Genomic DNA, 111,939 nt, shown 5'->3' on the forward strand with positions numbered 1-111,939 from the left:
ACCTGCTCGTCGAGTTGAACGACGAGGGGACGACGCTGCTCGTGGTCACTCACGAGCGAACGGTCGCCGAGTACGCTGATCACGTCGTCCACCTGCTCGACGGCCGGCTCGAGGACGTAGAGCACCTGGGCGAGGCTCGAGACGTGTCGGTGGGCGAGGTGATCGAGGGAGATGGGGCGGGAGAAATAGGCGAACTGGACGGGACGGGTGAATCGTCGTGAATCTCCGTGAGAGTCTCCGGATTAGCTGGCGGTCGATCACCTCCCACAAGCTTCGCTCGACGCTGACGACGATCGGCGTAATCATCGGTATCGCTGCCGTGATCACGTTCGTGGTGCTCGGCGCGGGCTTTTCGGCGAGCATCGTCGGCGACATCGAGGCCGAGCAAGAGCCCGTGATGGTCGTCCAGACGCAGGCCGAACCGGAGGGTGGCTTCGGTGTCGTTCCCGTCGAGACGCCCATCTACACCGAGACGGATATCGAGGCCCTCGAGGGACAGGCGGACGTCTCGTTCGTCGCGCCGGAGGGATCGCTCGACGTGGTGCAGACGGCGACGGACGACGAACAGGTGACCGGCGTGGTGTCGACGCAGGCGACGACTCCGGAGAGCTTCGAGCACTCGACGTTCGTCGACGGAGAGGCCTTCGATGGCGAGGACGAGGCCGTCATCAACGAACCGACCAGCCAGCTGTTCGACGACCTCTCGGCGGGCGACGAGCTGACGCTAACCTTCGAGGACGGCGAGACGGCGACACTCACCGTCACCGGCGTCGTCGAGTCCGAGTTCGGCGAACAGACGCCGCCGCAGGTCTACGTCCCCGCCGATCCGTACTACACGACGACGATCGAGACGCCCGACGGCGACGAGGAGCGGGCCTATCCGATGCTCGTCGTCGGTGCCGAGAACTTCGAGGCGGTCGACTCCGCACAGGAGGCGACGATCCAGTACCTCGAAGATGAATCCCACGCCGCGGAACTCAAGAGCGACGACGACGAGATCCAGGTCCAGACCGTCGAGGACGCCATCGAGCAGTTCACCGACATCGTCGACCAGTTGACGCTGTTTATCGGCGCGGTCGCCGCCATCGCGCTCGTCGTCGGTTCGATCGGCATCGCCAACATCATGATCGTCAGCGTCACCGAACGGACCCGCGAAATCGGCATCATGAAAGCCGTCGGCGCGCGCCGCCGGGACGTCATGCAACTGTTCCTCGTCGAGTCGGTGATTCTCGGCGTGATCGGGGCCGTCGGCGGCGTCGCCCTCGGGATCGGCGTGGGCTTCCTCGGCGTCGAGTACCTCGACTGGCCGATGGTCTACCCGCTCGAGTGGATCGCACTCGCCATCGGCGTCGGCGTCGGCGTCGGCATCGTCTCCGGGCTCTACCCCGCCTGGCGCGCCGCTCGAGTGGATCCGATCGAGGCGTTACGTCGGGAGTGATCGATTGCATGCCGTGGCCGGACCTCGAGCCCTGACGACCACGTCGATTTTTGCGTGTGGGCGTCTAGCAGCCGGTATGGATACGGACGTCGGACTCATGCTGACGGTTCCCGGCGACGAACTCGCCGAGATGGCAGTCCGGGCAGAAGATCGCGGCTACGACAGTCTCTGGGTCGGCGAACTCTGGGGCGAGAACAGCGTCGTCCAGCTGGCCGAGATCGCCACCATGACCGACGAGGTACTGCTCGGCAGCGCTATTCTGAACGTCTACTCGAGATCGCCAGCTGTCCTCGCGATGACTGCCGCCTCGATGGCTCGCGTTTCCGACGGCCGGTTCACCCTCGGCCTCGGTACCAGCACCGCGAAGGCCGTCGAGGATCTCCACGGGATGGCGTTCGACCGTCCAGTCAGAAGCGCCCACGAGACGATCGAGATCGTTCGCTCGCTAACTGGCCAGACCACCACTCCCGGCGAATCGGTCGCCTACGAGGGGCAGGTGCTCGAGGCTGCGGACTTCCCCGCCCTCGACGCACCCGTCTCGATCTACCACGCGGGGCTGGGACCGGCGAACCGCCGCGTCGTCGGCCGACTCTGTGACGGCTGGATTCCCCACAACATCCCCTTCTCTGGACTCGAGGACGCGTTCGAGGAGGTTGCGTCGGCGGCCGCAGAGCGCGACCGCGACCCGGCCGAGATCACGGTCGCGCCGTACGTTCCCGCGGCCGTCAGCGACGACCCAGCGGATGCACGGGACGTGATCCGCAAGCACGTCGCCTACTACGTCGGCAGCGGGGAGGGGTATCGCCGGGCGGTCGCCTCGGCCTATCCCGAGGCGGACGCAATTGCGGAGGCCTGGCGTGACGGCCGCAAGGGCGAGGCAACCCGCGCCGTCACCGACGAGATGGTCGCCGACCTCGGCGTCACCGGGACGCCCGAGACGGCTCGAGGCCGACTCGCCGATCTCGTCGCCGAGACGCCGATCGACCATCCGATCGTCGTCGTTCCCGCGCCGGCCTCCCGCGAGGTCGGCATGGCGACGGTCGACGCGCTCGCTCCAGACGGCGCGTGATACGGATTACTGTAACGATTTACCGGCGCACCCGCCGACCGGGTCGTGGGTGCGCCGGAAATGACTTCCAGTAAACCGTATGAGTCGGCCGTCCCTTGGGACTCTCGTCCGTCGTAAAATCGCCACCGATGCGACGTCTGACGCAGTTCCACGGCCGTGGTAATTCGACAACCGTTATTACGGGGGGAGTTCGTTGATGGGTGACAATGGGGGATTCGTCGCTCACTCGCCGATTGCTAGGGGGCTATCGGCGACTCCTGTGGCGGTCGATGGACCTGATGGGGGTCCGCTCGAGTATCGAACGGAAGTTCGCCGTCGCGATGGCGATCCAGTATCTCGCAGCGATCGCGGTTCTGGTTCTCGCGGTTACGTTCGTCGGCCCCGGCCGGATGGCCAGCCTGCTCACGCCGGTTCAGCAACTGCTCATCGTCTTCGTCATCGGCGTTGCGACTGTGGCATTCTTCAACACGATCTGGGTCGTCAGACGAGACATCATCGATCCCGTTACCGACATCGAGCAGGTGGCTCGTTCGCTCTCACAGGGAGAACTCGACCGCACGCCCTCCCGGCCGTTCCAGCCCGACGAGACCGGCGACCTCAAACGATCGATGGTCGAGCTACAGGAGCACCTCGAGACGACGATCGATCAGGCCGAGGCGGTCGGCCGCGAACAGTTCGACGACCCGATTCTCGAAGAGCGAGTGCCGGGGGCGTTCGGCGACGCCCTGCTCCAGATGCAGGCACGCCTCGAGCGTCGCATCCGCGAGATGCGTCGATTTCGAGAGGCGGTCGAACACGCCGGTCACGGCGTCCTCATCACCGACGTCCAGGCGACGATCGTCTACGTCAACCCGGCGTTCGAGGACGTCACCGGCTACGATCGCGAGGAGGTAATCGGGAAGACCCCCCGTATCCTGAACTCCGGCGAGCAGGACGCCGCGTTCTACGAGGACCTCTGGTCGACCATCCTCTCCGGTGACGTCTGGGAGGGCGAGATAATCAACCAGCGCAAGGACGGCTCGACCTACCACGTCAGCCAGACGATCTCGCCGCTGACCGAAGACGGGCAGATCACCCACTTCGTCTCGGTCAACAACGACATCACCGAACTCAAAGAGCGCGAGCGGGACCTCGAGCGTCAGAACGAGCGCCTCGAGGAGTTCGGCCGGACGGTCGCCCACGACCTGCGCAACCCCGTCCAGACGATCAGGGGCTTCCTCGACGTCGCCGAGGAGGCAGACGACCCGGGTGATGCTTTCGAGGAGATCCGGACCTCGCTCGATCGAATGTCCGTCCTCATCGAGGAGTTGCTCGAACTCGCACGCGAAGGCCAGACCGTGGTCCATCCGGAACCGGACTCGCTCGAGCGAACGGCCCGGGCAGCGTGGGGGCAGGTCAAGACGGGCGAGATGTGCCTCGAGGTCGACGAGGATGCCGAGGTCATGATGGACAGGGCCCGCGTCCAGCAACTGCTCGAGAACCTGGTCCGGAACGCGAGAGAACACGCTGGAACGGACGCGACCGTTCGAATCGGCACGGTGGCGGCGGAGTCGCCGGACGAATCCGACGAACAGCCCGACGATCCCGACTCGCCGACCGGCTTCTACGTCGAAGACGATGGCCCGGGCATCCCGGAGAAACTTCGTGACAGCGTCTTCGACACTGGATACACGACGAACGAGGACGGCACGGGCTTCGGACTCGCGATCGTCGACCAGATCGCCGACGCGCACAACTGGCGGGTCGCGGTCGCAGAGGGCAGCGACGGCGGCGCCCGCTTCGAGTTTCGTGACGTCGAATTCGCCTGACCTCCGTCAGGAACCGATTTCCCGCTTCTGTCGTCGATCGAAACGCGGAAACGGATTCCCAGTTGGTGACGATTTTCCACCAGTTACTATCCACGAGACCCAGGAGCAACCCAAGAGCCATCATCGGCCAGTTGCTCCCTTCGGTTATCGAACCCTTCGGTGGTATCTGCCCAGAATGGCCGATCGAAGGAAAAAGTTATTCAATACCGCCCTCTGAGGTGTGGACAACCACAGGTATCGCCACATGGTACAGCTAGAAACCGCAGAGCTGGAGACCGATTTGAGTCTGTTCAAGTACGACAACCTCGAGCAGCTCCCGCCGGCCTACCGGGACCTCGAGCAGGCAGAACGGACCGAACGCATCGAAGCGGCACTCGGGGAGCTGGGCGACGACGTCGTCATCCTCGGGCACAACTACCAGCGTCGAGAGATCGTCGAGCACGCCGACTTCGTCGGCGATTCCTACCAGCTCTCGAAGCAGGCGGCCGAGGCCGACGCCGAGTACGTGATCTTCGGCGGCGTGACGTTCATGGCCGAGAGTGCAGACATCATCACCGACGACGATCAGACGGTGATCCTCCCGAGCATGGAGGCGTCGTGTCCGATGGCTGGGATGGCCGAAGCGCTGCAGGTCGACGCCGCGTGGGCCGAGATCACCGCGGCCGCTCCTGACGCCGACATCATCCCGATCACGTACATGAACTCCTACGCCGACCTGAAGGCCTTCTGTGCGAGTCAGGGGGGGCTCGTCTGCACCTCTTCGAACGCCCACCGCGCGTTCGAGTGGGCCTTCGAGCGCGGCGACAAGGTGCTGTTCCTGCCCGACAAACACCTCGGTGAGAACACCGCCTACGAACTGGGACTGGAAGACGAAATTGCCCAGTGGGATCCGTGGGACCCCGAGGGTAAGGACGCCGACGAGGTCGCCGAAAGTGACATCATCCTCTGGGATGGTTACTGTCAGGTTCACGAACGGTTCCGCGTCGAGCACGTCGAGCGGGTTCGCGAAGCAAACCCCGGTGCAAACGTCGTCGTCCACCCCGAGTGTCGCCGCGAGGTCGTCGAGGCCGCCGACGTCGTCGGCTCGACCGCGACGATCTGCGAGACGATCGAGGCGGCCGAGCCCGGTGAGACGTGGGCAATCGGCACCGAGATTCACCTCACCGAACACCTGCAACGCTGGCACCCCGAGGTGAACGTCCTCCCGCTGTGCGGTGACGCCTGCATGGACTGCAACGCCATGCGCCAGATCGACCCGAACTACCTGACGTGGGTGCTCGAGGAACTGGTCGCCGGCCGCGAACGCAACGTGATCGAGGTCGCGCCCGAGGAGAAGGAACTCGCCGGGCTGGCCCTCGAACGCATGCTCGAGGTCTGATTCGACAGATGACTGATTCAACACCGGAGTACGAGACGGCGGACGTCCTCGTCGTCGGAAGCGGGATCGCCGGCTGTGCCGCCGCGCTCGGTGCCGCCCGCGAGGGAGCCGAGGTCCTCCTGCTCACGAAGGCGTCCCGGCCCGACGACGCGAGCACCGACTGGGCACAGGGCGGTATCTCGACGACTCGCGGCGATCCCGAGAGCCTCAAAGAGGACGTCCTCGCGGCCAGCGACGGGACCGCCGACCCCGCGGCCGTCGACGTCCTCGTCGCGGACGCCGACGACGCCGTCTCCGACGTACTCGTCGACACCCTCGAGATCGCCTTCGACGAGACCGACGACGGCGCGTTCGACTACACCCGCGAGGCCGCCCACTCCGTGCGTCGCATCCTCCACGTCGACGCGGCGACGGGCACGCACATCCTTCGCCCCTTCCTGAACCACCTCGACGAACACGAGGCCGTCGAGGTCCGACAGGACACCGCCGCACTCGAGTTGCTGACCCACGAGGGGCGGGTTCACGGCGTCGTCAGCGACGAGACCGAGGACGGTCACCCGATCTACGCCGGTGCGACGATCCTCGCAACCGGCGGCATCGGCGCGCTGTACCCGCGATCGACCAACCCCGACGACGCGACCGGAGACGGCATCGCGATGGCCGCGCTCGCAGGAGCCGACGTCGCCGATATGGAGTACGTCCAGTTCCACCCGACGGCCTTCGACGGTGACGACCCTTTCCTCCTCTCGGAAGCCCTGCGGGGTGAGGGGGCCGTCCTCCGGAACGCCGAGGGTGAGCAATTCATGGACGAGTACCACCCACAGGGCGACCTCGCACCGCGAGACGTCGTCGCCCGCGCCGTCGAGACCGAACGCGAAGCGACCGGCGAGGTCGTCCTCGACGTCTCGACGCTCGAGGGAGATTTCGAAACCGAGTTCCCGACCATCGCCGAGATGGTCCACGAGCGTGGGATCGAGGGCGACGAGATCCCCGTCGCCCCCTGCGAGCACTTCCTGTGTGGTGGAATCGACGTCGACCACCGCGGGCACTCGAGCCTCGACCGCCTCTACGCCGTCGGCGAGTGTTCCCGGACGGGCGTCCACGGTGCGAACCGCCTCGCGAGTACGAGCCTGCTCGAGGGACTGGTCTGGGGACTCCGCGCTGGCGACGACGCCGCGGCCGTCGCTACCGACGCGGACCTCGAGTCCGATGCGACGGGCGTGGAGGCACCCGACCTGCTGAATCGTGACCCGGACCTCCCCCGGCGATTCGCCGCCGAGAAGTTCACTCGCCTCCAGCGGACGATGGACGAGTACCTCGGACTCGAGCGCGACCCCGCGGAGATCGCTCGCGCGAGCGCCGTCCTCCGGCGGCTCAAGGGTGAGGTCGACGCCTACATCCGCACCCGAACCGCTCGCGACCTCTACGAACTCCGGAACGCGAGCGTCGTCGCGCTGTTGATCGCTCGAGCGGCGAGCGAGAATACGGAGTCGACCGGATGTCACTACGTGACGGATGGCGAGGAGGCGGCAACCCGTCCAGCAGACGACTAACGACGACTCGACGAGCGGTTCCATCGACTCGAGGAGATCGTCGACATCGGCGTCGACCGGGCGTATTCGTAGTCTGCACGTTTTCGAGAGCCGAGCGGCCGTTCGAGAACCAACCCTGCTCGCGCATCGTGGCCCTCGACCACGACTTCCGATCGGAAAAGCGAGAGGACGCCGCCGTGGGATTCCCGCTCCAATCCAGCACCGCCACGACGCGGACTGTTACGCTCGCTGGTCTGGAATCGGCGGCCACGTTGGCGCGACCGTCTCCTCGATGAGTTGCGTTTGCGCGCGTCGGAGCCGTTCCGACACCGAGGATGCGGCGACGCCCAGTTCCGCGGCGACCTCCTCGAGCGACGCCTCGCGTGGGATTTCGAAGTACCCCATCTCGTAGGCTGCTCGGAGTGCCTCGTGCTGGCGGTCGGTCAGGCCGTCACCAGGTGGTTCGGGCGTCCCGTCGTGGGTGAGACGGTGCAGTCGAAACCGGGCGTTGCGTTGCCAGAACGTCGAGAACGCGTCGAAGGCCTCCCGGTCTGCGAACCAGCCCGTCTGTCGCCACCCGTCGGGTTCGACCTCGATTCGCTCGACGATGGCCTCGGCCGCGGCGAGGGTCTCGAGTCCCGCGAGGTCGTCGACGTGGTCGCCGAGTTGTTCCTCGAAGCTCAACGCCGGCGTGACCTGGTACCGACTGGCGTCTCCCGCGCGACCGATCAGCGTCCACTCTCCGACGGCGGTGGCATCGTCGAGTGCGGTCTCGACAGTGTGAGGAGTGGCCCCGCTCACGGTTGCAATGAACAGCGGTCTGCGGCCGTGAGCGAACTGGAGGTCGATGAGTACCGTCGCGTCGGGGACGGCTGCCGCGACCGTCACGAGCGGAAGGCCGTCACAGCGGATCTCGAATTCGGCGACCAGTCCCATACGCTCCTGTTCCACCCGACCTCCTTGGAAGCTCGGAATTCGGCTGTCGCCAGTCGTTCTTTCCCGTCCTACTTAAACGGCCGTACGACTGAGAGACAGTGGTATCTCGAGCGCGTTCGGTCACCGGTGTACATGCAGTCGACACGATCTGAGGACGGCACGGGGATTGTTTACGAACAGACTGGTGACGGACAGCCGCTCGTTCTCCTCCACGGGGGGATGGCCCCTCGAGCGTACTGGGATCCGGTTCTCCCACACCTCGAGTCGTACGCGGCGATCGTTCCGCAACGGCCGGGGTTCGGAACGTGTCTCGACCATCCGGCCGAGACGAGTGCGAACGGCGTCCTGGAACGCGAGGTCGCGTACGTACGACGGTTCGTCGACGACCTCGAGGGCGAGCCAGTCCTGTTCGGTCACTCCTACGGCGCCCTCACGGCAATCGAGGTGGCGACGGAGGCGGCGGTCGAGGCGGTCGTCGCCTACGAACCGGCGGTGCTCCCCGATGGGTACCGAGAACAGGCGAACCTCGCCGACCAGATGGAGGCGCTGCTCGAGAACGGCGAGCGCCGCGAGGCGGTGAAACGGTACGTCGAACTCGTCCTCCACCCCGACGGAATCGACGACCTCGACGCCTGGCTCGCGGCGTGGCCGGTCTGGCCGGACTGTGTCGAGTTAGCCGACGAAGTCCTCCGAATGAACCGCGCCGTCGAGCGGTATCGACTACCCGTCCGGCTCGAGGTCGACGTCCCGGTGGCGGTCATGACCGGAACCCATGGACCGGACTTCCTTCGACAGAGTGCTCGAGACGTTCACGACGCACTTCCCCACAGTCGTCTCGTCGAGTTCGACGGACTGAGCCACAGTGGGCCAGCCGAGGCGCCAGCACGGATCGTTGCGGAACTCGATGCGTTCCTGAACAGTTGATAGCGGCCTGTTAGCATCTCGGTAGCTCGTCGACAGTTAGGCCGGCTCGTCCCGAAACCGCACGATCGGCTCCGAGACGTCGTCGAAATCGTCGTCGGCGCCGACGAGCAACGCGCCGTCGACGGCGACCGCCGTCGCCAGTGCGTAGGCGTCGCCGAGTGCCATGCCGTGAGCTTCCTTCAGCGCGGCGGCGATCTGCCAGCACTCGGAGGGATCGACGACGGAGACGCCGAGCTCCTCGAGTCGCTCGAGGCTCGCAGTGACGTCCTCGGGCCGGAATCCGACTCGAGAGCCGACGTACAGGATCTCGGTTTTCGTCACTGGCGAGAGATAGCCGTCGATCTCGCCGCTTGCCACGCGGTCGATCCACTCTTCGACGACGTCGCTCCCGGCTTCGTCGTCGAGGTACGCGACCAGTGGTTCGGCGTCGAAGACGATCCCGTCGGCCATCGCAATCAGTCCTCTCCGGTTTCGGTTCCGTTGCTGTCACCGATCTGATCGACGAGGTCATCCAGTCGCCGTTCATCTCGTTCGCGCGACTCCCGAAGGAGTTGCGTCGCTGGTCGATCGTCGTCGCCGGTCCGCTCGAGTCCACGAAACTCGCGCATCGAGCCGACGGGACGGACGACGATCTCGCCATCGTCGTTCTCGACGAACTTGACCCGTCCGGGGGCCTGAATCCCGTGTTTCTCCCTGAGCTGTTTGGGGATCGTCGCCTGTCCTTTTTCGGTGACGGAGACGACCCGTCCCGATCCGCTGGAATCGGTATTACTCGACACAGGTATTACTTCTCGGAGTGGATACTTGAGGGTGTCGCCGTATGGTATCTACAGGCGGAGAAAACAGGTCTCTTATCCGGCAACGGGCCGCAGACGAACCCATGATCGAAACCTCACAGATCGAACGCTGGCTCCGCGAGGACGTCGGCCACCACGACGTCACGAACCAGGTACCTGGGGAGACCACTGGCCGCCTCGTCGCCAAAGAGGCCGGCGTCGCCGCGGGTCTCGAGGCCGCCACCGCCGTCTTCGAGTACCTCGGCGTCGAGGTTCGCGAGGTAGTCGACGCCGGAACTGCCCTCGAGGCCGGCGATGTCGTCCTCACCGTGGAGGGTCAAGCACGCGAGGTGCTCCGTGGCGAACGGGTGGCCGTAAACGTCGCGGGCCACGCCTCCGGCATCGCCACGCGAACCCGCGAGGCCGTCGACGCGGCGCGCACGGAAACTGACGCGGTCCGAATCGCCGCGACCCGCAAGACGACTCCCGGGCTGCGGGGCGTCGAAAAGCGCGCCGTCGTTGCCGGCGGCGGCGATACCCACCGGCTCGACCTCTCGCACATGGTCATGGTGAAGGACAACCACGTCGCCGAACTGGGCCTCGAGGGTGCCGTCTCCCGATTCCGCGAGCGAGTGTCGTTCGCCACCAGGATCGAAGTCGAGGTCGAACGCCCCGAGGACGCTCCGCGGGCCGCCGATGCGGGCGCGGACATCGTCTTGCTCGACAATATGACACCTGCGGAGACGCGCGAGGCTGTGGATCTCCTCGTGGACGGGGGTCACGAGGACGTACTCGCGGAGGCCAGCGGCGGGATCACGCTCGAGATGGTCGCCGACTACGCTGCGACAGGCGTCGACGTGATTTCGCTCGGCTCGCTCACGCACTCTGCGCCGTCGCTCGACCTCTCGTTCCGGACTGACGAGTAATCGGCTCCGCGGGAGTCAGGTCGAGGGTTCTGTCTGTGACCGAGCCTATTCAAAGCTATTGGATCTAGTATGTGATTGCGGAATACAAATGTCTTTTACACTTCGTCGGTAAGCACACACATACTCTCGATCGACCAGTGGGCCAACCCACGACCGTTTTCTTGACGGTATCGTCCGGGCGAGAAATCTCCGTTTCGGTAGTCGATCTCTCCAGTCGACCGATTTTGTTCCGCTATCTGCCGGCAGCTCTGCCGGTAATGCCTGATGGACGGGGGGCTGCCTGTGTATAAAATATCTGATAGTGATTGTTCTACTCTCGACTCTCTCTTGGCCGTGGTCTGGTACCGCGAGGAGTATCAGGCATATGTGGAAGTCGAACTACCAGATTCCCATATATGTTGTTTGAATATTATTTTACTCTTCGTGGTGCTGCTCGAGTTTGTACTTCTGGATCTTGCCGCTGGTGGTTCGGGGGAGTTCCTCGACGAACTCCACCTCGCGGGGGTGTTTGTAGGCGGCGACGTTGTCGAGGAAGAACTCCGTGATCTCTTCTGCGGTGACGTCTTCGCCGGGTTCGACGCCGGGCGCGGGAACGACGAACGCCTTCGGTACTTCGTTGCGTCGTTCGTCGGGGACTCCGACGACAGCACCCTCGGCGACGGCCTCGTGTTCGGCCAGTAACTCCTCGAGTTCGCTCGGGTAGACGTTGTAGCCGGCCGTGTTGATCATGTGTTTCTTCCGGTCGACGATCTCGTAGTAGTTGTTCTCGTCCCGGCGGGCGATGTCGCCGGTGCGGAAGTAGCCGTGTTCGGTGAACGCCGCCTCGGTCGCCTCGGGCATGTTGTGGTAGCCCTTCATGACCTGTGGACCACGGACGAGGAGTTCGCCTTCCTCGCCCGGCGGGACCTCCTCGCCGCTCGCGTCGACGACCTTGCAGTCGGTCATCCGCAGGGGCTGTCCGATCGTCCCGTGGATCAACCCGAAGGACGAACCGGATTGTGAGTGGGTCGCTCCGTGGGTTTCGGTGAGGCCGTACCCCTCACCCATGTCGACGCCGGCGACCTCCTCGAACTTCTCCTGGACCGCGACGGACATCTTCGCCCCACCTTCCCCGGCCGTGACGAGGCTCGAGAGGTCGTACTCACCGAACGAGTCGCTGTTGACCATGTCGACGTACATCGCCGTGACGCCGACGTAGTGGGTTATCTCCGCTTGCTCCATCAGTTCCATCGCCGCGTCGCCGTCCCAGTTTGCCGCACTCCGGAGGTAGATTCGGCCGCCACCGACCAGCGGCTGCCAGGCGGTGTGGGTAAAGCCGGTGATGTGGTACAGCGGGAGCCAGACGAGACTCCGGACCTCCTCCGGTTCGATCTCGTTACTGGACTGGGAGAGCGTCGCGTACATCTGTGCACGGAAATTTCGATGGGTGAGCTGGACGCCCTTCGGTTTGCCCGTCGTGCCCGAGGTGTACGGCAACAGTGCCACGTCGTCGTCGGCACGTTCGACCAGCGTCTGCTCGCCGCGAACCTCCGAAAACATCTCCACGTCGTCGTCTGTGCTCCCGACGCCGATCAGGACGGGGTCCCAGTCGATCTCCTCGAGACCCTCCCGGAGGTGTGGAAGCAACATCGCGTGGGTCAGGACGGCGCTCGCGTCGGTGTCTTCGAGCTGGTAGGCGAGTTCCCGGCGTCGATACTGGGGGTTGACCGGAGAGACGGCGACGCCGGCTTTCATCGCGCCGAGGGAGCCGACGATGTACTCCGGACAGTTCGGTAGATAGACCAGCATGACGTCGCCGGGTTCGACGCCGAGGTCGGCCAGCCCACCCGCAAAGTGGGCACTCTCCTCGCGGAGTTGGTCGTGGGTGTAGGTCGTCCCGTGGTACTCGACCGCCGTCTCCGACCCGTGGAGGCGTGCGGTCTCGTCGTGGATCCGTGCAGCGTTCCCTTCCGTGGCAACATCTCGCAAGTCATCGAGCTCCATGGGTGAGTGTATCACAACAGGATAGTAAAACATGACGTTTCCGGTCACTGCGGCCGAACGGCCGTCCCCGATTTCGAATGTGCTGTGTTCGACAGACGACGCCGTCGAATTCAGGCGGTGAGCGGGAAACGACAGGTCGGGACCGTTCTTCCAAGTGAAATCGACCGGATGTTGTACATTTACAATGTAGTATCTCGATACCCAAGTCATGGAGTACCACGACTCCGAGAAAGCGAAGGAGGTTGCCGGACGCGTCGAGGCGTTCATGGACGAGGTCGTCATCCCGCGCGAGCGGGAGGCCCTCGAGACGGGCGAACCGATCACGATGGACGAGATTCACGACTTCTGGGAGATGGCCAAAGAGCGCGACCTGTTCGCCCCGCAGGTACCCGAGGAGTACGGCGGGCAGGGACTTGGCTTCCGGGACATGCTCCCGTCGTTCGAGCAGGTCGGCCGCTCGCTCGTCGGTGCGCTCTCGATCCGCGCGAACGCCCCACAGGAAGGGAACATGCACACCCTCGAGTTCGCCGGCACCGAGGACCAGAAAGAAGAGTGGCTCCGTCCGCTCGTACAAGGTGAGATCTCCTCTGCGTTCGCGATGACCGAACCCAAGGTCGGCGCTGGCTCCGACCCCAAGATGCTCCAGAGTACGGCCGTCAAAGACGGCGACGAGTGGGTCATCAACGCCCACAAGTGGTGGACCTCCGACGGGCTGAACGCCGACTTCTACCTGGTGATGGTCCGGACGGATCTCGAGGCCCACCCCTACGAGGGGACCTCGATCATCCTCGTCCCGCGTGACGCAGACGGTGTCGAGGTCGTCCGAAACGTCCCCCACCTCGGTGGCCACGGCATCACCGAGCGCGAGGGCGGCCACGCCGAGGTAAAGTTCGAAAACGTCCGCGTTCCCGTGGAGAACACGATCGGCGAGGAAAACGAGGGCTTCCGCATCGCTCAGCTTCGCCTCGGCGGCGGTCGACTCACCCACTGTATGCGCTACTCCGGGATGGCCGAACGTTCACTCGACATCGCGAAGGCCTACCTCGCAGAACGTGAGGCCTTCGGCACGACGCTCGAGGAGAAACAGGCGCTTCGTCATCGGATCGCCGACGCCGAGACGCGCCTGCACGCCGCCCGGTGTATGGTTCGTCACGCCGCCCGCGAACTCGACGACAGTGACGCCCGTATCGAGGTCGCGATGGCGAAGATGTACACGGCGAACGTCGTCACCGACATCATCGATCTCTCGCTGCAGGCCTGTGGCGGCAACGGGATCGGCAAGGACCTGCCGATCGCGTACTTCTACGAGAGCGTCCGCCCGTTCCGCATCGTCGACGGTGCCGACGAGGTCCACCGCCGCTCGATCGCCCGCTGGGCGTTCGAGGACATCGACGAGTCCGAAATCGAGACCACCCTCGACTTCGACGAGGACCTGCGCATCGACGCCCTCAGGGAGTAAGCGTCTCGAGCAGCAGTTGATTTTTCGACGACCTGTCTAGAGCCCGTCGATCGTCCGCGCTCGAGCCAGCAGGTCTTCTCGCTCGCCCCGCCCAGAGCCGACTACGTGGGTTCGTACAGCCGAACTCCGTCCTCGAGTCGCGAGCGAACCTGGCCACGCCGCTCGAGCGTCCCGAGTGCGGCGAGGATCTCGCGCAACTCCATCACCTGCCGACGCGGATGGTCGGTCCGGTCGACGGCGAGGTCGAACGCGCTCGCGGAGCCCTCTTCGGCACAGACGGACGCGACTCGATCCCGGCACTCGGCGAGTCGATCCGCGAGATCCTCGAGAGCGAACGCGACCGTTTCGTCGTAGGCGTCGTGAACGGGCCCGTGACCGGGGTAGACCCGGTCGAACGCCCGACCGTCGAGGCGCTCGAGCGCGTCTCGGTAGGCGTCGATTCCGTCGCGGACGCCGTCGGTGAGGTTGACGTGGATCGCCGCCGCCCGGAACGGCTCGACGACCATATCTCCGGCGAAGAGCACGCGCGCACCGTCGATATCGGTACCGTAGCAGTGGTGGGTGACGTGGTGACCGGGCGTGTAGATCGGGTCGAATTTGCGCCCGGCGATCGAAACCGGTTCGTCGGTGTCGATCCAGACGTCGACGTCCTCGAGTGGGAACGCGGCCCTGATCCCCTCGTGGATCTCGAGGACGCCGTCGACGGCGCGCTCGAGGCCGCTGCCGTACAGGCCGGCCTCGGTGAGGTTTCGCCTGGTTTCGGACCGGACCGTCTCGAGGTCGCGCGAGAGTCGCTCGCGGGCGATCGCGGGCGCGTAGACGGTCGGCGAGGCTGTCTCGAGGAGCGGCCGGACGCCGCCGACGTGGTCGATGTGGACGTGGGTCAACAGGAGGTGTTCGACGTCGGCGGGCTCGTAGCCGCCGTCCCGGAGGTCAGCAAAGAGCGCCGCTCGAGCCTCGTCGCCGACCATCCCGGCGTCGACGCAGATGGGTTCCTCGTCGCCGAGCAGGTACGCCGCGGCGTGGCCCGGCGGCCACTCGACCGGCGTCTCGAGGCGGTGAACGCGAGAGATACCGGTCTCTGGGACCGACTCGTTCGTCCGTGACACGATTTCGCGTACGGAGTCCTCCGTGATAAACCTTGACAGTGAAGAGAGTTTACTGCCGTGACGGGGTCGTCACTTCGACGCTCTCGGCTCGCTCGTCAGTCCCACTCCTCGCCGATGCCGCGCAGCGAGAACGGCCCGACAGGGAGGTTGTAGCCCTCCTCGAGTGCCTTGTCGACCTGTTCTTCCGTGGCGACTCCCTCTTCGACGACGCGCTGGGCCTCTCGCCGCATCGCCGCGTAACAGCGGTTGGCGATGAAGCCGTAGGTGCCGGGTGCGTCGTCGATGGTGACGCCGGTTTTCCCCAGTTCGTCGACGAGTTCTTCGGCGAGGTTGACGACGGCCTCGTCCGTCTCGGGGGCCTGAACGATCTCGACCATCGACATGATCGGCACGGGATTGAAGAAGTGCATTACGGCGACTCGAGAGGGGTCCGAGACCGCGTTCGCGATGGAGGTCACCGGGAAGCCGCTCGTGTTCGAATACAGCGGCTGGTCGTCGGTGACCGCATCGAGTTCGCGGAACACCTTCCCCTTTACTGCCAGGTCTTCGGTCACCGCCTCGATCACGAAGTCGGTGCCGTCGGTCGCCGCCTCGAGGTCCGTGGTGAAGGTGAGCCGTTCGAGGATCGCTTCTTTTTCGTCTTCGTCTATGTAGCCGCCTTCGACGGCATCGTCGAGGCCGTAGTTACCCGAGATCAGCCGATCGCGGGCTTCTTCGGCGAGGTCTTCGTTGATCTCGCGGACGCGGACGTCGTAGCCCGCTCGCGCGAGGACCTGTGCGATTCCGCTGCCCATGATGCCGCCACCGATAACTGCCGCTGTACCTTGTGGCATGGAGACACGTATCACAGTGTGTGACTTAGTTCTTGCGTGACGACGTGAGTCGGACGGGCACGGCCGTCGGTCGGACGGTCGAGAACGGAACGATCGAATCGTGACGGAGGCTTCAGTCGGCCTTGACGACGCCGGTCGTGACCTCGGGATTCCGGATGAGCGGGACCGACACGATCAGCAGGCAGACGAAGACGAGCGCCCCGCAGATGACGTACGTCAACTGGTAGCCGAACCAGTTTTCGGCGGCCGGAATCGCGAGCAGCGGCCCGAGAGTGAGGCCGACGTCGCCCATGACCTGGTAGACGCCTCCCATTCGTCCGAGTTCGTCTCCCGGCGTGAGATCACCCAGAATCGCGAGCAGGACAGGCGCAGCCATGCCCATCCCGAATCCGATCAGGACGATCGCACCGAGCAACAACTCGAGGGTCGGGTAGAACGCGATGATGATGAACCCGGCTGCGACCGCGCTAAACGCCGGCAGCGTCAGCACCGTGCGGTCCCGCAGGCGATCGGAGAGCCAGCCAGTGAACAGGGTCGTCGTCCCGGAGACGATAACCCCGACTGCCATGACGACTCCGCTGATCCCTGCAGCCTCGAGTACCGAGAGTTCCATCCCGTGAACGTCAGCGTACCGGGCGAGCGTGCTCAGGATGACGCCGCCCCAGAGAAACCGGAGGGTAAAATTCCCGTATCCGATAGCCATGACGGCAGGTCGATCCAGCAGGATTCCGGGGATGTCTCGAAGCCGTGCGGATTCCTCGTCGGTTCCGCCGTGGACACGAGGGAGGACGACCGTCGCGACCGTCCCGGCGATGAGCGCGAGCGTCCCGGCGACGGCGAACGCAGTCGCCATTCCTGCGATGTCGGTCAACACGCCGCCGATGATCAGCCCGGAGGGGAACCCCATCGACTGGATGCCACGGAGGATGCCGACCCACTGACCGCGGTTGTCGACGGTCGTCACGTGGGTGATCGTCGCGAACGCACCGAGGAAGACGAACGCACTGCCCAGCCCCCAGAACAGGCGCGCGAGCACGAAGACGAGTGCCGGGGCCGACACTTCGCCCACGATGGGAAACGCTCCGATGACGTACGCCGGGGTGTACAGCCCGACGAGGTAGCCGAACGGGGCCAGCGCCTGAGTGTAGAGCCCGAAGATCATCGGCTTGCGCGTCCCGTAGCGGTCGATGATCGACCCGGCCGGCGTGTTCATCACCAGCCGCGAGATCCGGTTAGCCGACAGGATGATACTCAACATCACCGCAGTGATGACGAGGTGCTCGTCGAGCAACGGTAGCGTGGGGAACGCGACACCGGTCGCTACGCCCCCGAAGAACACGCCGGCGATGACGGCGAGGGCAACCGTCCGAATCTCTCGGTTTGTGTACGTCTTCTGTCCCGTCTCACTCATCGCATCTACTCACCTGATTCACCGGTACTGCCTTGAGGGTTGTGTTCTCCTGCCGTCCACGTCGTCTCGAGTTCCTGATGTGTTGATACCGCTCGTTCGATATGGTGGTTCGCTTCGGTCGATCTAGTGGCGGTCCACGCCTGAACTGATAGGTCGAACCGACTGACGCCGATCGGTTCGACCTATCAGTCGACGCTTGGAACGGTACTAGCGCTGGCGCAGCGGGTCGGTCGGTCACGACTCCTCGACGTATCGTTCCGTAAATTCGTCTTCGAGCTCCGTCTTTCTGACCTTGCCACTGCCGGTCTTGGGTAACTCCTCGCGGATTTCGACGTACCGGGGGTGCTTGTAGGGGGCGAGTTCGTCGAGGACGTACTCGGAGACTGCTTCTTCGGTGAGCGTCGCGCCGTCTTTCGGGACGACCGCGGCGGCGACCGTCTCCCCGCGCCGTTCGTCCGGCACGCCGAAGACCGCCGCCTCGAGGACGTCGGGGTGGTCGTAGAGGGCGTTCTCGATTTCGCGGGGGTAGACGTTGTAGCCTGCCGTCAGCACCATCTCTTTTTCGCGCCCTTTGATGTAGTGGTAGTTGTCCTCGTCCCGGGAGGCGATGTCGCCGGTACGGAAGAAGCCGTCCTCGGTGAACGCCTCCTCGTTAGCCTCGGGATTCTCGTAGTAGCCTTTCATCACCTGTGGGCCGTCGACCAGCAGTTCGCCCTCCTCGCCGACGTCGACTACCTCGCCGTCCTCGTCAACGATCTTCGAGCGAGTATGTCCGATCGGCTGGCCGACGCTCCCCGGCCGATTGCCGAGGGTCGACGCCGTGATCGTGTGGGTCCCCGCAGTCGTCTCCGTGAGTCCGTACCCCTCCGAGAGACTCACCTCGAAGGTCTCCTCGAACTCCTGCTGGACCGGCTTCGGCAGTTTGTCCCCACCCTGACCCGCGCGGAGGAGGGTCTCGAGGTCGTACTCCTCGGGGTCGTAGGCGTCGAGCAGGTCGTTGAACATCGTCGCGACGCCGACGAACGCCGGCACGTCGTGTTCGTCGAGCAACTCGAGGACGCGTTCTGGGTCCCACTGGTCCGGCCGCAGCAGGTGCAGCGTCCGGCCGGCACACAGCGAGGACATCATCTGGAGGCAGCCGGTGATGTGGTACATCGGAAGGATGATCAGCCCGTCGCCTTTGATCGGACTGACGCTGTAATTCGAGACGCTGTTTGCGATCTGGACACGGAAGTTCCGGTGGGTCAGCAGGACGCCCTTCGGGTTGCCGGTCGTCCCCGAAGTGTACGGCTGCAAGAGTGTGTCCTCGTCCTCGCGCTCGACGGGCAACGACGCTGTCACCGTCCCACCGCTTCCCGCGTCCGGGAGCGACCTCGCGGGGGAGTCCTCGAGGACTCCCGCGTCGCTGGTCGAGAGAATCTCGGCCTCGAGGTCGGAGACGGCGTCGACGACGTGGTTACCTGGTTCGCCCGAGACGACGATCGCCTCGGCGTCGGCGTGGTCGACCTGGTAGGCGATCTCGCGGCGCCGGTAGGCGGGATTCAGCGGGCTCGCGACGACGCCGGCGCGGGTGGCCGCCCAGATCGTCGCACAGAAGTCGATGCTGTTCGGGATGTAGACGCAGGCCCGATCGCCTACGTCGAGCCCCGCCCCACGGAGGCCGCGGGCGTACTGGTCGACCAGTTCGTCGAATGCGCTGTAGGTGACCGACTCACCGTCGTGCTCGATCGCGATCTCGTCTGGGGAATTCGCGATCGCTCGCTCCAGTAGATTCGCGACGTTCCCGTCGTAGGGTGGCTCGAGGAGCGTGTCAGCTGGGACGATGTCGAGATCCATGTCACCGTGGTTTGTCAGATTCGCTCAAAAGCGTATGGGTAGTGGTAACCCAAAACACGATTGTCGTCGGACGCTGACAGCGACGGGCACAGTTATAGCCCTGGTACCCAAATCGTCTGGGAAATGCCAGAACGATCGCTCACACAGGTGCAGTTCACGCGTCGGTTCGAGCCCGCCGTCCCGGCCGCTCGAGGTGGTCTCCGTGCCAACTAAACCGCTCTCGGAGCTCGAGGCGCTCGTCGGCGAGTCCCGCGTCACCGTCGAGGACTTCCGGATCGAAGCCGGGAAAGTCGAGGAGTTCGCCCGCGCAGTCACGGACTCGAACCCGATCTATCGGGACGAGGCCGTCGCACGGGAAGCCGGTCTCGAATCGATTCCCGCACCACTGACGTACGCGCGAGTGAGCCGATTCCCTCGCTATCAGGTCACGGAAGACGGGACCTACGGCTTCGACGTCGGCTTCCGGCCGGAGTACGTCCTCCACGGCGAACAGGCCTACGAGTACGACCGCCCGCTCGCCGTCGGCGACGTCCTGACGGGGACGACCACGCTGGCCGACGTGTTCCAGCGCGAGGGCGGCCGGGCGGGGACGATGACCTTCGCGGTCTACGAAACCGAGTACCACGACCAGTCCGGCGAGCGGCTCCTCCTCGATCGGGCGACGGCGATCGAGACCGAGGGTGCCGTCGACGACGGTGACGGTGGAGCCGGTACGGACGGAGACGACGACGACACCGTGGACGAGGCCCCCGAACCAGTCAGCGTCGACACCGTCCGCTCGAGCGCCGACGTCGCGGTCGGCGACACCGGTCCACAGATCGTCGTCCCGGACCTCGAGCGCCGCCACTTCGTAAAGTACGCCGGTGCGAGCGGTGACTTCAATCCGATCCACTACGACGAGCCCTACGCCCGCGCGGCGGGCAACGAGCGCGTCTTCGGCCAGGGGATGTTCACCGCAGGAGTCACCTCCCGCGTCGTCAGCGACTGGTTCGGCGTCGACGCGGTCGACTCCTTCGGCGTCCGCTTCCAGTCGCGCGTCTTCCCCGGCGACACCGTCGTCGCTACCGGCGAGGTCGTCGACGTCACCGGTGATACCGTCTCGGTCGACCTCGAGACACAGACCGCCGCGGGCGAGACGCTCCTGACGGGCTCGGCGACGGCGACGCTCGAGGAGTAGCGCGCTCGAGGGCCGAAAAATAGCACCGAATCAGTTCTATCGAAGTTCGAACACCGGGAGCGCCGCCTCGTCTGTGACCTGCCAGAAGGTGACGCCGACCGGTGCACCGACCTCGATCTCGTCGGGCTCGCAGTCGACGAGCGCGAGCAATCGCGGTCCCTCCGTGAGTTCGACGTTCGCGACGACGTACGGGGTCCGGTCTTTGAAACCGGGTTCTCCCGGAATGTGACAGACGGTGTACGTATACACCGTGCCGGTTCCCTCACTCACCTCGAAGGCGGGATCGACGGCACCACAGCCCGTACAGACCGCCCGCGGGTAGAGCTGGCTCGTTCCACACTCCGCACAGCGCTGGTACAGCAATTCACCCTCGAGCGTGGCCGCCCAGAAGTCGGCGTTCGCGCCGTTTGGAACCGGGACCGGTCCCTCCCACTCCTCGCGACGGTCTTCGACGTCCCCCGTCATGCTTCCCTCCGGAGGACCACGGTACTGCTCGAGGAGAGCAGGCCACCGGTGCCGTGTGCGACGGCGACCTCCGCGCCGTCGACCTGTCGCTGTCCCGTGTAGTCGCCGCGAAGCTGGCGTGCGGCCTCGATGAGGACGAACACGCCGAAGTGACCGGGGTGACAGTACGAGAGTCCACCGCCCTGTGTGTTCATCGGTAACTCGCCGCCGGGGGCGGTCGCGCCGTCTTCGACGAACTGGCCACCCTCGCCTTTCTCGCAGAAGCCGAGGTCCTCGAGGGTGACCAGCGCGGTGTAGGTGAACGAGTCGTACAGCTGGGCGACGTCGACGTCGTCGTGGGTGATTCCGGCCTGCTTGAAGGCTTTCGGCCCGGTGACGGCCGCGCCGGTGGTCGTCATGTCCGGCATCTCGCTGACGTCGCCGCGGTGGGTGGTCGTCGAGGCGACCCCGGCGACCGAAATCTCTGGGACCCCGAGTTCGCGCGCTTTCTCTTCCGAGACGAGGACGACCGCGCCCCCGCCATCGGAGACGAGACAGCAGTCGTACATGTTAAACGGCTCGGCAATCGGCCGCGAGTCGAGGACGTCGTCGACGGTGATCGGGTCGCGGTGTTCGGCTTTCGGATTGAGTGCGGCCCACTCGCGAGTCGAGACGGCGACTTCGGCCAGTTGCTCTTCGGTCGTCCCGTACTCGTGCATGTGCCGGCGAGCGGCCATCGCGTACGCCCCCGGCGGCCGGAACAGCCCCGTCGGCCGAACGAAGCTCTCGACGGGGTGGTCGACCTCGAGCGAGCGATCCCGTCCCGAGCCGGTTCGACTGGTCGAGCCGTAGGCGATGACGACCACGTCGGCCCGGTCCCGGGCCATCGCGTCTGCGACGTGGCCACAGAAGTGCTCGAACGACGACCCACCGATTTCGGTGCCCTCGAGGAACGACGGTTCGTCGAGGTCGAGGTACTCCGACAGCAACAGTGCGGGCATGTAGTCGTCTCCGCCGGCGACCGCGACGCCGTCGACTTCCTCGAGGGTGAGGTCGGCGTCCTCGAGGGCGCGGACGGTCGCGATCGCGGCGTTGTCGAGCCAGCTTCTGTCGGGTGTTTCGATCAGGTCGCTCTCGGCGACTCCGGCGACGATCGGTTCAGACACAGCTATCACTCCGCCTCGTGACGGCGTCCATGGCACGTGGTTTTTCGAGTGTGGACAAATAGGTTGTGGTACCGTACCACACGTGCTGGTATCGTGTGACATTCCAGCCGCCGCTCCGGGTTCGTAATCGTGGCGGATGTCAACGGTGTAAACTATTATGAGGGTGACGCGTCTTATCGCCGAACGGACTATGTCCGACCCAGACCCCGAGGAGATCCGAGCACAGTTGATCGACGCGTTCGAGGGCGCAGATTACCCCGTTTCGAACCCGATGGAGTTCTTGCCGGCGCTGCCGAACGGGCCCGCGACGACGTTCGAGTCCGGTGACTTCTCGATGTCGATCATGGAACTACAGAACGCCGCCGATGGCGACGGCGGTGGTGGGGACCGCTACCCCTACCACAGCGCCGAGGAGGTCGCTGACGACATTCTCGAGGGCCTGCAGGAGGCCGGCGAACTGCCGAGCTAATCGAGTTCCGATTTTCGACGGCGGTATCGACATTCTGGTCAACAACGTCGGGGTCACCGACGGCCCCGGCCGGGTGGTGAACTACGACTACGAGACCTGGGAGCGCGACCTCGCGATCAACAACCTCTCGAGAGCGGTCTCTCTGCGCAAACACGGGTGTGGTTCTCTAACGTGAACATAGTTACCATTATGTGGCGGCAGGTGTCATACCAGTAACGAGTGAAAGCCAATGATGCTGAACGATGAACAGCGGATGATTCGTGACTCGTTGCGGGAGTTCATGGACGAGGAGATCGCGCCCGACCTTCCCGAGGCGGATCGACAGCCGCTCTCGAAGGACGACGCGATCAGCTACATGCAACAGATGGCCGAGATGGACGTCGGCCCCTACGCCGAGGGGAGCTACGACGATCCGGTCACCAGCACGATCGTCAGCGAGGAGGTCTCCCGGGTCTGGCCCAGCCTGCAGGTGACGATGGGAATGTCGTTGCCGGTGACGATGTTCGAAATCTTTTCCGAGCGGACTCGCGAGGCATACACAGAGGAGTACGAAGACGACCGACTCGTTGGGTGTTTCGCCATCACCGAGCCGGAAGGTGGCTCCGACACGAAGGTGCCGAACACGACGGCGATCAAAGACGGCGACGAGTACGTCATCACCGGCGAGAAGACGTGGGTGTCGAACGCCCCGATCGCCGACATCGCCCTCGTCGTCGCGTGGGACGACGAGAACGACCGGCGCGACATGTTTCTCGTCGACGAGAAGACCGCCGGCTTCGAGACTCGCGAACTCGAGAAGCTTGGCTGGAAGGGCTCACCCACCGGCCAGTTGTTCTTCGACGAGTGCCGGATCCCGGTCGAGAACAAGCTCTCGCGGGCAGTCATGGAGGCCGTCAGTGACGGCCGGATGGATCCGAACGACTCGGCGCTGGCCGGCGGCGGTCCGGGCGGCAACCCGCTCAACAGTATGTTCGCCTCGATGCGCAACGGCATGGCTGCCATCTCCGTCGGCATCATGCAGGCTGCCTACGAGGCCGCACTGGAGTACGCGACCGACCGGGAGGTCTTCGACCAGCCGATCGGCCAGCACCAGCTCGTACAGGAGAAACTCTACAACATCCGCGCCGGCCTCGAGACCGGGCGATTGCTCACCCGCTACACTGCCCAGAAGATCGCTGCGGGCGACCCGGAGGCCCGGATGCTCTCCTCGCTGTCGAAAGGCTGGGTCTGTGAGAAAAGCGTCGAGGTGACCGACGACGCCTTGCAGGTCTACGGCGGCAACGGCCTCTCGACGGACTACCCGCTCGAGCGTTACTACCGGGACGCCCGGACCATGCCGATCCCCGACGGCACCACCGAGATCCAGAAGCTGATCGTCGGCTACGAACTGACGGACCTGCAGGCGTACACCTGAGGCTGGCACTCGAGCCGTCGACGCCACACCCCTCAAATCGATACCACTGGCCGTGTGAACTGCACGCTACGGTTACGACACCTGCACAAAATATAATCCACATGACTCGAAATCAACTCGAGGTGATCTGGCACTATGTCTGAAGCGGAGTTCAAGGTCATCGACCAGAAGATCGGCCTGTTTGGCGGCACGCTGTTGCTCGTCGGGAACGTCATCGCGATGACGGCGTTCCTGTTGCCAGCGCACCTGATCGCCGACGACGGGCTCGGCCCGGAGGTCGCCGTCGCGATGCTACTGGTCGTGTTGCCGATCACGTTCTCCATCCTGAGTACCCTTCAGGTCGGTGGCGCGATGCCCGCGGCGGGCGGGAGCTACGTCTACGGTTCACGGTTGATCAGCCCCTTTTTCGGCTTTCTGCTGCCGTGGATCGTCGTCCCATCGATCTGGCTCGGCCAGCTCTACCTGGCGTTCGGCTTCGCCGAGTTCATGCGATTCTTCCCGACGTTCGACTGGATCCCGATGTGGGCGTTGATGTACGCCGTGATGGTGCCGTTCATCGTGTTGAACATTCTCGGAATCCGGATCGTCGCGCAGGTACAGATGGTGCTCGTGGCGATCATCGTCGGCGGCATGTTGCTGTTCATCCTGCCGGGGACGTTCGTGATCGATACGGCGAACTACTCCGGCATGTTCGAAGCCGGCATCGGGCCATTTTTCGTCGCCGTCATCTCGCTGTCGATCGCCATGCACGGGTTCAACCTCGCGACCGACCTCGGCGAGGAACTCGAGAACCCCGTCAAGAACATTCCGCGCGTCCTCGGGTTGAGCGCCGTGATCTCGATCGGGCTGATGGTCGCGCTCGTCGTCGTCGCCGTCGGCGTCGTCCCGACGGAGTTCTACGTCGAGAACCGCGACGCCGGCGTCGCCATGGCGGCGTTCGAGTTCCTCCCCCAGTGGAGTGCCTACATCGTGGCCGCCGCGGCCGTCGTCGGCGCGTTCACGTCGATCAACACCCTCTACACGGCCTACTCGAGGCAGGTCATGCGGGCTGCACGCGACGAGGCGATCCCGCTGTACTTCGCGAAGCTCCACCCGGAGTACCAGACGCCCTACCGGTCGATCCTGCTGCTCGCGGTTCCGGCGCTGATCATGGTGCCGCCGATGAGCCAGACGTCGCCGGTCATCATGGCCTCGGTGCTCGCGATGACCTCAATGATCGGCGCGATCATCAGCTCCGTCGCGCTCTGGAACCTCCCCCGGCGGTTCGAACGGCGCTACGAGTACTCGATCTACAAGCTTCCGTTGCCGTTCCTCAAGTTCGTCGCGATCGCCAGCGCCACCGTCTCGACGCTGTTCTTGCTCGGCGTCTCCCTCGAGTTGAGCTGGATCCTCGCGATCATCTTCGGCTGGATGATCGTCGCCTATCCCGTCTACCGGTACCGGGTTCGGTCCCTGCGCGAGAAGAAGGGCATCGATCTCAGAAAGCGGATGCAGTCGCTTCACGATTACGAACAACAGCGTGCAGAGGAGGGGGCGCGGGCGGCCGACGTGGAACCCGACCAGACGACGCCCGGTGACGACGTCTCTCCCACGGAAGATTGACGGTCGTAGAGAACCCTGTCGTCTGGTACCGATGAGAGGACGCGACCCGACGCCCGCATCCGGGATCGCCGGCCGACCTCGAGGCCGACGACTGGCCGTCTGCCAACCGCGCTGGTGTGACCGTTCGCGAGGGGTGAGCCCCCGATGGTCCTAGACTGGATTCCCACGAGTCGTATCCCCGAACCCGACCTCGAGTCGGCGTCGCCGGCGCTGTTACGCCGGCGCGCAATCGCGACGGTGATCGACCTCGTGATCTGCTATGCGGTCATCGAGACGGCGATCCTCGCCGTGTTGATGGTCGCGTTCACGGACTTCTTCACGGAGCAGGGCGCGCAGGCGTTCCTGTTGAGCCTCGTCGGCCTGATCCCGATCTACCTGCTGTACTCGTTTCTGTGGGAGTGGAAGTTCCTGCGGACGCCGGGGAAAAAGCGGATGGACGTTCTCGTCGTGGAGGCGGATGGCTCCCCCCCGGGGGTCCAGGCGGCGGCGGTTCGAAACGTCCTCCGGTACGTCGACTGGCTGCCGGTCGGCTACCTGCTCGGCTGGCTCCTCGCACGGCGGTCGTCGGACGGCCGCCGGCTCGGTGACCGCCTGGCAGGAACCGTCGTCGTACGACCGAGACGGGACGCAGAAACGCTGTACCACGCTAACAGGGAGTTCGAAACCGAATCGGACTCGATCGAATCCGCTACCGAGTGATCACTGCCAGTTCGACTGCTGTCTAACTTCCTCGATGCGTCGCTCGTACTCGTCGTAGGCCCATTCGTAGGCGTCCTCGGGGTCTTCTCCCTCGACGACGACTCGATTGGTCATCTCTTCTGGGATGTTGAAGGCGCTGACGTGGTTCGATGCGGGCGTACTCGGTATTTCGACGTCCAGTTCCGGGACGATCTCGTCCATGACGTGCTGGTTCTTCCTGAGGAACTCGCCGTCTTCGAGCTGGAAGATCTCTGCCGACTGGTACTCGTCTGTCTCCATGATCTCTTCGTACGGCGGGATGAATCGCATCGGTTCCATGAGCGACGCCTCGACGTGGCGCTCGGGACCGTACATGTACCGCTTGAACTCCCTCGCTTCGTCGGGGTTGCTCGAGCCGTCGATGATCGGTGTCCCGTTGACGAGGATCCATCCGCGCGTGTGGGGATCCACGTCGTCGTTTCTGAGGGGGATGAGCGCCTGTTCGGTGTTCAGCGCGACCTCTTCTGCGCCCGCGAAGTACGCCGGTCCGCAGAGCCAGGCGTTGTTCATGAAACACTGCCCCATCCGCCCGGCGATCCAGTACTCGATCGTCGTCCCCCAGTCGACGGCGGACGGGTCGGGCGAGTACTCGGCCATGTCCTGGAGCATCTCGAGGACGGGCAAGACGTGCTGTTCCTCGAACGCGAGTTCGACCTCGTCGCCCCCAGCTTCCTCCCAGGTCAGGCCCCCGGCGTTGTACAGCCAGTTCGAGAAGTCAGACCCCGACTTCCCGGCGGGCGCACCCGGGAGTGCCCAGCCGCGCATGTCTTCCCACTCGCCGCCGGCTTCGTCGATCGCCCGGGCGTTCTCGCGCAGTTCGTCCCAGGTCTCGGGAACCTCGAGTCCGAGGTCCTCGTAGACGTCCGCCCGGTAGTTGAGACAGCCGCCGACGTAGACGCCGTGAGGGATCGAGTGGAACTCGTCGTCCCGGTCTCCGACCAGCGGCTGGAGCGTGTGATCGAAGAGCACGTCCCCCCAGTGGTCCTGGAGGTCCTCGACGACACCGGTGACGTCCTGAGTCATCCCCTGGTTGATCAGCTCACCGAGTTCCGACGTGGTCGCGTGGTAGAACTCGGGGGGATCGCCGGCCTGCATCAACGCAGCGAGGCGCTGTTCGCCGGTCCCCTCGAAGCCCGCGAACTCGAGGTTGACGGGCACGTCCGACTGTTCCTCCCAGCTCGGGATGAGTTCGTCTTCCCAGTACGGTTCCCACTGGTCTCCGGTAAGGTCAGTCAGGATGTGCAGTTCACCTTCCCCGTCACCGTTACCGCCGCCAAGACATCCAGCGAGCGCACCTGCGATCCCGGCACCGACGCCGCCGAGCACCGTCCGTCTAGTTGTGCCATCAGTTGGCATACACCATATCAATCGTTAACAACAGTATATAAAAGTACCGTCCGTCGTCGCCCAGCGTGGGCGGCCGACACAGCGCCGCATCGGATCACAGGTGTCACCTGCCGAACGGACGGCTTCACTGCCTCGGGTTCACCGCCAAACCGCAGGCGACGTCAGTAGACTCTCAGACCGCTCTCGGGATCGAACGCCTTCAGCGCGTCCGTCTCGAACCTGAGCCCGTACTGGGACTCGCCGCCCCTGAACTCCGGTGGCGTGACGACGGTGATCCGGCCCATCGGCGTCTCGAACAGGCTGTGGGTCTGGTCACCCAGCGTCTCGTCGAAGACGTGATCGGCCGGGATCCCGTTGTCCGGGTCGTCGACGACCTCGATGTTCTGTGGTCGAATCCCGACGCGGATGTTCCCACCGGTGTACTGTTCGAGGGCGTCGTCCCGTTCGAGTTCGTAGGTCTGTTCGCCGACGTCGAGGTCGAGCGCGCCGTTGCGACGGTCGATCCTCGCGTCGAAGAACTCCATGTTCGGCCGCCCGATGAACTCGCCGACGAACGACGACTCGGGTTCGTTGTAGACCTCGCTGGGGGTCCCGACTTGCTCGAGTTCGCCGTCGTTCATGACGGCGATCCGGTCGCTCATCGTCATCGCCTCCTCCTGGTCGTGGGTGACGTACATCGTCGGGCAGCCCACCTTTTCGGTGACTTCGGCGAACAGCGGTCGCAACTCGTGTTTGAGCTTCGCGTCGAGGTCGCTCATCGGCTCGTCGAAGAGGAACATCGTCGGTTCCCTGACGATCGACCGACCGAGGGCGACGCGCTGTTGCTGTCCGCCGGAGAGTTCGCTCGGGTACTTATCGAGCTGGTCTCGGATATGGAGCATCTCGGCTGCTTCCTCGACCCGCTCGTAGCGCTGTTCTTTGCTCGCCCCCTCGAGTTTCAGCGGGTAGGCCATGTTGTCTCGAACGGTCATGTGCGGGTAGAGCGCGATGTCCTGAAACAGGAGCGCGATCCCGCGTTGCTGGACGGGATAGTCGGTGACGTCGTGGTCACCGAACATGATGTTCCCCGAGGTGGCCGTCTCGAGGCCGGCGACGCACCTGAGCGTCGTCGTTTTGCCACAGCCCGAGGGTCCGACGAGTGTGATGAACTCGCCCTCTTCGATCGTGAGGCTGAAGTCGTCGACTGCGACGAGCTGTCCGAACTGTTTCGTGAGGTTCTGGATTTTGACGTCGACCATGAATCGTAATGTGGTATGTGTTGACTCTCGTTATGATTTTGTCTATTCTTACTCTGACACGTTAGAGCGCCCTGATCTTGAATCCCTGCAGGAGGTACGACTGCAGGAAGAACGCGAACAGGAGTGCCGGCATCGAAACCAGCAGGCTCACGGCCATGAACTCCGTCCATCCGGTCTCCCACGACGAGTGGAACAGCCGGAAGATGCCGGGCGGGAACGTCGTGGCGCTGTCGTCCGGCATGAGGATGTACGAGAACGTGAAGTCGCCCCACGCGATGGCGAACGCGAACACCGAGTTCGCGATCATCGCCGGCTTCGTCTGGGGGACGATCACGTCGAGGAAGCCCCGCCACCGCGGCGCACCGGCGACCCACGCTGACTCCTCCATCGACGCCGGGATTGTCTGGATGTACTTCCACATCAGCCAGACCGCGAACGGCAGCGAGATGGCACTCAGTGCGAGGATCAACCCGACGTACCGGTTGAGCAACCCGAGCGTGTCCCAGATGAGGTACAGCGGGATCGCGAGCACGATCGGGCTGAACATGTATCCGACCAGCAGGAAGCGGGCGATCCGAACCTTGTACTTGTACTGGAACCGCGCGAGCCCGTATCCCGCGACCAGCGAGACGACGATCACGGTGATCACGACGCCCGCGCTGACGATGATACTGTTGAGCAGGTACCGACCGACCGTCGGATTCATCACGACTTCGAAGTTCTCGAGCGTGAACGACGCGGCGTCCGGGAGGAACGAGATCCCGGCTTCCTCGAGCGCGAGCCGCGTCTTGAACGCGTTCTGGGCCATCCAGTAGACTGGGAACCCGAGGATCAGGAAGAGGACCCCGTAGCTTCCCCACAGGCCCGCTCGGTAGATCAGGCTCCGGACCGTGTGTGGAACGCGGAAGCTGCGTCCGAACTCTGGTGTTTCGTCTTTCGTGCTCATGTCTGGACCTCCTGACTTGGGTTCATGTACTTGAGGTAGACGATCCCCGTGACGAGCAGGAACAGGAACATCACGATCGCGATCGTGTTCCCCATCCCGTAGGCGCCGGTGCTGAAGGTCTCCTGGTAGGCGAGGATCGGCATCGTCTGGGTAGCGGTACCCGGACCGCCCTGGGTAAGCTGGTAGATGATGTCGTACTTGTTGAACATGAAGATCGCTCGAAGGAAGATCACGACCAGGATCGCGCCGTAGATCCGTGGCAGGGTGATGTCCCGGAACATCTCCCAGGTCGTCGCCCCCGAGACCTTCGCCGCCTCGTAGAAGCGGTCCGGAATCGACTGCAGCTGGGCGAGCGTAAACAGGGTCACGAACGCCGAGAACTTCCAGCTACTGATGATGATGACGGCTCCCATCGAGAGGCTCGTGTTCCCCAGCAGGAATCCGTCCCAGAGCCCTAACTGGATGCCTGCAGCATGCAGGACGCCGTCGTAGGGGTCGAGCATGAACAGGAACATCAGCGTCACGATGATCGTCGGGATCAGGTAGGAGGTGAACACGAGCGTGCTCAGGATCCGGCTCCCGCGCGTGATCTTGTTGATGACCAGTGCCATCCAGACCCCGACGCTCATCTGGATGATCGTCGATCCAACCATGAAGACGACGCCTCGCCACATCGAGCCCCAGAATCGATCGATCTGGAAGACGTTCACGTAGTTCTCTACGCCAACGAACTCCCACTGGGGATTCAACAGTGGAACGTTGTGCAATGATGCGACGAACGCGAATCCGATCGGTATCAGGGCGATGATCGTATAGAGTATCACCACCGGCAGTATCGTGAGCCATCCCCAGAAGTCCTCGGAGGTGATCTCGACCCGACCGATCGAGAACCCGTCCTCGAGGAATCGACGGGAACGTTCGACTGACTCCGTGTCGATTGCCATGCGATACCAATACACGGCATATTTGTTAACAGTTTCGCTCCCGGTGGTCTCGTCGACTCACCCCCGAGCTGTCCCGACCTGCGGTTGCCGACGACGACCGAGATCGATCGAACGCCTCGATCGCACTCGAGGCCGAAACCGAGAATTCGCGGTTAGCAGTACTACTCGAGTCGTGGAGTTCCCTTGATCGTGTACGTCTCGCCGACGACGTACGACGAGGCGGGACTCGAGAGGAACTGTGCGAGGTCGGCGACCTCCTCGGGTCTGCCGATCGTTCGATCGGCGCGCGTCCGGTCGATCGCGTCGTCGTCCTCCTCGACACCCATCTGGGAGCGGACCCCCTCGGTTGCGACCAGTCCCGGTGCGATGCAGTTGACCCAGACGTCGTCTGCCGCCCAGTCGGCGGCGACGGAGGTCGTGTAGTTGATCACGCCGGCTTTCGCGGCCCCGTAGTGGCTCATCGAGCGCGACCCGCGCTGGCCGGCGACGCTCGCGACGTTGACGATGCGTCCGCCACCGTTCTCGCGCATGTGACCGCCGATCACCTGCGTACAGTGCATCGTCCCGTGGAGGTTGATGTCGACGATCGTCTTCCAGCCGTTCTCGCTGATCTCAGCCGGCGGGGCCTGAAAGCTCGCGCCCGCGTTGTTGATCAACACGTCGACGCTGCCGAACGCGTCGACCGTCTCGGTGAGAAGCCGCTCGACCGCCTCGCGGTCGGTCACGTCACACTCGACCGCCAGTGCCCCTCCGCCCTCGTGCGCGTCGATCTCCTCGGCAACTGGCTCGACGTTCTCGAGACTTCTCGAGGTGACGACGACGTTCGCACCGTCGTCGGCGAATCGTTCGACGATGGCCCGACCGATTCCGCTCGAGGAACCGGTGACGACTGCTGTCTTGCCGTCGACGCTGAACTGGCTGGTCGTCACGGCGAACCCTCCCGCATTTCCGCCGGTCGCTGCACCGATCGGTTTGTGCTAACAACACTCATTGCAACAGCATCGTTCGAGGATGTGAGTATTAAACGATTCGCTGCCAGCGAGGTGCGGGGCAGGCCCCAGTGATTTTGTACTGGGTTCTCATATCACGGGAGCATGGACGAACGACTGCGGAGTGGCCGTTTGCGCGGCCGATCGACGGTGCGACGGACTGACGGTGATCGCCCGTGAGCGTCGTCGTCACGCCCTACGTGCTCGCCGGCGGCGGGCCGCTCGTGGCAGAAGCGATCGCCGAGCGTCGGCCTGGCCTCGAGATCGAATACGTCGACGACGAGGACGACCTCGTCGAACGCGTCGCCGACGCCGAGGCGGTTCTCACCCACCGGCTCCCTGACTCGATCCTCGAGGCGGCGACAGACCTCGAGTGGGTACAGGCACTCAGTGCCGGCACGGACGCCTACGATCACGACGCCCTCGCCGACCGAAACGTCGCACTGACGACCGTCTCCGGCATTCACGCGAAGCCGATCGGCCAGCACGTCCTCGCGGCACTGCTTCACTTCGAACGTCGGTTCGATCGCGCGGTCGCCCAGCAACGCCGTTCGGAGTGGCGTCGGTACACCGGCGGTGAACTCGGCGACCGAACGGTCGGCATCGTCGGCGTCGGCGCGATCGGCTCACAGGTCGCCGAGTACTGCCAGCCCTTCGACGCTCGCATCGTCGGGCTCAAGCGCGACCCGACCGACGCGCCGGAGACCCTCGCGGAAAGCTACGGGCCGGACGACCTCGAGACCCTGCTCACCCAGAGCGACTACCTCGTGCTCGCGTGTCCGCTGACCGAGGACACCCGCGGGCTGATCGACGCCGATGCGCTGGCGACGCTTTCCGGGGACGCCGTCGTCGTCAACGTCGCCCGCGGTGAGGTCGTCGACGAGACCGCACTGATCGACGCCCTCGAGGCCGACGAACTGGGTGGAGCGGCCCTCGACGTCTTCGAGGAAGAGCCCCTCCCGGAGGAGTCGCCCCTGTGGGACCGCGACGACGTGCTTCTCACGCCCCACATCGCCGGGTCGACGCCACACTACTGGGACCGCTGTGCCGAGGTCTTCCTCGAGAACTGGGACCGGTACCAGTCGGGCGAGTCGCTTCGGAACCGGGTCGTCTGACCGGGCGCTGGTCGGTCCGTACTCGCCGGGGAGAACCCGTCGATACTTTGAAGCGTCGAGCGGTAGATGTGATCGTATGTCACAGTTGCATATCGACGCGACCGTTTCCGAACTTTCAGACGAGGCGGCCTCGGCGGCCGCACGCGCGGAGGAACTGGGCTTCGATGGCGTCTGGACGGCCGAGACGGCCCACGACGCGTTCTTGCCCCACCCGCTGATCGCCGAGCACACCGACTCGGTCACACACGGTACCCGGATCGCCCTCGCGTTCACCCGGAGTCCGATGGTGCTGGCGTACCAGGCGTGGGACCTCGCCCGCTACAGCGACGGCCGGTTCGTTCTCGGACTCGGCACGCAGGTCAAGGGCCACAACGAACGTCGCTTCAGCGTCGACTGGGAGGCCCCCGGCCCGCGCTTGCGCGAGGTCGTCGAGTCCGTCAGGCACGCCTTCGAGGTCTTCCAGGGCGACGCCGACCTCGAGTACGACGGGGACCACTACTCGTTCTCACTGATGACCGAGAACTTCAATCCGGGACCGATCGATCATCCCGAGGTCCCCATCTACATCGCCGGGATCAACGAGTACAACGTCCGACTCGCCGGGGAACTGTGCGACGGGCTCGCGATGCACCCGTTCAACACGCCGGGGTACACCGAGGACGTTATCGCCCCCACTGTCGCCGAGGGGGCGGCCCGCGCGGACCGCGACGAGGTCGACGTCGAACTCTCCGCGAGCCCGTTCGTCGTGACGGGCGAGACCGAGGACGAACGCGACCGGGAACGCGAACGGATTCGACGGCGAATCGCCTTCTACGGCAGCACCCGCACCTACCACGACGTCCTCGCCCACCACGGCTGGCGCTCGATCGGCGAGGAACTCCACGACCTCTCCCGGGAGCAGCGCTGGGACGAGATGGCCGACCTCGTCACCGACGAGATGGTCGCCACGTTCGCACTCGAGGCCGAACCCGACGAACTGCTCGCCGAAGCCGAAGCCGTCTACGGCGACGTCGCGGACCGAATCGGCCTGCCGCTCGAGCACGGGGAGGCGTTCCTCGAGTCGTAACCACTCTGGCCGCAACTCGACTCGTCGTCTCTCGCAGAACTGTCGTCTCCTTCTGACGCCGAGACCGAACGAAAATCGTGACAGCGATCGTTCCGTCGTCCTTACGCCGACCGGTAGTACCGCATCCCGTCGTCGCGTTCGCGGACGATCGCGCCCCCGGACTGGAGCCGGCCGAGCGCGCCGATGGTGTCGAGCAACTGTGCCGGATGGCGGCTCTCGCCGACGCGGTGGCGGGTCAACTCGACCGGGGTTGCCGGTCCGGCGGCCCGGACGGCCTCGAGCGTGTCCGCCACGAGCGTGTCGAGTTCGTAGCGCGTGTCGTGAACGACGCCCTCGACGTCCTCGAAGACCGGCCCGTGGCCGGGGTAGGCTCGCTCTGCTGCCGGTGCGACCGACTCGAGTCGGTCCATCGCGACGTAGAAGGCGTCGATCGACTCGTAGGCACCGTGGTCGAGGCCGACGTGGAGCGCCGCCGCGCGGAACGGCTCGATGAGCGCGTCGCCGCTGAAGAGGACGCGGTCGCCGTCGATCACGGTACCCAGACTCGCGTGGTGGATCTGGTGTCCGGGCGTGTGAATCGGTTCGAACGTTCGACCGTCGATCGAGAACACCCCGTCGAACGAGTACGGCCGTGCCTCGTCGGGGTCGAGCAGGTCCCGGTTACGCTGGAGCGAGTCGCGGGCGCGGTCGACCTGCTTTTCGATCGCCTCGCCGCGCAGGCCGGCCGATCGGGCGACCTCCCGAACCCCTGCGACGAGGTCAGCTTCGTCGCGCTCGAGTTGCTCGAGGACGGGGTCGGGAGCGTAGACCGGGACCCCGGCCGCCACGAACAGTGGTACCTGCCCCGTGTGGTCGGTGTGGGGGTGCGTGACGATTACGGCACCGACGTCGGCGGGTTCGTACCCGCGCGCGGCGAGTTCGTCGATCATCGTCTCCGTCCCGCGGTCGGTCGGATCGCCAGCGTCGATCAGGATCGGGGCCCGATCCGGCGATTCGATGAGATACGCTGCGGCGTGTTTCGGCGGCCAGTCGACCTCGAAGTGAAGCCGCGAGACGCCGTCGCTCGTCGGAGGGTCCTCGGGCGAGACGTTCGCGTCGCTCCTCGAGTCGCTCATCGCCGGTTAGATGAGTTCGCGGGCGATCGTTCGCTTCTGGATCTCGTCGGTCCCCTCGAAGATGCGAAGCACGCGCGAGGAACGGTAACGGCGTTCGATCTCGAGGTCTTTCATGTATCCAGCGCCGCCGTGGACCTGCATCGCGACGTCTGCGGCCTTGTTAGCAAGTTGTGCGCCTCGAAGCTTGGCCATCGATTCCTCCTTGCGGGCGCGCTCGCCCTGGGTCATCTTCCAGGCAGCGTAGCGGTAGAGCTGGCGGACCTGCTCGATGTCGGCGGCGAGGTCGGCCAGCTGGAAGGAGACGCCCTGCCGGTGTGCGATCGGTTTGTCGAACGTCTCGCGGTTGCGGGCGTACTCGACGGACATGTCGAGCAGGTGCTGGGCCTGCCCGACCGCGCTGGCGGCGATGTTGAGCCGACCGCCGCCGATCCAGCTCATCGCCTGCTGGAAGCCAGCACCGACCTCGCCCATGACCTTGTCTTCGCCGACGCGACAGTCGTCGAAGTGGAGCTCGGCGTGGGTGCCGGGGGTCATCCCCATCGATCGGTGAATCGACCCGACCTCGAAGCCGGGGTTGTCGGCATCGACGAGGAACGCCGTCACGCCCTCGATGTCGCCTTTCTCACCGCTCGTCCGGGCGAACACCATCGCGAAATCGGCGTATGGCCCATTGGTAATGTAGACCTTCTGACCGTTGATGACCCACTCGTCGCCGTCTTTCTCCGCGCGCGTGTCCATGTAGTGAGCGTCACTGCCGTGGCTCGGCTCGGTAAGCGCGAAACAGGTCGTGATCTCACCGTCCATCAGCGGATAGAGGTACTCTTCGCGCTGTTCTTCGTTACACTCGAGCAGGATCGGCGTGGGGCCGCCGGCACCACCGAAGATGTGGCTGTGGAAGCCAGGCGGTCGGTTCGACATGTGCTCTCCAACGATCGATCGCGTGAGAACGTCCACGTCGCCGCCGCCGACCTCTTCCGGCATCGTCATGCCGTAGAAACCTGCTTCGACCGACTTCCGCCGAATTTGCTCGACGATCTCGCGGTACTCGGGCACCTGCCGGTGGTTCTCGTCGACGATGTGCTTCTCGTAGTCTTTCCCGAGGAACTTCTCGTGTTCTTGCTCGAGCGGCTTGACTTCCTGTTCGATGAAGTCTTCGAGCGCTTTCGTTATCTGGACTGCCTCGGACGGTTCGCTAAAGTCCATACTCCATATGACTGAAGGGACAACTTAAGTGTTACCGTGGTTCACGGTTTCACGCCACACTGGAAAGCGTCGGGCTCGTTTCGGACACCGATTTTATCCGGGCGCGTTTAGCGTTCAACAGAGGGGAACAGCTATAATCCCGGCGGAAAGATAATTGCATATGGACGCCCGACGCGGCACCGAGGTGAATCGGATCGAAGCCGTCGTGAAAGCCCTCGACGTTCTCGAGGGCCTCTGGCGGGCCGAAGGGGCCGGCGTAACGGAGCTGACCGAAGAGACGGGACTCGCCAAGAGTACGGTTCACGCCCATCTGAGCACCCTTCGCTCGAAGGGGTACGTCGTCAAACACGGTGACGAGTATCGACTGAGTCTTCGTTTCCTCTCGTTCGGCGAGTACGTCAAACAGGCAGAACCCATGTACGAGGCGTCTGAGACTCCTGTCGCGGATCTCGCGGAACGAACGGGCGAACGCGTTCTCTGTTCCGCTCAGCAGAACGGCCTGGGTATGATCGTTCGTGCCGACGACGGGAACCGTTCCGTGACCTCCGACATCGACGTGGGCACACCCATCTATCTCCACTGTTCGGCCGGTGGGAAGGCGATGCTCGCTCACTTCGATGACCAACGCGTCGAACGGGTCGTCAACGAGTGGGGGTTGCCGGCGTTCACCGACGAGACGATCACGAACTGGGACACGCTCTCCGCAGAACTCGAGGAGATCCGCGAGGCGGGGATCGCTTACAACCGTGGCGAGTATCTCCCGGGTGTTAGCGCCGTCGCCGCGCCCGTCATCGACAACGACGGGAACGTCTACGGTGCCATCACCGTCTCCGGACCGAGCCACCGCCTCGAGAACGAGTGGGAGATCGACGAACTGCACAACCAGTTGCTCTCCGCGGCGAACACGATCGAAGTCAACTTGCTCTTCTCGTAGCGTTCGACAGCGTTGAACGAACCGTCGTCGTTCGTGGGCCCTTCCCGTGGATCGCGAGCGTGTGGTAGTCTGGGCGGCAGTCTGACTTGTTGTATGGTACCGAACCCCGGACTACTGTGGACAATTACACGCGTATGTGTGTAATATCCCGTCGCCACACGTGTTTACAGCAGTACGGCAGTAATCAGATCGGGGTGGTGGGAGCCGTCCCATCGGCGGTGTGGCTCGTCTGATCGTTTTCGGTCAGCTATTAAATACAACTTGACCAGTGGGCTATAACGTCACTTGAGTTTTATATAACTGTGATGGAACCGGCTGCGGAAAACGAGCTAACATGTAGTGATTAGAGACCAGCTAACTGGCTATCGATGTATTCTACCTTCGACGAGGGTCGTACACAGATCGATCGTCACCACACAACATAACTGGTTCTGCGAGGAGTATATGTAATTTAGAGTGGTTTTGTGCCCTGTCCTTCTCAGTACTCCGCTACTGCCCTCTATAGAATGCTATTTTAGATTATATAGATTAAAATCTGATATACGTACCTCAGGTGATCGAAACCTGATGGACTGAACGCGGTCGGGCCGTCGACTGCACGCGTTCGGCTGGATTGAACGGCCCAGTGGTTGCCGTTCCGACTGGGCGGCACGCGACGGTGACGCTGGCCGGTGAACGTCGGCGCGATCGTCCACCGAGTCCGCCGGTATTTCGATTCGAAACCGGATCGTCCTGCCGCCTCGAGAACTCCTTTCTCTCCGGTTCACTAACCGATCGGGAGTTCGTGGCCCGTCGATTCCCAAATCCGATTCGAGCGTGTATTCGCTGGATCGGACTCGCACTCGCCCGATTCGGCCTGATCGGGGCCGACAGAGCCCGGCGGACGGCCGACCTCGCGTGGCCGCGGATCGTCACCGGGCTCGCGCGGATGTCCAAGAGCGCCGTCGACGTCGCGATGGTCGGCGTGGCGATCGGCCCTGCCGCGATCGCTGGCGTCGGCTTCGCCTCCCCGTACTGGGGACTGGCGTTCACCGTCGGCGGGGGTGTCGCCGGTGGCACGATCGCCCTCGTCTCCCAGCGCTACGGTGCCGGGGCGTTCGATCAACTGGGGCAGGCCGTCCGCTCGAGCGCCGTCCTCGTGGTCGCGCTGACACTCCCGATCACGGCGGTCTTCTGGACCTATCCTCACGCGTTGATCTCGCTCGTGAGCAGCGATCCGGAGGCGATCGCCTACGGAGCGGCGTACCTCCAGATCGTCGGGCTCGGGATTCCGTTCGCGGGGCTCAACCTGATCGGGAGCCGGACGTTCGTCGGGATGGACGACGCGTGGACGCCGATGGTGGTGCGCGCGGGCGGTGCCGTCGCGAACATCCTCCTCAACGCCGTCCTCATCTTCGGGCTCGAGATGGGCGTCGTCGGCGCGGCGCTCGGGACCGTGCTCGCGAACCTCGTGGTGACGGCGACGTTCGCCGTCGGGCTGGTCGCCGGGCGGCTCCCCGGGATGGCGACCTTTCCGACCAGCGTCGATCCCGTCGGGAGCTACCTGCACGTGGCCACCCTCCGGGACCTGACGACGATCGGTCTTCCCGTTCTCGGCACCCGGTTCGTCTGGACCGTCGCGGAGTTCCCGATGCTCGCCATCGTCGACGTTTTCGGTCAGGACACCGTCGCCGCTTACGTCATCGCTCGCCGCATCTGGGGCCTGATGAACACTCCCGGCTGGGGCTTCGGACTCGCCGCCTCGAGTCTCGTCGGCCAGGAACTCGGCACCGGTGAGGAGGCCAACGCAGAGATCTACGGTCGCGAAATCGTCCGCTTCTCGGTCGCCACGTACGTCCTCGCGGCGGGGCTCGTCGCCGTCTTCGCCGAGCCGATCGTCCTCGTCTTCGCCGACGACCCAGCGGAGCTGTCGGTCCCCATCGCCGTCGCGCTCGTCCACGCGGCCTGCGTCGCCGTCGTCCTGCAGGGCGTCTCGACTACTGCAGCGGGCGCTCTCGAGGCCAGTGGCGACACTCGATGGCCGTTCTACAGCCAGTTGCTCGGCCTGTTCGGCCTCGCGATCCCGCTCGCGTACGTCGGTGCCGTCGGCCTCTCGATTCCCTCGCCGGGGACGATCCCGGTACTCGGGGTTACTGTGCCCGGACTCGAGGTGCCCGCGGTCGGCCTCTGGGGACTCTACCTCGCGTTCCTCGCCGAGACGGCGGTCCCAGCGGCGATCAACTACTACCGCTTCGCCAGCGGTCGGTGGAAGGTCATCAGCCGGGGCTACCGGCCGGAGACTCCGGGAGACGACTGACTGCGCTCGAGTCGTCGAGGAATCCACGCGGGCGCAACGATTATCCGATCGTTCGCAGATGTGAGAGGTATGGTCACAGGACTCACTGCCTTCGTGACGGGAGCCAGCCAGGGACTCGGTCGCGAAATCGCCATCGCGTTCGCCGACGCGGGCGCGAACGTCGCCCTCGCCGCTCGCGGCGACGGCATCTACGAGACAGCCGGGCTAATCGACGACCCCGATCGAACGCTCGCCCTCGAGTGCGACGTCACCGACGAGTCGGCCGTCGAGTCGGCCATCGAGGAGACCGTCGAGACGTTCGGTGGACTGGACTGTCTCGTCAACAACGCCGGCATCGCCGGTCCGACCGCACCGATCGCGGAGACGACCGACGACGACTGGCTCGAGACCCTCGACGTGAACGTGATCGGGATCGCCCGGACGGTCAGGGCGGCTGAAACCCACCTGCGCGACTCAGAGCAAGGAAGCATCGTCAACATCTCCTCGATCGGCGGGAAGCGTCCGTACCCGAACCGGTCGCCCTACGCGGCCTCGAAGATGGCCGTCATCGGCCTCACGCGAACCCTCGCGTTCGAGTTCGGTCCCGACGAGGTCACTGCCAACGCGATCTGTCCAGGGCCGGTCGAGGGCGAGCGTATCCAGCGGGTGTTCGAACGTCGGGCCGAGCGACGAGACGTCGCTCCGGAGGACGTAGAACAGGAGAACGTCGCGAACCTGGCGATCGAGGAACTCGTCCCCCCGGAGGAGGTCGCGGCGCTCGCGGTCTCGATGGCGAGTTCGGAGATGCGCCACGTCACCGGGCAGGACGTCAACGTGGCAAGCGGTGGGGCCTGGTACTGACTCCGCTCTGCGAGGGTAGGCCCGGGCTCACTCCTCGAACTCGGGAATCGGGGCGACGACGACCGGCCGCGTCGCCTCCTCGAGCACCGTCCTCGCGGTCGATCCCACCACGCGATCGGCCTCCGGGTCGCCAGCGTGGGCACCCACGACGAGTTCGTCGGCGTCGACTTCCTCGGCGATCTCGAGCAGCGTCGGTGCGGGATCGCCGACCCGGAGGTCGGTCTCGACGACGCAGACGCCGCCGAGTCTGACCGGAGCGACGTTCAGGGCCTCCTGTCTGTCCCGTCGGGTCGCCGGGTCGTTCCGGCTGGCCGCTGCCGCCACCGTCACCGTATCTCCGGCCGAGACGCGCGTCTCGAGGTAATCACAGATCGCCGCCGTCGTGTGCACCGAATCGGTGCCCGCGAGGAAGTGCATACGAGTGCTCTCGTGTGATCGCATACCAATCCTGCGGAACGTGCACTCGGTGTCCGACAGCCCTCGCTGACCACTGGTCTGCCGACCGGAACGACCTATCGGATTTTCTCACCGAGAAAACGCGCTCCCACCTCTAATACTCCGGGGCAGGGAGTGATCGATGGGGGACGTAACAGGGTTCCCTGACTGGTCCCCCGTGCCCGATCACCCGGCCGACGCACGCCCTCGCTGGGCCGACCCCGCCCCACCACGGTCCACTCCGCGTCGCCCGACCCGACCTGCCCAACGCAGGGCATCCGCCCGCTCTCCCCTCTCCGCTCTAGCTTCGGCCCGGATGGGGTCGATTCCCCGGCCGTGACTCGATAATTCGGCTCCTTCCGAGACCCTGCTCCGATAGTCCATCGACTGTCCGACCCGGTTCCTTCGTGGCCCTCATTCGAGGCTCAGTTCGTCAGCTGCGAGGTCGAATCAGTTCCAACTCGAGAGTGAGTCGGTACGAGCCGTCTCAGTGCCGACCATAGAGCGAATAGGTGATCGCGACCAGTCCACACAGCCGGCTGACGTTCTCGAAGAACACCGTCACGATCTGGTCGAACCCCGAGAACGTCGTCAGGGAGACGTTGAGGAGAAACGGCACCAGCGTCAGCAAGACCAGCCCGATCGCGAGGTAGAGCATCGACGGCGCGTCGTTCCGTCGGTACCCCCGGTAGGCCTGATAGGCGATGATCGTCCCCAGCAGGGCCACGAGGAACAGCGTCGCGACCGTCATCAGTTCGAAGAAGGTCGCCTCGTCGACTCGAACGGAGGCCTGACTCATCGTATCCCCTCCCACATGCGGGTGAACCGGTCGGCGACGTCCTCGTCACGGTAGCTCACGTCGAGTTCGAACGCCCCATCCTCGAGTGAGAGTTCGAGGGCCTCGAGGTTGGCGCTGTAGACGCTGTAGTGGTTGCCGTCGGGGGCGAGTTCGGTCTCTTCGGTGACGAGCTGGTACTCCGTGAGTCGATCGAGACGGCGATAGATCGTCGGGAGAGAGGCATCACAGTGCTCGCTCAGTGTGCTGGCAGACATGGGTTCGACGCTGGTGTGGGTGAGGATGTCGCGGGCGTACTCGTCGTCGAGGATCGAGAGGATCGTCGACAGGTCACTCTCCTCACTCACTTGTAGGCTATCGTTCTGACATCGGTATGAAAAGCTATCCGGTTTTTCTGAGCGAGAAAATACGCTATCTGTGGTCTCGAGACTGGTTCTACGGCGCGATCCCACCCTCCTCGAGCCAGCCGACGGTCGCCTCGCGCAGTCGCCGCTCTGCAGCCCGTGAAAACCGGTGGCCCTCTCCGGCGTAGAGCCAGCAGGCGACGTCGGTCTCGAGTGCGCCCGCCGCCTCGAGGCTGTCCTCGACGGGGACCGACTCGTCGTCTCTGCCGTGAGCGATGGCGACCGGAACCGCGAGGTCCCGCGCGACCGGTTCGAACGGGTACCGCTCGAGGACCTCGAAGAACCGCTCGTCGATCCGCTGGGTCCGGTCGCTGTGCTCGTCTTCGAGGACGATCTCGCCCTCGGCGGCGACCTGCTCGCGGTAGCCGTCGAACGCCCGGGTATAGGTGACCGGTGCGCGCGTGACCACGGCCTCGACGCGGTCGGCCGCGAACGTCGCCGCCGCGTGCAGGGCGACCGTCCCGCCGAAACTCGAGCCGAACAGGACACAGGTTTCGGGGTCGACGAACTCGAGGACGGCCCCGAGGTCGGCGAGTCGGGACTCGAGCGTGGAGTCGACGAACTGGCCGTCGGAGTCGCCACAGCCACGAAAGTCGAACCTGACGGCGGGGTAACCTTCCGCCACCGCGCGCTCACAACGGCCCTCGTAACTGCCGGTGCGGTCGCTGCGGAGGCCGTGACAGCAGACGAACCACGGCCGTTCCGGGTCGGCTGCGTCGTCGTCCAGTGGGCCGTCGTGGACGTCCGCGACGACCGTCTCGCCGTCGACGTCGATCCGGTGGGTTTCTGCCATGGCCGGAGTAGGGGCCGCCGACCCCGTAGTCGTTTTCGCTCGTCGCTCGAGTTCGCAACCAGTCGCTGATCCCGCCCGCCGTCGCCGATCCGGTCGGACGCCCGCGCGCCCTGGGGTGGTAGCCCGACCATAACTATCCCCGCGACGCCGCCATCCCCGGTGATGTGGCCCTGGGAACACGCCATCGTTGGCTACCTCGCGTACTCACTCTTCGTCCACCTCGTCTATCGTGACTCGCCGACCGGCCTCGAGACGCTGGCGGTCGTCTTCGGCTCCCTCCTGCCGGACCTGATCGACAAACCGCTGGCGTGGGAGTTCGGCGTCTTCGAGGCGGGGTACGCGATCGGTCACTCGATCTTCGTCGCGATCCCGCTCTCGATCGCGGTGGGCCTGCTCGCCCGCCGCGTCGGCCGCACCCGCGCGGGAATCGCCTTCAGCGTCGGCTACCTCTTACACCTCCCCGCGGACGTCCTCGACGCCTACGTCCGGGGTGGGCAGGTCGCCCCGGAACTCATGTTCTGGCCCATCGCTACCGTCGAGGAAGTCGGCGAGCCAGCCGGCTTCCTCGCGGAGTTCACGCGCCTGTTCGGCCAGTACCAGGAGGCGCTGCTGGCCGGCGACCTCTCGACGTACATGTGGGCTCAGGTCGGTCTCGCTGCACTCGCCGGCCTCGTCTGGCTGGCAGACGGTGCGCCCGTCCTGCGTGAGGTCCTGGTCTGGTTCAGACGGCTGGTCACGGCCGCAGTCGGTCGAAACGGGCCACGAGAGTCCGTTCCCGACGACCGCAACTGACCCGTCGACCGGCGGTAATGTCCTCATTTACTATCGGTCGATAGCGGTGACTCTCGAGCAGTGATGATCGACAGTCCCCCGTTTTCCTCCGTCCGCCAGTTGCCCGCTCGTCTCCGTCCTCGATTCCCTGGCCCTGATGGTGACGGGCGATGGCCCGGATCGTCGAGCGCTCGAGCGGTCCCCAGTCGATTTCCCACGGGGGTGAGACAGTGACCCCGCCAGCCCTCGAAAGCGCTCCTCGACTCGAGGCCCTTCCGGCCGACGCCGAGTTCGCCCTCTGTCTGACTCACGACGTCGATCGGCCGTACAAGGGGCTTCGGGGGCTGTTCTTCGCGACACGGGAACGGCCGGGCTACCACCTCCGGACCGTTCTCTCTGGCGAGAACCCCTACTGGCAGTTCGAGAACGTGATGGCTCTCGAGGACGACCTCGGCGTTCGATCGTCGTGGTACGTGCTGAACGAACAGCACCTGCTGCTGGATCGACCGCCGAGAGACTGGACTGCACCGGCGAACTGGATTCAACACCTCGGGCGCTACGACGTGACGAGCGACGAGATCGCTGGTGTCCTCCGCGCACTCGAGGAGGGTGGCTGGGAGGTCGGCCTTCACGGCTCTTTTCATACCGCCGACGACCCGGCCAGAATTCGCGAAGAGACGGCGACGCTCGAGTCGGTCCTCGACGGTCCCGTGACCGGCGGGAGACAGCACCACCTCCGGCTCTCGCCACCGGAGACGTGGCACTACTACCGACTCGCAGGGCTCGCCTACGACGCCAGTCTCGGCTCGACGACGGAGTGTGGGTTCCACCACGGCTACCATCCGATCCGGCCGTTCGACGACGAGTTCGTCGTCTTTCCACTGACGATCATGGATCAGGCGCTCCCAGATCCGGCGCGGCGACCGAACGCCGCCCGACGGACCTGCAACCGGCTGCTCGAGGAGGCCGCGGCGAACGACGCGGTGATGTCCGTCCTCTGGCACCCCCGGTACTTCAGCGAGCGCGAGTTCCCGGGTCACCGCGACCTCTACCGGTGGGTGATCGAGCGCGGTCAGGAGCTGGGTGCCTGGATCGGTTCGCCGCGGAACTACCTCGAGGCCGTCGACGCCGACTGCGTCCCCGGAGACGAGTCGGCCCGGGCCCCGGCATCGGATCCGACTGGCGGCGCTTCTCTCGCAACCGATCGAGAGCCATCCGCCACCGCCGGGTCGGACCCCACGACGGGGGGCGGGCAGCCGGCGAGCACCGATGGCGGCCTCGAGCGTGCGAGCGATGAGCGAGCCGGTTCTGACGTGGCAAATGGCGTGAGCGACCGGAGGGGGGCGCGATGACCAGTAGAGTCGCGTCGGCGCTGGTTGCGGCGCTGCTCGTGGTCAGCGCCGTCGGCGGGGTGGTTGGCATCGTCGGAATCGCTCCCGTCGAGACGACGGCTGCACAGACCCAGTCGACCGAGACCTACGTCGTCGAACACGGCGGCGCCTGCCAGCCGATCGAACCCCTGTCGAGTGCCGGATCGGTCGAGGCCTTCTACGACTACCGCGATCACGAGACTCACCCCGAGGACGTGGACCGTCTCTACAGCTCCTACGGGACGTCTCACTTTCAGGAGTCCGACACGAGCCTGCTGTTCCTCCACGAGGGGACAGACGGGGTGAGCCTCGTGATGGTCCACGACGAACTCGAGGGCGGGTCCGATGGCGGCGTCGTCACGCTCGACCTCGTCGGTACCCCCCACGACGCCGAGTGGGTAGTCAGAAACGACAACTACGACGGCGAGACGAACCAGGACGAGTTCGAAACCGGCGACGGCTGGGCGTCGGCCTCGTGGGCGTACATCGTCGACCGCACCGGCGGCGGTGCGCTCAACGGCGGCTTCGGTGACCACTTCGCGGTCACGATTCACCCGGCGTTCAACGAGGACGCTGACCTGTACGATCCGGAGATCGAAGAGGAGTTCGCCGACGAGAACGTCACCGGACAGGGCGGAGACGTCTGGGACGGTGGCATGATCGACGAGTGGCACGTCCTCTCCGGCGACGCCGAGGACCCCGACCGGTACGACCTCGAGGACCTCGACGAGCCGGTGACCGTCAGGACCGGCTCCTGTTCCGACCCGTCGGTCTCGTACGACCGAACCGACGGTGGGATCGCCGCGACGATCGCAGACGCCAGCCCCGACGACAGCGTCCCGCTCCAGCCGGTCGGTGGCGACAGCGACGCGATCCGGTTCGACCGCCTCGACGTAACCGGTCTCGAGGGCGAGGCGACGCTCGCGTTCGGTGCCGGAGATGCAACCGGGGCGTCGCTCCCCGACGGTGTCGAACCCCTCTCGGCGCTCGAGGTCACCGGGAACGGGACCGACGACGCCAGTGGCACGGTGACGGCATCGGTCGACGCGACTGCACTCGAACAGCGTGGCGTCGGACCGAGTGAGGTTGCCGTCTACGAGCAGGACGGCGACTCCTGGACCGAGGCCGAGACCCGCGTCGTCGACGACCGGGGGAGCACCTATCAGGTCGAAGCCGGCGTCGACTCGGTAGACGACGTGATCGTCGCCGTCGACGCACCCGAGGAGTCCCTCGCCGGCAGCTGGTTCTCGAGTCTCGGCATCGGCGGCGTGGTCGCGATCGGCTCCATCCTGTTGCTCGCCGCCCTGTACGTCGCGAGCTGGCGCCGGTAGCCGGGCGGCGTCGACGGCCGCCACGACGTCCGGTGCCGGCGCCTGCAGGCAGTTTCGATCGCTGAAAGGGCAAATGACTTACAGCGGGCCGGCGAAAGCGCCGACATGAAAGCCGTCGTGCTCGCCGGCGGATACGCGACCCGGCTCTGGCCGATCACCAAGCATCGGCCAAAGATGTTCCTGCCGATCGGCGACTCGACCGTCGTCGACCGTATCTTCGCCGAACTCGAGGCCGACGACCGGATCGACGAGGTCTACGTCAGTACGAACGAGCGGTTCGCCGCCGAGTTCGAAGCGCACCTCGCCCAGAGCGAGTTCGAGAAACCTCGACTCTCGGTCGAGGAAACCACCGAGGAGGCCGACAAGTTCGGCGTCGTCGGCGCGCTCGCCCAGTTGATCGATCGCGAGGACGTCGACGACGACCTGCTCGTGATCGCCGGCGACAACCTCATCAGTTTCGACGTCGCCGACTTCGTCGACTACTTCCAAGAACAGGGGGCACCGACGCTCGCCGCCTACGACGTCGGCTCGCGCGAGAAAGCCAAGTCCTACGGCCTCGTCTCACTCGAGGGCGATCGCGTCGTCTCTTTCCAGGAGAAACCCGACGACCCCGACTCGACGCTCGTCTCGATCGCCTGCTATGCGTTCCCCCGGGAGTCGCTCTCGCTGCTCGAGACCTACCTCGAAGACGGCAACAACCCCGACGAACCTGGCTGGTTCGTCCAGTGGCTCCAGGATCGCGAACCGACCTACGCCTACACCTTCGAGGGCGCGTGGTTCGACATCGGAACTCCCGAGAGCTACCTCGACGCGGTCGCCTGGCACCTCGACGGCGACTCGCTGGTCGACGAGTCGGCGACTCTCGAGAACGCGACCATCGGTGAGAACGTCCACGTCATGGCCGACGTAACGCTCGAGGACACTCATCTCGAGCACGCCGTGGTCTTCCCGGACGCCACGATCCAGAACGCCGACGTCCGTCGGTCGATCATCGACGAGGGAACCCGGCTCGAGGACATGGACCTCGCGGGCGCGCTCATCGGGGCGCACACGACGATCACGAACGGCTCGCCGTAGGCCGAGCAGTTCGACCACGACGTGAACGTCGTCGTGGACGGTCAGCCGACGCGACCCTCTGCAGTTCCGGACGGACCGATTGTCGCGTAAACATTTAATCGGCGTCGGCACCAAGGGCCGTCTATGCTCGAGGCCCTCGCTGGGAACGTACCACTCCTGTTGCTCTCCGTGGGATTAGTCCTGATGGCCCTCGAGGCCATCTCCCCGGGTGCGAACTTCGTGGTGGTCGGCGTCGCGCTGGTCGGTGCGGGACTGCTCGGCGTCTTCCTCCCGATCACCAGTCCGTTCATCCTCGCCGGACTGGCGCTGGGGATCGGCCTCGTCGCGGCCTACATCTACCACGAGTTCGACTTCTACGGCGGCAAAGGGACCGCCCAGACCAAAGACTCGAGTTCGCTCGCGGGCGCGACCGGCTACGCGACGCGAACGATCACCAGCCGCGACGGCGAGGTCAAACTCGACGAGGGTGGCTTCGCCCCCTACTACAGCGCGCGAACGAGCGGCGACTCCATCGAGGAGGGCGAAGAGATCATCGTCCTCGATCCCGGCGGCGGGAACGTGCTCACGGTCGAATCTCTCGACGCGATCGCCGACGACGAGATCGACCGCGCGCTCGCTCGCGACGCCCAGTCGAGAGCCAGACGGGAGAGCGAAGCCGACGAAACCGAACCCGTCGGTGAAGCCGAATCGGACAGCCGACCGCTCGACGACCGGGAACGTGAGACGGAGCCGTCGGACTGAGACGAACGTCTCTCGGCTCCTCCGTGAATCCGTACCGCTGACCTCGAATCAGCCGATCCCCGAACCGCACGAATTTTGCACGCGACGGAACTGACTGACACCGTCCAGTTGAGTCGAAAACGGACCGTTTGCTCCAGACTCGAATCGCGTCTCACTCTCGTAGCCGGCCGTAGGACGATTCGAGCCGACGAACGACAGACTATATTGTGTGGTATGGGCAATATCTCGGCGCTCATCATCCCCGGAAACTGGTGACACCGATGGGGAATCACGGGGGGTATTTCTCTGTCTGCAGAGCACCCCATGGTGGCTGTGTTTAGTATTGGGGAGTAAACGCAATACTTATGTCGACCGTCGCGCAACACAGTATTGTATGTCAACCGAAAACCCGAGCGCACTTGCGTTCGATTACGAGTGGGAGTACTCGCCCCGGGTCGGGACGCTGTTCGGCGTCTTCACCCTCGTGGCGGTGCTGGGCTGGCTGGTGACCGTCGCACTGACCGCAATTCACCTCTTTGCCATCCCGGCGATTCCAGCGGACGCACCGGTTCAGGGAAGCATCGAGGTCATCACCAGTCCGTGGGCCTACGTCCTCGGTATTCCGCTCGCGACCCTCGGCGGGTTCTACTACCTGACGACGATCGGGCTCGCCCTCTGGTGGTTCGACACTCGGCACCCGCTGATCATCAAGGTCCTGACGCCGATCACCGCCAGCGGCGTGGTCTTCTCGTCGTACTTCGTCTACCTGCAACTGGGCGTCATCGGCGAGATCTGCCCGTTCTGTATGATGTCGGCCGCCGCGACCGTGATCCTGTTCGCACTCGAGCTGGGGATCCTGGGAATGAGTTCGACCCCCAAGCTGACGAACATGATCGGTGATTTCGGTGGCGTGCTCGGCCAGACGAACTTCCCGGTGATCCTGTTCCCGGTGCTGATCGGGCTGGTCACGCTCGCTGGGCTGTTCATCGTTCCCGTGTTGCCGCTGCCGGACGCCGTCGGATTCGTCTAGAGCGACTACCGTTCGTCTCGAGGCCCGAACGCGAGTGCCGTCTCGCTGCGCGCTTCTCGCTCGTGTTCGACGACTGACCGCTTCGTTCCGCCGCTACATGTCGACGAAACAAGGGAACGCTTTTCACGTCACCGCCGTAACACGGGAACATGGTCGCAGAACTCCTCCCGCTCCAGACGGCAGGTGGTGCGTTACTCATCATCGGCGCGCTCGTGCTGGTCGTGGTCGTTGCCGCGTTACTCAGCGCGATCGAAATCGTCGACGCGTACGAGAAACGCGCCCTCACCGTCTTCGGCGAGTACCGCAAACTCCTCGAGCCGGGGATCAACTTCGTTCCCCCGTTCGTCTCGAACACGTATCGTTTCGACATGCGAACCCAGACACTCGACGTCCCCCGTCAGGAAGCGATCACGCGCGACAACTCCCCCGTGACGGCCGACGCCGTCGTCTACATCAAGGTGATGGACGCCAAGAAGGCGTTCCTCGAGGTCGACAACTACAAGAAGGCAGTCTCGAACCTCGCCCAGACTACCCTCCGTGCGGTGCTGGGTGACATGGAACTCGACGACACGCTGAACAAGCGCCAGGAGATCAACGCCCGCATCCGTCAGGAACTCGACGAACCCACCGACGAGTGGGGGATCCGCGTCGAGAGCGTCGAGGTCCGCGAGGTCAACCCCTCGAAGGACGTCCAGCGTGCGATGGAGCAACAGACCTCCGCCGAGCGAAAACGCCGTGCCATGATCCTCGAGGCACAGGGTGAACGCCGCAGTGCCGTCGAGAAAGCAGAGGGTGAAAAGCAAAGTGAGATCATCCGCGCACAGGGTGAAAAGCAGAGTCAGATCCTGGAAGCCCAGGGTGACTCGATTTCGACGGTCCTGCGCGCGAAGTCCGCCGAATCGATGGGTGAGCGTGCCATCATCGATCAGGGAATGGAGACGCTCGAGCAGATCGGCCAGAGCGAGTCGACGACGTTCGTCCTCCCACAGGAACTCACCTCGATGGTCGGTCGCTACGGCAAACACCTCTCGGGCAGTGACGTCGGCGAGCACGTCGACTCCCTCGAGAGTCTCGACTTCGACGAGGAGACCCGCGAACTGATCGGACTCGACGACATCGCCGAGATCATCGGCGAAATCGATCAGGAAGCCGAGATGGACGTCGAGGCGATGGAACAGGAGGCCCAGGCGATCAAGGAAGGCGGCGATCCAGCCGAGATATCCGATCCGGAAGCGGTCATCGAAGAGATGGACCAGGAGTTCCAGACCGATGGCGGCGCCGAGTCAGTCGACGCCGACTCCGGGTCAGACCAGTCCAGATAATCGGCCACTCCAGCCGACAGTCTCGATTCCCTGAAACTCCAGAATCGGAGATCGAAGTGGAGCGAAACCTGTTTTACCGGTGGTCCCGTTCGTGGCTGTAGACACAATGACGACACCCGACGGGGTCGACGACGAGAAGCGAGCGACCCTGCGCCGATTTGCCGCCCTCGGCGGGGCCACCTCGCTCGCTGGCTCCGGCCTCGCAGCGTCGGCCTCGGCCGATACGGGTGAAAGCGACGCCCGCGACGCCATCGCAGGCTACCTCTCGCGGACGCCCGGTGCTCACTTCTCGAAGATCCGCGACGACCTCCAGCTCGGGACCGGCGAGACCCAGCACCACCTCCGCCGACTCGAGGACATCGACGCCGTCGAACGCTACCGCGACGGCGACTACAAGCGATTCGTCCTCGCCCGCCGGTTCGACGAGTTCGAAAAGCAGGCGCTCGGCTACCTTCGCCGGGACACCCCGCGCGGGATGCTGATCGAACTGCTCGCGCGGCCCGACGCCAGCGCTCGCGACCTTGCCGACGCCCTCGACGTCTCCGCACCAACGGTCAGCAAGTACGCCGGCGAACTCGAGTCGGCAGACCTCCTCTCCCGTGAGGACGGTTACGCCGTCGAACGCCCAGAGACGGTTCTCTTGCTGGTGGTGCGCTACGCCGACTCCTTCGGCGACCGGGCGACCGAGTTCGCTCGCAGCGCCGACGACCTGTTCGAGTACCACGGCGGCGACTGACCGATCCCCGTCGCCCGCGGTCGGCAGCGGTTGCTCGCGTCGATTTCTGCGCAGGAATCCGTCGTAGTCACTTCGAAAGCGGACCGGGACCGCTCCGTGACAGTTGGCTAGCCGGAACCCACCCCGGTCGCTTTTGGTGCGTCCACCAGCCCAGGGCATCGGTCGGTGTGTCTACCCGTGGTGACTGCCGGTGCGATCGATCGCCGTGGTGAAAATTCGACCGCCTAGACGGAGACTTTCCAGGTGGTGCTCGAGGAGTAGCCCCACTTTTCGATGTCGACGTCGTAGTCGCCTTCCTGTAGAGCGGTGATGTTCGACCCGACCTCCTTGGCAGTCATGCCCAGCTCCTGGCCGATGAGGCGGGATTTGAAGTACGTCTTCGTCGCGGCGTTCTCCCGGAGGTACTGGAGAATTTCGCGTTGTTTGGTGGTGAGGTCGGGGGCCATTGCCGTGCTCATACTGGTCGAAACGGGACGGCCGATAATAGGGGGTTTGGTACGTCAGGTTAACGCGTCTCCGTCTGGCGATTGTCGACCCGAGTAATCGACCAGTACTGGCTGGAAAACCATTCGTTGGTACAGCGGGTTAATTCATTCTCGGCACTGACCGTCACTGAAACTGACCGTTCCCGGTCGGTAAGGCCGTATTACGGCATCCGAACGTCACTCGTAGTGACCGACGACGAACGGACCGAACGCGCAGGCGACCGCTTCGCCGAGTGCGCGCGTCCGATCGGTCAATCCGTCCGTGAGGACACCCGCAGCACCCTCGCTCGTCGCGACGCCCTCGGTTTCGAGCAGGTCGTCCATCACGGGGCCTAACTCGCCACCGGCCTCGAGTCGCTCGGCGACGGTATCCGGTAGGCGAAGGGTCGGTCCGCCACCGCACTCGAGACGGGGTCCGTCGGTGACTGCCGCCCACATGACGAGCGAGAGGCCCGGTACGCCGTCGAGTTCCGCGACGCCACCCTCGAGGCCCACGCCGTAGTCGGCATCGGTAGCTTCGAACGCGCGAACAGCCCGGTTCTCGGCACCGGCGACGGTCTCGTCGATCGAACGGGGCTGTTCTGGCACGCCAGAGTCGACGCCGACGGCGGTGACTGTCGGCTCGTAGCGGGAGAGCGTCCGTTCGACGGCGGCCACTTTGACGGGATTGGTGCTTCCGACTGCGACGTTCATGCCGGGAATTGGAGTTCCCGTTTTTTGGGATTCACGTTCGCCGCCGACACTCCTCTGCTTTAATCCTCTGATTGTTCATACCAGATCCTGCGAATTACCGCTTTTCGAGCGGTGACTGGCGAGAAATTCGAAAGCTTTAAACCTTGAGTCTCGGAACGGAGTAGGTAACGACTCCGTCCGGACTTTTGCGGCCGTCGTCCGGGCGGTCCTCGCCACCGTATGACCAACGCATCACCGAACACGAGAGTACGACGTAACGACCCCGAAACGACCGAAGAGGAATCTGCCGAACGCGAACACGACGACCTTGCCTGTCCCGAGTGTGCGGGCAACCTCGTCGTCGACGACGAGCACGGCGAGACGGTCTGTGAAGACTGTGGGCTCGTCGTCGAGGAAGATTCCGTCGACCGCGGCCCCGAGTGGCGTGCGTTCGACGCCGCCGAGAAGAACGAGAAGTCCCGCGTCGGTGCCCCCACGACGAACACGATGCACGACAAGGGGCTGTCGACCAACATCGACTGGCGGAACAAAGACGCCTACGGGAACGCGCTGGGCTCGCGCCAGCGAGAGAAGATGCAGCGCCTGCGAAAGTGGAACGAGCGCTTCCGCACCCGCGACAGCAAGGAGCGGAACCTCAAACAGGCGCTTGGCGAAATCGACCGGATGGCCTCCGCGTTAGGACTCCCGACGAACGTCCGCGAGACCGCGTCGGTCATCTACCGTCGTGCACTCGACGAAGATCTCCTGCCGGGACGCTCGATCGAGGGCGTCTCGACGGCCTGTGTCTACGCCGCCGCTCGTCAGGCTGGCGTCCCCCGCTCGCTCGACGAGATCGCCGACGTGAGCCGCGTCGAGAAGAACGAGATCGCCCGCACCTACCGCTACGTCGTTCGCGAGCTGGGCCTCGAGGTCCAGCCTGCCGACCCGGAGAGCTACGTCCCCCGGTTCGCGTCGGGACTTGGCCTCTCCGACGAGGCCGAACACCGCGCGCGCAGCCTGCTCCAGAACGCCAAGGAGAAGGGCGTCCACAGCGGCAAGTCGCCGGTCGGCCTCGCCGCCGCCGCGGTCTACGCCGCTGCCCTCCTGACCAACGAGAAGACCACGCAGGCGGCCGTCTCGGACGTCGCGGACATCTCCGAAGTGACGATTCGAAACCGCTACCACGAACTGCTCGAGGCCGAAGAGACCCTCGGCCTGGCCTGAAACGGGTTCTGGTCTTTTACCGTCGGTCTGGGCCGGCGGTCCCCATCGTCTCGGCTATCGTACTCGACGAAGCGACACCGTTTTTCTCCTGTCTTTCGACATCTCGTGCATGGCTATCGACTTCGATTCGTTCGTCCTCACCGCGGCGACTGCCGATCTGTCCGACGAACCCGGCGCACGCGGGCATGCGGATCTCGTTGAATTTCGGATGGACATGGCCGACGGGCCACTCGCCGCCCTGAAAGCTTACGACGGCGAGTTACCCATTCTGGCGACTAACCGCCCGACCTGGGAGGGTGGTGAGTACGACGGTACCGACGCCGACCGGCTCACAGACCTTGCCGAGACGACCGCAATTGAAGCTGTCGAGGCGATCGACGTCGAACTCGAGTCGATCACGGCCGGCGACGCCGACGCGGTGCTCGAGATGGCACGCGAGCGAGACGTGGCCGTCGTCGCCTCGGCTCACGACTTCGAGGGGACGCCCGACGAAATCGAACTGATGGAGACGCTTACGACGGCCTGTGAGCATGCCGACGTCGGCAAACTCGCGGTCACCGCCAAGGATCGGGACGATACTCTCGCGCTCTTGGCTGTCACCCACAAACTCGCAACCGACGGCAACACGGTGGCGACGATGGCGATGGGCGAGGCGGGCAGCCATACGCGAGCCGTCGCTCCAGTCTACGGCTCGCGGATCGGCTACGCGCCCGTCGATCCAGCCGAGGCGACCGCACCGGGACAGTACGATCTCGAGACGCTCGCGGAGCTGGTCTCGCAACTCGAGTAACTCCACGAGTACGACACGGCGTCCTCGTTGCTCGTTTTACTCTTTCCGGGCCACGTTTAGACGCCGCTCAGTTGACGTCTCGACCGGGATTATGTAACGTTGAGCGAGGACGCGGCGAGTATGCCGTCTCAACTCGCCCGGTTCACCGACCGATGCGTCGATTTGTCCCCGGATGCTGTCATTGGCGAGCCAGCACCGGCGTTCGAGAAGGGTGATGGCGGCTACGCTGACTGGGTAATCGTCTCAATTCACTGTCTCAGAGAGTACCTGAACCAGCCCTACCGACGATTACCGAAATCACGCTGGTGCAGATCGAGGAATCCTGGTTGGTGACGTTGGAAACCGTTCTGTCGCCACCACCGCTCGCGCTCCCACGATCACGCAGACGGCTCACCCACAGAAAGCGAGCGACGCCGTTCGGAAAAACGTAGGACACGACCTGACTCGACCGGCGATAGCGGTCGACGAGGTGCTAGTGCTATCAAACAGCACTTCGGTTCGAACGACGGCTGGGTGGCTCGTCAGGCCAGTGGACAACCGGCGTTGTTGAACGCATCCAGTTCGTCCCTGAGTCTCCCACCCTCGTCCTGCCAGACCGGATCGCCTCCGCTGACCCCGCTACCGACCGGGTTGTCCGCGAGCCATGTATCGGCGTCGTCGACCGTCTCGTCGATACAGTTACTCTCGACACCCGATTCTCGGTTGAGCTTCGCCGCGACGAGCTGCCGAAAGAGGTTCACTGTCTGGTCGCCTCTGACTGGCTGATTCATCACTGTAATCGCATCGTCTCTCGAATATGTAACTCCACCAACACCGATTTCGTCGACCGGCCAGGACGTCGGATTGTTCCGCCAGAATCCCTGTGTTCGCGGTTCTTCGGGTTCCGGATCCGGCGGCTCTGGCTCTTTCGGGCAGTCTGCATCGGCGTGGATCACGATCTCTTCCCCGAGGTCGTCGAGGAGTTCGTCGGTTGCCTCGAGGCCTTTCGTCAGGGTCGCGACACCGATGCACACGCACGCTCCGGTCTCGAGAGAAACGGCGTTTTTCACGCCGACTATCGACCGGTCCCGGTCTGCGCCGAGGTAGAAATCGACCCGGCGGTCACCGTCGTATTCCGAGTAGTCTGCATCGTACGCGTCGTCGACGAGCCGTGGCCAGTTGTCGTCACCGATCCAGACGCACACCGTCTCTTTCCCCTGGTTGCAGATCCTGAGGACGTTGTCGAACCAGGTCCGGGAGTCGGAGTTGACGCCGTTGCCACCGTTGCCGCTCGCCCCGAAGTCGAGGGTGACGTGACCGCGACCGTCGTCGCCGACGAAATTGTCACCGTGTTTCGTATCGCACGGCGTCAGGCCGAGATAGGCGTCCCCGTCTTCGGCGACCGCGACGCTGACGGCGCGCTGGGATTCTACGCGGCTGAACGCGCCCGAACCGACGGCGATACTCGCACCGAGTCCCAGTCCGGAGACGCCGGCGATGAACGGTCGTCGTTTCATATCGTCTCACTCATCTGTACGATGCTCTAGTCGTGTTTTCCGTCCCGGGAACCGGCTTCCGGCGAGTCGGCAGTGATGGTAATCGTTCCGTCGAAGAGGTGCTCGGCTTTCTCCGCGTCGACGTCTTTCGTCACCACCCGCACACCGATACACTCGCACTCCCCGACAGGGAGTTCGAACTCGTTCGCCTGCCCGACGATCGAGCGCAGGTTTTCGTCGCCGCTGCTCCCGGCGGCTTCACCGGTGTAGAAGGCGAGTCGCCACTCGTTGCCCCACTCGTCGAGGAACTCGTCGTCGACGTCGGTCGGATCCTTGTAGTGTGAGCTCACTCCCTTCGGAAAGTTAGCAGCGTCTTCCAGTGCATCGCTGCTGACGTAGACGTTCGCGTCGGCTTTCCCCTGGTTGCAGATCTTGAGGACGTTGTCGAACCAGGTCCGGGAGTCGGAGTTGACGCCGTCGCCGTCGTTGCCGCTCGCCCCGAAGTCGAGGGTGACGTGACCGCGACCGTCGTCGCCGACGAAATTGTCACCGTGTTTCGTATCGCATGGCTTCAGCCCGAGGTACGCGTCTTTGTCCTCTGCCACAGCGATCTTCACGTCGCGCTGGGATTCCACGCGACTGAACGCACCCGAACCGACGAGTGCGCTGGTTCCGATTGCGGTACTTCCGACACCGAGCAGAAAGTTGCGTCGTTGCATGGTCATCGTGTACTGCATCGAATAGTCCTGTGGTGGGGTCGTCCCGGCACCCCAGGGTCGTTCGACGCGTCACTCGACACCGATCACGGGACCACAGTTGTGTATACACCGCGAGCAGTTGTTCCACGGGGTGCCAGCAGTATCTGCAGGGACGACGTGCATGACCGCACCCGGTTCCTGGAGTCTCGACTGACTCCGATTGCAAGAGCCGAAACCTCTCACTACTATCTCCTCTCTGAACGACCGTCAGTACCCGCCCGTCCTGTCGGAACGAGGAATCCGAAACGTCCTCGGGAATCCACGGAGATACCGAGGAGCCCTTCCGCCAACCGGACTCCGGCCTACGCGTCGCTCGAGGCCACGCGATTCCGGTCCCGCACTCACTTTTTCCTTCGGTGCGTGCGAACCAGCACCTGGTCGACGAGTACCTCGTTAGCGGACAGCCCGTACGTTCGCGTCGTCACGCTCACCGACAGGCACTCCCTCGCCGAAATCTCGATTGCGTTTCCGTCTCCCCGGATCGACTGCTCGTAGTTCCGGTTCGGATGAAACCGGACGGCAGGTTCGCCGCGTCCGTTCTTTCGAGGAGTCGTCTCGAGCCACACCTCCGCCGGCTCCTTCCCGCGGTTGCAAATGAAGAAAACATCGTCGAAGTACGACGTGGAGTCCGAGTTCACTCGATCGGGTGCGCCCCGCTTCTCGAGTTCGAGTTCGATCCGGTTCTCGTCGTGTCCCGCGTCCGTTTTGCCCGGCGGCGCTGGCGGTCCGCCATCTTCGTCCGGCGGGTGTACCGTCGTCTCGTCGTCGTCCGAGACGACCTCGGTGTTCGAGCGTCGGTAGAGGAACAGCCCCCCCATCCCCGCCAGTCCAAGCCCGCCGAGTCCAGTCAGGATCGTTCGTCGGTCCACGGTGATCTCTCCGGTCGGCCGCTCGAGCCGGATTTGAACAAACCCATTTCGGCCTGGGTGGTAAGTATACAGTCCCAGAAGTGAGATTATAGGTTCCCTTTAGTCGGCATCTGTTCCGGAACTGACCGAACCTGAAAATAAAACGAAAGTGACTGGTTCATCTACCGACCAGTCAGATTCAACTCTTCTTCTCGGCGACGGCATTCATCGTTAGACCGTAGCTGCCGACCTGAACGTCGTGAGTATCGATTCGCAACCCAGCAGCGAATCCCGCTCCGGTCTCGAGGTCGATCGGATCATCAGCGACGATTGCAGAGCGATCACTGTCTGCGACGTCGAATACATCAACATTCGGACCGTCGGTGCCATTTACGTCGAAGTGGACAGTGACAACTCGAGTTCCCTGATTAGTAACAGTGAAGAGTCCATCACCGGCTTGTCCCGCGGTGTCGTTGGTGAATTCGTACACGGAGTCGCGACCCAGGCCACTAGGATTCGTACCGTTGAATTCGTCTTCGCGGATCCCGGGTAATTCAAATCGGATTTGATTGAAGTCGATCCAGGCTCGACCACCCTCATCAACGAGGTCAAACGCGAGGTACGCTTCTGGATCCATTTCGACGGTGACATCGAGCGTTCGATCTGTACCGATTACGCTGAACGCTCCGGAGCTGATGAGCGAACTGGCCCCGATCGCGAACCCGCCACCGCCGATGAGGAATTGGCGTCTATTCATGCTTCATCCTCGTCGAAAACGAGGGTAGTTACGTCTCCGCGTAGAACTTCAGTTCACCCGACACATCGTCGATATCGCCGAGGCCTTCCCAAGCATCTCGCAGGTAGAAAATCATATGGACGAAGATTTCATCACCGGGGCCGAGTTCTGGCGATTCCGAATCGAATCCTTCCGGATTCGCTGAATCGGGTAACATGACGGCATCGAACTCCTCACTCTCCGACCAGAACATGCCAAGTGGATTATTTTCACCCCAGCCTCTGGCGGATTCGTGGTCGTCACTGACGTAGAGATTGATGGTTTGGGATCCCTGGTTTTTGACCGAGAACACAGCATCGAACCTCGTATCCGCGTTTTCATTCAGGCCGTCTGCACCGTAGTCAGAGTTCGTGAAATCGAGTTGAATCTGACCGTTATCGGTCGTTGCGTAATCACTTTCTGGTTCGAGTGCAAGAAACGCGCTCGCGTCGTCTGCAACGTCGACTTCTAGGTCACGGTCCGCACTGACGACGGAAAACGCGCTCGCGCCGACGAGCGCGCTGGCTCCGATAGCTGTACTTCCAACACCGATCATGAACTTGCGTCGTTCCATGGGTTCGTAGTGGCTCCCGCGTCGTCCCCTCTCGTGGAACCGAATTGCCTCACCGTTCGGCCCTCGAGCGGGGCGACGCGTGTTCCGGTCCACGGCCGGTTCGAGGATATTAATATAGAACCTCCGGGATTCGCAACGAACGAGTACGAATCCGGAAACTCCCTTTGCGGATTCAAACGGGCACGTACATCGGCCCGTTAAACCGGTCTTCCCAGATCACTCGAGTGTCGAAGGAATCCCGTTCCGTCCGTGAACGAGTACAGCGTCCGTGGATGCGTTCGACCTGCTGGTGATCCCAGCAGTGAACTATCGTTCGTCTACTCCAACCAGTTTACTCGTAAATCCTACCTGTTCTGATGCCAGATCATCTGTTGGTCTGAAAACTCACTTTTCGAGTCTCACACCGATTCTGTGTCGAAGAAACGTCGGGATGGCTCGACGCCGACCACGTGTTCGTGGAATTACTGAAGGAACGGTTCACCGTACGGTTCGTTCGAATCCAGTATCACCTGGGGTGGGTCACGCATGAAACACTCGCAAGCGGTATCCGACAGCCGTACCGATCGGTCTTCCGATATGACACTCTCGAAGGACGACATCCTCGAGGTGATGAGCAACAGCCGCCGCCGGTTCGTCTTTCACTATTTACGACAGCGAGGAACCGAACCGACGTCGGTTCGGCAGTTGTCCGAGCACGTCGCAGCCTGGGAACTCGAGAAAGACGTCACGGAACTCGCTTCCGAGGATCGCCGGCGGGTCCAGACCGCGTTGCATCAGTTTCACCTCCCCAAGATGGACGACCTTGGATTCGTCGACTACGATGCTCGACGCGGTGAAGTGAAACTCACGGAGGAGACGGCCCAGCTCGACATTTACCTCGACATCGTTCCGGGTATCGACGTCCCGTGGGGGTTGTACTACCTCGGACTCACGGGCGTCAACGTATGCGTTCTCACACTGGCGATGGTCGGCGTCTATCCGTTCTCGCTCGCGTCCGGGCTTTCCTGGGCGCTGTTCGTCGTGCTGACCTTCGGTGTCTCCGCGCTTGCCCACGCGTATATCAATCTCAATCAGCACCGCTACGGCATCGGTGACCGGCCGGCCGAACTCGATTCCTGAGCATCCTGGGCGGCCGGCGTTGAATGCCGACCGGCCGCAGACGTGCGGTCACTCGCAAGCGTCCGCAGCTTCGCCGGTATCGAGGCCGTCACCGGAGTGTGTCCCGTCGTCGTTCACATCGTCGTCTCCATCGCCTCCGGTCGGATCGTCGGGGACGAGGTTCCTCTCGCTGTCGTCGTCGTTCACACCGCTATCGTCGCCGTCCGTCTCGTCCGGGGAACCTCTTTCATCCGGCCCTCCACTGTCATCTTCGCCATCCTCGTCGGTCCCCGACGACGGCGCATACGCGTACAGTGTCTCACCGTCGACGACGACGAAGTCGTCGTCCGTTTCGATGACGCGTCCGTTAGAGTCGATCGCGACATCGACGAGCCCTTCTAGCGTCTCGAGTTCGATCCGGGTGTCTGGTTCTTCGTCCGCGAGGATCGAGCCGCGTGAGATCCAGTCGTCGAAGGTTTCACGCTCGTATTCACGACGGACCCGCTTCAGTTCGTCCTCCGGCGGCGCGAGCCGGTCGGTCGCTTTTGCCCTGACGACAGCACCAAGCGCGAGAAGCGACACGACGAACAGGAGCGTCGAACCGAGTGGCGCGGGAAGTACGGACTCCCGTTCGGTCTCGACCACCTCCGTTTCATCGACGGGTCGCTCTTCGTGAGCGGGGCCGTCGACCGTGTACACGTCGGTGTCTGTGTCGACGACGAGTTCGTAGGTCTCGGTTCGATCGACCGGGTCTCCGTCGACGACGCCAGTTTTGGAGACCGACGCGACGATGGTCGTCTCGACGGTTCCGGGCGAGCCCCCGAGACTCTCTTCGATACGATCCGTCTCGTTCGCCGTCTCCTGGACGTCCAGCGAGAAGGAGGCGTCGAGTTCCTCACCGGGTTCGAACGAGTCGGCCGCTGCCGTGTCGAGTGTTTCGTTGACACGCCAGTGTTCGACGACCTCCTCACCGTCTTCGTCGACGGATCGGGTGACGCGTTCGAGTTCGAGGCTCGCGTCGACGTCACCGTCCTCGGCGTGATACGTGTACCAGAACGAACCCTCGAGCGCTGGCGAGATCGACGTGAAGTAGGTGGTTCGGTCGGTCAGTTCGGATCCGACCTCGAACACCTCGTTTTCTCGTTCGACCGTGGCACCGTGATCGAATCCGCCGGTTGTCGACCAGGCCTCAACCGTCTTCGTTTCGGTCGCCGTTTGTTCGGCTGCACTCGAGTACGTCGCGTACGCGCCGAACAGGCTCACCGCGAGCAAGACGATTACGACGAGCACGAACCACTGGTCGAGTGCCGTTCGAGCTCGAACGATCGCTCGTTCGGTATTCATCGTCGGTACCTCCTGGGGAGTCGACCGCTGTCGACCTGCCCCACTCCGTGATACTGTGATGGTCCATCCATATCTGTCACCTCAGAAGGCTCCCCGGCCCGTCCGACCGTTTGCGGTCGCGGACCGCGATCGATCCCGTCCCGACCACGATGGCGAGTGGAAGTGTGAACACGCCGGTGACGACCGTCGCCGTCGCCGTCGTCGCGACCCACGGATGGATCGCGTGTAACTCGGCGAGCAGCGGCGGTGGCAAGACGGCGAAGTACCGGTACTCGGCGAACGAACGGAGGTAGTACCCCCGCTCGTCTGGTGCCGATATTTCGACGGTCGCGTTCGCGGACTCCCCGTGACCGAGCGTGTGCGGTCCTCCGTCGACGTCGATCCCACCGCTGGCGGGTTCGACGATCGAGACGACGGGAACGACGCCGACGTTGTGAAGTTCGAACGTGTGGACCTCGGACTCGCCGGCCGGAATGACGTCCGGCCGTTCGGAATCGAACTCGGCGCTGACGACACCCAGTTCCGTCGACCCCGACATCGCGAGCGTCGTCGCCAGCGTCACTGCGAAGAGGAGTACCGCGACGGCGAGGACGACTCGTCTGGCGTCGAACACGTTTCGGCGTGACCGCGTTCGCGAGCCGACTTCCCGCCGACGTGCCCCAGAGCGAAATGAGGCCGCGATCACCACGAGCCCACCGACGAGCAGGAGAGTTCCCAGGCCGGACGTACCGAGAATTGCGTCCGTTCCGAGCAGTGACGCCAGCTGCCACTGGAGTGTTGCCAGTGCAGCGGAGACGGTCATCGCCGCCGTTCCCAGGTGTGGTATCGTAACGACGCCGCCGTCGAACTGCATCGCGGTCGCGACGATCTGGCCGTCGGTCACGTATGGCTCGCCCGCGTCCTGGTCCGTGACAGGGTTGGCGTCACCTCGAGTTACGTACCCCTGTTCAGTTTCGTCGACGATTCGGTGGGTCGTGAGCCCTCCGCCATCGGCCTCTTCAGCTTCGAAGACGACCACGTCACCCGTTTCGACGGAACGAGCATCCGCCGTGGGTATCGCGACGAACCCGTCGCCAGTCTCGATCGTGGGTTCCATGCTCCCCGACTCGACGTAACTCAACAGGATCGGCACGCCGAGGATATTCCCCGCGAGCAGCGCTCCACAGACGAGTATCGCCAGGAGCACCGCTATCTGGCTTCCGATCCCCCACCCGGTGTCGATCGACCCTCTCATCGGTACAGGCGCGCGTCGGCGCGTTCGATCGAACGACAGGGAATCAGTCAGTTTAGTATAGAGGAACTAATCGCTGTCAATACTATCTTGTTTACTGATGAATCGAGCGACGGCGGGGAGGAAACTTCGTTACCCCTTCCCGCTCAACATCCGACAGTGCTGTTCACACAACGAATTCTTTCACCAAGAAATGACCATCTTCGGTGTGGTATGTTACTGATAGCTAAGACGCTCGCTCCCGTCTCACGCCGTACAAGGGGTGGGGATCCCATTGACCGATTCACGACAGATACACAAGCATCAGGCAGTCGAACCGGATTCAGATCACGTCGAGAAAGAACAGATCTTCACGACGCTGAGTAACCAGCGACGACGATGGGTGTTGCACTTCCTGCAACACCACGAAGAAGACCGCGTTCAGTTGCGAACGCTGGTCGACGTTCTCTCCGAGTGGGAGTACGAACGTCCCGCCGACGAACTCTCGTGGAAGGAGCGAAAGCGAGTGTATACCGCATTGCGGCAGTCACATCTCCCCAAACTCGCCTCGAGCGGCGCGATCGAGTATGACCGAACGCGAGGCGAGGTCGAGCTCACGGACGACGCACGCGAGTTCCAGCTGTACCTCGAGTACACTCCTGTGGACGACGTCCACTGGAACCAGTGGTACCTCTGGCTTACTGGTATCGCCGCGGTGATCGTCGGACTCGCGTGGCTGTCGGTCCCTCCGTTCGCCAACCTCTCGGGAATGGCACTCGCCACGGTGCTCCTCGGAATGTTCTCGACGATCGCGATCGTTCACACGTATACCACACGCCGAAACAGGATTGCGGCGTCCGGGGGGCCGCCGTGACTCGATCGAGACTCGTTATCGGCATCCTCCTCCTCGTCGGGGGTCTGGTACTCGTCGGTGCAACTGCCGGCGTCTCGAGTGTTACCCTCGATCGATCGCTCGGCGTGGCTATCGCCGACGACGCCGACGCAGCGATCGGCATCGAGCACCAACCCTCTACGGCGTCCGATCAGAACGGAACTAGCGTCGAAGAGGTGTTCGTGACCAATCGCATCGAGGAACCCGTGACCGTGCACGTGACCGGCGTGAACGCTCCCGGTCTCGTCGATGTCGAATCCCCAGAGACAGTCGACCCGGGAGAGCGTGACGTCGTTGCGGTGACGATCGACTGTCGACAGTCGACCGAGCCTGCACTCGTCGACGTGACCGTCACTGGCGGGGACCGTACGATCGAGCAGCCGCTCGAGGTCGAGCCCACGTGTGCCGAATCAAGTCAAAGCTCTGATGGATAACGCGGTTCAGCCAGCGAAACGACGTCCCGGGCAGTACGAGGATATCTGCACCAGGTCGCTCTCGGCCGCAGCCACCAGCCCGCTGGGTGCAGTCTCGGTCCCACCGTGGTACGCCATCGACTGACTTTCGAACCGACCGTGACCATCGAGTAACGTCACTGGATATTGCCGACCGGGAACTTCTGACGACCGAGAACCGGCCGATAGTACGGATTTCCAGACGGTAATCGATCACTACCTATAGTGGCGGTCGTGGTCCGGCCGGTCATGCTCGGTCACCTTTCCGCTGCGCTCGGGTCGATCCGCCGGATGGTCGCCCCATCTCACGAACCGAGGCCGGAACCGACCATCGAACGGGACAGCGACCACACTCGTGACCGCGTCGATTCGATCCTTCGTCCGCTCGACGTCGTCGTCGACCTCCCCGCAGAACGCGAGTTCCGCCTCGAGCGGTCGTTCCGGCGGGCGTGGCACCGTCGGATCGACGAGGTCCGACAGTCGGGAACCGCCCCGGAACACCTCGCCCACTGGCTCGCTGTCGACCCCGCTGTGGTCGACGTCGGTGAGATCGGGACGCAGTACGCTGCGACCGACGATGACGGCCTTCTCGGCGTCTGGCCGTCGCGGGCGGCGTTCCTCGCCGACCTGACGGCGGCTCCGCTTCTCGTCGACCGTTCACCCGGCTGGTGTGCACTCGAGGCAGACCAGCAGGAGACCGCGCTGACGGCGCTGCGAACGCTCCTCGAGTCGTGCCCGAACTGCGAGGGCACGATCGCCGAATCGTCGCCGTCGGCGGCGTCCGCGGAATCGTCGACGGAGCAGACGGTGGTCCACTGTGGTCGCTGTGGATCCGAGCTGGCGCGAACGCCCATCGAGGGGCCGACCCGTAGTACCGACGGGCACTTGCCGTCGTCAGTTGGAAACGCGCGCCACAGCTCGTGGTCCTGACCGTGACCGGGTGCTCGTGAGAACGCCCCGCCGTCGAATCACCGGCTTGGCGACGGCGACGAGAATCGGAATGTTAACCAGTCGTCTCTCCCTAGCGTTTGCGTATGAGATGGCTCCGTGCGCTCGCGGCCGCGATCCTGTCGGCACTCCTCCCCGGGGCCGGGCACGCACTCATTCGCGACTGGCTCCGGGCGCTGCTGTTCGCCGGGCTGTATTTTGCCGCACTCGCGATCTTTCTCCCGCCGCCGGCCGACCTGGCCGCCGTCGGCTCGGTTTCTGAGAGTGCAGAGCTTCTCGCGACGGAGATCGACACCGTCGGCCAGTTCGTCCTCTCGTTCGTGATGGTGTTCGCCGCCGTCGACGCGGCCATTCGCGCGCTCGGGTTCCCACCCGGACCGAACGGTCCCGATGGAACGGACGGTCCAGCCTGCCCCGAATGTGGGCGCGAACTCGACGAGGACCTCGCGTTCTGTCACTGGTGTACGACTCGCCTCGAGCGGCCCGAAACCGAGGACGCCGCCCCGGACGAAGAGGAGCCGATTCACTCGTAACGTTCGATCGTCGATTCTGACACCCGTCGCAGGATACTCACGAACGGTCGACGTTCAGTCGGGAAAACGACACGTCAGTCCGCCAGTCTCGTTACTTTTCGATGATACTCTCTTCGACAGCCTCGCCGAAGTGACGCGCCGTGTCCTCGTAGTACAGCAGGAGATCGTCGCCGGCCTCGAGATCGGTCACCGCTTTGCGGCCCTCGCTCGTGGCGACCTTGATCGTCTCTGCGTTCTGCAGTAGCGTCTCGACGCGGTCGCCGTCGTCGGTCTCGAGGGCGATCCGGAACATCGGGCGCTTCTCGATCTTGACGCGGCCGACGATGGCCTCGCGTGTGTGGCCGTTCGTGTCGACGACCTGGACCTCGTCGCCGCTCTGGAGTTCAGAGAGGTACTTCGTGCCGCCGTCGGGCGTGCGGATGTAAGCGTGGACGGCTCCCGCGTTGACACGGAACGGGCGGGAGGCGACGTACGGCGACTCGGCTGTTTCGGCGTGGACGAAGACCAGCCCGCGGGACATCGAGCCGACGAGCATCCCCTCGTCGTGGTCCAGCAGGTTGCCCGTGTCGATACAGACCCGATCTGCGCTTCCGACGCGTTCGACCTCGAGCACCTCGGCGTATTCCAGGTCGAGGGTCTCCCGTTCGGCTTCGTCACGGACCTCGACGGTCTTGCGGATCTCGTCTGGATCGTCCGAATCGAGCAGGACCGAGTCAGAACCGATCTCGAGGGTTTCGAAGGCCGTCTTCGCTTCCTCGGCGCTCGTGACGCCGGCGACGAGGTCGGTCTCCTCACCGATGCGGGCGATCAGGTTCTCGAGCGGGATGATCGTCCAGTCTTCGCCGACGACGATTGTGTGGTCTGCTTCCTCGGCTGCAGTCTCGGCGAACCGCTCGTACTCTTTGCCGAGGATACGAACGTAGGCGCCGCGGTCGAGGTCGTCGTCCCGGCGGAGCGTCGTCAGGTCGGCCGACCCGGAGAAGTCCTCGGGGATGTCCACGGTGCCGTCGCCCTCGCCGTCTTTGCCGACGACGACGGCGTCTGGTCGCTCTTCGGGGGCCGGTTCGTCGTCCGATTCCGCGTCGTCGACCAGCGTCAGGTCGCCGTCGGTCCGGAACGCGGCGACGTTGATATCGCCGAGTTCGCGCACGCGAGCGACGTCGTCTTCGTCGACGAGCACCCAGTCGACACCCGCCTCGAGGGCGGCGGTGATCCGCGCCCGACGGTCGTCCCAGTCGCCGACGGTGTCGTCGGCTTTGATCCAGACAGATCGCGTCATATTCCACCGGTCGAAGGGGACCGGCTTGAACGTGGCGAATCGTGCAGGTCGTCACGCGTTCGCACGCATCTACACCAGTTCGGCTATCGCTGCCCTGTGCCGACATTCACAATGGTTCGAATAGTTACGATCGTATCGTTACTTTCTCAGAAGCTGATAATATACGCTCGCCCCTTCACTCTCATATGGCTCAGTGCCAGTTGTCCCCGGCGGAGGAACCGACGATCGACGACGTCGCCAGCCAGCTCGAGTGCGGTCACCTCGCCCCGGTCGCTCGAGCCGCGTTCGACGCTGCCGGCGACCTGGCGACGCGCGAGTACGGCCGACCGGCGGCCGTCCTCGCTGCGTTCCGGCTCGCGAGCCGGCGGAGCCGCGGTCCGACGCTCGAGGCCGAGTGGCTGGCCTCGAGCGCCGACCGACCAGTCGATCCCGCCGACGTCGCCGCCGCGACGGACGTCGTCGCGAGCCGGCTGAGCCCACCCGCTGACGCAGGAGAAATCCGTGCACTTCGGCGGCGACTGATCGTGGCCCACGAACTGCTCGCCGCCGCGAGGCGCGGTCGTCCGGACGCCCTCCAGCTTCCGGACTCGTATCTCGAGGCCGAGGCACCGTGGCTTCTCGGCCGCACACGATGGTCGCCAGGCGGAAACGACGACCCGGACGCACTCGAAGAAGACAGACTCGAGTCCCACGTCGAGCGACTCGAGGCCGACCTCGAGGCGGCGAGGCTGGGGTCGGCGCTGTACGCGCTGGTCGCGCTCGAGGAGGATCGAGAAGAGAACTGATCGGGCTGTTCACTCCCTGTCTGCCCACTGCTCGTGCTCGAACTCGCCCGCTACGCCGTCGATTTCGTCGATCTCCGAGAGCTTGTGTCGGAAGGCGCGAAACGCGTTCGCACCGCGGTCGGTGAGTTCGACCACGCGACGGCGGCCCACCGACTCGACGGTCACGTAGCCGTCCTCGGCGAGGGGATCGAGAACGTGGGTGTCGAGGATCCTGAATGCACCCTTGTCTTCGCCGGGCTGGTCGCCCGGTGCCCGTCGATCGGCCATGAACGAGAGGCCGACGTCTCGAGCGTACTCGATGAGGTCTTTCTTCATCGGCGGGCTCGTCCGGTCGTCGTGATAGCCTTCCCACGCGCTCGGATCCGCGAGAAAGCCCATGATGGCGACCTGGTCGGGCGTCGGTGAGTCGATCGGGTAGATCGGCAACTGCTGGACGTCCTCGACCCCCGCGGTCGTCGGAATCTCCGTCGGGTCGTGGGCGTAGGATTCGGGCTCGACGTAGTAGGGGTGGGCGTTCGTCGAGACGTCCATGCAGGCCATCGTCATCCCGATCGCCGGCACCCGGCCCGCACTCGAGACGTTGACCGCGACGACGTCGTCGGCGTGTCTCGAGGCGATCGTCGTCACGTCCCCGAGCACGGCGTAGACGTCCGTGAGATCGCACTCCCGGGTCCGGACCTCGGGGACGATCTCCTCGAGTTCGTCCCGGAGCGGGTCGTGGTAATCTGCGTCGACGTTCCCGGCTGCGTCTGCGAGCAGGTAGACCAGGTCCGCACGCTGGTCGCGGATCGGCTCGAGAATTCGGTCGAACTCGTAGCCGAGGGCGGCGACGTGGACGCGTTTGACGAGGTCCATACCCCCGACAGGGGCCGCGGTGAAAATAATCACACCGATCCCGGGAGTCCGGCATCCGACCGGCGAAACCTTCAGCATGCACGCGCCCCTACGGGTCGTAACCGAATGGCAGCCTACGACGCGGTCTGTTTCGATCTCGACCGGACGCTCTGTGAACCGACGCAGGATCCCGAGACGGTCCTCGAGTCGGCATTCGACAGCGCCGGCTACGACCCCTTCTGTACCCACGACGATCTGCGGGCGCTCGTCCCGTCGGTTCCCAGCGCCGACTCCGACCGGGAGTTCTACGTGACCCTGTTCGAGACGGTCCTCGAGCGATCGGACGGGGAACCCGAGACCGACCGCCCAGCTACCGACGTCGCCACCACGCTTGCCGACAGCTACCTCGAGACGGCCGACCCGACGGCCGTCCAGTTTCGCCCCGGTGCCGAACGGGTGCTCGAGTACGCCCGCGACCGGGCTCGAGTCGGCCTGATCACGAACGGCGAGCGGCCCCGACAGGTCCAGAAGCTCGAGAGTCTCGGCATCGCCGACGCCTTCGACGTGCGAGTGTATACGGACCCGGGTGCGGGAATCGACCCGAAGCCGAGCACGACGCCGTTCGAGTACGCACTGGGTAAACTCGCGGCGAAGCCAGCGGCGTCGATCCACGTCGGCGATAGTCTGCATGCGGACATCGCCGGTGCCAACGCGATGGGACTCGACTCCGCGTGGCTCGCAGACGGCACCGAGCGCCCGGGTGACCACCGACCGACCTACGAACTGCGCAGTCTCGAGGCACTCGAGGAGATCGTCTGAGTCTCGGCCTCACTCGCCGACCCAGACCGTGTAAACGTACAGTCCGACGCCCGCGAAGACTGCAACTGACGAGACCGTCGACAGGATCGGCTCGAACGTCAGCAGGAACGAAAACTGGGCGATACCACCGACGACGAGCAACACGGCAGCGGCGAGTTCGGCCCCGACCTCACCGTCGGCGATCCCGAACAGCGTCGCACCGAGTCCGACGGCGATCACGCCGAAGACGAGTTCCGCGGCGAAGAACGCGTACACGTGGTCGGTGACCACGAACGCACCGTACAGCAGAAAGTAGACCACGATACCGGCGACGATCAACTGGTGGACGCGCTGTGGAATCCCGCTGCCCTGGCGTCCCCTCTCTGAACCGTTCATATCCGATTCGACCGTCTCGGCCACCTTAGTTCTCGAGGGTTGTCACCGACGTTACCCCTCGAGGGACTTCGCCCACTCGAGATCGAGCCCTTCGTGCACGACGAACTCGAGGGCGTTGATCCAGTAGTGAGCGACGATCACGACCAGCAGGCTTCCGGTGACGACGAAGATGGCCGCGAGGACGAACCCGAGCAGGCCGGTGACGACGACGCCGACAGAGCCCTGCATGCCGTGGCCGAGGGCGAACGCGATCGAGGAGGCGACCGCGAGCAGCCACGGGTCGATGCCGAAGCCGGCCCAGAGTACGCCGATGAGCGCTGCCCGGAAGAGCAGTTCCTCGAAGATGGCGATGATCGGCAGGACGCCGCCGAGCAAGAGCGCCCACCCGCGACCGGAGTCGGGGGCGAGCATCTCTCGAAGCTGTTCGTCGTGATCGAAGCCAAAGCGGGTCGCCAGTGACGCGCCAATTTCGTTCGCGACGTAGAGGACGAGGCCGGCGGCCGTCCCGAGGACGAGCCCGGCCTCGAGGGCAGCCCACGAGAACTCGAGTCCGAGCGCCGAGGCCGGAACGCCGGTGTAGAGTGCGGCACCGATCAGTACCAACGCGAACAGCCCCTGCGAGGCGGCGACGTTCGCGAGCAGCATCGCCGTCGACACCTCCGACGGATCGATCGTGTCTGCGTCCGTTCGATCGATTGTCTCAGTCCCGGTGTCGGGCTCGCCGGGAACGTCGGCTCGACGCTCGCTGGAATCGAACCCGAGGTCGGGAACCGTCTCCGGGGAACTGGCCGTCTCGGCAGGTGACCTCGCGTCCGACTCGGCGGTCGCCGACTCGAACGGGGTGCCGTCGAACGGTTCAGCGTGCTCTGAATCGGAGCCGGTGTTGTCGGCGTCAGCGTCGGTGTCGAACGTCTGCTGTGTCAGATGGGAGAGAACGAGCAACAAGAGGAGGACGACGCCCGAGATCACCGCGAACGCCGTCCACTGTGGCATCGGTATCTACTGGGGGCTCGGACTCGAGCCGCCGGCGCCGACGGCGCTCTGGCTCCCCTCGAACGCGGAGCCGGTGATCGACTTGAGTCGGTCGACCAGCGAGTCTTTCTTCGGTTCGCCCATCAGGGCGACGTCTAACACTTCGCTGATGTTCGAGCAGGGGACGATGTCGACCATCTCGTCGTACTCGTCTTCGATCATCACGTCCTGTTCGTTGGCCTTTGGGATGATGACGGTGTCACAGCCGGCCTTGGCGGCGGCTTCGATCTTGTGGGTGACGCCGCCGACCGGGAGGACGTCCCCGCGGACCGACAGCGAACCGGTCATCGCGACCGACTGGTCGACCGGGATGTCCTCGAGTGCGCTGATGACGGCCGTCGCCACCGTGATGGAAGCGGAGTCGCCGTCGACGCCCTGCTGGCCGGCCTGAACGAACTGGATGTGGATGTCCTTCTCCGAGAGGTCGACGTCGGAGAACTTCTTGATGATCGCCGAGACGTTCTGGACCGATTCTTCGGCCATCTCCTGGAGTTTACCGGTGGCGATTACCTGACCGCCACCCTGTGCGGGGGCAATCTCGGCCATGACCGGGAGCATGATCCCGCTGTCTTCGCCCATGACGGCCAGTCCGTTGACGCGACCTTCGATGCCGTCTTCGGTGACCTGCAGTTCGTAGTCCTTGCGCCGTTCGATGTAGTCGTCGGCGAGTTGCTGTTCGATCGATCGCGAGCGTCGTTTGGCCTGCAGGACGTCTTCGCGTTCGGTGAACTCCTTGTCCTCGGCGCGGGCGATGTCGCCGGCGACGCGGACCAGTCCACCGAGGTTGCGGAAGTGCAGCGTGAGGTGTTCCTTGCGGCCTGCCCGGCGCTTGGCCTCGAGGATGAGTTCCTCGACGGCGTCGCGGGTGAAGTGTGGCAGGCGGCCGTCGCGTTCGACCTCCTGGGCGACGAAGCGGGCGTACTTGCGTCGCATCTCGGGGGTGTCTTCGATGGTGTCCTCCATGTAGACCTCGTACCCGTAGCCCTTGATTCGGCTGCGGAGTGCGGGGTGCATGTTCTCCATCGCGTCTAAGTTCCCTGCCGCGATCATGACGAAGTCACAGGGGACGGGTTCGGTCTGGACCATCGCGCCCGAGGAGCGCTCGGACTGGCCGGTGATCGAGAACTCGCCTTCCTGGATGGCCGTCATCAGCTTCTGCTGAGTACGGACGTCGAGCGTGTTGATCTCGTCGACGAACAGCACGCCCTTGTTGGCCTTGTGGATGCCGCCCGGTTCGACCCGGTCGTGAGACGGCGTCTCCATGCCGCCGGACTGGAACGGGTCGTGGCGGACGTCGCCCAGCAGCGCGCCGGCGTGGGCACCGGTGGCGTCCTCGAAGGGGGCCTGGCGCTGATCGCCGTTGTCGACGATCATGTTCGGCACCATCGCGTCGGTGCCACGGGAGGTGTACCGGAAGATCAGCCAGATGATACCTGCTGCGAGGATGCCAAGGAGAATCTGGCCCGTGATGATCGCGTAACCGACGATGATCGCGATGATGATCCACATCAGGATCGAGCGCATCTGGTTGCGCTTGCGGGCTTCTTCCTTGTGGGCCTCGATGATCTGTTCGCCCTTTCCGGCGGGGACGGTCCGAACCTTGGGTTCGTTGCCGTCGTCCGGGTTGTGGTAGACGAGAACGTCCTGGAGATCCTCCTGTGGTAGCAGCTGGCTCATCGCTTTCGCCAGCATCGACTTGCCGGTCCCGGGCGAGCCGATCATCATCACGTGGCGTCGTTGCTTTGCGGCCTTGATGATGATGTCCCGCGCTTCGTCCTGCCCGATGACCTGATCGACGAGTCGATCCGGAACTTCGATGTCGGCCGTCGAATCGACCATGAGGCCACCGAGCATGTCGTCTTCGGCGTTCTCCTCGTCGATTTCGACGCCCGGATCGACGTCGACCGAACTCCCTAGGTCGTCGACCGTCTCCACGGTCTCGATCTCCTCGTCGCTCGAGTCGTCTCCCGGACGGAACTCGTCGATTGGCTCGTCACCACCGTCGCCGTCACTATCACGGCCGCCGCTTGCGGTGTCGCCGTCACCACCGGCTTCGGCGTCACCACCCGCGACGTCGGGGTCTCCGCCCGCTTCGGAGGACGACCGCTCGCCGTCGGACTCCCGTTCGTCCCGCTGGGACTGCTCGGACTGTTCGGCCTCGAGTGTGGCCTCGCCCGTCGAGTCCGTGTCTTCGGGAGGGTCGTCAACGTTCGTATCGTTGCTCATAGAACTCTGTTCAGTACCTGTTTCGAAGGGACTGCGACTGATATACTTTCTCCATGCGGACGATCGTGTCAGTGCCTGAATTCACGCGAGACAGCGTCCAATGGCTGTGATTTCACATCGGCCTGAACGCCGACTCGGGCAACGACTCGAGCGGGCCCTGTTGAACCCTCTCTCGAGCATCTCTCGACCGTATCTCGCCACGCTTAAGCCGCCGGGTCGTGCACTGTTCGTCATGACCCGGGGGTTCTACATCGGGCGCTTCCAGCCGTTTCACAACGGCCACCTGAACGTGGTCCAGCGGATCGCCGAAGACGTCGACGAACTCGTACTGGGCATCGGGAGTGCAGACGACTCCCACTCCGTCCGGAACCCCTTCACCGCCGGCGAGCGCATCATGATGATCACCAAGTCGCTCGTCGATACCGACCTCGTCACCTACGCCGTCCCCATCGAGGACTTAGAACGCAACTCGGTGTGGGTGAGCCACGTCGAGAGCATGAGTCCCGACTTCGACGTCGCCTACTCGAACAATCCGCTCGTGATCCAGCTGTTCCGCGAGGCGGGCATCGAGGTCCGCCAGTCGCCGATGTTCAACCGCGACGTCCTCGAGGGCTCTGAGATTCGCGATCGCATGGTCGACGACGGCGACTGGGAGTCACTCGTCCCCCCGGCGGTCGTGGAGGTCGTCGACGAGATCGACGGCCTAGAGCGCATGCGGATGATCAGCGATACGGACACGAACGGCATCTGATCGCCGGTTCGGCCATGATCACGATCACGACCGACTTCGGCAGTCCGTACCCGGCGGCGATGAAGGGCGTGCTCTGCCAGCGGACCGACGCTCGACTCGTCGACGTCGCTCACGACCTCCCCAGACAGGACGTCCGCGCCGGCGCGTTCTGGCTCCGTGAGGTTCTCCCGTACTTTCCGCCGGCGACCCACCTCGTCGTGGTCGACCCCGGCGTCGGGACCGACCGCGACGCGATCGTGATCCGCGCAGGGGAGCATCTTCTCGTCGGTCCGGACAACGGCGTTCTCCAGCCCGTGGCCCGACGGCTCGCCGACGGTCCTGATCGACAGGCGTACGTCGTCGACGAGTCAGGACTCGAGTCCGTCGAACCGACGGGTATCTCCGAGACGCCGCGGGCGTCACTGGGCGGGGACGCCGGTGAGAGTACCGATAGAAACCCAGATGCTCCGGCAAGCAACACCTTCCACGGCCGGGACGTCTTCGCACCCGTCGCCGCGGCCGTCCACGACGTCGGCCCGGACGATCTCGAGTCACTCTCGTGGCTCTCGCGAACCGCCGACGTCGTCGACTGCGAGTTGCCGACGGCCACGATCACGGACGACCGCGCCGAAGGCGAGGTGCTGGTCGTCGACGACTTCGGGAACGTCATCACGAACGTTCCCGGCTCCGTTCTCGAGGGACGATCCATCGTCGACGCCAACGGGGAGCCGGTTCCCGTCGGGGAGACATTTGCTGCTGTCCCCGTCGGCGAGCGACTCGCGACCGTCGGCAGCCACGGCCACGTCGAACTCGACGTCAACCAGGGCCGGGGTGACGAGGCCTTTGGACTCGAGGCTGGCGACCGGGTCGAACTCGAGTAATACGGCAGTTGTGGGCCGGTACTCGGACGGAAGAATCGATCACTCGCTCCGTTCGTCTGGGGAGTCGGGGTCCGGATCGACGACCACCTCGCCGTCGGCCCGGACGGTGACCGAACAGCCGGCGTACGCGAACGTGATCGTCCCGGCGGCGGATTCGCTCTCCCGCTGTGTCCAGTGGCCGTGGAGGGCGTTCAGTGCGTCCGGATCGACCGAGTCCGCGAACGGCTCGAGCGTTTCCGGCTCGACATCGCGAATCGCCGCGACGGCGGCGACGATGGCGGTGCTGACGGGGTCGTACTCGCCCTCGTCACACCAGACGTGGTAGGTACCACGCCGCTCGTCGTGGTAGATGGTCCGCCCGGTTGCGTCGGGTATCGACGTATACCGATCCGTCGGGGCCGTTCCGGACATACAGAGAAATTTTACATGTTAACACTTAACACTGTTGGCCGATAGCATCGGCAATTCGCCCGACGCGAGCGGGTCGAGATGGGGGTAGATCGACCGTAACTCGGAAAAAGCAGTCGAAACTCGAGTGCGTGAGTTACTCGGCGGCGATGACGTCGTCGATGCGGACGATCATCGTCGCGGCCTCGGTCGCGCTCTCGACGGCCTCGCGCTTGACGTCGGCCGGGTCGACGACGCCGTGGTCGAACGGATCGCCGATGGTGACGGTCTCGCCGTCGGTGATCAGGCCCGCACGACCCTCGGACTCGTGGGCGGCACGGAGGTCCACGAGCGCGTCGATGGGATCGCGGCCGGTGTTAGCCGCGAGCGTGCGCGGGACGACGTCGAGCGCGTCGGCGAAGGCGTTGACGGCCAGCTGTTTCCGACCCTCGATACCTGCTGCCTCCTGTCGGATCCGGTCGGCGATGGCGATCTCCGTGGCACCGGCACCGGGGACGACCTCGCCGGAGTCGAGCGCCGCTGCGACGACGTCGAGTGCGTCACCGATGGCGCGCTCGAGTTCGTCGACGACGTGTTCGGTGCCACCGCGGACGAAGACCGTGACGGTCTCTGCAGCGGCGCCGCCCTCGACGAACGCGAGGTCGTCGTCGCCGTAGTTTTCGCTGCTGACGCGGTCGGCCGCACCGAAGTCGTCCTCCTCGAGGTCCTCGAGGGCACCGACCCGCTTGGCGCCGGTCGCGCCAGCGACTTCGCGGGCGTCGGAGTTCCCGAGGTTGTCGAACAGCAACACGCCCTCGCTGGCGAGTGCGGAGCTCACGCGGTCGTCGATGCTGTCGGTCGTGAAGACGACGTCGACGCCGCTGTCGACGATAGCGTCGGCGTAGCCCTGCAGTTCCTGCTCTTCGGCGTCGATAGCGGCGTTGAGCTGATCGATCGAGTCGATCGAGTACTCTGCGTCGACGTCTCCCGTGGTGACCTCGAGTTCGACGTCGAGGATGGCGATCGAGGCGTCTTCGACCTCGCTGGGCATCTCGTCGTGGGCGGGGTCCTCGTCGAGAACGATACCCGAGACGAGTTCGGTCGCGCTCGAGGAAGCACCGACCTGGGTGTGGACGGCGACGTTGTCGCGCAGGACGTCGCCATCGATTTCGACGTGACGGATGGCCTCGACGACGGTGTCGGCGAGGTCCGCGGCGGTCAGGCCGCCGGTACCTTTGCCGGTCATGCTCGACTCGGCGACCTGTTTCAGGATCTCGTCGTCGACGTCGGCTTCCTGGACGGCGTCGTCGATGGCCTCCTGGGCGATGCGGGCGGCCTCGTGGTAGCCTTCGACGACGGTCGTCGCGTGAACGTCCTGATCGACGAGGTCCTCGGCTTCCGCGAGGAGGTTACCGGCGATCACGGCCGCGGTCGTGGTCCCGTCGCCGACTTCTTCCTCCTGGGATTCGGAGACCTCGACGATCATCTGTGCGGCGGGGTGCTCGATGTCCATCTCGTTCAGGATGGTCGCCCCGTCGTTGGTGATGACGACCTCGCCGCTCGAGTCGACGAGCATCTTGTCCATCCCGCGGGGGCCGAGTGTCGTCCGTACCGACTCGGCGACTGCCTTGCCGGCCATGATGTTCGACGACTGGGCGTCTCGGCCCTGTGTTCGCTGGCTATCCTCGCTCAGAATGAACATGGGCTGTCCGCCCATGCGTCGCTGTTGTGCCATCGTTGGATCCTCACTAACCATGTCGTCAGCACTTCTATATAAACGTTACTCTCCCGACAGGGCTCCGTCTGGCGATTCGATCGGACGGTGTTCTCTCACCAGCGCGCACCTCGAGCCGGTAGCACAATATGGGTCGACTCGAAATACTCCCGTGGGATGCTGGAGCTCGAACACGGGTTTCGCGTGGTGGACGTCTACGCCCGACTCACGCCGGACGGGGGGACGGGGGTCACCCAGCGGTTGCCGATTTCGGCCGACCGGCTCGAGCGGGAGATGCACCAGGCCGGGATCACCCGATCGATCGTCTTTCCACCGTCAAAACCGGAGACGAGCTACCTCGCGCCGAACAACGGGGTCGCTCGTCACAGCGTCGACCGGCCGTTCGTCGCGTTCGCCCGGATCAACGGAACCCACCGACCGGAACGGAACGCGACCGGCCGCCTGCACAACGCCGTCAGCCGCCGCAAAGACCACCATACGACGCCCGAGGACGTCGAACGATACGCCTACGACGACCGGTTTCACGGCTTCGTCCTCGATCCGACCGTCGACGAGTACCCCGACGAGGAGGTCCTCGAGGTGCTCGCCGACGTGTCGCTCCCGGTTATCGTCCGCGGCGGCGTCGACGCCCCGCCGGACGTCCTCGCCGAAACACTCCTCGGTCGGGGGTTTCCGGTGATCGTCGGCCAGTTTGGCGGTCACCCGCTCGACCGCGGCCACATGAGCGAGATGATCGACCTGCTCGAGGTGTTCGACGACTGTTACGTCGAGACGAGCTTCGTCCGGTACCGCGACCTGCTCGAGCGCGCGGTGCTCGAGCACCCCGATCGGGTCCTCTTCGGCAGCGGAGCGCCCGCTTGTCACCCGGACGTCGCCGTCATGGAGATCCTCACGCTCGACGTCTCGGAGGACCTCCTGCGTCGGGTGTTCTCGAAGAATGCCTGCCGAGTAATCGAGCCGCTGGCACCGAGTGCGAACGTCGGATAACCGACTGCGACGACCAGTGTGATCGAACCACGTCGGTCACCGCTCGTCGAGAAATTCCTCCGCAGCGGCTTCTCCGTCGGCGTACAGCCTCTCGACGAACTCGGGGCTGCGCTCGAGTTTCGTTCGCCAGCCCAGATCGGGACGGTCCAGCGCGATGCGCTCGACCTCGGTGTGGGTGAATTTCTCGGGCAGGTAGCCCGCCGCGATCCACTCGTTGACGTGTTCGACGAAGCTGACTTCCGCGTTGAGCGATTTGTTCCCAGAGAGTTCGTTCCGTCGGTCGGCGATCCCGTCGACCGATTTCGGGACCCGCTCACGTCGTTCGGGGTTGATCTTGACGATCCAGATCTCGTCCGCATCGGGGATCTCGCGGTTCGTCACGAAGTCCTTGACCGGTGGATTCTTCGAAAACAGACCGTCCCAGTAGTAGCTCCCGTCCACCTCGACGGCCTGGAAGGCGTACGGGATCGCCGCCGACGCGAGGATCGCCTCGGGTGAGAGGTCGTCCTCCCGGAAGAGTTCGAACTCGCCTGTCAGCACGTCGATCGCACTGATCAGTAGCGCCGGTTCGCCTCCGTCGAGCAGGTCGGGAATCACGTCGAAGTCGACGTGCTCTTCGAGCAGCCTCAGAAATTCCCGGCGGCCCCAGAGGGCGGCCGGCGACTGGTAAGGGCTGACCTCGAGGAGGGGGACGCCCATGCGCTCGAGCCGGCTGGCGACGCGGACCGTGCGATTTACCGTCCGATCGAGGGGGCCGCTGGCTGCCAGCTCGCTCCAGTAGTCGGTCAGCAGGTCGTCGGGTTCGTGGGCGGGATGCTCGCGGCCGTACCAGGCGAGCAGCGCACAGACCGCGCCACCGGAGGTGCCGCTGAAGGCCGTTATCTCGACGTCGCGCTCGCGCTCGAGGGTGGAATCCCGAAGGAGCCGACTGAGCACGCCCGCAGTGAACGCCGTGTGACTGCCGCCACCCTGGCAGGCGATGGCGACCGTCGACGGATCGGATGACACGCCGCGGTGGTATCACAGCCGTCGACACGTCCGTTCGGCCTGCGATCGTGCTCGGATCGTCGGCGCTCGGTGCACTGGTGCCCTGCCAAACGGTAGCTACTTGCCCGCGGCACCGATACGCCCACGTATGCCAACCGAGTGGAACCTGTTTGCCGACCTCGCCGAACGCGCGGGCGACAAACACGTCACCGTCGACGCCGACGCCGGTGATACGGTGGGGGACGCCCTCGAGCAACTCGTCGCGGACCGCCCAGACCTCGCAGCACGCGTCCTCACCGACGACGAGGAGTTGCGCTCGCAGATCAACGTCCTTCGGAACGGGACGAACGTCCTGGTCGAGGAAGAAGGACTCGAGACGGAACTCGAGGAAGGTGACGAACTGGCGCTGTTCCCGCCGGTCAGCGGCGGGTAACGCTTCGAGACGCCGACTTCTGCGGGCGCTCGATGGGACGTCAGTCGTCGATCGCACTCGCATCTCTCACCCCGTCAGTTCCACCGCCAGAACGAAGTCCGATTCGTCGGCCAGACCCGCCCCCGCGTAAGCCGCGTCGGTGACGAACCGGGCCGTCTCCGGGACCAGCACGCGCGTTCGATCGGCCTCGAGCGCGGCGGCGTCACGCGAGATCGCGGCGAACAGCGCTCGCGCCGACTGGACGTCCGCCCACGCGCCGAGGCCGTACTCGGCGATGGTCTCCGTCTGCCTATCGCCGCTCGAAGGGTCCTCGGTGTCGTCGACCGCGCGCTCGAGCGTCCGGGTCCGGTACCCGACCCCGGACAGTCCGTCGCCCTCGACGGCGAAGAGGGCCGTTTCGTCGGCGAATCGCTCGAAATCGTCGGGTCTGAGTTCGCGCATGGCCCACGACTCCCCGGGATCGAGTCCCAGCCCGTGCAAGTGCTCGCGGGCGTCCGAGTGCGTCCAGTAGCGCCAGGCCGCCGTGGGGTCGTTCGAGACCGTCCGCGAGTCCGGTCCCGTCGCGTCGGAATCGGGTCTGGGGTGGGCGAACCGGAATTCGGTCACGGGCTCGAGGCCGCTCGCCCGCGCGGCGGCGAACGAGGCCGTGTTCCACGAGAAGATCATCACGCGGCCGACGGTCGCGCCCTGCTCGCGCGCCCACGCGAATATCGCCTCGTTCAACCGCTGGCTGACGCCCTGCCGGCGGTGGCCGCTCGAGACGCGCATGCTCTGGAACCATGCTTCGTCCGGCGAGAGCATGACAGCCTGGACGATGCCCGCCGCCTCGCCGTCGATCTCCGCGAGGAAGGTCTTCTTACCCTCGCCGGGGCCGTCCTCGAGCCAGTCGTGGTAGATCCGCGGGAGGTAGTCGCCACCACGGTCGGCCCAGAGGTCGCTGGTCATCTCGACGACGGCCTCGTAATCGTCAGGTGTCGCTCTACGGATGTGCATAGCCTCGATCCCCTGCGGAACCGCTACTCGCCAAATCGTCCCCGATGGCCTTCAGTGTCACCCGTGACGGGTCGGTCAGTCGATCGAAATTCTCCGACGTGCAACACCCCATTCACCTCTCTACACCCACCAAGAATTTGAACTGGGGAGCAGATTTTTCTTCACCCATTCCGAAGCTAACGATAGGCATGACCGAGATCACGACGGACGAGCGGGGTCGCGTTACGATCCCCAAGGAGATCCGCGAGCGCTTCGGCGAACGATATCGGCTGATCGAACTCCGAGACGGCGTCAAACTATTGCCCGTTCCCGACGATCCGGTTTCGGCGCTCCGGGCAGCCTCGAGCGATGAATTTACCGAGGCATCGATGGAAGATCTGCGAGAGGCTGGATTCGAGGAAGCGCGGGATCAGACGGACGAGCATGTACGCTGACACGGACTTCTGGGTCGCCATCCTGAAAGACGACGACTGGCTCGCCGATCGAGCCGAGGCTCGTCTCGAACAGTATCGCGGTGAGATCGACGTCTCGCTCGCGACCTTCATCGAACTCTTTCTGATCGAAGAGCGGTACAGTTTCGATCGGGAACAGGCCGCTCTCGCCATCTTCGAACTCGTCGACTGCGACGTCGATCCCGACGTGGTGTTTCAGGCGTCGGCATACATCGACGACGGACTCACTACCTTCGACGCGTTCCACGCGGCGCTCGCTGACGACGCGATACTCTCGAGCGATCGGGCGTTCGACGCGATCGAGATCGATCGCGTGCCACTCGAGCCACCGTCGGCGGACGAGTAGTGACCGACGTCGAAAACGCGCTGTCCGCTCTCGACTGTACTCCCCCGTTCTGCTGCGTTGGCACGCAGAACGCGGGATACGCTCGGGAGACCGTGTCCGTTACTCCCAGGGGACCGACCGCTCCTGTAACTCGCCGGCGAGGGAGGTCTGCATGGCTTCCGCGACGTCGTCGCTGTTTTCGAGTGCCCACATGAGTTTGACCTTCGCGGTGCCGGGTAAGGTATCGCCGGCCTCGAGTACGCCAGCCTCGAGCAGGTCCCGTCCCGTGTCGTAGACCCGGTCGCAGACGCGGCCCTCGAGACACTGGCTGGTCATGACCACGGTCGTCCCGTCCGCGACGAGTTCCTCGAGTCGGGGGATGAGGTCGGTGTGGACGTGGCCGAGGCCGGTCCCCTCGAGGATCAGGCCGGCAGAGCCCTCGACGACGTCGAGGAACGCGGGGTCCATCCCGGGGGTGAACTTCAGGAGCTCGACGTCTGCCTCGAGGTCGTTTGCGAGGGCGAGGTCTCGAGCGTCGCGTTCCTGGTAGCCCCGGCGGAAGTCGACCGTCTCGGTCTCGTAGTCGACGGTTCCCAGCGGCTCGGCACCGACGGTCTCGAAGGCGTCCCGGCGGGAGGTGTGGTTCTTCCGGACGCGGGTACCGCGGTGGAGCGCGCAGACGTCGTCGGACTCGGAGCCGTGCATGCAGACGAGCACCTCCGCGCAGTCGCTCTTTGCGGCCTCGACGGCACAGACGGCGTTCATGACGTTGTCCGAGGAGGGCCGGTCTGCCGAGCGCTGGCTGCCGGTGAAGACGATCGGCACGGGCGTCTCGAGCATGAACGAAAGCGCGCTCGCGGAGTACTGCATCGTGTCGGTGCCGTGCATGACGACGACGCCGTCGGCACCGGCCTCGATTTCCTCGTGGACTACCGTGGCCAGTTCCTGCCAGAGCGGCGGTTCCATGTTCTCCGAGAGGATGTTCGCGACGACGCGCCCGCGGTAGTTGGCCCGGCCCGCGAGGTCCGGGACGGCCCGAAGGACGTCCTCGGCGTCGAACTGCGCGGTGACAGCACCGGTGCGGTAGTCGACCGTCGAGGCGATCGTCCCGCCGGTCGAGACGAGCGTGATCGTCGGCAGGTCGTCGTCGAACGCGATTTCAGAGGTGTCGTCGTCTGCATCGCCGTTCGAACCGACGGAATCCCGCCCGTCGATCTCGTAGACGTCCTCTGCGAGCACTTCGACCTCGGCTGCGTCGCGGTCGACGCCGACGTTGTACCCGCCCTCGAGTTTCACCACGAGGTGGTCGTCGGTGCTCGAGGGGAGGGCCACACCCTCGAACGTGCGGTCGGCCCGATCGACGCGAACGCGATCGCCTGGATTCATACGCCTGCGTTACGCGGCGGCCGACTTGAAGGCACGCTTTCGGTCCGGGGTTCCCCCGCGGCGGCCGACGTGGGACCACGCGGCGTGAGCCGGGGAGTCGATCAGCCAGCGAGGCCGACGACCACGAGTCCGATGCCCGTGAGCAAGAGCAACGCGGCGATGGTCGCCGTCAGCAATCGGATCGTCCCGAGCGCCTCCGGCGGTAGCTCGAGGCGGGGATAGAGGTGGCGAGCGCCAACGAGTAACGCGATCGCGACGGCGATCGTACCGAATCCGATGGCGACCAGTTCCGTACTCACTACCCGACGTATGCGATCGATCCTGATAAACACGTGTCACGCTGAGTGGCTCAGGATCGACCAGTAGATCAGCGCCGTCAGTGATGGGTGGGCCGACTGGTTCGGCCCCGGGGACCGTGGGAAACATCCATGGTTCAGGCGAGCGTCGGTACGTCCATGAGCGATCGTTCGGACGAGCTCACCGAATCCCGCGAGCCCCGCTCGACCGACGACCTCCTCGAGGAGACAGACCGGCTGCTCTCCGATTCGGGAGGCGGCGGCTCGTCCGGGCCGTCAGAGTCCGCCAGCGACGTCGACTCCAGCCCGTTCGAGGAATCCGACACCCACCGGTCGGCCAGCGTCGACGACCTCGAGACGAACGTCGGGACCGAACGAGCCGACGGGTCCGCGACGAGTGTGGGGTCCAGACTCGGCCGGATCGCCCCGTCCGTCTCGACGGGGGACCTGTTCTCGCCGAAGGCGTTTCTCGCCTTCATGCTCCTCCTCGGCTCCGGGCTGCTCGTGGGCAACGCCGTGATCCCCTTTGCCGGCCTCGGTGGACTGGTCGGTGCGTTCGGGATGGCCTTCCTCGCCGGGCTCGTCACCTCGAAGCGGCGCTATCTCGAAGTCATCACCGGTGGCGCGAGCGCGGGTGGAATCACCGGGTTGCTCACGACCGACCTGACGTTCGCCATCGCCGTCTCGTTCTCCGCACCCCTGCTCGTCGGGGCCGGGGTCGGCCTCCTCGCCTCGGTCGTCGGCTACTACTTCGGCCGGGACCTGCGCGACGGGCTCTCCCGGGACATCGACTGATCGACGCCTCCGGTTCACGCTCGTTTGCTCGTTTTTCGACCACCTCGGCGTCAGCGTCCAGTTTCCCTCGTTCGTTCGGGGCCGGCCTGCTGACACGACCGGCCGGCGTCTGCGTTTCGTTCGTAGCCTCCTGATCATCTCCTCGCGAAAATAAACTAGCATTGCATATGGGAAACGTAGCTTGTATTAGGGAGTAGCGAGATGGTCCACGTCGTGAGCACGCGAGCCAGATCGAATCGTCATGGAGGGAACCGATGAGTTCAGGCACGGAATCAAGAGCGGATGGAGACGCCGATGCAGGCGCTGAGTCGGACGACGGGGGCCACTGCTCGACGCCCGATTCGGACGGCGAGGTAGCCGAAGAGATCGCCATCGTCTCCTTCGAGCGCAAACTCGAGACGGCACGAGAGATCAAAGCTGGTCTCGCAGACCGGTACGAGTCGATCGAGATTCTCGAGTACCACGGTGACGTCTTCGAGGAGTACTGGGGCGAGTACGACTGCTTCGTCGGCCTGATGGCCTCGGGCATCGCGATGCGGAAGACGGCCCACCTGCTCGAGGACAAGTGGGACGATCCCGCTATCGTCGTGATCGACGAGGAGTTGACGTGGGCGATTCCTATCACGGGTGGCCACCACGGCGCGAACCAGGTCGCACAGGACCTTGCCACGATGGGCGCGATTCCGGCGATGACCACGGCCTCGGAGGCCGCGGGCAAGCAGGGCGTCGAGTCCCGCGCGAAGGCGATGGACGCCCACGTCGTCAACGGCGACTCGACGGTTCAGACGAACCTCGCCGTCCTCGACGACGACCTCGGGCCGGTCGCCCGACTCGACGGCCCCCGGGCCGTCCTCGTCGGCGACGACGTCACCGTCCTCAAGCGCAACAGTGACGACGGCGTGGTCATCGGGACCGGGAGCGTCTCCGGCGCGAGCAAAGACGCGTTCCTCGCCGCCTGGGAGGAGGCTCTCGAACGAACCGACTACGGATTCTCGGACGTCGAGTTCGTCGCGACCGCAACCCGGAAGGCCGACGAGGAGGGACTCCTCGAGGCCGCACGGGAACTCGACCTCGGCGTGGTCACCTTCGACAGGGAGACGCTGCTGGATCACGAGGGGCCGACGCCCTCGAAGTCCAAGGAACTGATCGGCTGGCCCGGCGTCTCGGAGGCGAGCGCGATCGCGGGCGGCCGCGAGCAGGAACTCCTCGTCGAGAAACTGGGCTACGAGAACGAAGTGACGGTGGCGATCGGGCGATGAGTTCCGACGCGAGTACCCCGGAGACGGACACCGACGCCGTGACCGGCGGCACGCCCGCCGACTACGGCACTCTCTACGTGGTCGGCATCGGCCCCGGCCTGCCCGAACACATGACCGCGAAGGCAAAGCGGGTGATCGAGTCCGCGGACGTGGTCATCGCCTCCAGTCTCTACCAGGCGTTCTTGCGCGAGGACGGCACCCTCCCGCCGGAGGATACTGTCGACGACGACGGCATCGCCACGCGTGCCAGCGGCTTCGAACAGGAGATCGTCCGCTCGACGATGGGCCGTCAGATCGAACTCGCTCGCGCGGCGTTCGAGTACGTCCGCGAGGGCAAAGACGTCGCCCACGTCTCAGGCGGCGATCCCTCCGTCTACGGCAAGTCGGACCTCCTGTTCACGATGGCCGAGCGCGAGGACGCGACGGACGTGCCGATCGAGATCGTCCCCGGCTTGACGGCGGCACTGGGCGGCGCGGCCAACGTCGGCGCGCCGCTGTGTAACGACTTCTGTACCATCTCGCTGTCCGACAAGTGGCGCGGCTGGGACGAAATCGAGGAGAAACTGCGGGCCGCAGCCATCTCGGACTTCGTGATCGTCCTCTACAACTGCTGGCGAAACTACGAGCAGGCAGTCGAGATCGTTCGCGAGGAGCGTACCGACGACGCCCTCGTGGCGATCGTCAACGACGCCGGTCGCGAAGACGCCGGCCGCAACGGCGAGAGTGAGTTCATCACGACCCTCGGCGAGGCTGCCGACCACGACGACAGGGTCTCGGGGATGGGTACCTCGCTGATCATCGGCACTCACGAGACGAAAACCTGGCGCAACGACGACCGAACGTACCTCGTCACCCCGCGCGGCGGGCGTGACGTGGAGGATTTCTGATCGACCATGAGCACAGACACTGACGCCGACGCTGACGACGAATCGACTTCCAAGTGTGGTGCCTCGAGCACCGACGACCCCGGATCGACGACCTCGAGTGGCTCGAAATGTGGTGCCTCCTCGAGCGACAGTGACGACTCCGGCTCGAAATGTGGGGCGAGTTCCTCGTCCTCGAACTCGGACTCGACGTGCGGGGCCTCGAGTTCCAGTTCCGCCTCCAGCAAGAGCGAGTCCGTCGAGGAGAAGATCGACGCGACGGTCGAGGACTTCGACGCCGACCCGGGCAAACTGACCGCCGTCGGGCTCGGCCCCGGCCACCCCGAGGGGATGACCCAGCGGGCGAAAGACGCCCTGCTCGCGGCCGACCACATCGTCGGCTACACGACCTACGTCGAACTGCTTCCGGACGAGATCACCGAGCAGGCCGACGACATCTACGACACACCGATGTGCGGCGAGGTTTCACGAACTGAGGAGTCCGTCGACCGCACGCTCGCGGGCAACGACGTCGCCATCGTCGGCAGCGGCGACCCGAACGTCTACGCGCTCGCGGGACTGGCACTCGAGATCTTGGAGTCGAAGGGTGCGACGGCCTCGATGGTCGACTTCGAGGTGGTCCCCGGCGTCCCCGCCGCCCAGTCCTGTGGCGCTCGGCTGGGCGCGCCGCTGGTGAACGACACCGTCTCGATCTCGCTGTCGGACCATCTCGTGCCGATGCCCGAGATCGAGTCGCGCCTGCATTCGGTCGCCAAAGAGCGCTTCGTCATCACGATCTACAACCCGTGGAGTCGCAAGCGCCGGGACAACTTCGCGAAAGCCTGTGAGATCCTGTTGACCCACCGCGATCCCGACACGCCCGTCGGCATCGTCCACGCCGCCGGCCGCGAGGACGAACAGGTGATGATCACCGACCTCGCCGAACTTCCGGAGCTGGGAGAGAGTGAGATCGTCGACATGACGACGACGATCGTCGTCGGGAACGAGGAGACCTACGTCTGGGACGACCGGATGGTCACCCCGCGCGGGTACGAGACGAAGTACGACTACTGACCCATACCATGCCACAGTACGAACTCACGGTCGAAAAAGACGCCTGCGACGGCATCTTCGCCTGCCTGACTCGCGATCCGCGTTTCGTCGAGGGCGAAGACGGCCTCGCGACGATCGATCCGGACGCCGACCCCGTCTACGACTGCGAGGGGACGGTGACCGACACCGACGAACGCGTCGTCGCGACATTCGACGACGACCGCATCGACGAGGCCCGACAGGCCGCCGCGGCCTGCCCGACGGACGCCATCGTCGTCCGGGAGGTGGGCGAATGAGCGGCACAGGGTCGGGCGACGACGGATCGAGCGCCAACCCGACGGACCCACCGGCCAGCCTCGAGGTCCCGCCGGACCCGCTCGCGGGCCACCCCGCGACGGCGTACTTCTGGGGCCACGTCGCAGGCAGCGGCGACGTCTCTGCGACGGGACTCGAGGTCGTCACGAACGACGAGGCCTCGGCACAGGTGCTCGCGGCGATCGCTGGTGGCGACGTCGCTCACGACACCGTCAGCAGGGAGTACGCCCACGACGCCTCGATCACGCGCACCGAAGACGAGTACACGCTCTCGATCGACGGCCTGCTCGGGCGATCGAGTCCGCGCTCACTCCCCGTCGACGGCCGCGGTGGCTACCGTTTCGGTGCGTTCGCGCGACACGATCGGGACCTGCTCCGGGGGTTGCTCGAGGGCTGTGGGACGATCTGCTTCAAGTCCTCGAGTGGCACCGTGGGCATCTCGTTCGTCCACGACGACCGCGAGTTACTCGAGCGCTGTCGGGCTCTGATCGCCGACTGCCCGGTCGACGCGCCGACGGACGACCTCGCCGAGACTTCGTCTGGCGGCTACTGGTTCGGCGTCGAGGACGACGCCGCACCAGCGTTCGGCACCTGGCTGTACGAGACCTGCGAGGAGACCGGCTGTTTCGCCCCGAGTCGACGCCGAAAGCTCGAGGCCAGCCTCGAGCAGGCGGCAGGCTACGACTGATAATCAAAACGACACACCATGAGCCAGACCGACACCGCACCGACGATCGGCGACGAGGAAGCCATCCTGTTGATCGGCCACGGCTCCCGTCGCGAGCGCTCGAACGAACAGGTCCGCGAACTGGCCGCCGGCCTCGAGTCCCGGCTGGGGATTCCGGTCGACGCGGCCTTCCTCGAACTGGCCGAGCCGTCGATCGAGGACGCGCTCGCCGAACTCGCGGCGGTCGTCTCGCGAGTGACCGCGGTCCACTGCTCGCTGTTCGCCGCGAGCCACGTCAAAAACGACGTCCCAATCGCGATCGACCGCGCCCGCACGACTCACGACCTCGAGATCGACGTCGGCTCTCACCTCGGGATCCACCCGGCGATCCTCGACCTGCTCGACGACCGGGCGGCGGCCGTCGAGGCCCAACTCGGCGTCGACCGCGCGACCGACGACGTCGCCGTCGTGCTCTGTGGCCGGGGATCGAGCGATCCCGACGCAAACGGCGACGTCCACAAACTCGCGCGCCTGCTCTACGAGGGACGTGCGTTCGACCGCGTCGACGCGGCCTTCGTCGGAGTCACCGAACCGCGACTCGAGGATACCCTCCACGGGCTGGCCAAGCACCGGCCGGACGCGGTCGTCGTCCTGCCGTACATGCTCGGCGACGGCGTCCTCACCCAGCGGGTGCGGGACTGGACCGCCGAGTTCGACGCCGACTACCCCTACGTCGACGCGCTTGCCGGCGATCCGCTCGGGACCGACTCCCGGCTGCTCGACGTCTTCGCCGATCGCTGGCAGGAAGCCCGGTCGGGGAGCGTCGAGATGTCCTGTGACACCTGCAAGTACAAGGTCGACCTCGAGGGCTACGAGGAGGACGTCGGCGGCGCTCGCGCGATGCTCCGGGCGCTGGCTCACCACGAGGCCCACGCCGACCGCGAGGACGTCGACGACGAGCCACACGCCCACGACGCGCCCGACAAGCACGTGACGGTCTGTACGAACCGGACCTGCGCCGACATGGGCTCACCCGCGGTGCTCGAGCGGCTCCGGCAGGCCGCCCGTGACTCCGAGCACGCCGACGCGCGGATCACCCGGACCTCCTGTCTCGGTCGCTGTGGCGACGGCCCGATGGTCGCCGTCTACCCGGACGGCGTCTGGTACGGCGACGTCGATGCCGACGACGCCGGACGGATCGTCTCGGACCACCTCGACCGTGACCGCATCGTGAGCGACCTCGTCGACCAGTTGCTGTAGTATCGACTCCTGACTGCCACGACACACGACTACCGATACACAGACATGAGCTGCTACGAACTCGAAGCACTGAAACTCGGACTGATGAACGTCCTCGGCGTCGAGGACCGACACGCCCGCGAACACGCGGAGAAGGACCTGGAAGGTCACCTCGAGGGGCCGATCGAAGCGCTCGCCAACGCCGAGTCGTTCGCGGCGATCGAACGCCACCTCGACGCGGCACTCGTCGACCTCGAGGAAGAAATCGCCGCGATGGACCCCGACGACCCCGCCTACGGCTACTACCGGGGTCGGTTGCTCGAGGTGCGCAACGCCGAGCGAGCGGTGGGTCGGCTCCGCGATCAGGGCGAGGACGTCCTCGCGGGGCTGGGCGAGGCTCACGACCTGCTCCACGAGACGTTCCCGATCGAGGAGTAACATGGCCGACAGCGCTGACACCGAGGTTCCCCCGAGCCGCGACGCGGAGGCCGAGACGGCGGATCTGGCCACTCGCTCGCTCGGCGAGATCGATCCCGCCCGGAGCCGCCACTCCTGGACTCGATCCGGTGTCTCCCTCCACGACGACCTCATCGTCGTCGGCCAGTGGGACGGCACCGTCACGGCCCTCGAGGCGGACTCGCTCGAGGCTCGCTGGACGGTTTCCCACCCGGACCGTCCGGTCGGGATCGCGACGCTCCCGGGGACTGGCCCGGGTGGCACCGATACGATCGTCGTTGCGGGGCGTGGTGACCGCGGAACGATCGCTGCCTACGACGGCGAAATGGGGGATCGACTCTGGACCTTCGACACGGCCGCCGACGTCGGCGAGGCGACGAGAGAGTCGATCTTCTATCTGCCGTACGTGGTCGGACTCGAGTCGGCCGGGTCGGCTGGCGACGAGGACCTGCGTCTCTACGCCGCGGCGCGTCGGTACGAACGCGACGGGCAGACCCGTCGCTGGCACAGCACCGTCTACGCGTTCGATCCCGACGGCTCGGTCCGCTGGCGTTACGAGACCGACGCCTCGCCGATCGCGCTCGAGCTCGACCCAGCGGGCGAGCGACTGGCCGTCGGCTACAACCGCTGTATGGGCGATCACGACACCGGACTCGTCGTCCTCGAGGCCGACACCGGCGACCTCGTCTGGACGTGGGACCCGGGGACCGAGGGCGACCGCCGCGTCGGGGACGTCTCCTACGTCGGCGAGACGCTCGCGGTGGCGAGCCACGGCGACAAGCGCGGCTACCTGCTCGGCCCCCGCGGCGACGAACGCTGGCACGTCGACCTCGCCGTCGAGACCAAAATCGACGAGGAGATCCTGTACGCCTACCCGAACCACGTCCACGCGCTCGACGACCGGGTGGCGTTCGTCACCGGAAACACCTACGCGCTCGAGGGCCGGGAAACCGAGGGCCTGCACCCGAACGAACACCAGTTGATCGTCGTCGACGCCGACGGCGAGCCGTGCTGGGACGCCGACGTCGGTGGGTTCGTCCACGGACTCGCCGCAGACGGTGCCCGACTCGTCGTTCCCAGCGCCCAGCACTTCCGCGTCCGAGATCCGGAGACGCACGCGGTCTACACGTTCGACCTCGAGACCGGTGCGTGCGACCGTCTCGACTTCGAGGGTGCACCGACGGCGGTCGCGCTCGAGGACGGGGCTACCGCGGTGGTCGAGGAACCCGTTGCCTACCACGACCGCGAGGGGACGCTGGGTGCATATACGCTTCACGTCGGCCGGATCGAGTAACTCCTCTCTGCCGTCCTGACGCCGGTGTTTTCCACCTGTGATATCCTGGTGCGCCCGCCGCTCGAGCGGTCGCACACGCAAGGCCAACCCCCACAACGCTGACTCGCGTTACGTTTTCCCGAACTGACAATGGAGCGAGAACGTGAACGCTCCGGTGAGTGTTCATCGATCCCGAACGCCCGACTGGCGGAGTACGGTGGGGATCGCGAGGGGACGGACGCTCGAGTACTCACCGACGGCGGTCAGGCACAGCTCGACGAACCCGACGACGACAGCGAGGAGGTCGACGAAGACGCCGAAAGCCCCGAAGCCGAGGCGGAAGACGAGTCAGCGGATCAGGAGGCCGAGAGTGACGAAGCGAAAGCGGAGGCTGAAGAGGCTGAAGAAACCGAGGAGGGGAAAGCGGAGGCCGAGGAGAGTGCTGAGGGCGACGAAGACGAAGCGGAGGCCGAGAGCGACGAAGGGGAGACGGAAGGTGCTACCGAAGAGGAAGACGAGGAAGCTGAACAGGCCCACGAAGCGGAGGACACTGAAGACGTCGAAGCGGACGAAGAAGACGAGACGGAAGCAGTCGAAGAGGAAGCGGAGGAGGAAGCCGGTGAAGCAGGCGAAGAAGATGCTGAAGAGACCGCCGAGGAACCGGGCCACGACGTCGAGGACGCAGATCAGGTCTACCAGAGCGGCGAGACCGCCGGCGTCGCCCACCTCGACCTCGAGGGGCTGTTCCTCGACGTGCTCGGCCTCGAGGTCAACCTGAACGAGGTGACCCTCGACGTCTCCGCCCGGCCGGGGGAGAACAACTTGCTCGGGAACCTGTTGTCTGCCGTCACGGGACTGCTCGACGAGGGGAGTTCGATGCTCGAGAAAGTGAAGGCCTTGCTCTCGAAGCCGGCCGAGTGGGTCAGCGGGGTGCTCGAGCGACCGCGGGAGCTCCTCGGGACCCTGGTCCGGTCTCCCGGGCAGTTCCTCGCGGGGCTGTTCGGGTTCGAGCCGGAGGCCGTCGACGTCGGGGCGCTGGGTGACGAGCAAGCGGACGAGGAGGAAGCCGAGGGCGAGCCTGCCGACGAGGAGGCGGATGCCGAGGAGGGCGACGAGGAAGCCTCGCCGGGACGGATTTCGGCTGCCGTCGCCTGGTTGAAGGAGAAACTCGTCTCCCTCGTCCCCGGGTTACCGGTCGAGGACCTCCTCGCGACGATCATCCGTGAAACACTCCGGACGCTCGTCGACACCCTCGAGGAATCCATGACCGAAGCGGGCGACGAGCAGCAACAGGAAGGCGAGCCAGCGGAGGCTCCGGCATGAGCGACGAGACACTCGCCCAGCGGATCGACTACGAGGCGATCGCAGACAGCGTCGATACCGACGACCTGCTCGAGGGGACCCAGTGGGAAGACGAGGTCGACGAGGAGACTCCCCTCGGTGCGGTTCTCGGTGCCCAGATCGGGACGGTCGTCGGCCGAACGGTCGGCGAGTCGCTCGGCCGATCGGTTGGTGACCTGGTCGTCGAGGAGGTCCTCCAGCCGGACGAGTCCGAAGACGAGGACGTCGAGGCAGACGACTCGGCTGACGAGTCCGAAGACGACGACCAGGACGGGGACGGTGATTCGGACGCCGACGACGAGGAGGCGGAATCAGCCGAGTCCGAAGACGAGGCGGACGCCGACACAGCGGATGGCGAGGCAGATACCGAGAGTGAGGACGACGAATCCACAGCGGGCGAGGAGGTTCGAGCGCACGACCAGGACCAAGAACAGACCGACGACTCCAGCCAGGAGGACTGATACGTGCCCACCTTCGACTCACCGATCGTCTCTCGAAGTCGTCCAGCGGCGGTCGAGATCACTCGCTCGAGGTGGCGACGATGAGTGCCGATGCAGACGCCGACAGTGGTACCGACGGCGGCGACGACCTCACGCAGCTGATCACCAGCGAAGTCGGGAACCAGCTCGAGGTTGGTGACCTCCTCGGGAACGGCTCGATCGGCAATGCGATCGACGGTGGCGAGGTCGGTGCGACGGTCGGCCGCCGGGTCGGCGAACGCGCCGGTCGCGCCCTCGGGCTTGCTGTCGGTCGGGAGGTCCACCACGCGATTTCGTCGACGCTCGAGCGCGATCCGTCGCTCGACGAACTGGTCTCGAACGTTCTCGAGGCGGTCAAGACGGCGCTCACGGAGGCGCTTCGAGAGGCGATCACCGGACCTGCGGCCTCGCTCGCCGAGGGCGTCGGCAGCGAGAATCTCTCGGGACTGCTCGAGGAGGCTGCGTCGACGACGGCGGACGAGGAGGGTGGTGAACCGGAATCCGCAGACGAGGACGGTGACGAAGACGGGGTGGAAGAGACCGTCGACGACGAAGACGAATCGATGGAGGACGACGAGGATGCTGCTGAAGACGAGGTGGATGAGACAGCGGACGACGGTGAAGCAGACGAGGGAGACGAAGACGAAACGGGTGAAACTGGTGACGAATCCGGTGACGAAGAGGCTGACGATCAATCGACTGACGAAAGCGACGAGAGCGACGAGGGATCAGGCGCTGACAGCGCCGAGGTTGACGAGAGCGGCGACGAAGGCGACACCGGGGAGGAATCGGACGAGTCGGAGTCGGCTCCCGACGCGGCAGACCTCGAGTCACTGCGCCGGGAGACGCTCGAGGACTTCCTCGGCGTTCTCTCCTACGAGGACCTGCAGTCGATCGCGAAGGACGTCGACGTTACGGCGAACCTCAGTCGCGAGGAAATGACCGACCGGATCGTCGAAACGGTGACGGACGAGGCTTCGGGAGAGACCGAGTCGGAAGACGGCGAGGAAGTCGCACCCGAGTCCTGATACTGGATCGGCGATGGTCCGGTTCCAGTGTCGATCCCGGTCACGGCCGGTCTCGAGTCCGGCCGACCTGCCTACGGAGGTAACTGAGCGACGATGACTGACCCACAACCCGAGGACGTCTCTGCCCTCCTGACCGACGCCGATCGAACCGCGCGAGGATTGCTCACCGGTGACGCCGAGTCCGATGCACTGCTCGAGCACGCCGAGGCAGCCGACGACCTCCTCGAGTCTGCCGACCCGGTGTCGGTGCTCGAGGCGGTCGGCCTCGAGACGCTTCCCGACGGAAGCGAACCGTCGTCGATCCCCGAGGCGATCGCCCGCGGGGACGAAGCGCACGTCGACGAGTTGCGGCGGTTGCTGCATCTCGCGAACCTCGCCGACAGCGATCGGGAAGGCGAGGTCGACGAGTCCGACGACGAGGCCGCTACCGAGGATCTCGAGGCCAGCGTCGCGGCCGTCCGGGAGACGGGTGCCCACGAACGCGTCGGCGAGGATGGTGACGACCAGGGGGACGCGAACGGCGCTGTCGACGCCGCCGAGGAACGCGATGCTGTCGACGACGATGCCGACGCGACTGCTGGCAACGGCGACGCAGACTCGACCATCGAGTCTGCCGTCCGCTCGACGCTCGAGGGGATCGACGCCGACCTCGAGGGGCTCAGCGATCGACTCGAGGCGGCTACCACGACGGACGACGATGACGGCGCCTCGACTGCGAGCGGCGACGAGGATCGAACCGACACGGACGCCGAGGCCGACGATGAGTGTGTCACAGACGACGAACCGACCGCAGAGCGCACCGACGAGCAGAACGCCGACGGGGACGACGGCCTTCTCGAGCCCGACCTGGACCCTGACATGGGGTCCGGCGATGGTATCGGGAGCGGCCCCTCGAGTGGTCGCGGCGTGGCCCGGCACTCGACGGTGGCGGCGTCACCCGCTGACCGGCCAGACATGCGTGGGCTGGCGCGGCTCTCCACGATGCCGAAGCGTGAGTGATCGAGAGATCGAACCACCGCCGACACTGTCGGTCTGTCCCAGCCGACGCTGATCGCTCGTTACTCGCCGCTCTGGTCGTCAACGAACAGTCGCACGCCCATCACCGGGATGAACAGGAAGAACGCGAGCAGACACGCCCCGACGAAGATCGCCTGGAAGAACTGCGGCGAGATCGACGGCGTCGAGATCCAGCTCGCGATGAGGACGCCACCGGCGATCGAGAGTGCGACGAGGATTCCGATGTCACGACGCTCGACGGGAACTTCCTCGGACATACCGGCTCTTCTCGCGGATAGTATATATGCTGACTGTACGACGCCGGCACAGCGGTCGCCGGTGAGAGACGTCTACACGGGAGACTGGGTCAGTACCACGGCGGAAGTGTGGGGAACTGACGTCGGAGGACGACGGTGACCGATTCCACCGAGCAGCATCGTCTCGTCTCGCCCCATCTCATCGTATCTCGTATCGTTGTGGTGATCCGATTCCCTCTTGACTGCACGCCGGTGTGTACCTGATCGCGAGCCCTGTCGGCGATCAGTGTATGAATTGGCACAATTGGATCAGCGGAACCTCCGGGTAGGCGAGTAGGATGTGAAACACTATCATATATCATGAACTTTTATGTACGAGTGGCCTGAAGGGGTGAGTACAGATGTCGGTCGTACACGTACGCGTCGCAGCATAATTTCGTCCGCAGACCAGTATCGCCGCTCGAGAGCACATCCGAAGCAGACCCCGACCGACATGAGTACCCGAAACGCACACACCCAGACCGACGCCGAACCGACTACCGACCAGCCTTCCAGCCGACCCGAAACCCGAACACAGATGCCTGCACAGACGACCCGGTCGACCACGCGACTCTCGGCCCGTGGCACCCAGTCCGCAGCCGCCAGCGCCCCCCGGACGTTCTCCCACGGGCACACCGACCGCCTGCAGAATCTCGTCGATCGCTGGAACGTCGCCTTCGCCGACTCGAAGGCCGAAACGCGAACGTAAGTCGGTTCGCAACTGTTAGTCCTCCGTAGCAAACTCCTCGAGCGACGGGACAACACCGAGTTCCTGAAAGAGACCGAGCGCGTCGTAATTCGTCCACATCTCGACGATCTCCTCGTCTTCGACGCGGTAGATCTCGACGCCCGACACCTCGACGTGATCGCCGGTCGGCTCGAGTCCCATGAACGACCCTTCGTGAGTGCCCCGTGCGGTATATCGGAGGGCGACCCGATCGTCGTCGGCGATTACATCTTCGACCTCGTACTCGACGTCGGGAAACGCCTCCCGGTACGATTCGACGTAGGATCGGTAGGCATCCCGATCCCGGGGATCGTCCGGTGCGGCCGGGTCGTGGAGGACGAACGAGTCGGCGAAAATGTCGTCGATCACCTCGAGGGAACCGTCGGTCCAGATTTCCTCGGGATCTCGTCGAACGAGTTCTGTGGGTGTCGTCATTTCAGTGTCACCTCTCGTGGTGCCGCGTCAGCGATCCCGTCTGACCGACGGGAGTGGACGGCCCACGTCCTACGACCGATCGAGTTGTAAACGTCGACCGTGAGAGCGCCGTGTAGCCCAGTCGGGCCAGTCACGGCCGTCGCCAGCAGGTACTTCCGATGGCCCGGTCTCTCGCGAACAGCAGAGACACCCCAGACTGCGCGGGGCTCTCCCCCGATCATCATCCAAACCGTCTTTGGAACGGCGACCGTACGCTCGAGTGGCCGATGACGACCCACCTGCTCCGAGCCGGACTCGGCACCCGGTGACGACGAGCCCTATGAGTGCCGAGGCCGACTTCTATCCACACACTCTCGACGGAGGTATACGACCGTCGCTCACGGGCCGTCGATTCGCTCACACCGATTGTCCGAGACCGCGACGGCTCACCGATCAGCCTTCGGTTGCATTCGATCGGAGTAATCCCAGCTAAAGACGGTACGGGGCTCGATTCGGATGCAAATCTCGTCGCGATCGTCGGCGAGCAGCCGCTCAGCGAGGGGTGAATCCGTCCCCCCGAGATACCGCTCGAGGAGGGCTCGGAGGACCATCTTCCCGTCGTCGGGTGACATGGACGCGGAGCCGTGACCCCGTACGCCCCGGTATGGAATCTCGTTCGTCGATACGTCGAAGGCAACCTCGGGGTCGGTCCGGAGGTACGTCAACAGCGCTGCGTCAGCCGAGGTGGCGCACTCGAGCAACCCGTCGCAGTATCGGTACCACAGGGTTACCACCCAGGGTGTTCCGTCTGGCCGGCGCACCCCGAGTCGAATCGGGATCGTCGCGTCCTCGAAGAATCCAGCCACCTCGTCGTCCGTCCAGGCGCCGCGGAACTCGACCATACCCTACTGCACGCTGTGAAGACTCAAAATTCCCCTGCCGCGGGCCAGCTGGCCCGACTGGGGGTCCAGGTGGGCCCAATCGCCGATCCTTCCCTGTTCGCCTCGACGCGTGATCCGTCCTGTGGGACTCACGTTACGATACCGCTAGCCGCGACCGACGCCCCTCGAGAGAACGAAACCGAAACCCGACGACGAGACCGTCCTCGACGAGTTCGCCGTGGAATCGTAGCTGGTACCTGCGAATCCAATCCCCAGTGCAGTGCTACCGAGAACGATTTCAGAGGGGCCGGCAGGCCGTCCACTCAGCCCGCCGAATTACCGACGCCGAGAAACTCGAACGGCTCCGTTTCGACGAGGTCGTCGGCGACGTCACCGGCGAAGACGTTCGACTGATTCTCGCCGAGTGCCAGCGATCGAACGCCGGCATCGGCGTCGAAGTCGACTCCCTCGAGGTCCAGCCAGAAGATGGTCGGCGAGAGTGCCGACTCGAAGTAGTAGCGTCGGTTCCGGTGGTCGGCGACGGTGCGCCAGCGCGTCGAGGAGATGTGTGGTTCGTCCGGCGTACTGATCCCGTAGGGGACGGAAACGTTGCGGATCGCACCGAAGACGCTCGCCGTCGCGATTCGGCGGTCGTCGGTCCGGGGAATCGCGTCGACGTAGAAACTCGCGCGGACGAACCGGTCGGCCGGCCGATTCGTTCCCGGTAACATGACGGTGCCGCCGATCTCCGACCAGTAGGCCTCGAGGGCGCGTTGCTGGTCGAACGGCGGGGAGTTGGTCATCACCTGATAGTCGCGGTCGTGGTGGATCGTTAACTCGCCGTCGACGTATTCGAGGATGGCGCTGTCACCCGTGGCGTCCGAGATGGACAGGTGTAAGGTGGCGAGTCGGCCTTCGTCGGGGATCTCGTCGGAGACGACGACGAACTCCTCGGTTCGGTGGTGATCGACTGCCTCGGCGACGGTCGCGAAGTTGTCGAGGACGTACTGGGCCCACAGCGAGATCGACAGCCCGGGCGTGTCGCCGTTCCACTCGGGATACTCGGATTCGGTGAGCCACAGGACGTTCGCGACCAGCCCTTCTTCGTTCATCCCGTCGGTCGTCGCGATGTCGTACGCAGAGGCGACGACGCTGCCGTATTCGGCCGTCCACTCGAGCGAGGCTGGCCCGACTTCACCCGTTCGTTCCATCCCGCGCGGGAATACCCAGACGTTGGTTCCGATCTCGCCGTGCCAGTCCATCGACCGGCCGGTGAGCACGATCTCTTCGGGTCCGAGATACACCAGTCGCGTACACATCTACGATCCCTCACTGACGTCCCGCTGATCGGTCGTCCACGAACAGAACATGATCCCGTCGTACCTCGAGCAGGATGATAAGTTGCGTTCGGCCAGCCCTGATACGTCGTGACCGGCGTACTGTCTCTCCACCGGGAACGAAATCGCGTGTGACTCCCCGGAGGCCTGTCCCTCGCCGTCAGTGACGTCCGTTCACTCGCCGTCGACGATGTCTGCAGGGCTGAGTTCCCTCGCCTCCGCGACGTACTCGTCGATCAGGTCTTCGGCCCACATGCGGACGTCGGGATCGTCGGTGTCGATCGAACCACGGAGGATTCCCTCATCGTCCCGGAGCAGCACGTAGACGACGTCGTCGACCGTCATCACCGCGACCGGGACCGCCTCGACGACGGAGACGGCCGCCGACTCGTGGCCGAGCAGCTGCTCGAGTCGTCCCCGTAGCTCGTCATCCCTGCGGAGCGCGTCGATCGCTTCGTAGGTGAAGACGCCGGTGAACGTCTGTTCGCCAGCCGCGGTCTGGGTCTCGACCACGTCGAGCGTCTGTTCGTTGAACGCGTGGGAGACCGTTCGCACGGTCTCGGCGTCCGGGAGAAACTCGAGCAGCCGGTTCAACGGCGCACCCGGGCGCGTTCGCGAGGGTGTCGTGATCGTCGCGTCCGCGAGATGGCGCGGATCGAGATCGGCGGCCGGTCCGTCCGTCGGGAGGTACTCGACGACGTCCCGGAGGCGACGCTCGGTCTCGAGTGCAGCGAGGAGGTCCGAAACGGCGGCTGCGACGAGTCGGCCGGTCACGGTCGCTTCGTACTGGCTGCCGTCGCGCGTGATCCACGATCGGTCCGCGAAGTCACCGAGGATCCGACCGAGCGTTGCCTGCGAAACACCTGTCTCGTCGGCGAGTTCCGAGCGCGTTGACGGCCCTGCAGCGCATAGTCGGAGCACCTCGACGCGGTTCGGCGATCGCGCGAGGAACTCGATCTCCTCGAGCGCAGCGTCCATACCGACTCCTGCGCTCGAGGGAACAAAAGACTTTCGTGCTATGAAAAATTTTCACACCGTGAAAACCCGCGCCGACTCGAGTGCGTTTCGACCAGATCGTTCGGCGGATGGGATGAAATAGTTTCGGATTGGTGCTATATGTTCTCCAGTGGTATCTGGATGTACAATGATTTCCGCCGATCGATTCGATTTTGTTCACGTCGGTGCGGTCCCGGTCGGCGAACCCGAGGTGGTCGCCTGATGGACCGTCGCACCGCCGCACTGTTCGCACTCTCGAGTGTCTTCTTCGGGGGGACCTTCGTCGCCGCGAAAGCCGGGCTCGAGTACTTCCCGCCGTTGCTGTTCGTCGCGCTCCGGTTCGACGTCGCTGCCGTCGTCTTGCTGGGGTACGTCCTCGCCTCGCGGTCTCGTGAGGAACTCCTGCCGACGACCCGGGGCGACGTCTACGGCATTTTCGCGACGGGCGTGCTCGTCATCGGGCTCGCGAACGCTCTCCTGTTCGTCGGCCAGCAGTACGCCACGAGCGCCGTCGGCGCGATCGTCTTCAGCCTCACTCCGATCCTGACCCCTGTCTTCGCCGCCGTCTTGCTCTCGACCGAACGGCTCTCGCCCCGCGGCGGAGCCGGAATGATCCTCGGACTCGTCGGCGTCGCTCTCGTGGTCAGCCCCGACCCTGCAGCGCTGCTCGGCGGCGACGCGGTCGGCCGCGCCATCCTCTTTGGCGGGGCAGCGAGTGCCGCTCTCGGCTCGGTCCTCATCCGCCGCTCGAGGGCGTCCCTCTCGAGTACCGTCCGTATCGCGTGGGGACTTCCACTCGCCGCGGGCCTCTCGCACGTTCTCGCACTCGGTGCCGGCGAGTCGGTGTCATCGATCGTCTGGACGCCCGGCGCACTCCTGGCGCTTGCGTACGTCAGCATCGTCGCTGGCGTGCTCGCCTACGCCGCGTACTTCTCGCTGATCGACTCGAGCGGGGCCGTCCAGGCGAACCTCGTGTTCTACGTGGTTCCGGTCGTCTCGACGATCGGCGGGGCCGCCCTCCTTGGCGAGGCGGTCTCCCCGACCGCACTGGTCGGCTTCCTGACGATCTTCGTCGGCTTCGCCGTCCTCGGCAGCGAGTCGATCGACGTCCGTGGGAAACTCGAGACCCTGATCGGTGCTCGAGGGACGGACGTTCTCGAGGGCGAGGAAGAGCCGCGGGGCTACCGCGCAGATTGAGCCGACTGATTCGGTCTACAGGCTGAGCAGGCCGAGTGCCTCGGGGCCTGACCCCGAGGCAGTTTGCCGTCCTGTGTACCGGAACACCAGAGAGCGTCAGCTGGGGTGTTGGAGCCGGTATCGATCAGTCACGTGATTTCGTGCGGTAGTTGTGCTGGTCATTCCCCGACACCGTGCTTTCGGAGTCGACCCGCTCACTACTCATAGTGTGCGCTCACACTATCTCGGTCGGGGGACAGACAGACCTGCACAACTGTTACCACGCGGTTACCGAGAGTCCACAGGGAGGCTGCCAGTTCGACTGGCACTGACTATCGCTGCGCTGCCCTATATCGGTGTTGCACGAGGATCACGTCCACGTTCGTCTCCACCCTCGTCCAGCGGGTTCGCTTTCGCTACAATTCGTCGAACGACTGGACGCGATAATCCCCGAGAACGCACAGTCCGCGACGCTCGTGGCCGACGCGTTCGACGTGGATCGCGTCGATCCCGGCGTTCCAGGCCGCGCCGACGTCGTTCGCGCCGTCACCCGCGAGGACGCCCCGGTGGCCGTTGTGTGCCACGCCAAGGTCGGCCATCACCGACTCGACGGGATCGGGGTCGGGTTTCCAGCCCGTCTCCTCGGTACAGCACAGGCGCGTGTCGAACCAGTCGTGGATGTCCACGTGCTCGAGGACGGGTTCGGTGAGATACGATTGACAGTGAGTGACCAGCCCGACGGGGACGTCCAGATCGGCGACGAAGGCGGCGTCCTCGTGGAGAAAGGTCTGTTCGGCCCGGACCTCGGGGTCTTCCTCGGCGTGGAAGGCCTCCCAGAAGGCGGTGGGATCGATCCCCCACGCCTCGAGCTGGCGGTCTCGCGACCCCGTCAGGCCGTTCCAGAGAACGTCGACCTCGCGGTCGGTGAACTCGCGGCCGAGACGGTCGCCGACCCGGTCGAACACTTCACGCGTGTAGGACCACTCGACGTCGACGAGCGTGCCGTCTAAGTCGAGCAGCCAGAAGTCGTACGCCTCCCGTGGGTCTGGCTTCCTGTCCATGCGGACGGGGGTGTACGACCTTCTCGAGTATATCGTTGTTGCTCACGTGTTCCGTACCTTACACGGCGATCAGTCGTCGGCCAGATCTGCCAGCCCCGCGTCCTCTCGCTCGAGGTGGACGAGCATTGCGGGGTGTAGCGGGCCGTTCGAGGCGAGCAGGCCCTTGCGCCCATCGGCGTCGAACTCGAGGGTGTAGGTGTCGCCAGTCTCGTCGGTGATCGTCGCACCGGCGGTGCGGGCGATGACGACGCCGGCGGCGACGTCCCACGGGTAGGTGTCGTACTCCCAGACGGCGTCTGCGCTGCCGCTGGCGAGGTAACAGAGGTTGAGCGCGGCCGAGCCGAGTCGGCGCACACCACGGGCTTCGGCGTAATAGTGAGCGAGGAAGGATCCGTCCGGATCGTAGCCCGACAGCAGCATGCTCTCGTCGAGGGCGTCACGGTCGGTCGTCTCGATGCGCGTCTCGCCCTCGTAGGCCTCCTCCTCGTCGGCGATTGCGTGGAACATCTCGCCGGTCTCGGGGACGTGGACGACCCCCATCACGGGGACGCCGTCGCAGAGCAAGGCGATCGAGATGGAGTAGTTGGGGTTGCCGTGGGCGAAGTTGCCGGTGCCGTCGAGTGGGTCGATGACCCACTCGTATGCGCTGTCGCCGTCGACGTAGGCGCTCTCCTCGGAGAAAATGCTGTGGTCGGGAAACTCGTTTTCGACGACCGTCTTGATGATCCGATCGGCCTGGTGGTCGGCCTCGGTGACGATGTCTGACTTGTCGGTCTTGTACTCGACGCCCTCGATCTGGCCGTGGAGCTCCCGCAGGGGTTCGCCAGCGCTCCGGGCGGCCTCGATGGCGATGTCGCGGGCGCGTTCGACGATCGTCGGGTCGCGCTCCCCGATCGTCGGTTGTCCGTCGAGTAACTCCCGCGGCCCCGGGTCGTCGACGTCCCGGGCTCCCCACCCGAGTTTGTCGGTGATCGCCGTGAAGTAGGGGTCGTCGTAACTCGTCCGGACGACGTGGGCCCGCCGCTCGGCACCGGTCACCTCGATCACGGTGCCCGCCGAGAGGACGTTGTGCGCGCGACCGCCGTCGACGAGCACGCTCGCGGTTCCTCGAGTCACGATCTCGAGGTCGGTCGTCGGGGCGACGACCATCGGTCGGACGCCCATCCGGTGGGTGTGCAGCGGGACGATCTGGAGCGTGTGGTTGTTCACGGGGTAGTGTAACGGCCCCTCGGCAGACAGCGAGATGCCCGTCGAGCCGGTCGGCGTCGACACCGCCAGTCCCGACCCCTCGAACTCGCCGACGTACTCGCCGTCGGCGAACACCTCGAGCCGGGTCACCTTCCGCTCGAAGGGATTCTCCGGGGGGACGTGCTGGATCATCACGTCGTTGATCCCCGTCGCCCGGAGGCCGCTGGTCTCGACGCGAACCTGCTGGCGGCTGTCGACGGTCGCTCGTCCCCGGAGTACTTCGTCCAGGGCTGCTTCGAGGTTCTCGATCTCGACGCGTGCGAGGAACGCGAGGGTCCCGGCGTTGACGCCGAGAATCGGGATATTTCGCGGGGCGAAGGTCTTGATTCCCTCGAGGAAGGTGCCGTCGCCACCGATAGTGACGCCGAGGGTGGCCCGGCTCTCCTCGTAGACGTCGCCGACGTCGTCTCCGACGCCGACGGCTGCGAATCCGACGTCGCGCTCGTCGGCCCAGTTTCGAAGTCGCTCGAGAGGCTCGTCACTGTCGGGGCTCGCGATGGCGATGATCTCGTCGGTGGTCGCAAGACGTCGGCCGTGCATCGTTGACCTCTCTGAGGAGGGCATCGTACATATTTTCTTCCCCTCTCGGCGTCCGAAAAACTGCGGTACAGATAAATTATATTTGATACGTTTCGAAACGACTGTATGGGCGAACCACGTCGGGTACCGTATGTCCGTACTCGAGATCGCTCGAGACACCGTCGTCACCGAAGCGCCGGATACCTCGATCGCAGACGTCGTCCGGACGATGCAACGTGAGTCCGTCGCAAGCGTCGTGATCGTCGACGACGACGATCCCGTGGGCCTCGTCACCGACCGGGACCTCGCGATGCTCGTCCTGGACGCCGAGTTCGATGCCGAGGAGACGCCGATCTCCGAGGTCGTGCCGACGAATCTGGTCACTGTCGACGCCGACGCTGGCGTCTACGACCTCGTCCAGTTACTCTCCGAACAGGGGGTCCGCCGGGTTCCGGTGGTCGACGACGGCGACCTCGTGGGCATCATCTCGCTCAGCGACGTCGTCGTCTTGCTCGGGATGGAACTCCAGCACGTCGCGACCGCGATCCGGACGGCCGCACCGGCGTACGAACAGTCTGCCACGTCGTTCTACGACGACCTCGAGTGAGCCGCCGACCGTCGCGTCGCGGGCAATCGAATCCACTACTCGAGACTCGATTCGACCCGCTAGTCGAGACTCGACTCCACTCGAATACTCGAGCCGAGGTACTTCGAGAGCACTTCCGAGACCGACTCGGCGTTGAACGCCTCGAGGTCGTCGGCGATGGCCTCGCCGAAGGCCTCACGGTAGGCCGTGTCCATCTGGAGCTCACGGAAGGACACTGACTCGACGGGTTCGCCGAGCCAGTCTTCGGCGAGCGCACAGGCGTACTCGTGGTCTGCGACCTCGCCGCGCCAGAGGGTATCCCGGAAGAACAGCCAGCCGTGGCTCCCCGGTTTCGGTGCCTCACGAAAGAGCGTCACAGTCGTCTCGGCGCTCTCGGGAGCGATCGAGACGGTCTCGTCGACCGCCTCGAGTCGGACCGTCGCGCGGAAGACGTAACGCCCGTCCACTTGCTTACCCCTCTCGTTCGCGTCGCTCGGTCTCGATCAGTTCGGCCATCTCGAGGTCCTGGTCTGTGATGCCGCCTGCCTCGTGGGAGGTCAGTCGGATCTCGACGTCCTTGTAGCCGATGACGATCTCGGGGTGGTGGAACTGTGCCTCGGCGATCTCGCCGACCATCTGCGCGAAGTTGACGCCCTGCAGGTACTCTTCGAACTCGTAGGTGCGAACGATCTCGTCGCCCTCGCGGGCCCACTCCTCGGGAAGTCCGGCATCGATCTCGTCGTCTGAGAGTACGTCACCCATAGGCGGGCGAACGAAGCGCATGCAAATAACCATTGTGCCGGCGGCCGGTCGGCTACAATTAACCCTTCTTCGAGCGGCCGAACTCCCTCGAGAACTGTTAGGTCAGTCGTCGTCCGACTCGACTGTCAGCGCCTGTCGGTCGCGCCGCGATTCCTCGTCCTGGACCCGCATCGACGCGTCTTCTTCGTCGAGTTCGGGGTCGAACAACTGGAGTGCGGTGTTGATCGTGCTCCAGTCGTCCTCGGCGGCAGCCTCACGCAGGCTCTTGGTCGGCGGGGCGAGCAGGTGACTGACTAACGCGTCGGCCATCGAGGTGACGACCTCGCGCTGCTCGTCGGTAAAGTCGGCGCTTTCTGCGCTCTCGAGTCGGGAGAACGCCGTCTCGAGTTCGCGGCGCTTGAGCCGTTCTGCGGACTCGTACATCGCGGCGATGACCTCGTCAGCGCGGGCGCGTTTGTACTGGTCACACAGCAGTGCGTACTCGTAGTCGATCATCGCCTCGACCTCGCGTGCGGCGTCGGCGCGCTGGGCGCGGGTCTCTTCGGTGATCGTCTCGAGGTCGTCCAGGTCGTAGACGGTGACGTGTTCGAGCGCGTCGGTCGCGGGGTCGACGTCCCGGGGCTGACCGAGGTCGACGACGACCTGCGCTCGGCTGGCTGCACCGCCGGACGCTCCCCCCCGTTCGAAGTGGTGAGCATCGAGCACCGGGTCGGTGCTCCCGGTGGCCGTCACGACGACGTCGGCCCGGCCGGTGACCGTCTCGAGCGCCTCGAGCGGGATGCCCTCGGCGTCGACGTCGTCGGCGTCCCGCGCGAGTTCGGCGGCGAGGTGGTCGGCGTTTTCGGCCGTCCGGTTGGCGATGAGCAGTTCGTCGACGCCGGCGTCGGCGAGGCTCCGGCCGGCGAGTTGCCCCATCTCGCCGGCCCCGACGACGAGCGCGGTCGCACCCTCGAGCGCGACGATTTCGCGGGCCTTCCGGGTCGCCGCCGAGCCCAGCGAGACGACACCCTCGTTGATCGCCGTCTCCGTCCGGGCGCGTTCGCCGACGTGGATCGCCTTGGTGACGGCGGCCTCGAGCATCTCGCCGATACCGTCAGCTGTCCGGGCGTCTTCGTAGGCGTCTCTGACCTGCCCGATGATCTGATCTTCGCCGACGACGACCGACTCGAGGCCGGCGGCGACACGTAGCAGGTGTTGCAGGCTCTCGTCGTGGTCGCTCACGATGAGCGCGTCCTCGTCGACGGCCGCAAAGAATCGTTCGAGTGCGGCCTGACCGACCGCTGTATCGGGAGCGACGACGTAGGCTTCGACCCGGTTACACGTCGAGAGGACGTACGCCTCCTCGACGCCGGGCCTCGAGCAGAGTGACTCGACGCCAGCCTGCTGGCTCTCTGGGCTCGCGACGGCGAGGTCGTCGACCCCGCCGGACTCGTGTGTAACTCGCGCGCCGATAACGACACCGGCCGATCTCACGCCCCATCACCACCGGTAGCGAACTGGTCCCCGAGCACGTCCTCGATCACTTGAGATGTCTTTGGAGTAGCGATACGTAAAGCTGTCCAATGATCCGGCGAACTGGCAACGTCGGCGAGGATCGCCCGTCGCCGTTCGGGGTCGACCCCGCGTTCTGCGAGTTCCGCCCGGAGTTCTGAACAGACGCTCGCCATCGCTCCCGCTCCCTCGAGCGTGTCCTCGAGTTCCCGTCGCAGGTGTTTGCTCAGCGCCGGGGCCTGCCCGCCGGTCGAGATGGAGACGACGACGGGATCGTCACGGACGGTGGCGGGGACGACGACGCTGCCCGGATCGCGCGATCCGGATCGATCGGCGCGGTTTACCAGACAGTGTTGCTCGCGGGCGGCCGTCTCGACTGCGTCGTTGATCGCCTCGTCGTCGGTGGCGGCGACGACGAGCGCTGGCTCGAGGCGGTCGATCCACTCTGTGACCTCCTCGGAATCGGGGGCGACCCGGACGAGGGAGGCGTCGCCGAAGTCCCGGTCGGCGAACGCGGGACTGAGAACGATCACGTCCGCCTCCCGAGCGAACCGACGAGCCTTTCGAGCGCCGACCGGACCGCCGCCGAAGACGAGTACCCGGGCGTCGGTGAAGTCGTGGACCAGTGGAATCATGCGTGTTATGTGGTCGGTGAGTTCGACTGTATCGATCCGACTGCTTTCGTCTGGCCTAGGGCCGGTGAGATAAAAGGAACTCGGCCCATTCTGTCCGCGTGGGAACGGCCACACCCGATACCCGCTCGCGCCCGGCGTGACGACCCGCCCCAGGGCGGCCAGTCACCAACTCGTCGCTTCGCTCGAGTCTCAGTCTCCCTCGACGCCCGTGACCTCGAAGCCGAGGTCGCGAATTTCCTCGAGGATCGCCTCGTGGTCGGCGCTCGCCTCGTAGTACATCACGATGTGGAACGCCCCCTCCCGGAGGAGTTGCTGACACTCCCAGACGAACTCCTCGTCCTCGAGGGTCAGTCCCTGATGCTGGTTCGACGAGAAGTCCGGGTCGTCGTTGCCCGAATAGACGAAGCAGTCTTTCGGATCGTGTCCGGAGTGTTCGGCCACGATGTCGCCGACGTCGATCGTCGCCTGCATCATCTGGACGTCCTCGCTTCCGTCGTACTCGGTGTGGACGATCACCCCGTTGAGCTGGATTTCCCCCGGCTCGAGCAACGCTTTCGTCCGCTGGTAGAGGTCGTGGTCGATAACGTCGGCCATTGCCCGAGACGAGTCGGCCCGCACTCATAGCGGTCACGATTCCCGGCGCGCCGATCGGACCCCGGCAATCGCGTCCCCGACTCTCGAGAGTCACTCTCGATCGCTGAAACGCATTGGTGTGTTGACGAGTATCACGCACAGAGAGTCAAGCGCAAAACACATAGCCGTTCGTTTCGTCCGTTCGAGCGATGAATCGCTGGCTCCGTCGGCACGTCGACGCGATCTACGAGCGGGTGCTCTCGAGGGAGATTTCCGGTGCACCGACCCACGTCGCGGTGATTCAGGACGGCAACCGGCGTTACGCGCGCCGGCGGGGCGGCGACGCCCACGAGGGCCACCGCGCGGGCGCGAAGACGACCGAACGGGTCCTCGAGTGGTGCCAGGAAGTCGGCGTCGAGGAGCTGACCCTGTACGCCTTCTCGACCGAGAACTTCGAACGGCCGCCCGAGGAGCGCGAACAGCTGTTCGACCTCCTCTGTGAGAAGCTCCGGGAGTTCGCCGACGCCGACCGTGTCCACGAAAACGAGGTCCGCATCCGGGCCATCGGCGACGTCGAGCGCCTCCCGGACCGCGTTCAGGCGGCCATCGACTACGCCGACCGACGGACCGGACAGTACGACCAGTTCGTGCTCAACGTCGCGCTGGCCTACGGCGGCCGCACCCAGTTGCTCGAGGCCGCCCGTGGCGTCGCCGCCGACGTCGACGCCGGCGACCTCGAGCCCGCGGCGATCGACGTCGAGACCATCGAGAATCGCCTCTACGAACAGCCGGTCCGCGACGTGGACCTGATCATCCGGACCGGGGGCGACGAGCGAACCTCGAACTTCCTCCCGTGGCACGCCAACGGCAACGAGGCCGCGGTCTTCTTCTGTACGCCCTACTGGCCGGAGTTCTCCAAAGCGGACTTCCTCAGGGCCGTCCGCACCTACGAACACCGCGAGGAGTCCTGGCGTCGCACTCGCGCCCGCCGGGCACTCGCCTTACTCGGTGCTCTCGGCGAGAGCGACCTGCCCGAGGCCCGGTCGGTCGTCGAGCGCTTCCGGGATTCCCTGCCCTCTGCCGAGCGTCCCACGGAGGAAGACCTCCGGGAACCGGAACTCGAGGGGACCGAACCCGTCGCCGACTGATCGTACTGGCGAGCGAGGCCGGCATGCGGTGGGTTACGTTCGAAACGGACGGCTGATCGACTCGATCACAGGACGAGTAGCAACACGCCGTAGCCCGCCGAACCGGCGACGAACGGCCAGAACCGACTCTCGCGGGTTCGCGGGAGTTCGTCTTTGATCGCGTTGAAGACGATGCCGCCGGTCAGGAGCGCCAGCAACACGGCAACGGTGGCTGGATTGAGCGCGGTGACGCTTGCGACGGCCGCACCGACGAACACCGACGCGGTGAGCACCCACCGACCGACCTCCTGATAGGCTGCTCGATGGCGTCCCTCGAGCGCCCTGTCGTTGCCGTAGAGGTGGACGGCCATCGCGACGGCGAAGAGAGTCACGTTGTCCGCTCCGGTCTCGCCGCCCACCAGCGCGTAACCGATGAAGGCGTTGTAGACGGCGAATCCGCCGACGTGCACCCAGAAGACGGGTTCGACGTGTGGCGCGGCAGACCCCAGTTCGCCCTCGAGTGTCTCCGCCACTTGCGCGAGGCGCTCGAGGCCGTAGAACAGCGCCAGCCCGAGGAAGGCGATGGCGTAGACGTGGTGGGCCGCGAGCGTCCAGTCGACGATCCCGGCGCTCACGTGTACCCCCTCGATGGCGGTCCGTCGCTCGTCGAGTTCTGGAAAGAGGTGGACGAACGCGTAGACGACGGAGACGCCGCCGGTCGCAGAGAGCGCGGCGTCCTCGGAAACCCCACTCGAGACGGGGACGTGGTCCGGGAGGAGGTGTGCGAACGCGACGACGAACACGAGAACGGGGACGAGTATCGAGTCGGTTCCGATCGCAGTCGTGGCCGTGACAGTCTGGCCGATCAACGACGTGAGCGTCACCGCACTGGTGAGGTCGGGGCCAGACTCGAGGAGGACGGAACTTCCAGTCCACACCGCGCACACACGCGCCATCTCCGGAGGGGGACGGCCCGTGGGCTGGTCGGCGTTTCCTTGCGGGTGCCGGGTGGCCCGACGGATATTCGAAACGCGGTCACCGGCCAAACCGCCGCGAGCGATTGCAGTACTCCCGGACGGCCCGCAGGAAGTCACGCTTGCGGAAGTCCCGCCAGTTGACGTCGGTGAAGTAAAGTTCCGAGTAGACCGACTGCCAGATCATGAAATCCGAGAGGCGCTCGGCCCCAGTCTTGATGACCAAATCGGGCTCGGCAGGGAAGACGAGGTGTTCTTCGACCTGCTGGTCGTCGATCGCCGCCGCCTCGAGGTGACCCTCGTCGACGCGTTCGGCCAGCGTCTGTACGGCGGCGGTGAACTCGTGTTTCCCACCGAGGCCGATCCCGATCCGGATCGGCGCGTCGGCCTGCGTCCGGTCGTCCGGGCCGCGAACGGCAATCTCCCGGGGGGCATCGATCGACTCGAGTTCCCGCCGCAGGGCAGGGACGGCACCGGCATCGAGGACGCTCACGTAGACGGTCACCCGGTCTGCGTACTCGACGGCCCACTCGAAGAAGTCGGTGAGCGTCTCGTAGGCACCGCGCTCGAGCAGGTCGCGTTCGGTGATGACGAGCGCGACGTGTTCGGGTGGCTCGGCCTCGTGGCGACGGATGCGGAGGGCGAGGTACCGTTCGTAGAGTCCCACGCGAACTGGTTCGATAGCTGACCCTATACCGGTTTCGAGAGCTCTCGAGCGCCGGAGGTCCTCACGGCGCGACCCTTCCCGGCCCAGTCTCCGGTGACCTCGTCAGGCGTGAAACTTGCTCGAGAGAGCCGTTCTGTCCCGTTTGCGGCCACGGCCGAGGTTCGGGAACCTTCAAGTAATCGCCACAGAAAGGGACCCGTATCGTGACACGACCCGTTCGGCGAGCCACCGTCTTCGCGGTACTCGGGACGCTCTCGCTCGCCGTTCCGCTGTTCGGCCCGTCGGTCGGCGTCGCACTCGCGGGACTCGTCCTCGCGGGTGCGTTCGTCGTCACCGACGGGCCGCTGTTCGACGTCCTCGCGTATCCCGGCGACTACGAGGACGGCCGCCTCTACGGTCTCCTCACCTTCGTCCTCGCGGCCGTCGCCCTCGGACTCGTCGCTGTCGCCTCCTCGATGTCGGTCGCCATCTTCGTTGGCACCGTCTTCCTGGTCGCCTACGGTAACCTCGCCGAGCAACTGGTCCGCAGCCGACGCCCGGACGGCGAGGTCCTCCAGGCGACCGTCTTCACGCTCGCCGCGGCCGTCGCCGCCGTCGCCGCCCAGTCGATCACCTGGTGGATCGAGGGGGCGGCAATCGAGCCGATGCTCCCGTCGGCGCTCTTTCTCGCCGCCAGCGGCGCCCTCCTCGCGGCGCTGCTCCGGGACATCCTCTTGCTGTACGACGACCCCATCGTCATGCTCTCGGTCGGCGTCCTCCTCTGGTTGCTCTCGGAACTCGAGCCAGCCCTCGGTGCCGTCGAGATCGCCGTTGCCCTCGCGGTCACCATCGCGCTCGGCTACGTCTCCTACGCGCTCGAGACGGCCTCGATCGCCGGGATGCTCACCGGCGTCCTCCTCGGACTCGTGACGATCGTCCTCGGCGGCTACGGCTGGTTCGTCGTCCTCATCGCGTTCTTCGCGATCGGCGGCCTCTCGACGAAGTTCCGCTACGACCGCAAGGAGGAACTCGGCGTCGCAGAAGACAACGACGGTGCCCGCGGCAGCGGCAACGTCCTCGGGAACGCCGCCGTCGCGCTCGCTGCCGTCCTCGGCTACGCCGCCAGTTCGGTCTCGCTGCTACCCGCTGGCCTCGAGGCGGAGCTGTTCCTCTTTGCCTTCACGGGCTCGATCGCCACTGCGATGAGCGACACGCTCTCGAGTGAGATCGGGAGCATCTACGACCGTCCCCGGCTGATCACCACCTTCGAACCCGTCGAGCCGGGGACCGACGGCGGGATTACGTGGCAGGGTGAGATCGCCGGGCTCCTCGGGGCGGCCGTCGTCGCCGCTATCTCGCTGGTTCTGTTCCCGGAAGTCGAGGCACTCGGCGCGGCCATCATCGTCGTCGCCGGCTTCGTCGGGATGACCGTCGACAGCCTCCTCGGGGCGACCCTCGAGGGATCGGTGCTCGGCAATCAGGGCGTGAACTTCCTCGCGACGCTCTCCGGTGCGATCGTCTGTGCGCTGCTGGTCCTCTCGTTCGCTGTTCTCGGCTAATCGTCCGCGACGATGCGGACGGTCTCGCGTCCGCTCGACGCGTCTCCATCGTGTGCGTCGGTCTCCGTACGGCCCGCTCGATTCGCTCTGGCCCCGCCCGCTGCCCGGGTATCGTCTCGCGGACTGTCGTCCCCGGCACCGACGGGGGTTCGAATCTCGCTCACGTCCGTGGTTCGGCGCTGGTGGAACGCGGCGACGTTCGTCGCCGCGAAGAGAACGACTACCCAGACGCCGAGGAGGAACAGTGCGGCCGACGGGGGAGGGGTCATCACGAGGCCGTCCGTGCTGGGTACGTATGAACGCTACGGTCGATCCGGTCCGAGCGGATCGCTCGAGGCTCTATACCGGAGAATTGTTGTGTCCAATCGGTCCCGACTACTCGCCGTTTGGCGGCTCCGCCGCGACGTCGGTGATCGCGTGCACCCGGACGTCGGTCGGTCGCTTCGTGAACTGCCCGAGCGAGCGGGCGACGATCCGCTCGACGCCACGGTCGGCGGCCACGTCGACCAGTTGCTGGCTCGCGATTCCGTCGAGGACGATCGTCACGGGCGGCTCCGCGAGTTCCTCGAGCGTGTCGGTGACGGCGGCAGCGCCGGTCTCGTCGATCACGTCCGCGTCGGCGTCGAGAAACCGGACGCGATCCGTTCCCTCTCGGATGACGTCGCTGGCGTGCTCGTAGACGGTCTCTGGCTCGCGGTCCGTTGCGTCGTCGGTCTCGAGGTCACCCGCCGACGCGGGCTCTTCGACCTCGACCGTATCCGCATCTGACGGCTCGACAGCCTCCGAACCGGTTGCCGGGCTCGAGCCGTTCTCGACTCCCTCGATCGAGCGGGCTCGCGGTCCCGACGTGTTCGCGCCGGGGGAGGGGGCGGGAGCCGGCGTGGCGCTGCCGTCGGTGGCC

General features: G+C 65.0%; 117 protein-coding genes and 1 pseudogene (2 of these 118 cut by a window edge). 61 read left to right on the plus strand and 57 right to left on the minus strand.

Annotated features, from left to right (window positions below; all coding sequences use genetic code 11):
- The 6 genes from B1756_RS11260 to B1756_RS11285 all read left to right on the plus strand — a co-directional run.
- Positions 1–221, plus strand: partial view of an ABC transporter ATP-binding protein gene (locus tag B1756_RS11260; protein WP_086888624.1) — the 3' end only. The gene continues 571 nt to the left of window position 1, outside the view; the window shows 221 of its 792 coding nt (coding positions 572–792); its start codon lies beyond the left edge, outside the window; its stop codon occupies positions 219–221.
- On the plus strand, positions 218–1,438 hold the full coding sequence (locus tag B1756_RS11265; protein WP_086888625.1) for an ABC transporter permease: 1,221 nt from the start codon (positions 218–220) through the stop codon (positions 1,436–1,438). The genes B1756_RS11260 and B1756_RS11265 overlap by 4 nt, the downstream gene beginning before the upstream one ends.
- Positions 1,439–1,484: 46 nt before the next feature.
- Positions 1,485–2,507, plus strand: a complete 1,023-nt coding sequence (locus B1756_RS11270) for an LLM class flavin-dependent oxidoreductase (RefSeq protein ID WP_479687231.1) — start codon at positions 1,485–1,487, stop codon at positions 2,505–2,507.
- A 206-nt stretch (positions 2,508–2,713) separates the two neighbouring features.
- Entirely contained in the window at positions 2,714–4,315 is a 1,602-nt protein-coding gene (locus tag B1756_RS11275) for a PAS domain S-box protein (RefSeq protein ID WP_086888627.1), read from the plus strand.
- Between the two features lie 244 nt (positions 4,316–4,559).
- Positions 4,560–5,693 (plus strand): quinolinate synthase NadA, encoded by a 1,134-nt coding sequence (nadA, locus tag B1756_RS11280; RefSeq protein WP_086890153.1) that lies wholly within the window; start codon positions 4,560–4,562, stop codon positions 5,691–5,693.
- An 8-nt stretch (positions 5,694–5,701) separates the two neighbouring features.
- Positions 5,702–7,246 (plus strand): L-aspartate oxidase, encoded by a 1,545-nt coding sequence (locus B1756_RS11285; RefSeq protein WP_086888628.1) that lies wholly within the window; start codon positions 5,702–5,704, stop codon positions 7,244–7,246.
- Positions 7,247–7,465: 219 nt separating this feature from the next.
- On the opposite strand, the gene B1756_RS11295 is transcribed toward B1756_RS11285, so the two are convergent.
- Positions 7,466–8,161 (minus strand): helix-turn-helix domain-containing protein, encoded by a 696-nt coding sequence (locus B1756_RS11295; RefSeq protein WP_086888630.1) that lies wholly within the window; start codon positions 8,159–8,161, stop codon positions 7,466–7,468.
- A 132-nt stretch (positions 8,162–8,293) separates the two neighbouring features.
- Between B1756_RS11295 and B1756_RS11300 the strand changes: the two genes are divergently transcribed.
- Positions 8,294–9,085 (plus strand): alpha/beta fold hydrolase, encoded by a 792-nt coding sequence (locus B1756_RS11300; RefSeq protein ID WP_086888631.1) that lies wholly within the window; start codon positions 8,294–8,296, stop codon positions 9,083–9,085.
- A 36-nt stretch (positions 9,086–9,121) separates the two neighbouring features.
- Here B1756_RS11300 and B1756_RS11305 read toward each other — a convergent pair whose 3' ends face one another.
- Both B1756_RS11305 and B1756_RS11310 read right to left on the minus strand, forming a co-directional pair.
- A complete protein-coding gene (locus B1756_RS11305; RefSeq protein ID WP_086888632.1) occupies positions 9,122–9,535 on the minus strand; it encodes a type II toxin-antitoxin system VapC family toxin in 414 nt (137 codons plus the stop codon).
- Between the two features lie 5 nt (positions 9,536–9,540).
- Positions 9,541–9,864 carry an AbrB/MazE/SpoVT family DNA-binding domain-containing protein gene (locus B1756_RS11310; RefSeq protein ID WP_086888633.1) on the minus strand — a complete coding sequence of 108 codons (324 nt, stop codon included), beginning with the start codon at positions 9,862–9,864 and terminating at the stop codon, positions 9,541–9,543.
- A 101-nt stretch (positions 9,865–9,965) separates the two neighbouring features.
- On the opposite strand from B1756_RS11310, the gene nadC reads away from it, so the two are divergent.
- Entirely contained in the window at positions 9,966–10,787 is an 822-nt protein-coding gene (nadC, locus tag B1756_RS11315; RefSeq protein WP_086888634.1) for a carboxylating nicotinate-nucleotide diphosphorylase, read from the plus strand.
- Between the two features lie 414 nt (positions 10,788–11,201).
- On the opposite strand, the gene B1756_RS11320 is transcribed toward nadC, so the two are convergent.
- Positions 11,202–12,770: a class I adenylate-forming enzyme family protein gene (locus B1756_RS11320; protein ID WP_086888635.1), complete on the minus strand. Its 1,569-nt coding sequence runs from the start codon at positions 12,768–12,770 to the stop codon at positions 11,202–11,204.
- A 208-nt stretch (positions 12,771–12,978) separates the two neighbouring features.
- On the opposite strand from B1756_RS11320, the gene B1756_RS11325 reads away from it, so the two are divergent.
- Positions 12,979–14,229, plus strand: coding sequence for an acyl-CoA dehydrogenase family protein (locus B1756_RS11325; protein ID WP_086888636.1), 1,251 nt, complete (start codon positions 12,979–12,981; stop codon positions 14,227–14,229).
- Between the two features lie 101 nt (positions 14,230–14,330).
- Here the strand turns inward: B1756_RS11325 and B1756_RS11330 are convergent, their stop codons facing one another.
- From B1756_RS11330 to B1756_RS11345, 4 genes are all read right to left on the minus strand, one after another.
- Positions 14,331–15,338, minus strand: coding sequence for an MBL fold metallo-hydrolase (locus tag B1756_RS11330; protein WP_086888637.1), 1,008 nt, complete (start codon positions 15,336–15,338; stop codon positions 14,331–14,333).
- A 95-nt stretch (positions 15,339–15,433) separates the two neighbouring features.
- Positions 15,434–16,171: a 3-hydroxyacyl-CoA dehydrogenase family protein gene (locus tag B1756_RS11335; RefSeq protein ID WP_086888638.1), complete on the minus strand. Its 738-nt coding sequence runs from the start codon at positions 16,169–16,171 to the stop codon at positions 15,434–15,436.
- 112 nt (positions 16,172–16,283) lie between these two features.
- The gene (locus B1756_RS11340; RefSeq protein WP_086888639.1) at positions 16,284–17,582 is read right to left on the minus strand and encodes an MFS transporter; all 1,299 of its coding nucleotides are present in this window, start codon (positions 17,580–17,582) and stop codon (positions 16,284–16,286) included.
- A gap of 234 nt (positions 17,583–17,816) precedes the next feature.
- Positions 17,817–19,418, minus strand: a complete 1,602-nt coding sequence (locus tag B1756_RS11345) for a class I adenylate-forming enzyme family protein (RefSeq protein WP_086888640.1) — start codon at positions 19,416–19,418, stop codon at positions 17,817–17,819.
- A 202-nt stretch (positions 19,419–19,620) separates the two neighbouring features.
- Here B1756_RS11345 and B1756_RS11350 point away from each other — a divergent pair, with 202 nt between their 5' ends.
- Entirely contained in the window at positions 19,621–20,595 is a 975-nt protein-coding gene (locus tag B1756_RS11350; RefSeq protein WP_086890154.1) for an FAS1-like dehydratase domain-containing protein, read from the plus strand.
- 36 nt (positions 20,596–20,631) lie between these two features.
- Here the strand turns inward: B1756_RS11350 and B1756_RS11355 are convergent, their stop codons facing one another.
- Positions 20,632–21,060 carry a Zn-ribbon domain-containing OB-fold protein gene (locus B1756_RS11355; protein WP_086888641.1) on the minus strand — a complete coding sequence of 143 codons (429 nt, stop codon included), beginning with the start codon at positions 21,058–21,060 and terminating at the stop codon, positions 20,632–20,634.
- A complete protein-coding gene (locus B1756_RS11360) occupies positions 21,057–22,205 on the minus strand; it encodes an acetyl-CoA acetyltransferase (RefSeq protein WP_086888642.1) in 1,149 nt (382 codons plus the stop codon). Before B1756_RS11360 ends, B1756_RS11355 begins: the two co-directional genes overlap by 4 nt.
- A gap of 190 nt (positions 22,206–22,395) precedes the next feature.
- Here B1756_RS11360 and B1756_RS11365 point away from each other — a divergent pair, with 190 nt between their 5' ends.
- The 4 genes from B1756_RS11365 (at position 22,396) to B1756_RS11380 (ending at position 26,389) form a co-directional block, all read left to right on the plus strand.
- Positions 22,396–22,674 carry an MTH865 family protein gene (locus B1756_RS11365; protein WP_086888643.1) on the plus strand — a complete coding sequence of 93 codons (279 nt, stop codon included), beginning with the start codon at positions 22,396–22,398 and terminating at the stop codon, positions 22,672–22,674.
- A gap of 229 nt (positions 22,675–22,903) precedes the next feature.
- Positions 22,904–24,088 (plus strand): acyl-CoA dehydrogenase family protein, encoded by a 1,185-nt coding sequence (locus B1756_RS11370; RefSeq protein ID WP_086888644.1) that lies wholly within the window; start codon positions 22,904–22,906, stop codon positions 24,086–24,088.
- A 135-nt stretch (positions 24,089–24,223) separates the two neighbouring features.
- Positions 24,224–25,690: an APC family permease gene (locus B1756_RS11375; protein WP_086888645.1), complete on the plus strand. Its 1,467-nt coding sequence runs from the start codon at positions 24,224–24,226 to the stop codon at positions 25,688–25,690.
- A gap of 144 nt (positions 25,691–25,834) precedes the next feature.
- Positions 25,835–26,389, plus strand: a complete 555-nt coding sequence (locus B1756_RS11380; RefSeq protein WP_086888646.1) for an RDD family protein — start codon at positions 25,835–25,837, stop codon at positions 26,387–26,389.
- On the opposite strand, the gene B1756_RS11385 is transcribed toward B1756_RS11380, so the two are convergent.
- The 5 genes from B1756_RS11385 to B1756_RS11405 form a co-directional block, all read right to left on the minus strand.
- Complete coding sequence (locus B1756_RS11385) at positions 26,390–27,784, minus strand: ABC transporter substrate-binding protein (RefSeq protein ID WP_228434342.1); 1,395 nt, start codon at positions 27,782–27,784, stop codon at positions 26,390–26,392.
- Between the two features lie 152 nt (positions 27,785–27,936).
- Positions 27,937–29,013 carry an ABC transporter ATP-binding protein gene (locus tag B1756_RS11390; RefSeq protein WP_086888647.1) on the minus strand — a complete coding sequence of 359 codons (1,077 nt, stop codon included), beginning with the start codon at positions 29,011–29,013 and terminating at the stop codon, positions 27,937–27,939.
- Positions 29,014–29,074: 61 nt separating this feature from the next.
- Positions 29,075–29,959: a carbohydrate ABC transporter permease gene (locus tag B1756_RS11395; RefSeq protein ID WP_086888648.1), complete on the minus strand. Its 885-nt coding sequence runs from the start codon at positions 29,957–29,959 to the stop codon at positions 29,075–29,077.
- A complete protein-coding gene (locus B1756_RS11400; RefSeq protein ID WP_086888649.1) occupies positions 29,956–30,903 on the minus strand; it encodes a carbohydrate ABC transporter permease in 948 nt (315 codons plus the stop codon). Before B1756_RS11400 ends, B1756_RS11395 begins: the two co-directional genes overlap by 4 nt.
- A 161-nt stretch (positions 30,904–31,064) precedes the next feature.
- The gene (locus B1756_RS11405) at positions 31,065–31,832 is read right to left on the minus strand and encodes an SDR family NAD(P)-dependent oxidoreductase (RefSeq protein ID WP_086888650.1); all 768 of its coding nucleotides are present in this window, start codon (positions 31,830–31,832) and stop codon (positions 31,065–31,067) included.
- Between the two features lie 236 nt (positions 31,833–32,068).
- Here B1756_RS11405 and B1756_RS11410 point away from each other — a divergent pair, with 236 nt between their 5' ends.
- Together B1756_RS11410 and B1756_RS11415 are read left to right on the plus strand one after the other, a co-directional pair.
- Positions 32,069–33,007 carry a D-2-hydroxyacid dehydrogenase gene (locus B1756_RS11410; protein WP_086888651.1) on the plus strand — a complete coding sequence of 313 codons (939 nt, stop codon included), beginning with the start codon at positions 32,069–32,071 and terminating at the stop codon, positions 33,005–33,007.
- A 76-nt stretch (positions 33,008–33,083) separates the two neighbouring features.
- A complete protein-coding gene (locus B1756_RS11415) occupies positions 33,084–34,073 on the plus strand; it encodes a TIGR03617 family F420-dependent LLM class oxidoreductase (RefSeq protein ID WP_086888652.1) in 990 nt (329 codons plus the stop codon).
- A gap of 101 nt (positions 34,074–34,174) precedes the next feature.
- Here B1756_RS11415 and B1756_RS11420 read toward each other — a convergent pair whose 3' ends face one another.
- On the minus strand, positions 34,175–35,188 hold the full coding sequence (locus B1756_RS11420) for an MBL fold metallo-hydrolase (RefSeq protein WP_086888653.1): 1,014 nt from the start codon (positions 35,186–35,188) through the stop codon (positions 34,175–34,177).
- A 6-nt stretch (positions 35,189–35,194) separates the two neighbouring features.
- Positions 35,195–36,391: an acyl-CoA dehydrogenase family protein gene (locus tag B1756_RS11425; protein WP_086888654.1), complete on the minus strand. Its 1,197-nt coding sequence runs from the start codon at positions 36,389–36,391 to the stop codon at positions 35,195–35,197.
- Between the two features lie 160 nt (positions 36,392–36,551).
- On the opposite strand from B1756_RS11425, the gene B1756_RS11430 reads away from it, so the two are divergent.
- The 3 genes from B1756_RS11430 to B1756_RS11440 all read left to right on the plus strand — a co-directional run bounded on the left by B1756_RS11430 (position 36,552) and on the right by B1756_RS11440 (position 40,461).
- Entirely contained in the window at positions 36,552–37,325 is a 774-nt protein-coding gene (locus B1756_RS11430; RefSeq protein WP_186336453.1) for an IclR family transcriptional regulator, read from the plus strand.
- A gap of 784 nt (positions 37,326–38,109) precedes the next feature.
- Positions 38,110–39,621, plus strand: a complete 1,512-nt coding sequence (locus B1756_RS11435) for an MATE family efflux transporter (RefSeq protein WP_086890157.1) — start codon at positions 38,110–38,112, stop codon at positions 39,619–39,621.
- Between the two features lie 69 nt (positions 39,622–39,690).
- Entirely contained in the window at positions 39,691–40,461 is a 771-nt protein-coding gene (locus B1756_RS11440; RefSeq protein WP_086888655.1) for an SDR family NAD(P)-dependent oxidoreductase, read from the plus strand.
- A 27-nt stretch (positions 40,462–40,488) separates the two neighbouring features.
- Here B1756_RS11440 and B1756_RS11445 read toward each other — a convergent pair whose 3' ends face one another.
- The 4 genes from B1756_RS11445 to B1756_RS11460 all read right to left on the minus strand — a co-directional run bounded on the left by B1756_RS11445 (position 40,489) and on the right by B1756_RS11460 (position 42,889).
- Entirely contained in the window at positions 40,489–40,878 is a 390-nt protein-coding gene (locus B1756_RS11445) for a universal stress protein (RefSeq protein WP_086888656.1), read from the minus strand.
- Between the two features lie 505 nt (positions 40,879–41,383).
- Positions 41,384–41,695 carry a DUF7521 family protein gene (locus B1756_RS11450; RefSeq protein ID WP_086888657.1) on the minus strand — a complete coding sequence of 104 codons (312 nt, stop codon included), beginning with the start codon at positions 41,693–41,695 and terminating at the stop codon, positions 41,384–41,386.
- Positions 41,692–42,039, minus strand: coding sequence for a winged helix-turn-helix domain-containing protein (locus tag B1756_RS11455; protein ID WP_086888658.1), 348 nt, complete (start codon positions 42,037–42,039; stop codon positions 41,692–41,694). Before B1756_RS11455 ends, B1756_RS11450 begins: the two co-directional genes overlap by 4 nt.
- Positions 42,040–42,127: 88 nt before the next feature.
- The gene (locus tag B1756_RS11460; RefSeq protein WP_086888659.1) at positions 42,128–42,889 is read right to left on the minus strand and encodes an alpha/beta hydrolase family protein; all 762 of its coding nucleotides are present in this window, start codon (positions 42,887–42,889) and stop codon (positions 42,128–42,130) included.
- 162 nt (positions 42,890–43,051) lie between these two features.
- Here B1756_RS11460 and B1756_RS11465 point away from each other — a divergent pair, with 162 nt between their 5' ends.
- From B1756_RS11465 to B1756_RS11500, 8 genes are all read left to right on the plus strand, one after another.
- Complete coding sequence (locus B1756_RS11465; protein WP_086888660.1) at positions 43,052–43,681, plus strand: metal-dependent hydrolase; 630 nt, start codon at positions 43,052–43,054, stop codon at positions 43,679–43,681.
- Between the two features lie 149 nt (positions 43,682–43,830).
- A complete protein-coding gene (locus B1756_RS11470; protein ID WP_228434343.1) occupies positions 43,831–45,012 on the plus strand; it encodes a polysaccharide deacetylase family protein in 1,182 nt (393 codons plus the stop codon).
- Positions 45,009–46,361, plus strand: coding sequence for a hypothetical protein (locus B1756_RS11475; RefSeq protein ID WP_086888661.1), 1,353 nt, complete (start codon positions 45,009–45,011; stop codon positions 46,359–46,361). Before B1756_RS11470 ends, B1756_RS11475 begins: the two co-directional genes overlap by 4 nt.
- 105 nt (positions 46,362–46,466) lie before the next feature.
- The gene (locus B1756_RS11480) at positions 46,467–47,438 is read left to right on the plus strand and encodes a nucleotidyltransferase family protein (protein ID WP_086888662.1); all 972 of its coding nucleotides are present in this window, start codon (positions 46,467–46,469) and stop codon (positions 47,436–47,438) included.
- 123 nt (positions 47,439–47,561) lie between these two features.
- Positions 47,562–48,179, plus strand: a complete 618-nt coding sequence (locus B1756_RS11485) for an NfeD family protein (protein WP_086888663.1) — start codon at positions 47,562–47,564, stop codon at positions 48,177–48,179.
- A gap of 373 nt (positions 48,180–48,552) precedes the next feature.
- Positions 48,553–49,188 carry a vitamin K epoxide reductase family protein gene (locus B1756_RS11490; RefSeq protein ID WP_086888664.1) on the plus strand — a complete coding sequence of 212 codons (636 nt, stop codon included), beginning with the start codon at positions 48,553–48,555 and terminating at the stop codon, positions 49,186–49,188.
- 149 nt (positions 49,189–49,337) lie between these two features.
- Positions 49,338–50,510, plus strand: coding sequence for an SPFH domain-containing protein (locus B1756_RS11495; protein ID WP_086888665.1), 1,173 nt, complete (start codon positions 49,338–49,340; stop codon positions 50,508–50,510).
- A gap of 106 nt (positions 50,511–50,616) precedes the next feature.
- Positions 50,617–51,246, plus strand: a complete 630-nt coding sequence (locus tag B1756_RS11500) for a winged helix-turn-helix transcriptional regulator (protein ID WP_086888666.1) — start codon at positions 50,617–50,619, stop codon at positions 51,244–51,246.
- Positions 51,247–51,470: 224 nt separating this feature from the next.
- Here B1756_RS11500 and B1756_RS11505 read toward each other — a convergent pair whose 3' ends face one another.
- Both B1756_RS11505 and yjjX read right to left on the minus strand, forming a co-directional pair.
- On the minus strand, positions 51,471–51,704 hold the full coding sequence (locus tag B1756_RS11505; protein ID WP_186336454.1) for a DUF7123 family protein: 234 nt from the start codon (positions 51,702–51,704) through the stop codon (positions 51,471–51,473).
- A gap of 204 nt (positions 51,705–51,908) precedes the next feature.
- Positions 51,909–52,424, minus strand: coding sequence for an inosine/xanthosine triphosphatase (gene yjjX / locus B1756_RS11510; RefSeq protein WP_086888668.1), 516 nt, complete (start codon positions 52,422–52,424; stop codon positions 51,909–51,911).
- A 219-nt stretch (positions 52,425–52,643) separates the two neighbouring features.
- Here yjjX and B1756_RS11515 point away from each other — a divergent pair, with 219 nt between their 5' ends.
- From B1756_RS11515 to B1756_RS11525, 3 genes and pseudogenes are all read left to right on the plus strand, one after another.
- Positions 52,644–53,627 (plus strand): transcription initiation factor IIB, encoded by a 984-nt coding sequence (locus B1756_RS11515; protein ID WP_086888669.1) that lies wholly within the window; start codon positions 52,644–52,646, stop codon positions 53,625–53,627.
- Positions 53,628–53,736: 109 nt separating this feature from the next.
- The gene (locus B1756_RS11520; protein WP_086888670.1) at positions 53,737–54,417 is read left to right on the plus strand and encodes a type I 3-dehydroquinate dehydratase; all 681 of its coding nucleotides are present in this window, start codon (positions 53,737–53,739) and stop codon (positions 54,415–54,417) included.
- Positions 54,418–54,537: 120 nt separating this feature from the next.
- Positions 54,538–54,708: pseudogene (locus tag B1756_RS11525) on the plus strand (IS5/IS1182 family transposase); the annotation flags it as partial.
- Between the two features lie 230 nt (positions 54,709–54,938).
- On the opposite strand, the gene B1756_RS11530 reads toward B1756_RS11525, so the two are convergent.
- The 5 genes from B1756_RS11530 to B1756_RS11550 form a co-directional block, all read right to left on the minus strand.
- The gene (locus B1756_RS11530; protein WP_086888671.1) at positions 54,939–55,913 is read right to left on the minus strand and encodes a hypothetical protein; all 975 of its coding nucleotides are present in this window, start codon (positions 55,911–55,913) and stop codon (positions 54,939–54,941) included.
- A gap of 26 nt (positions 55,914–55,939) precedes the next feature.
- Entirely contained in the window at positions 55,940–56,629 is a 690-nt protein-coding gene (locus tag B1756_RS11535; RefSeq protein WP_228434345.1) for a DUF1102 domain-containing protein, read from the minus strand.
- A 362-nt stretch (positions 56,630–56,991) separates the two neighbouring features.
- On the minus strand, positions 56,992–57,519 hold the full coding sequence (locus B1756_RS11540; protein ID WP_086888672.1) for a hypothetical protein: 528 nt from the start codon (positions 57,517–57,519) through the stop codon (positions 56,992–56,994).
- Between the two features lie 178 nt (positions 57,520–57,697).
- Entirely contained in the window at positions 57,698–58,255 is a 558-nt protein-coding gene (locus tag B1756_RS11545) for a hypothetical protein (RefSeq protein ID WP_086888673.1), read from the minus strand.
- Between the two features lie 28 nt (positions 58,256–58,283).
- The gene (locus B1756_RS11550) at positions 58,284–58,847 is read right to left on the minus strand and encodes a DUF1102 domain-containing protein (RefSeq protein WP_086888674.1); all 564 of its coding nucleotides are present in this window, start codon (positions 58,845–58,847) and stop codon (positions 58,284–58,286) included.
- A gap of 576 nt (positions 58,848–59,423) precedes the next feature.
- On the opposite strand from B1756_RS11550, the gene B1756_RS11555 reads away from it, so the two are divergent.
- Positions 59,424–59,966 (plus strand): DUF7344 domain-containing protein, encoded by a 543-nt coding sequence (locus B1756_RS11555; RefSeq protein ID WP_086888675.1) that lies wholly within the window; start codon positions 59,424–59,426, stop codon positions 59,964–59,966.
- Positions 59,967–60,014: 48 nt separating this feature from the next.
- On the opposite strand, the gene B1756_RS11560 is transcribed toward B1756_RS11555, so the two are convergent.
- Together B1756_RS11560 and B1756_RS11565 are read right to left on the minus strand one after the other, a co-directional pair.
- On the minus strand, positions 60,015–61,289 hold the full coding sequence (locus B1756_RS11560; RefSeq protein ID WP_086888676.1) for a DUF5305 domain-containing protein: 1,275 nt from the start codon (positions 61,287–61,289) through the stop codon (positions 60,015–60,017).
- A 76-nt stretch (positions 61,290–61,365) separates the two neighbouring features.
- Positions 61,366–62,523, minus strand: coding sequence for a signal peptidase I (locus tag B1756_RS11565; protein ID WP_086888677.1), 1,158 nt, complete (start codon positions 62,521–62,523; stop codon positions 61,366–61,368).
- A 271-nt stretch (positions 62,524–62,794) separates the two neighbouring features.
- On the opposite strand from B1756_RS11565, the gene B1756_RS11570 reads away from it, so the two are divergent.
- The 4 genes from B1756_RS11570 (at position 62,795) to B1756_RS11585 (ending at position 65,324) form a co-directional block, all read left to right on the plus strand.
- Positions 62,795–63,373, plus strand: a complete 579-nt coding sequence (locus tag B1756_RS11570) for a DUF7344 domain-containing protein (RefSeq protein ID WP_228434346.1) — start codon at positions 62,795–62,797, stop codon at positions 63,371–63,373.
- Complete coding sequence (locus tag B1756_RS11575; protein WP_086888678.1) at positions 63,370–63,825, plus strand: hypothetical protein; 456 nt, start codon at positions 63,370–63,372, stop codon at positions 63,823–63,825. The genes B1756_RS11570 and B1756_RS11575 overlap by 4 nt, the downstream gene beginning before the upstream one ends.
- Positions 63,826–64,092: 267 nt before the next feature.
- Positions 64,093–64,773: a DUF8054 domain-containing protein gene (locus B1756_RS11580; RefSeq protein WP_152031305.1), complete on the plus strand. Its 681-nt coding sequence runs from the start codon at positions 64,093–64,095 to the stop codon at positions 64,771–64,773.
- 104 nt (positions 64,774–64,877) lie between these two features.
- Positions 64,878–65,324, plus strand: coding sequence for a zinc ribbon domain-containing protein (locus B1756_RS11585; protein WP_086888680.1), 447 nt, complete (start codon positions 64,878–64,880; stop codon positions 65,322–65,324).
- A gap of 91 nt (positions 65,325–65,415) precedes the next feature.
- Here the strand turns inward: B1756_RS11585 and B1756_RS11590 are convergent, their stop codons facing one another.
- Complete coding sequence (locus B1756_RS11590; protein ID WP_086888681.1) at positions 65,416–66,603, minus strand: 3-dehydroquinate synthase II; 1,188 nt, start codon at positions 66,601–66,603, stop codon at positions 65,416–65,418.
- Positions 66,604–66,788: 185 nt separating this feature from the next.
- Here B1756_RS11590 and B1756_RS11595 point away from each other — a divergent pair, with 185 nt between their 5' ends.
- Positions 66,789–67,388 carry a Rossmann-fold NAD(P)-binding domain-containing protein gene (locus tag B1756_RS11595; RefSeq protein WP_086888682.1) on the plus strand — a complete coding sequence of 200 codons (600 nt, stop codon included), beginning with the start codon at positions 66,789–66,791 and terminating at the stop codon, positions 67,386–67,388.
- Positions 67,389–67,397: 9 nt separating this feature from the next.
- Here the strand turns inward: B1756_RS11595 and B1756_RS11600 are convergent, their stop codons facing one another.
- Positions 67,398–68,243 carry an HFX_2341 family transcriptional regulator domain-containing protein gene (locus tag B1756_RS11600; protein ID WP_086888683.1) on the minus strand — a complete coding sequence of 282 codons (846 nt, stop codon included), beginning with the start codon at positions 68,241–68,243 and terminating at the stop codon, positions 67,398–67,400.
- A 105-nt stretch (positions 68,244–68,348) separates the two neighbouring features.
- On the opposite strand from B1756_RS11600, the gene B1756_RS11605 reads away from it, so the two are divergent.
- A complete protein-coding gene (locus B1756_RS11605) occupies positions 68,349–69,041 on the plus strand; it encodes an HAD family hydrolase (RefSeq protein WP_086888684.1) in 693 nt (230 codons plus the stop codon).
- A 9-nt stretch (positions 69,042–69,050) separates the two neighbouring features.
- Here the strand turns inward: B1756_RS11605 and B1756_RS11610 are convergent, their stop codons facing one another.
- From B1756_RS11610 to lonB, 3 genes are read right to left on the minus strand one after another with little or no spacing between them, the layout of a single operon-like run.
- Entirely contained in the window at positions 69,051–69,416 is a 366-nt protein-coding gene (locus B1756_RS11610) for a hypothetical protein (protein WP_086890160.1), read from the minus strand.
- A 51-nt stretch (positions 69,417–69,467) separates the two neighbouring features.
- On the minus strand, positions 69,468–70,409 hold the full coding sequence (locus tag B1756_RS11615; protein WP_086888685.1) for a CPBP family intramembrane glutamic endopeptidase: 942 nt from the start codon (positions 70,407–70,409) through the stop codon (positions 69,468–69,470).
- Between the two features lie 6 nt (positions 70,410–70,415).
- Positions 70,416–72,674: an ATP-dependent protease LonB gene (lonB, locus tag B1756_RS11620; protein ID WP_086888686.1), complete on the minus strand. Its 2,259-nt coding sequence runs from the start codon at positions 72,672–72,674 to the stop codon at positions 70,416–70,418.
- A gap of 232 nt (positions 72,675–72,906) precedes the next feature.
- Between lonB and B1756_RS11625 the strand changes: the two genes are divergently transcribed.
- Positions 72,907–73,425, plus strand: a complete 519-nt coding sequence (locus tag B1756_RS11625) for a nicotinamide-nucleotide adenylyltransferase (protein WP_086888687.1) — start codon at positions 72,907–72,909, stop codon at positions 73,423–73,425.
- 14 nt (positions 73,426–73,439) lie between these two features.
- On the plus strand, positions 73,440–74,285 hold the full coding sequence (locus tag B1756_RS11630; RefSeq protein ID WP_086888688.1) for an SAM hydrolase/SAM-dependent halogenase family protein: 846 nt from the start codon (positions 73,440–73,442) through the stop codon (positions 74,283–74,285).
- 39 nt (positions 74,286–74,324) lie between these two features.
- Here B1756_RS11630 and B1756_RS11635 read toward each other — a convergent pair whose 3' ends face one another.
- The gene (locus B1756_RS11635) at positions 74,325–74,696 is read right to left on the minus strand and encodes a DdfA family disk-determining factor (protein WP_086888689.1); all 372 of its coding nucleotides are present in this window, start codon (positions 74,694–74,696) and stop codon (positions 74,325–74,327) included.
- 133 nt (positions 74,697–74,829) lie between these two features.
- A complete protein-coding gene (gene thsA / locus B1756_RS11640; RefSeq protein WP_086888690.1) occupies positions 74,830–76,374 on the minus strand; it encodes a thermosome subunit alpha in 1,545 nt (514 codons plus the stop codon).
- A gap of 189 nt (positions 76,375–76,563) precedes the next feature.
- Here thsA and B1756_RS11645 point away from each other — a divergent pair, with 189 nt between their 5' ends.
- Positions 76,564–77,394 carry an amidohydrolase family protein gene (locus B1756_RS11645; protein WP_086888691.1) on the plus strand — a complete coding sequence of 277 codons (831 nt, stop codon included), beginning with the start codon at positions 76,564–76,566 and terminating at the stop codon, positions 77,392–77,394.
- Positions 77,395–77,430: 36 nt separating this feature from the next.
- On the opposite strand, the gene B1756_RS11650 is transcribed toward B1756_RS11645, so the two are convergent.
- Positions 77,431–78,402 (minus strand): patatin-like phospholipase family protein, encoded by a 972-nt coding sequence (locus B1756_RS11650; RefSeq protein WP_086888692.1) that lies wholly within the window; start codon positions 78,400–78,402, stop codon positions 77,431–77,433.
- A gap of 127 nt (positions 78,403–78,529) precedes the next feature.
- On the opposite strand from B1756_RS11650, the gene B1756_RS11655 reads away from it, so the two are divergent.
- Positions 78,530–78,814, plus strand: coding sequence for a ubiquitin-like small modifier protein 1 (locus B1756_RS11655; protein WP_086888693.1), 285 nt, complete (start codon positions 78,530–78,532; stop codon positions 78,812–78,814).
- A gap of 66 nt (positions 78,815–78,880) precedes the next feature.
- On the opposite strand, the gene B1756_RS11660 is transcribed toward B1756_RS11655, so the two are convergent.
- The gene (locus B1756_RS11660; protein WP_086888694.1) at positions 78,881–79,807 is read right to left on the minus strand and encodes a GNAT family N-acetyltransferase; all 927 of its coding nucleotides are present in this window, start codon (positions 79,805–79,807) and stop codon (positions 78,881–78,883) included.
- A gap of 188 nt (positions 79,808–79,995) precedes the next feature.
- Here B1756_RS11660 and B1756_RS11665 point away from each other — a divergent pair, with 188 nt between their 5' ends.
- Entirely contained in the window at positions 79,996–80,241 is a 246-nt protein-coding gene (locus B1756_RS11665) for an AbrB/MazE/SpoVT family DNA-binding domain-containing protein (protein ID WP_186336455.1), read from the plus strand.
- Positions 80,231–80,605, plus strand: a complete 375-nt coding sequence (locus tag B1756_RS11670) for a PIN domain-containing protein (RefSeq protein ID WP_086888695.1) — start codon at positions 80,231–80,233, stop codon at positions 80,603–80,605. The genes B1756_RS11665 and B1756_RS11670 overlap by 11 nt, the downstream gene beginning before the upstream one ends.
- A gap of 99 nt (positions 80,606–80,704) precedes the next feature.
- Here B1756_RS11670 and gatD read toward each other — a convergent pair whose 3' ends face one another.
- Positions 80,705–81,970 carry a Glu-tRNA(Gln) amidotransferase subunit GatD gene (gatD, locus tag B1756_RS11675; protein WP_086888696.1) on the minus strand — a complete coding sequence of 422 codons (1,266 nt, stop codon included), beginning with the start codon at positions 81,968–81,970 and terminating at the stop codon, positions 80,705–80,707.
- 101 nt (positions 81,971–82,071) lie between these two features.
- Positions 82,072–82,269 (minus strand): hypothetical protein, encoded by a 198-nt coding sequence (locus tag B1756_RS11680; protein ID WP_086888697.1) that lies wholly within the window; start codon positions 82,267–82,269, stop codon positions 82,072–82,074.
- Positions 82,270–82,425: 156 nt separating this feature from the next.
- Between B1756_RS11680 and B1756_RS11685 the strand changes: the two genes are divergently transcribed.
- The 13 genes from B1756_RS11685 (at position 82,426) to B1756_RS11745 (ending at position 94,033) form a co-directional block, all read left to right on the plus strand.
- On the plus strand, positions 82,426–83,061 hold the full coding sequence (locus B1756_RS11685; RefSeq protein WP_086890162.1) for a hypothetical protein: 636 nt from the start codon (positions 82,426–82,428) through the stop codon (positions 83,059–83,061).
- Positions 83,062–83,315: 254 nt separating this feature from the next.
- Positions 83,316–84,320 (plus strand): cobalt-precorrin 5A hydrolase, encoded by a 1,005-nt coding sequence (gene cbiG / locus B1756_RS11690; RefSeq protein WP_086888698.1) that lies wholly within the window; start codon positions 83,316–83,318, stop codon positions 84,318–84,320.
- Complete coding sequence (locus tag B1756_RS11695; protein WP_086888699.1) at positions 84,317–85,207, plus strand: precorrin-3B C(17)-methyltransferase; 891 nt, start codon at positions 84,317–84,319, stop codon at positions 85,205–85,207. Before cbiG ends, B1756_RS11695 begins: the two co-directional genes overlap by 4 nt.
- A 6-nt stretch (positions 85,208–85,213) precedes the next feature.
- Complete coding sequence (gene cobJ, locus B1756_RS11700) at positions 85,214–86,257, plus strand: precorrin-3B C(17)-methyltransferase (protein ID WP_086888700.1); 1,044 nt, start codon at positions 85,214–85,216, stop codon at positions 86,255–86,257.
- A gap of 8 nt (positions 86,258–86,265) precedes the next feature.
- On the plus strand, positions 86,266–86,532 hold the full coding sequence (locus B1756_RS11705) for a ferredoxin (RefSeq protein ID WP_086888701.1): 267 nt from the start codon (positions 86,266–86,268) through the stop codon (positions 86,530–86,532).
- Positions 86,529–87,239 (plus strand): cobalamin biosynthesis protein, encoded by a 711-nt coding sequence (locus B1756_RS11710; RefSeq protein WP_086888702.1) that lies wholly within the window; start codon positions 86,529–86,531, stop codon positions 87,237–87,239. The genes B1756_RS11705 and B1756_RS11710 overlap by 4 nt, the downstream gene beginning before the upstream one ends.
- Positions 87,240–87,257: 18 nt before the next feature.
- Positions 87,258–88,478 (plus strand): CbiX/SirB N-terminal domain-containing protein, encoded by a 1,221-nt coding sequence (locus B1756_RS11715; RefSeq protein WP_086888703.1) that lies wholly within the window; start codon positions 87,258–87,260, stop codon positions 88,476–88,478.
- Between the two features lie 45 nt (positions 88,479–88,523).
- Positions 88,524–88,895: a DUF3209 family protein gene (locus B1756_RS11720; protein ID WP_086888704.1), complete on the plus strand. Its 372-nt coding sequence runs from the start codon at positions 88,524–88,526 to the stop codon at positions 88,893–88,895.
- Position 88,896: 1 nt separating this feature from the next.
- The gene (locus tag B1756_RS11725) at positions 88,897–90,207 is read left to right on the plus strand and encodes an outer membrane protein assembly factor BamB family protein (protein ID WP_086888705.1); all 1,311 of its coding nucleotides are present in this window, start codon (positions 88,897–88,899) and stop codon (positions 90,205–90,207) included.
- A 129-nt stretch (positions 90,208–90,336) separates the two neighbouring features.
- Entirely contained in the window at positions 90,337–91,509 is a 1,173-nt protein-coding gene (locus B1756_RS11730) for a hypothetical protein (RefSeq protein ID WP_186336456.1), read from the plus strand.
- Positions 91,506–91,988, plus strand: coding sequence for a hypothetical protein (locus B1756_RS11735; protein WP_086888706.1), 483 nt, complete (start codon positions 91,506–91,508; stop codon positions 91,986–91,988). Before B1756_RS11730 ends, B1756_RS11735 begins: the two co-directional genes overlap by 4 nt.
- A gap of 80 nt (positions 91,989–92,068) precedes the next feature.
- Entirely contained in the window at positions 92,069–93,034 is a 966-nt protein-coding gene (locus tag B1756_RS11740; protein ID WP_086890163.1) for a hypothetical protein, read from the plus strand.
- 93 nt (positions 93,035–93,127) lie between these two features.
- Positions 93,128–94,033, plus strand: coding sequence for a hypothetical protein (locus B1756_RS11745; protein ID WP_086888707.1), 906 nt, complete (start codon positions 93,128–93,130; stop codon positions 94,031–94,033).
- A 59-nt stretch (positions 94,034–94,092) separates the two neighbouring features.
- On the opposite strand, the gene B1756_RS11750 is transcribed toward B1756_RS11745, so the two are convergent.
- Positions 94,093–94,308, minus strand: coding sequence for a hypothetical protein (locus tag B1756_RS11750; protein WP_086888708.1), 216 nt, complete (start codon positions 94,306–94,308; stop codon positions 94,093–94,095).
- A 472-nt stretch (positions 94,309–94,780) separates the two neighbouring features.
- Here B1756_RS11750 and B1756_RS11755 point away from each other — a divergent pair, with 472 nt between their 5' ends.
- Positions 94,781–95,035 (plus strand): hypothetical protein, encoded by a 255-nt coding sequence (locus B1756_RS11755; protein WP_086888709.1) that lies wholly within the window; start codon positions 94,781–94,783, stop codon positions 95,033–95,035.
- Positions 95,036–95,050: 15 nt separating this feature from the next.
- On the opposite strand, the gene B1756_RS11760 is transcribed toward B1756_RS11755, so the two are convergent.
- From B1756_RS11760 to B1756_RS11775, 4 genes are all read right to left on the minus strand, one after another.
- Positions 95,051–95,488, minus strand: a complete 438-nt coding sequence (locus B1756_RS11760) for an ester cyclase (RefSeq protein WP_086888710.1) — start codon at positions 95,486–95,488, stop codon at positions 95,051–95,053.
- A gap of 425 nt (positions 95,489–95,913) precedes the next feature.
- Positions 95,914–96,369 carry a pyridoxamine 5'-phosphate oxidase family protein gene (locus tag B1756_RS11765; RefSeq protein WP_086888711.1) on the minus strand — a complete coding sequence of 152 codons (456 nt, stop codon included), beginning with the start codon at positions 96,367–96,369 and terminating at the stop codon, positions 95,914–95,916.
- A gap of 302 nt (positions 96,370–96,671) precedes the next feature.
- A complete protein-coding gene (locus B1756_RS11770; protein WP_086888712.1) occupies positions 96,672–97,667 on the minus strand; it encodes a linear amide C-N hydrolase in 996 nt (331 codons plus the stop codon).
- A 192-nt stretch (positions 97,668–97,859) separates the two neighbouring features.
- Complete coding sequence (locus B1756_RS11775; protein ID WP_086888713.1) at positions 97,860–98,663, minus strand: helix-turn-helix transcriptional regulator; 804 nt, start codon at positions 98,661–98,663, stop codon at positions 97,860–97,862.
- A gap of 237 nt (positions 98,664–98,900) precedes the next feature.
- Here B1756_RS11775 and B1756_RS11780 point away from each other — a divergent pair, with 237 nt between their 5' ends.
- Positions 98,901–99,878, plus strand: a complete 978-nt coding sequence (locus B1756_RS11780; protein WP_086890164.1) for a DMT family transporter — start codon at positions 98,901–98,903, stop codon at positions 99,876–99,878.
- Between the two features lie 395 nt (positions 99,879–100,273).
- Here B1756_RS11780 and B1756_RS11785 read toward each other — a convergent pair whose 3' ends face one another.
- Both B1756_RS11785 and B1756_RS11790 read right to left on the minus strand, forming a co-directional pair.
- Positions 100,274–100,918: an HAD family hydrolase gene (locus tag B1756_RS11785; RefSeq protein ID WP_086888714.1), complete on the minus strand. Its 645-nt coding sequence runs from the start codon at positions 100,916–100,918 to the stop codon at positions 100,274–100,276.
- A gap of 69 nt (positions 100,919–100,987) precedes the next feature.
- Entirely contained in the window at positions 100,988–102,706 is a 1,719-nt protein-coding gene (locus tag B1756_RS11790; protein WP_086888715.1) for an NAD(+)/NADH kinase, read from the minus strand.
- 130 nt (positions 102,707–102,836) lie between these two features.
- On the opposite strand from B1756_RS11790, the gene B1756_RS11795 reads away from it, so the two are divergent.
- A complete protein-coding gene (locus tag B1756_RS11795; protein WP_086888716.1) occupies positions 102,837–103,292 on the plus strand; it encodes a CBS domain-containing protein in 456 nt (151 codons plus the stop codon).
- 59 nt (positions 103,293–103,351) lie between these two features.
- On the opposite strand, the gene lwrS is transcribed toward B1756_RS11795, so the two are convergent.
- From lwrS to B1756_RS11820, 5 genes are all read right to left on the minus strand, one after another.
- Positions 103,352–103,738: an LWR-salt protein gene (lwrS, locus tag B1756_RS11800; RefSeq protein WP_086888717.1), complete on the minus strand. Its 387-nt coding sequence runs from the start codon at positions 103,736–103,738 to the stop codon at positions 103,352–103,354.
- 4 nt (positions 103,739–103,742) lie between these two features.
- Entirely contained in the window at positions 103,743–104,033 is a 291-nt protein-coding gene (locus tag B1756_RS11805; protein WP_086888718.1) for a 4a-hydroxytetrahydrobiopterin dehydratase, read from the minus strand.
- Between the two features lie 102 nt (positions 104,034–104,135).
- Positions 104,136–105,506 (minus strand): glutamyl-tRNA reductase, encoded by a 1,371-nt coding sequence (gene hemA, locus B1756_RS11810; RefSeq protein WP_086888719.1) that lies wholly within the window; start codon positions 105,504–105,506, stop codon positions 104,136–104,138.
- Positions 105,503–106,159, minus strand: coding sequence for a precorrin-2 dehydrogenase/sirohydrochlorin ferrochelatase family protein (locus tag B1756_RS11815; RefSeq protein WP_086888720.1), 657 nt, complete (start codon positions 106,157–106,159; stop codon positions 105,503–105,505). Before B1756_RS11815 ends, hemA begins: the two co-directional genes overlap by 4 nt.
- A 189-nt stretch (positions 106,160–106,348) precedes the next feature.
- Complete coding sequence (locus B1756_RS11820; RefSeq protein ID WP_086888721.1) at positions 106,349–106,753, minus strand: DUF5778 family protein; 405 nt, start codon at positions 106,751–106,753, stop codon at positions 106,349–106,351.
- Between the two features lie 188 nt (positions 106,754–106,941).
- Here B1756_RS11820 and uppS point away from each other — a divergent pair, with 188 nt between their 5' ends.
- The gene (gene uppS / locus B1756_RS11825; protein WP_086888722.1) at positions 106,942–107,880 is read left to right on the plus strand and encodes a polyprenyl diphosphate synthase; all 939 of its coding nucleotides are present in this window, start codon (positions 106,942–106,944) and stop codon (positions 107,878–107,880) included.
- Positions 107,881–107,945: 65 nt separating this feature from the next.
- On the opposite strand, the gene B1756_RS11830 is transcribed toward uppS, so the two are convergent.
- Together B1756_RS11830 and B1756_RS11835 are read right to left on the minus strand one after the other, a co-directional pair.
- Entirely contained in the window at positions 107,946–108,797 is an 852-nt protein-coding gene (locus B1756_RS11830) for a hypothetical protein (protein ID WP_228434348.1), read from the minus strand.
- Positions 108,798–108,894: 97 nt separating this feature from the next.
- Positions 108,895–109,500, minus strand: coding sequence for an undecaprenyl diphosphate synthase family protein (locus tag B1756_RS11835; protein ID WP_086888723.1), 606 nt, complete (start codon positions 109,498–109,500; stop codon positions 108,895–108,897).
- A gap of 203 nt (positions 109,501–109,703) precedes the next feature.
- On the opposite strand from B1756_RS11835, the gene B1756_RS11840 reads away from it, so the two are divergent.
- Entirely contained in the window at positions 109,704–111,038 is a 1,335-nt protein-coding gene (locus B1756_RS11840; protein WP_086888724.1) for a DUF92 domain-containing protein, read from the plus strand.
- Here B1756_RS11840 and B1756_RS11845 read toward each other — a convergent pair.
- Both B1756_RS11845 and dnaG read right to left on the minus strand, forming a co-directional pair.
- Positions 111,035–111,307, minus strand: coding sequence for a hypothetical protein (locus B1756_RS11845; protein WP_086888725.1), 273 nt, complete (start codon positions 111,305–111,307; stop codon positions 111,035–111,037). The two genes, B1756_RS11840 and B1756_RS11845, sit on opposite strands and share 4 nt — an antisense overlap.
- Positions 111,308–111,413: 106 nt before the next feature.
- On the minus strand, positions 111,414–111,939 hold the 3' portion of the coding sequence (dnaG, locus tag B1756_RS11850; RefSeq protein WP_086888726.1) for a DNA primase DnaG. The gene runs 830 nt beyond the window's last position; only the last 526 of its 1,356 coding nucleotides appear in the window; its start codon lies beyond the right edge, outside the window; the stop codon is at positions 111,414–111,416.

This window comes from Natrarchaeobaculum aegyptiacum (genome assembly GCF_002156705.1).
GTDB lineage: Archaea > Halobacteriota > Halobacteria > Halobacteriales > Natrialbaceae > Natrarchaeobaculum > Natrarchaeobaculum aegyptiacum.

Excerpts from the sequence above, each read along its gene's own strand:
- B1756_RS11275 (WP_086888627.1), top strand. The coding sequence starts at position 2,714 with ATGGGGGATTCGTCGCTCACTCGCCGATTGCTAGGGGGCTATCGGCGA.
- nadA (WP_086890153.1), top strand. The coding sequence starts at position 4,560 with ATGGTACAGCTAGAAACCGCAGAGCTGGAGACCGATTTGAGTCTGTTC.
- B1756_RS11285 (WP_086888628.1), top strand. The coding sequence starts at position 5,702 with ATGACTGATTCAACACCGGAGTACGAGACGGCGGACGTCCTCGTCGTC.
- B1756_RS11295 (WP_086888630.1), bottom strand. The coding sequence starts at position 8,161 with ATGGGACTGGTCGCCGAATTCGAGATCCGCTGTGACGGCCTTCCGCTC.
- B1756_RS11300 (WP_086888631.1), top strand. The coding sequence starts at position 8,294 with ATGCAGTCGACACGATCTGAGGACGGCACGGGGATTGTTTACGAACAG.
- B1756_RS11305 (WP_086888632.1), bottom strand. The coding sequence starts at position 9,535 with ATGGCCGACGGGATCGTCTTCGACGCCGAACCACTGGTCGCGTACCTC.
- nadC (WP_086888634.1), top strand. The coding sequence starts at position 9,966 with ATGATCGAAACCTCACAGATCGAACGCTGGCTCCGCGAGGACGTCGGC.
- B1756_RS11320 (WP_086888635.1), bottom strand. The coding sequence starts at position 12,770 with ATGGAGCTCGATGACTTGCGAGATGTTGCCACGGAAGGGAACGCTGCA.
- B1756_RS11325 (WP_086888636.1), top strand. The coding sequence starts at position 12,979 with ATGGAGTACCACGACTCCGAGAAAGCGAAGGAGGTTGCCGGACGCGTC.
- B1756_RS11335 (WP_086888638.1), bottom strand. The coding sequence starts at position 16,171 with ATGCCACAAGGTACAGCGGCAGTTATCGGTGGCGGCATCATGGGCAGC.
- B1756_RS11340 (WP_086888639.1), bottom strand. The coding sequence starts at position 17,582 with ATGAGTGAGACGGGACAGAAGACGTACACAAACCGAGAGATTCGGACG.
- B1756_RS11345 (WP_086888640.1), bottom strand. The coding sequence starts at position 19,418 with ATGGATCTCGACATCGTCCCAGCTGACACGCTCCTCGAGCCACCCTAC.
- B1756_RS11355 (WP_086888641.1), bottom strand. The coding sequence starts at position 21,060 with ATGACGGGGGACGTCGAAGACCGTCGCGAGGAGTGGGAGGGACCGGTC.
- B1756_RS11365 (WP_086888643.1), top strand. The coding sequence starts at position 22,396 with ATGTCCGACCCAGACCCCGAGGAGATCCGAGCACAGTTGATCGACGCG.
- B1756_RS11370 (WP_086888644.1), top strand. The coding sequence starts at position 22,904 with ATGATGCTGAACGATGAACAGCGGATGATTCGTGACTCGTTGCGGGAG.
- B1756_RS11375 (WP_086888645.1), top strand. The coding sequence starts at position 24,224 with ATGTCTGAAGCGGAGTTCAAGGTCATCGACCAGAAGATCGGCCTGTTT.
- B1756_RS11380 (WP_086888646.1), top strand. The coding sequence starts at position 25,835 with ATGGTCCTAGACTGGATTCCCACGAGTCGTATCCCCGAACCCGACCTC.
- B1756_RS11385 (WP_228434342.1), bottom strand. The coding sequence starts at position 27,784 with ATGCCAACTGATGGCACAACTAGACGGACGGTGCTCGGCGGCGTCGGT.
- B1756_RS11390 (WP_086888647.1), bottom strand. The coding sequence starts at position 29,013 with ATGGTCGACGTCAAAATCCAGAACCTCACGAAACAGTTCGGACAGCTC.
- B1756_RS11395 (WP_086888648.1), bottom strand. The coding sequence starts at position 29,959 with ATGAGCACGAAAGACGAAACACCAGAGTTCGGACGCAGCTTCCGCGTT.
- B1756_RS11400 (WP_086888649.1), bottom strand. The coding sequence starts at position 30,903 with ATGGCAATCGACACGGAGTCAGTCGAACGTTCCCGTCGATTCCTCGAG.
- B1756_RS11415 (WP_086888652.1), top strand. The coding sequence starts at position 33,084 with ATGTCACAGTTGCATATCGACGCGACCGTTTCCGAACTTTCAGACGAG.
- B1756_RS11420 (WP_086888653.1), bottom strand. The coding sequence starts at position 35,188 with ATGAGCGACTCGAGGAGCGACGCGAACGTCTCGCCCGAGGACCCTCCG.
- B1756_RS11425 (WP_086888654.1), bottom strand. The coding sequence starts at position 36,391 with ATGGACTTTAGCGAACCGTCCGAGGCAGTCCAGATAACGAAAGCGCTC.
- B1756_RS11430 (WP_186336453.1), top strand. The coding sequence starts at position 36,552 with ATGGACGCCCGACGCGGCACCGAGGTGAATCGGATCGAAGCCGTCGTG.
- B1756_RS11440 (WP_086888655.1), top strand. The coding sequence starts at position 39,691 with ATGGTCACAGGACTCACTGCCTTCGTGACGGGAGCCAGCCAGGGACTC.
- B1756_RS11445 (WP_086888656.1), bottom strand. The coding sequence starts at position 40,878 with ATGCACTTCCTCGCGGGCACCGATTCGGTGCACACGACGGCGGCGATC.
- B1756_RS11450 (WP_086888657.1), bottom strand. The coding sequence starts at position 41,695 with ATGAGTCAGGCCTCCGTTCGAGTCGACGAGGCGACCTTCTTCGAACTG.
- B1756_RS11460 (WP_086888659.1), bottom strand. The coding sequence starts at position 42,889 with ATGGCAGAAACCCACCGGATCGACGTCGACGGCGAGACGGTCGTCGCG.
- B1756_RS11465 (WP_086888660.1), top strand. The coding sequence starts at position 43,052 with ATGTGGCCCTGGGAACACGCCATCGTTGGCTACCTCGCGTACTCACTC.
- B1756_RS11470 (WP_228434343.1), top strand. The coding sequence starts at position 43,831 with ATGGCCCGGATCGTCGAGCGCTCGAGCGGTCCCCAGTCGATTTCCCAC.
- B1756_RS11475 (WP_086888661.1), top strand. The coding sequence starts at position 45,009 with ATGACCAGTAGAGTCGCGTCGGCGCTGGTTGCGGCGCTGCTCGTGGTC.
- B1756_RS11480 (WP_086888662.1), top strand. The coding sequence starts at position 46,467 with ATGAAAGCCGTCGTGCTCGCCGGCGGATACGCGACCCGGCTCTGGCCG.
- B1756_RS11485 (WP_086888663.1), top strand. The coding sequence starts at position 47,562 with ATGCTCGAGGCCCTCGCTGGGAACGTACCACTCCTGTTGCTCTCCGTG.
- B1756_RS11490 (WP_086888664.1), top strand. The coding sequence starts at position 48,553 with ATGTCAACCGAAAACCCGAGCGCACTTGCGTTCGATTACGAGTGGGAG.
- B1756_RS11495 (WP_086888665.1), top strand. The coding sequence starts at position 49,338 with ATGGTCGCAGAACTCCTCCCGCTCCAGACGGCAGGTGGTGCGTTACTC.
- B1756_RS11500 (WP_086888666.1), top strand. The coding sequence starts at position 50,617 with ATGACGACACCCGACGGGGTCGACGACGAGAAGCGAGCGACCCTGCGC.
- B1756_RS11505 (WP_186336454.1), bottom strand. The coding sequence starts at position 51,704 with ATGAGCACGGCAATGGCCCCCGACCTCACCACCAAACAACGCGAAATT.
- yjjX (WP_086888668.1), bottom strand. The coding sequence starts at position 52,424 with ATGAACGTCGCAGTCGGAAGCACCAATCCCGTCAAAGTGGCCGCCGTC.
- B1756_RS11515 (WP_086888669.1), top strand. The coding sequence starts at position 52,644 with ATGACCAACGCATCACCGAACACGAGAGTACGACGTAACGACCCCGAA.
- B1756_RS11520 (WP_086888670.1), top strand. The coding sequence starts at position 53,737 with ATGGCTATCGACTTCGATTCGTTCGTCCTCACCGCGGCGACTGCCGAT.
- B1756_RS11530 (WP_086888671.1), bottom strand. The coding sequence starts at position 55,913 with ATGAAACGACGACCGTTCATCGCCGGCGTCTCCGGACTGGGACTCGGT.
- B1756_RS11535 (WP_228434345.1), bottom strand. The coding sequence starts at position 56,629 with ATGCAGTACACGATGACCATGCAACGACGCAACTTTCTGCTCGGTGTC.
- B1756_RS11545 (WP_086888673.1), bottom strand. The coding sequence starts at position 58,255 with ATGAATAGACGCCAATTCCTCATCGGCGGTGGCGGGTTCGCGATCGGG.
- B1756_RS11550 (WP_086888674.1), bottom strand. The coding sequence starts at position 58,847 with ATGGAACGACGCAAGTTCATGATCGGTGTTGGAAGTACAGCTATCGGA.
- B1756_RS11555 (WP_086888675.1), top strand. The coding sequence starts at position 59,424 with ATGACACTCTCGAAGGACGACATCCTCGAGGTGATGAGCAACAGCCGC.
- B1756_RS11560 (WP_086888676.1), bottom strand. The coding sequence starts at position 61,289 with ATGAATACCGAACGAGCGATCGTTCGAGCTCGAACGGCACTCGACCAG.
- B1756_RS11565 (WP_086888677.1), bottom strand. The coding sequence starts at position 62,523 with ATGAGAGGGTCGATCGACACCGGGTGGGGGATCGGAAGCCAGATAGCG.
- B1756_RS11580 (WP_152031305.1), top strand. The coding sequence starts at position 64,093 with ATGCTCGGTCACCTTTCCGCTGCGCTCGGGTCGATCCGCCGGATGGTC.
- B1756_RS11585 (WP_086888680.1), top strand. The coding sequence starts at position 64,878 with ATGAGATGGCTCCGTGCGCTCGCGGCCGCGATCCTGTCGGCACTCCTC.
- B1756_RS11590 (WP_086888681.1), bottom strand. The coding sequence starts at position 66,603 with ATGACGCGATCTGTCTGGATCAAAGCCGACGACACCGTCGGCGACTGG.
- B1756_RS11595 (WP_086888682.1), top strand. The coding sequence starts at position 66,789 with ATGGCTCAGTGCCAGTTGTCCCCGGCGGAGGAACCGACGATCGACGAC.
- B1756_RS11600 (WP_086888683.1), bottom strand. The coding sequence starts at position 68,243 with ATGGACCTCGTCAAACGCGTCCACGTCGCCGCCCTCGGCTACGAGTTC.
- B1756_RS11605 (WP_086888684.1), top strand. The coding sequence starts at position 68,349 with ATGGCAGCCTACGACGCGGTCTGTTTCGATCTCGACCGGACGCTCTGT.
- B1756_RS11610 (WP_086890160.1), bottom strand. The coding sequence starts at position 69,416 with ATGAACGGTTCAGAGAGGGGACGCCAGGGCAGCGGGATTCCACAGCGC.
- B1756_RS11615 (WP_086888685.1), bottom strand. The coding sequence starts at position 70,409 with ATGCCACAGTGGACGGCGTTCGCGGTGATCTCGGGCGTCGTCCTCCTC.
- lonB (WP_086888686.1), bottom strand. The coding sequence starts at position 72,674 with ATGAGCAACGATACGAACGTTGACGACCCTCCCGAAGACACGGACTCG.
- B1756_RS11625 (WP_086888687.1), top strand. The coding sequence starts at position 72,907 with ATGACCCGGGGGTTCTACATCGGGCGCTTCCAGCCGTTTCACAACGGC.
- B1756_RS11630 (WP_086888688.1), top strand. The coding sequence starts at position 73,440 with ATGATCACGATCACGACCGACTTCGGCAGTCCGTACCCGGCGGCGATG.
- B1756_RS11635 (WP_086888689.1), bottom strand. The coding sequence starts at position 74,696 with ATGTCCGGAACGGCCCCGACGGATCGGTATACGTCGATACCCGACGCA.
- thsA (WP_086888690.1), bottom strand. The coding sequence starts at position 76,374 with ATGTTCATTCTGAGCGAGGATAGCCAGCGAACACAGGGCCGAGACGCC.
- B1756_RS11645 (WP_086888691.1), top strand. The coding sequence starts at position 76,564 with ATGCTGGAGCTCGAACACGGGTTTCGCGTGGTGGACGTCTACGCCCGA.
- B1756_RS11655 (WP_086888693.1), top strand. The coding sequence starts at position 78,530 with ATGCCAACCGAGTGGAACCTGTTTGCCGACCTCGCCGAACGCGCGGGC.
- B1756_RS11660 (WP_086888694.1), bottom strand. The coding sequence starts at position 79,807 with ATGCACATCCGTAGAGCGACACCTGACGATTACGAGGCCGTCGTCGAG.
- B1756_RS11665 (WP_186336455.1), top strand. The coding sequence starts at position 79,996 with ATGACCGAGATCACGACGGACGAGCGGGGTCGCGTTACGATCCCCAAG.
- B1756_RS11670 (WP_086888695.1), top strand. The coding sequence starts at position 80,231 with ATGTACGCTGACACGGACTTCTGGGTCGCCATCCTGAAAGACGACGAC.
- gatD (WP_086888696.1), bottom strand. The coding sequence starts at position 81,970 with ATGAATCCAGGCGATCGCGTTCGCGTCGATCGGGCCGACCGCACGTTC.
- B1756_RS11685 (WP_086890162.1), top strand. The coding sequence starts at position 82,426 with ATGAGCGATCGTTCGGACGAGCTCACCGAATCCCGCGAGCCCCGCTCG.
- cbiG (WP_086888698.1), top strand. The coding sequence starts at position 83,316 with ATGAGTTCAGGCACGGAATCAAGAGCGGATGGAGACGCCGATGCAGGC.
- B1756_RS11695 (WP_086888699.1), top strand. The coding sequence starts at position 84,317 with ATGAGTTCCGACGCGAGTACCCCGGAGACGGACACCGACGCCGTGACC.
- cobJ (WP_086888700.1), top strand. The coding sequence starts at position 85,214 with ATGAGCACAGACACTGACGCCGACGCTGACGACGAATCGACTTCCAAG.
- B1756_RS11705 (WP_086888701.1), top strand. The coding sequence starts at position 86,266 with ATGCCACAGTACGAACTCACGGTCGAAAAAGACGCCTGCGACGGCATC.
- B1756_RS11710 (WP_086888702.1), top strand. The coding sequence starts at position 86,529 with ATGAGCGGCACAGGGTCGGGCGACGACGGATCGAGCGCCAACCCGACG.
- B1756_RS11715 (WP_086888703.1), top strand. The coding sequence starts at position 87,258 with ATGAGCCAGACCGACACCGCACCGACGATCGGCGACGAGGAAGCCATC.
- B1756_RS11720 (WP_086888704.1), top strand. The coding sequence starts at position 88,524 with ATGAGCTGCTACGAACTCGAAGCACTGAAACTCGGACTGATGAACGTC.
- B1756_RS11725 (WP_086888705.1), top strand. The coding sequence starts at position 88,897 with ATGGCCGACAGCGCTGACACCGAGGTTCCCCCGAGCCGCGACGCGGAG.
- B1756_RS11730 (WP_186336456.1), top strand. The coding sequence starts at position 90,337 with ATGGAGCGAGAACGTGAACGCTCCGGTGAGTGTTCATCGATCCCGAAC.
- B1756_RS11735 (WP_086888706.1), top strand. The coding sequence starts at position 91,506 with ATGAGCGACGAGACACTCGCCCAGCGGATCGACTACGAGGCGATCGCA.
- B1756_RS11740 (WP_086890163.1), top strand. The coding sequence starts at position 92,069 with ATGAGTGCCGATGCAGACGCCGACAGTGGTACCGACGGCGGCGACGAC.
- B1756_RS11745 (WP_086888707.1), top strand. The coding sequence starts at position 93,128 with ATGACTGACCCACAACCCGAGGACGTCTCTGCCCTCCTGACCGACGCC.
- B1756_RS11750 (WP_086888708.1), bottom strand. The coding sequence starts at position 94,308 with ATGTCCGAGGAAGTTCCCGTCGAGCGTCGTGACATCGGAATCCTCGTC.
- B1756_RS11755 (WP_086888709.1), top strand. The coding sequence starts at position 94,781 with ATGAGTACCCGAAACGCACACACCCAGACCGACGCCGAACCGACTACC.
- B1756_RS11760 (WP_086888710.1), bottom strand. The coding sequence starts at position 95,488 with ATGACGACACCCACAGAACTCGTTCGACGAGATCCCGAGGAAATCTGG.
- B1756_RS11765 (WP_086888711.1), bottom strand. The coding sequence starts at position 96,369 with ATGGTCGAGTTCCGCGGCGCCTGGACGGACGACGAGGTGGCTGGATTC.
- B1756_RS11770 (WP_086888712.1), bottom strand. The coding sequence starts at position 97,667 with ATGTGTACGCGACTGGTGTATCTCGGACCCGAAGAGATCGTGCTCACC.
- B1756_RS11775 (WP_086888713.1), bottom strand. The coding sequence starts at position 98,663 with ATGGACGCTGCGCTCGAGGAGATCGAGTTCCTCGCGCGATCGCCGAAC.
- B1756_RS11785 (WP_086888714.1), bottom strand. The coding sequence starts at position 100,918 with ATGGACAGGAAGCCAGACCCACGGGAGGCGTACGACTTCTGGCTGCTC.
- B1756_RS11790 (WP_086888715.1), bottom strand. The coding sequence starts at position 102,706 with ATGCACGGCCGACGTCTTGCGACCACCGACGAGATCATCGCCATCGCG.
- B1756_RS11795 (WP_086888716.1), top strand. The coding sequence starts at position 102,837 with ATGTCCGTACTCGAGATCGCTCGAGACACCGTCGTCACCGAAGCGCCG.
- B1756_RS11805 (WP_086888718.1), bottom strand. The coding sequence starts at position 104,033 with ATGGGTGACGTACTCTCAGACGACGAGATCGATGCCGGACTTCCCGAG.
- B1756_RS11815 (WP_086888720.1), bottom strand. The coding sequence starts at position 106,159 with ATGATTCCACTGGTCCACGACTTCACCGACGCCCGGGTACTCGTCTTC.
- B1756_RS11820 (WP_086888721.1), bottom strand. The coding sequence starts at position 106,753 with ATGGCCGACGTTATCGACCACGACCTCTACCAGCGGACGAAAGCGTTG.
- uppS (WP_086888722.1), top strand. The coding sequence starts at position 106,942 with ATGAATCGCTGGCTCCGTCGGCACGTCGACGCGATCTACGAGCGGGTG.
- B1756_RS11845 (WP_086888725.1), bottom strand. The coding sequence starts at position 111,307 with ATGACCCCTCCCCCGTCGGCCGCACTGTTCCTCCTCGGCGTCTGGGTA.